This is a genomic window from Streptococcus parasanguinis, from assembly GCF_047463195.1.
Classification (GTDB): domain Bacteria; phylum Bacillota; class Bacilli; order Lactobacillales; family Streptococcaceae; genus Streptococcus; species Streptococcus parasanguinis_R.
Genome location: NZ_JASHEI010000003.1, coordinates 115,056 through 230,398 on the forward strand (window position 1 = coordinate 115,056; position 115,343 = coordinate 230,398).

At 41.9% G+C, this 115,343-nt stretch carries 111 protein-coding genes, 1 tRNA gene, 3 pseudogenes and 2 riboswitches (2 of these 117 cut by a window edge); of the genes and pseudogenes, 97 read left to right on the forward strand and 18 right to left on the reverse strand.

Features of this window, described 5'->3' with window-relative positions; translation table 11 throughout:
• The 8 genes in view from QM870_RS03585 to yidD are tightly spaced (each overlapping or abutting the next) and all read left to right on the forward strand, a layout consistent with a single transcriptional unit that may run on beyond the window.
• Positions 1–135, forward strand: partial view of a nucleoside-triphosphate diphosphatase gene (locus QM870_RS03585; protein ID WP_031575484.1) — the final stretch only. 846 nt of this gene lie to the left of the window's left edge; the window shows 135 of its 981 coding nt (coding positions 847–981); its start codon lies beyond the left edge, outside the window; the stop codon is at positions 133–135.
• Entirely contained in the window at positions 108–629 is a 522-nt protein-coding gene (locus tag QM870_RS03590) for a metallophosphoesterase (protein WP_003008356.1), read from the forward strand. Before QM870_RS03585 ends, QM870_RS03590 begins: the two co-directional genes overlap by 28 nt.
• The gene (gene cbpB / locus QM870_RS03595) at positions 626–1,087 is read left to right on the forward strand and encodes a cyclic-di-AMP-binding protein CbpB (RefSeq protein WP_003008353.1); all 462 of its coding nucleotides are present in this window, start codon (positions 626–628) and stop codon (positions 1,085–1,087) included. The genes QM870_RS03590 and cbpB overlap by 4 nt, the downstream gene beginning before the upstream one ends.
• Positions 1,084–1,815, forward strand: coding sequence for a site-specific tyrosine recombinase XerD (gene xerD / locus QM870_RS03600; protein ID WP_414368645.1), 732 nt, complete (start codon positions 1,084–1,086; stop codon positions 1,813–1,815). Before cbpB ends, xerD begins: the two co-directional genes overlap by 4 nt.
• Positions 1,815–2,534 carry a segregation/condensation protein A gene (locus QM870_RS03605; protein ID WP_414368646.1) on the forward strand — a complete coding sequence of 240 codons (720 nt, stop codon included), beginning with the start codon at positions 1,815–1,817 and terminating at the stop codon, positions 2,532–2,534. The genes xerD and QM870_RS03605 overlap by 1 nt, the downstream gene beginning before the upstream one ends.
• Positions 2,518–3,087 carry an SMC-Scp complex subunit ScpB gene (scpB, locus tag QM870_RS03610; protein WP_003008347.1) on the forward strand — a complete coding sequence of 190 codons (570 nt, stop codon included), beginning with the start codon at positions 2,518–2,520 and terminating at the stop codon, positions 3,085–3,087. Before QM870_RS03605 ends, scpB begins: the two co-directional genes overlap by 17 nt.
• Positions 3,077–3,808 carry a pseudouridine synthase gene (locus tag QM870_RS03615; protein WP_003005375.1) on the forward strand — a complete coding sequence of 244 codons (732 nt, stop codon included), beginning with the start codon at positions 3,077–3,079 and terminating at the stop codon, positions 3,806–3,808. The genes scpB and QM870_RS03615 overlap by 11 nt, the downstream gene beginning before the upstream one ends.
• Positions 3,805–4,047 (forward strand): membrane protein insertion efficiency factor YidD, encoded by a 243-nt coding sequence (yidD, locus tag QM870_RS03620; RefSeq protein ID WP_023918885.1) that lies wholly within the window; start codon positions 3,805–3,807, stop codon positions 4,045–4,047. Before QM870_RS03615 ends, yidD begins: the two co-directional genes overlap by 4 nt.
• Before the next feature lie 75 nt (positions 4,048–4,122).
• Here yidD and QM870_RS03625 read toward each other — a convergent pair whose 3' ends face one another.
• Both QM870_RS03625 and trkA read right to left on the reverse strand, forming a co-directional pair.
• Positions 4,123–5,562 carry a TrkH family potassium uptake protein gene (locus tag QM870_RS03625; protein WP_315376657.1) on the reverse strand — a complete coding sequence of 480 codons (1,440 nt, stop codon included), beginning with the start codon at positions 5,560–5,562 and terminating at the stop codon, positions 4,123–4,125.
• Between the two features lie 5 nt (positions 5,563–5,567).
• Positions 5,568–6,923: a Trk system potassium transporter TrkA gene (gene trkA / locus QM870_RS03630; protein ID WP_414368649.1), complete on the reverse strand. Its 1,356-nt coding sequence runs from the start codon at positions 6,921–6,923 to the stop codon at positions 5,568–5,570.
• Positions 6,924–7,256: 333 nt separating this feature from the next.
• On the opposite strand from trkA, the gene trmL reads away from it, so the two are divergent.
• The 7 genes from trmL to QM870_RS03665 all read left to right on the forward strand — a co-directional run bounded on the left by trmL (position 7,257) and on the right by QM870_RS03665 (position 13,398).
• A complete protein-coding gene (trmL, locus tag QM870_RS03635) occupies positions 7,257–7,799 on the forward strand; it encodes a tRNA (uridine(34)/cytosine(34)/5-carboxymethylaminomethyluridine(34)-2'-O)-methyltransferase TrmL (RefSeq protein ID WP_014713736.1) in 543 nt (180 codons plus the stop codon).
• An 81-nt stretch (positions 7,800–7,880) separates the two neighbouring features.
• Positions 7,881–8,115: riboswitch (FMN riboswitch) on the forward strand.
• A gap of 217 nt (positions 8,116–8,332) precedes the next feature.
• Complete coding sequence (locus QM870_RS03640) at positions 8,333–8,890, forward strand: ECF transporter S component (protein ID WP_414368651.1); 558 nt, start codon at positions 8,333–8,335, stop codon at positions 8,888–8,890.
• On the forward strand, positions 8,880–9,530 hold the full coding sequence (locus QM870_RS03645) for a phosphatase PAP2 family protein (RefSeq protein ID WP_414368653.1): 651 nt from the start codon (positions 8,880–8,882) through the stop codon (positions 9,528–9,530). The genes QM870_RS03640 and QM870_RS03645 overlap by 11 nt, the downstream gene beginning before the upstream one ends.
• Positions 9,531–9,583: 53 nt before the next feature.
• Positions 9,584–10,543 (forward strand): tRNA modification radical SAM protein MnmL/YtqA, encoded by a 960-nt coding sequence (gene mnmL, locus QM870_RS03650; protein WP_414345991.1) that lies wholly within the window; start codon positions 9,584–9,586, stop codon positions 10,541–10,543.
• On the forward strand, positions 10,527–11,084 hold the full coding sequence (gene mnmM, locus QM870_RS03655) for a tRNA 5-(aminomethyl)-2-thiouridylate-methyltransferase MnmM (protein ID WP_125826897.1): 558 nt from the start codon (positions 10,527–10,529) through the stop codon (positions 11,082–11,084). Before mnmL ends, mnmM begins: the two co-directional genes overlap by 17 nt.
• The gene (locus QM870_RS03660) at positions 11,077–11,331 is read left to right on the forward strand and encodes a hypothetical protein (protein ID WP_023918874.1); all 255 of its coding nucleotides are present in this window, start codon (positions 11,077–11,079) and stop codon (positions 11,329–11,331) included. Before mnmM ends, QM870_RS03660 begins: the two co-directional genes overlap by 8 nt.
• Positions 11,332–11,343: 12 nt before the next feature.
• Positions 11,344–13,398 carry a cation:proton antiporter gene (locus QM870_RS03665; protein ID WP_371610336.1) on the forward strand — a complete coding sequence of 685 codons (2,055 nt, stop codon included), beginning with the start codon at positions 11,344–11,346 and terminating at the stop codon, positions 13,396–13,398.
• Between the two features lie 336 nt (positions 13,399–13,734).
• Here the strand turns inward: QM870_RS03665 and QM870_RS03670 are convergent, their stop codons facing one another.
• On the reverse strand, positions 13,735–14,526 hold the full coding sequence (locus tag QM870_RS03670) for an ABC transporter ATP-binding protein (RefSeq protein ID WP_414368656.1): 792 nt from the start codon (positions 14,524–14,526) through the stop codon (positions 13,735–13,737).
• A 74-nt stretch (positions 14,527–14,600) separates the two neighbouring features.
• On the opposite strand from QM870_RS03670, the gene QM870_RS03675 reads away from it, so the two are divergent.
• The 6 genes from QM870_RS03675 to QM870_RS03700 all read left to right on the forward strand — a co-directional run bounded on the left by QM870_RS03675 (position 14,601) and on the right by QM870_RS03700 (position 22,479).
• Entirely contained in the window at positions 14,601–15,728 is a 1,128-nt protein-coding gene (locus tag QM870_RS03675; RefSeq protein ID WP_414368658.1) for an AI-2E family transporter, read from the forward strand.
• A gap of 135 nt (positions 15,729–15,863) precedes the next feature.
• The gene (locus QM870_RS03680; RefSeq protein WP_414368660.1) at positions 15,864–17,345 is read left to right on the forward strand and encodes a M protein trans-acting positive regulator PRD domain-containing protein; all 1,482 of its coding nucleotides are present in this window, start codon (positions 15,864–15,866) and stop codon (positions 17,343–17,345) included.
• Positions 17,346–18,026: 681 nt separating this feature from the next.
• A complete protein-coding gene (locus QM870_RS03685; protein WP_414368662.1) occupies positions 18,027–19,376 on the forward strand; it encodes a hemolysin family protein in 1,350 nt (449 codons plus the stop codon).
• A 408-nt stretch (positions 19,377–19,784) separates the two neighbouring features.
• Positions 19,785–20,762, forward strand: a complete 978-nt coding sequence (locus QM870_RS03690) for an ABC transporter substrate-binding protein (protein ID WP_118095459.1) — start codon at positions 19,785–19,787, stop codon at positions 20,760–20,762.
• A 10-nt stretch (positions 20,763–20,772) separates the two neighbouring features.
• Entirely contained in the window at positions 20,773–21,666 is an 894-nt protein-coding gene (locus QM870_RS03695) for an ABC transporter permease (RefSeq protein ID WP_118095458.1), read from the forward strand.
• 9 nt (positions 21,667–21,675) lie between these two features.
• Positions 21,676–22,479 (forward strand): ABC transporter ATP-binding protein, encoded by an 804-nt coding sequence (locus QM870_RS03700; protein ID WP_021153686.1) that lies wholly within the window; start codon positions 21,676–21,678, stop codon positions 22,477–22,479.
• Positions 22,480–22,658: 179 nt separating this feature from the next.
• On the opposite strand, the pseudogene QM870_RS03705 reads toward QM870_RS03700, so the two are convergent.
• Positions 22,659–23,144, reverse strand: a pseudogene (locus QM870_RS03705) (UTRA domain-containing protein); the annotation flags it as partial.
• Here QM870_RS03705 and QM870_RS03710 point away from each other — a divergent pair.
• The 8 genes and pseudogenes from QM870_RS03710 to QM870_RS03745 all read left to right on the forward strand — a co-directional run.
• Positions 23,132–24,172: pseudogene (locus QM870_RS03710) on the forward strand (alpha-amylase family glycosyl hydrolase); the annotation flags it as partial. The pseudogenes QM870_RS03705 and QM870_RS03710 overlap by 13 nt on opposite strands.
• Positions 24,173–24,301: 129 nt before the next feature.
• Positions 24,302–26,626 carry an endonuclease/exonuclease/phosphatase family protein gene (locus QM870_RS03715; protein ID WP_414368667.1) on the forward strand — a complete coding sequence of 775 codons (2,325 nt, stop codon included), beginning with the start codon at positions 24,302–24,304 and terminating at the stop codon, positions 26,624–26,626.
• Between the two features lie 215 nt (positions 26,627–26,841).
• Complete coding sequence (gene pflA, locus QM870_RS03720; protein WP_031574308.1) at positions 26,842–27,636, forward strand: pyruvate formate-lyase-activating protein; 795 nt, start codon at positions 26,842–26,844, stop codon at positions 27,634–27,636.
• A gap of 124 nt (positions 27,637–27,760) precedes the next feature.
• Positions 27,761–28,696, forward strand: coding sequence for a manganese-dependent inorganic pyrophosphatase (locus QM870_RS03725; protein ID WP_003005572.1), 936 nt, complete (start codon positions 27,761–27,763; stop codon positions 28,694–28,696).
• 63 nt (positions 28,697–28,759) lie between these two features.
• Positions 28,760–29,272, forward strand: coding sequence for a YiiX/YebB-like N1pC/P60 family cysteine hydrolase (locus QM870_RS03730; RefSeq protein ID WP_414368669.1), 513 nt, complete (start codon positions 28,760–28,762; stop codon positions 29,270–29,272).
• 270 nt (positions 29,273–29,542) lie between these two features.
• Entirely contained in the window at positions 29,543–30,244 is a 702-nt protein-coding gene (locus tag QM870_RS03735) for an MBL fold metallo-hydrolase (RefSeq protein ID WP_070662499.1), read from the forward strand.
• The gene (locus tag QM870_RS03740; protein WP_070662496.1) at positions 30,244–30,822 is read left to right on the forward strand and encodes a TetR/AcrR family transcriptional regulator; all 579 of its coding nucleotides are present in this window, start codon (positions 30,244–30,246) and stop codon (positions 30,820–30,822) included. Before QM870_RS03735 ends, QM870_RS03740 begins: the two co-directional genes overlap by 1 nt.
• Positions 30,823–31,012: 190 nt before the next feature.
• Positions 31,013–31,663 carry a DUF1803 domain-containing protein gene (locus QM870_RS03745; RefSeq protein WP_414368672.1) on the forward strand — a complete coding sequence of 217 codons (651 nt, stop codon included), beginning with the start codon at positions 31,013–31,015 and terminating at the stop codon, positions 31,661–31,663.
• A 38-nt stretch (positions 31,664–31,701) separates the two neighbouring features.
• On the opposite strand, the gene QM870_RS03750 is transcribed toward QM870_RS03745, so the two are convergent.
• A complete protein-coding gene (locus QM870_RS03750; protein WP_414368674.1) occupies positions 31,702–33,147 on the reverse strand; it encodes a UDP-N-acetylmuramoyl-L-alanyl-D-glutamate--L-lysine ligase in 1,446 nt (481 codons plus the stop codon).
• Between the two features lie 87 nt (positions 33,148–33,234).
• On the opposite strand from QM870_RS03750, the gene QM870_RS03755 reads away from it, so the two are divergent.
• The 15 genes from QM870_RS03755 to QM870_RS03825 all read left to right on the forward strand — a co-directional run bounded on the left by QM870_RS03755 (position 33,235) and on the right by QM870_RS03825 (position 50,925).
• Positions 33,235–34,863: a putative polysaccharide biosynthesis protein gene (locus tag QM870_RS03755; protein ID WP_151190837.1), complete on the forward strand. Its 1,629-nt coding sequence runs from the start codon at positions 33,235–33,237 to the stop codon at positions 34,861–34,863.
• A 407-nt stretch (positions 34,864–35,270) separates the two neighbouring features.
• Positions 35,271–36,368, forward strand: a complete 1,098-nt coding sequence (locus QM870_RS03760) for a cystathionine gamma-synthase (RefSeq protein WP_003005364.1) — start codon at positions 35,271–35,273, stop codon at positions 36,366–36,368.
• 1 nt (position 36,369) lies between these two features.
• The gene (locus QM870_RS03765) at positions 36,370–37,533 is read left to right on the forward strand and encodes a MalY/PatB family protein (RefSeq protein WP_414368676.1); all 1,164 of its coding nucleotides are present in this window, start codon (positions 36,370–36,372) and stop codon (positions 37,531–37,533) included.
• A 35-nt stretch (positions 37,534–37,568) separates the two neighbouring features.
• Positions 37,569–37,726: riboswitch (M-box (ykoK) riboswitch) on the forward strand.
• A gap of 207 nt (positions 37,727–37,933) precedes the next feature.
• Positions 37,934–40,594: a magnesium-translocating P-type ATPase gene (mgtA, locus tag QM870_RS03770; RefSeq protein WP_118095452.1), complete on the forward strand. Its 2,661-nt coding sequence runs from the start codon at positions 37,934–37,936 to the stop codon at positions 40,592–40,594.
• A 219-nt stretch (positions 40,595–40,813) separates the two neighbouring features.
• Entirely contained in the window at positions 40,814–41,443 is a 630-nt protein-coding gene (upp, locus tag QM870_RS03775; RefSeq protein WP_003005574.1) for a uracil phosphoribosyltransferase, read from the forward strand.
• 128 nt (positions 41,444–41,571) lie between these two features.
• Positions 41,572–42,162 (forward strand): ATP-dependent Clp protease proteolytic subunit ClpP, encoded by a 591-nt coding sequence (clpP, locus tag QM870_RS03780; RefSeq protein ID WP_021153673.1) that lies wholly within the window; start codon positions 41,572–41,574, stop codon positions 42,160–42,162.
• Positions 42,163–42,439: 277 nt separating this feature from the next.
• Positions 42,440–42,718, forward strand: coding sequence for a DUF2129 domain-containing protein (locus QM870_RS03785; protein ID WP_003013098.1), 279 nt, complete (start codon positions 42,440–42,442; stop codon positions 42,716–42,718).
• A gap of 108 nt (positions 42,719–42,826) precedes the next feature.
• The gene (locus QM870_RS03790; RefSeq protein ID WP_023918808.1) at positions 42,827–43,984 is read left to right on the forward strand and encodes an ABC transporter substrate-binding protein; all 1,158 of its coding nucleotides are present in this window, start codon (positions 42,827–42,829) and stop codon (positions 43,982–43,984) included.
• A gap of 81 nt (positions 43,985–44,065) precedes the next feature.
• Entirely contained in the window at positions 44,066–44,935 is an 870-nt protein-coding gene (locus tag QM870_RS03795) for a branched-chain amino acid ABC transporter permease (protein ID WP_049515409.1), read from the forward strand.
• Between the two features lie 3 nt (positions 44,936–44,938).
• The gene (locus QM870_RS03800; protein WP_048689708.1) at positions 44,939–45,886 is read left to right on the forward strand and encodes a branched-chain amino acid ABC transporter permease; all 948 of its coding nucleotides are present in this window, start codon (positions 44,939–44,941) and stop codon (positions 45,884–45,886) included.
• Complete coding sequence (locus tag QM870_RS03805; RefSeq protein WP_003005595.1) at positions 45,886–46,650, forward strand: ABC transporter ATP-binding protein; 765 nt, start codon at positions 45,886–45,888, stop codon at positions 46,648–46,650. The genes QM870_RS03800 and QM870_RS03805 overlap by 1 nt, the downstream gene beginning before the upstream one ends.
• Entirely contained in the window at positions 46,650–47,360 is a 711-nt protein-coding gene (locus tag QM870_RS03810) for an ABC transporter ATP-binding protein (RefSeq protein WP_414368679.1), read from the forward strand. Before QM870_RS03805 ends, QM870_RS03810 begins: the two co-directional genes overlap by 1 nt.
• A 467-nt stretch (positions 47,361–47,827) precedes the next feature.
• A complete protein-coding gene (locus QM870_RS03815; RefSeq protein WP_239683636.1) occupies positions 47,828–48,670 on the forward strand; it encodes an Rgg/GadR/MutR family transcriptional regulator in 843 nt (280 codons plus the stop codon).
• Between the two features lie 209 nt (positions 48,671–48,879).
• Positions 48,880–50,118: an MFS transporter gene (locus QM870_RS03820; RefSeq protein WP_049516198.1), complete on the forward strand. Its 1,239-nt coding sequence runs from the start codon at positions 48,880–48,882 to the stop codon at positions 50,116–50,118.
• A gap of 150 nt (positions 50,119–50,268) precedes the next feature.
• Entirely contained in the window at positions 50,269–50,925 is a 657-nt protein-coding gene (locus QM870_RS03825) for a CBS domain-containing protein (RefSeq protein WP_414368681.1), read from the forward strand.
• A 41-nt stretch (positions 50,926–50,966) separates the two neighbouring features.
• Here the strand turns inward: QM870_RS03825 and QM870_RS03830 are convergent, their stop codons facing one another.
• On the reverse strand, positions 50,967–51,854 hold the full coding sequence (locus QM870_RS03830) for a YitT family protein (protein WP_254727188.1): 888 nt from the start codon (positions 51,852–51,854) through the stop codon (positions 50,967–50,969).
• A gap of 149 nt (positions 51,855–52,003) precedes the next feature.
• Between QM870_RS03830 and tmk the strand changes: the two genes are divergently transcribed.
• The 8 genes from tmk to QM870_RS03870 all read left to right on the forward strand — a co-directional run bounded on the left by tmk (position 52,004) and on the right by QM870_RS03870 (position 57,781).
• On the forward strand, positions 52,004–52,642 hold the full coding sequence (tmk, locus tag QM870_RS03835; protein ID WP_205011643.1) for a dTMP kinase: 639 nt from the start codon (positions 52,004–52,006) through the stop codon (positions 52,640–52,642).
• Positions 52,639–53,532 (forward strand): DNA polymerase III subunit delta', encoded by an 894-nt coding sequence (locus QM870_RS03840; protein ID WP_414368684.1) that lies wholly within the window; start codon positions 52,639–52,641, stop codon positions 53,530–53,532. Before tmk ends, QM870_RS03840 begins: the two co-directional genes overlap by 4 nt.
• Positions 53,533–53,541: 9 nt before the next feature.
• A complete protein-coding gene (yabA, locus tag QM870_RS03845) occupies positions 53,542–53,862 on the forward strand; it encodes a DNA replication initiation control protein YabA (RefSeq protein WP_014713697.1) in 321 nt (106 codons plus the stop codon).
• A 2-nt stretch (positions 53,863–53,864) separates the two neighbouring features.
• Positions 53,865–54,722, forward strand: coding sequence for a 16S rRNA (cytidine(1402)-2'-O)-methyltransferase (gene rsmI, locus QM870_RS03850; protein ID WP_049491210.1), 858 nt, complete (start codon positions 53,865–53,867; stop codon positions 54,720–54,722).
• 17 nt (positions 54,723–54,739) lie between these two features.
• Positions 54,740–55,321 carry a GNAT family N-acetyltransferase gene (locus QM870_RS03855; protein WP_070595293.1) on the forward strand — a complete coding sequence of 194 codons (582 nt, stop codon included), beginning with the start codon at positions 54,740–54,742 and terminating at the stop codon, positions 55,319–55,321.
• Entirely contained in the window at positions 55,305–55,796 is a 492-nt protein-coding gene (locus tag QM870_RS03860) for a methylated-DNA--[protein]-cysteine S-methyltransferase (protein WP_070595291.1), read from the forward strand. Before QM870_RS03855 ends, QM870_RS03860 begins: the two co-directional genes overlap by 17 nt.
• 5 nt (positions 55,797–55,801) lie before the next feature.
• Positions 55,802–56,155, forward strand: coding sequence for an arsenate reductase family protein (locus tag QM870_RS03865; RefSeq protein WP_070595289.1), 354 nt, complete (start codon positions 55,802–55,804; stop codon positions 56,153–56,155).
• 84 nt (positions 56,156–56,239) lie between these two features.
• Entirely contained in the window at positions 56,240–57,781 is a 1,542-nt protein-coding gene (locus tag QM870_RS03870) for an ABC-F family ATP-binding cassette domain-containing protein (RefSeq protein WP_414368687.1), read from the forward strand.
• Positions 57,782–57,814: 33 nt separating this feature from the next.
• Here QM870_RS03870 and QM870_RS03875 read toward each other — a convergent pair whose 3' ends face one another.
• Positions 57,815–58,660: a peptidylprolyl isomerase gene (locus QM870_RS03875; protein ID WP_037608018.1), complete on the reverse strand. Its 846-nt coding sequence runs from the start codon at positions 58,658–58,660 to the stop codon at positions 57,815–57,817.
• 174 nt (positions 58,661–58,834) lie between these two features.
• Between QM870_RS03875 and QM870_RS03880 the strand changes: the two genes are divergently transcribed.
• The 9 genes and pseudogenes from QM870_RS03880 (at position 58,835) to QM870_RS03920 (ending at position 69,219) form a co-directional block, all read left to right on the forward strand.
• Positions 58,835–59,755 carry a DMT family transporter gene (locus tag QM870_RS03880; RefSeq protein WP_414368689.1) on the forward strand — a complete coding sequence of 307 codons (921 nt, stop codon included), beginning with the start codon at positions 58,835–58,837 and terminating at the stop codon, positions 59,753–59,755.
• Between the two features lie 249 nt (positions 59,756–60,004).
• On the forward strand, positions 60,005–60,925 hold the full coding sequence (locus QM870_RS03885; RefSeq protein WP_414368691.1) for a hypothetical protein: 921 nt from the start codon (positions 60,005–60,007) through the stop codon (positions 60,923–60,925).
• On the forward strand, positions 60,919–61,857 hold the full coding sequence (locus QM870_RS03890) for a hypothetical protein (protein WP_414368693.1): 939 nt from the start codon (positions 60,919–60,921) through the stop codon (positions 61,855–61,857). Before QM870_RS03885 ends, QM870_RS03890 begins: the two co-directional genes overlap by 7 nt.
• On the forward strand, positions 61,838–62,704 hold the full coding sequence (locus QM870_RS03895) for a hypothetical protein (protein WP_414368695.1): 867 nt from the start codon (positions 61,838–61,840) through the stop codon (positions 62,702–62,704). Before QM870_RS03890 ends, QM870_RS03895 begins: the two co-directional genes overlap by 20 nt.
• Positions 62,697–63,179, forward strand: a complete 483-nt coding sequence (locus tag QM870_RS03900) for a hypothetical protein (RefSeq protein WP_414368697.1) — start codon at positions 62,697–62,699, stop codon at positions 63,177–63,179. The genes QM870_RS03895 and QM870_RS03900 overlap by 8 nt, the downstream gene beginning before the upstream one ends.
• A 32-nt stretch (positions 63,180–63,211) precedes the next feature.
• Positions 63,212–63,961 carry a hypothetical protein gene (locus QM870_RS03905; protein WP_414368699.1) on the forward strand — a complete coding sequence of 250 codons (750 nt, stop codon included), beginning with the start codon at positions 63,212–63,214 and terminating at the stop codon, positions 63,959–63,961.
• Between the two features lie 819 nt (positions 63,962–64,780).
• A pseudogene (locus QM870_RS03910) lies at positions 64,781–66,439 on the forward strand (DNA translocase FtsK); the annotation flags it as partial.
• 66 nt (positions 66,440–66,505) lie between these two features.
• Positions 66,506–66,892, forward strand: a complete 387-nt coding sequence (gene gloA2 / locus QM870_RS03915) for an SMU1112c/YaeR family gloxylase I-like metalloprotein (protein WP_070665448.1) — start codon at positions 66,506–66,508, stop codon at positions 66,890–66,892.
• A gap of 8 nt (positions 66,893–66,900) precedes the next feature.
• Complete coding sequence (locus QM870_RS03920; protein WP_155170027.1) at positions 66,901–69,219, forward strand: HAD-IC family P-type ATPase; 2,319 nt, start codon at positions 66,901–66,903, stop codon at positions 69,217–69,219.
• Positions 69,220–69,400: 181 nt separating this feature from the next.
• On the opposite strand, the gene QM870_RS03925 is transcribed toward QM870_RS03920, so the two are convergent.
• Complete coding sequence (locus QM870_RS03925; protein ID WP_013903943.1) at positions 69,401–69,745, reverse strand: DUF3397 family protein; 345 nt, start codon at positions 69,743–69,745, stop codon at positions 69,401–69,403.
• 160 nt (positions 69,746–69,905) lie between these two features.
• Between QM870_RS03925 and rplK the strand changes: the two genes are divergently transcribed.
• The 8 genes from rplK to QM870_RS03965 all read left to right on the forward strand — a co-directional run bounded on the left by rplK (position 69,906) and on the right by QM870_RS03965 (position 76,385).
• On the forward strand, positions 69,906–70,331 hold the full coding sequence (rplK, locus tag QM870_RS03930) for a 50S ribosomal protein L11 (RefSeq protein WP_006595850.1): 426 nt from the start codon (positions 69,906–69,908) through the stop codon (positions 70,329–70,331).
• 97 nt (positions 70,332–70,428) lie between these two features.
• On the forward strand, positions 70,429–71,118 hold the full coding sequence (gene rplA / locus QM870_RS03935; protein WP_003005355.1) for a 50S ribosomal protein L1: 690 nt from the start codon (positions 70,429–70,431) through the stop codon (positions 71,116–71,118).
• Between the two features lie 128 nt (positions 71,119–71,246).
• Entirely contained in the window at positions 71,247–72,689 is a 1,443-nt protein-coding gene (locus QM870_RS03940) for an APC family permease (protein WP_070665446.1), read from the forward strand.
• Positions 72,690–72,824: 135 nt separating this feature from the next.
• A complete protein-coding gene (pyrH, locus tag QM870_RS03945; protein ID WP_009731451.1) occupies positions 72,825–73,556 on the forward strand; it encodes a UMP kinase in 732 nt (243 codons plus the stop codon).
• A gap of 19 nt (positions 73,557–73,575) precedes the next feature.
• Positions 73,576–74,133, forward strand: a complete 558-nt coding sequence (gene frr / locus QM870_RS03950; RefSeq protein WP_003005165.1) for a ribosome recycling factor — start codon at positions 73,576–73,578, stop codon at positions 74,131–74,133.
• Between the two features lie 99 nt (positions 74,134–74,232).
• Positions 74,233–75,087 (forward strand): RNA-binding virulence regulatory protein CvfB, encoded by an 855-nt coding sequence (gene cvfB, locus QM870_RS03955; RefSeq protein WP_003005366.1) that lies wholly within the window; start codon positions 74,233–74,235, stop codon positions 75,085–75,087.
• 10 nt (positions 75,088–75,097) lie between these two features.
• Positions 75,098–75,313, forward strand: a complete 216-nt coding sequence (locus QM870_RS03960; protein ID WP_003005127.1) for a YozE family protein — start codon at positions 75,098–75,100, stop codon at positions 75,311–75,313.
• A gap of 79 nt (positions 75,314–75,392) precedes the next feature.
• Positions 75,393–76,385 carry a PhoH family protein gene (locus tag QM870_RS03965; protein ID WP_414368702.1) on the forward strand — a complete coding sequence of 331 codons (993 nt, stop codon included), beginning with the start codon at positions 75,393–75,395 and terminating at the stop codon, positions 76,383–76,385.
• Between the two features lie 311 nt (positions 76,386–76,696).
• Here the strand turns inward: QM870_RS03965 and ald are convergent, their stop codons facing one another.
• Positions 76,697–77,809, reverse strand: coding sequence for an alanine dehydrogenase (ald, locus tag QM870_RS03970; protein ID WP_031576411.1), 1,113 nt, complete (start codon positions 77,807–77,809; stop codon positions 76,697–76,699).
• A gap of 200 nt (positions 77,810–78,009) precedes the next feature.
• On the opposite strand from ald, the gene QM870_RS03975 reads away from it, so the two are divergent.
• The 15 genes from QM870_RS03975 to tehB all read left to right on the forward strand — a co-directional run bounded on the left by QM870_RS03975 (position 78,010) and on the right by tehB (position 91,436).
• The gene (locus QM870_RS03975) at positions 78,010–78,579 is read left to right on the forward strand and encodes a GNAT family N-acetyltransferase (RefSeq protein WP_414368704.1); all 570 of its coding nucleotides are present in this window, start codon (positions 78,010–78,012) and stop codon (positions 78,577–78,579) included.
• Positions 78,580–78,629: 50 nt separating this feature from the next.
• Positions 78,630–78,702: transfer RNA gene (locus tag QM870_RS03980), tRNA-Thr, on the forward strand.
• Positions 78,703–79,095: 393 nt separating this feature from the next.
• Positions 79,096–80,820, forward strand: coding sequence for a tetracycline efflux ABC transporter Tet(46) subunit A (tetA(46), locus tag QM870_RS03985; protein WP_414368706.1), 1,725 nt, complete (start codon positions 79,096–79,098; stop codon positions 80,818–80,820).
• 1 nt (position 80,821) lies between these two features.
• A complete protein-coding gene (tetB(46), locus tag QM870_RS03990; protein WP_414368708.1) occupies positions 80,822–82,558 on the forward strand; it encodes a tetracycline efflux ABC transporter Tet(46) subunit B in 1,737 nt (578 codons plus the stop codon).
• 96 nt (positions 82,559–82,654) lie between these two features.
• Positions 82,655–83,152, forward strand: coding sequence for an rRNA maturation RNase YbeY (gene ybeY / locus QM870_RS03995; protein ID WP_003005431.1), 498 nt, complete (start codon positions 82,655–82,657; stop codon positions 83,150–83,152).
• Positions 83,133–83,531: a diacylglycerol kinase family protein gene (locus QM870_RS04000; protein WP_003005463.1), complete on the forward strand. Its 399-nt coding sequence runs from the start codon at positions 83,133–83,135 to the stop codon at positions 83,529–83,531. Before ybeY ends, QM870_RS04000 begins: the two co-directional genes overlap by 20 nt.
• 29 nt (positions 83,532–83,560) lie before the next feature.
• Entirely contained in the window at positions 83,561–84,460 is a 900-nt protein-coding gene (gene era / locus QM870_RS04005) for a GTPase Era (protein WP_414368710.1), read from the forward strand.
• A 46-nt stretch (positions 84,461–84,506) separates the two neighbouring features.
• Complete coding sequence (gene mutM / locus QM870_RS04010; RefSeq protein ID WP_414368712.1) at positions 84,507–85,331, forward strand: DNA-formamidopyrimidine glycosylase; 825 nt, start codon at positions 84,507–84,509, stop codon at positions 85,329–85,331.
• The gene (gene coaE, locus QM870_RS04015; protein WP_342977171.1) at positions 85,332–85,928 is read left to right on the forward strand and encodes a dephospho-CoA kinase; all 597 of its coding nucleotides are present in this window, start codon (positions 85,332–85,334) and stop codon (positions 85,926–85,928) included.
• A 16-nt stretch (positions 85,929–85,944) separates the two neighbouring features.
• A complete protein-coding gene (locus QM870_RS04020; protein ID WP_414368776.1) occupies positions 85,945–87,144 on the forward strand; it encodes a multidrug efflux MFS transporter in 1,200 nt (399 codons plus the stop codon).
• Entirely contained in the window at positions 87,134–87,283 is a 150-nt protein-coding gene (rpmG, locus tag QM870_RS04025; RefSeq protein ID WP_003005699.1) for a 50S ribosomal protein L33, read from the forward strand. Before QM870_RS04020 ends, rpmG begins: the two co-directional genes overlap by 11 nt.
• Positions 87,284–87,324: 41 nt before the next feature.
• Positions 87,325–87,558, forward strand: a complete 234-nt coding sequence (gene secG / locus QM870_RS04030) for a preprotein translocase subunit SecG (protein ID WP_003008189.1) — start codon at positions 87,325–87,327, stop codon at positions 87,556–87,558.
• 96 nt (positions 87,559–87,654) lie between these two features.
• A complete protein-coding gene (gene rnr / locus QM870_RS04035; protein WP_414368714.1) occupies positions 87,655–90,015 on the forward strand; it encodes a ribonuclease R in 2,361 nt (786 codons plus the stop codon).
• The gene (gene smpB / locus QM870_RS04040) at positions 89,978–90,445 is read left to right on the forward strand and encodes an SsrA-binding protein SmpB (RefSeq protein WP_129824036.1); all 468 of its coding nucleotides are present in this window, start codon (positions 89,978–89,980) and stop codon (positions 90,443–90,445) included. The genes rnr and smpB overlap by 38 nt, the downstream gene beginning before the upstream one ends.
• 130 nt (positions 90,446–90,575) lie before the next feature.
• A complete protein-coding gene (gene tehB, locus QM870_RS04045; RefSeq protein ID WP_045759711.1) occupies positions 90,576–91,436 on the forward strand; it encodes an SAM-dependent methyltransferase TehB in 861 nt (286 codons plus the stop codon).
• Between the two features lie 416 nt (positions 91,437–91,852).
• Here tehB and QM870_RS04050 read toward each other — a convergent pair whose 3' ends face one another.
• Positions 91,853–92,395: a TetR/AcrR family transcriptional regulator gene (locus QM870_RS04050; protein WP_003008179.1), complete on the reverse strand. Its 543-nt coding sequence runs from the start codon at positions 92,393–92,395 to the stop codon at positions 91,853–91,855.
• A gap of 493 nt (positions 92,396–92,888) precedes the next feature.
• Positions 92,889–94,235, reverse strand: coding sequence for an Nramp family divalent metal transporter (locus tag QM870_RS04055; protein ID WP_003013089.1), 1,347 nt, complete (start codon positions 94,233–94,235; stop codon positions 92,889–92,891).
• A gap of 170 nt (positions 94,236–94,405) precedes the next feature.
• On the opposite strand from QM870_RS04055, the gene QM870_RS04060 reads away from it, so the two are divergent.
• The 4 genes from QM870_RS04060 to QM870_RS04075 all read left to right on the forward strand — a co-directional run bounded on the left by QM870_RS04060 (position 94,406) and on the right by QM870_RS04075 (position 99,502).
• A complete protein-coding gene (locus QM870_RS04060) occupies positions 94,406–95,107 on the forward strand; it encodes an ABC transporter ATP-binding protein (protein ID WP_070595245.1) in 702 nt (233 codons plus the stop codon).
• A 13-nt stretch (positions 95,108–95,120) separates the two neighbouring features.
• Positions 95,121–97,844 (forward strand): FtsX-like permease family protein, encoded by a 2,724-nt coding sequence (locus QM870_RS04065; protein ID WP_414368717.1) that lies wholly within the window; start codon positions 95,121–95,123, stop codon positions 97,842–97,844.
• A 254-nt stretch (positions 97,845–98,098) separates the two neighbouring features.
• On the forward strand, positions 98,099–98,953 hold the full coding sequence (locus QM870_RS04070; RefSeq protein ID WP_414368719.1) for a metallophosphoesterase family protein: 855 nt from the start codon (positions 98,099–98,101) through the stop codon (positions 98,951–98,953).
• Between the two features lie 99 nt (positions 98,954–99,052).
• The gene (locus tag QM870_RS04075) at positions 99,053–99,502 is read left to right on the forward strand and encodes an Rrf2 family transcriptional regulator (RefSeq protein ID WP_045759708.1); all 450 of its coding nucleotides are present in this window, start codon (positions 99,053–99,055) and stop codon (positions 99,500–99,502) included.
• Positions 99,503–99,741: 239 nt separating this feature from the next.
• Here QM870_RS04075 and QM870_RS04080 read toward each other — a convergent pair whose 3' ends face one another.
• Positions 99,742–100,824 carry a M24 family metallopeptidase gene (locus tag QM870_RS04080; protein WP_272107021.1) on the reverse strand — a complete coding sequence of 361 codons (1,083 nt, stop codon included), beginning with the start codon at positions 100,822–100,824 and terminating at the stop codon, positions 99,742–99,744.
• 160 nt (positions 100,825–100,984) lie between these two features.
• Here QM870_RS04080 and ccpA point away from each other — a divergent pair, with 160 nt between their 5' ends.
• Positions 100,985–101,989, forward strand: coding sequence for a catabolite control protein A (ccpA, locus tag QM870_RS04085; protein ID WP_061591300.1), 1,005 nt, complete (start codon positions 100,985–100,987; stop codon positions 101,987–101,989).
• Positions 101,990–102,150: 161 nt separating this feature from the next.
• Here ccpA and QM870_RS04090 read toward each other — a convergent pair whose 3' ends face one another.
• Positions 102,151–102,741: a TetR/AcrR family transcriptional regulator gene (locus QM870_RS04090; RefSeq protein WP_024055141.1), complete on the reverse strand. Its 591-nt coding sequence runs from the start codon at positions 102,739–102,741 to the stop codon at positions 102,151–102,153.
• Between the two features lie 156 nt (positions 102,742–102,897).
• On the opposite strand from QM870_RS04090, the gene QM870_RS04095 reads away from it, so the two are divergent.
• The 5 genes from QM870_RS04095 (at position 102,898) to thrS (ending at position 108,638) form a co-directional block, all read left to right on the forward strand.
• The gene (locus QM870_RS04095) at positions 102,898–103,485 is read left to right on the forward strand and encodes a class I SAM-dependent methyltransferase (protein ID WP_021153618.1); all 588 of its coding nucleotides are present in this window, start codon (positions 102,898–102,900) and stop codon (positions 103,483–103,485) included.
• Between the two features lie 102 nt (positions 103,486–103,587).
• On the forward strand, positions 103,588–104,586 hold the full coding sequence (locus QM870_RS04100) for an LTA glycolipid anchor biosynthesis glycosyltransferase, IagA/BgsA family (RefSeq protein ID WP_414368722.1): 999 nt from the start codon (positions 103,588–103,590) through the stop codon (positions 104,584–104,586).
• A gap of 1 nt (position 104,587) precedes the next feature.
• Positions 104,588–105,910: a glycosyltransferase family 4 protein gene (locus tag QM870_RS04105; protein WP_414368724.1), complete on the forward strand. Its 1,323-nt coding sequence runs from the start codon at positions 104,588–104,590 to the stop codon at positions 105,908–105,910.
• 301 nt (positions 105,911–106,211) lie between these two features.
• Positions 106,212–106,607, forward strand: coding sequence for a hypothetical protein (locus QM870_RS04110; protein ID WP_281137815.1), 396 nt, complete (start codon positions 106,212–106,214; stop codon positions 106,605–106,607).
• Between the two features lie 87 nt (positions 106,608–106,694).
• Entirely contained in the window at positions 106,695–108,638 is a 1,944-nt protein-coding gene (thrS, locus tag QM870_RS04115; protein ID WP_342986342.1) for a threonine--tRNA ligase, read from the forward strand.
• 211 nt (positions 108,639–108,849) lie between these two features.
• Here thrS and QM870_RS04120 read toward each other — a convergent pair whose 3' ends face one another.
• The 5 genes from QM870_RS04120 to QM870_RS04140 all read right to left on the reverse strand — a co-directional run bounded on the left by QM870_RS04120 (position 108,850) and on the right by QM870_RS04140 (position 112,568).
• Positions 108,850–109,899, reverse strand: coding sequence for a DUF389 domain-containing protein (locus QM870_RS04120; RefSeq protein WP_414368726.1), 1,050 nt, complete (start codon positions 109,897–109,899; stop codon positions 108,850–108,852).
• A complete protein-coding gene (locus tag QM870_RS04125; protein ID WP_001253404.1) occupies positions 109,896–110,219 on the reverse strand; it encodes a potassium channel family protein in 324 nt (107 codons plus the stop codon). Before QM870_RS04125 ends, QM870_RS04120 begins: the two co-directional genes overlap by 4 nt.
• A 13-nt stretch (positions 110,220–110,232) precedes the next feature.
• Positions 110,233–110,574: a hypothetical protein gene (locus QM870_RS04130; protein WP_000397556.1), complete on the reverse strand. Its 342-nt coding sequence runs from the start codon at positions 110,572–110,574 to the stop codon at positions 110,233–110,235.
• Positions 110,499–110,801 (reverse strand): TMEM175 family protein, encoded by a 303-nt coding sequence (locus QM870_RS04135; RefSeq protein ID WP_004240734.1) that lies wholly within the window; start codon positions 110,799–110,801, stop codon positions 110,499–110,501. Before QM870_RS04135 ends, QM870_RS04130 begins: the two co-directional genes overlap by 76 nt.
• A gap of 717 nt (positions 110,802–111,518) precedes the next feature.
• A complete protein-coding gene (locus QM870_RS04140) occupies positions 111,519–112,568 on the reverse strand; it encodes a DUF389 domain-containing protein (protein ID WP_023023923.1) in 1,050 nt (349 codons plus the stop codon).
• A 500-nt stretch (positions 112,569–113,068) separates the two neighbouring features.
• On the opposite strand from QM870_RS04140, the gene yycF reads away from it, so the two are divergent.
• The 3 genes in view from yycF to QM870_RS04155 are tightly spaced (at most 7 nt apart) and all read left to right on the forward strand, a layout consistent with a single transcriptional unit that may run on beyond the window.
• Positions 113,069–113,770 (forward strand): response regulator YycF, encoded by a 702-nt coding sequence (yycF, locus tag QM870_RS04145; RefSeq protein WP_003008151.1) that lies wholly within the window; start codon positions 113,069–113,071, stop codon positions 113,768–113,770.
• Positions 113,763–115,115, forward strand: coding sequence for a cell wall metabolism sensor histidine kinase VicK (vicK, locus tag QM870_RS04150; protein WP_031573918.1), 1,353 nt, complete (start codon positions 113,763–113,765; stop codon positions 115,113–115,115). The genes yycF and vicK overlap by 8 nt, the downstream gene beginning before the upstream one ends.
• Positions 115,116–115,122: 7 nt before the next feature.
• Positions 115,123–115,343, forward strand: the start of a protein-coding gene (locus tag QM870_RS04155) for an MBL fold metallo-hydrolase (RefSeq protein WP_023918725.1). 589 nt of this gene lie beyond the right edge of the window; only the first 221 of its 810 coding nucleotides appear in the window; its start codon is at positions 115,123–115,125; its stop codon lies beyond the right edge, outside the window.

The window sequence follows — 115,343 nt, forward strand, 5'->3', positions numbered from 1 at the left end:
TTAGTTGGGGAAACGGGCCGTTCTGCTGCTGAATTAACGCTTGAAGAAAAAAATACACAATCACATCGTGCTTTAGCTGTTAAAAAGTTATTGGAGGTATTTCCATCATGGCAAAGCAAACAATCATCGTTATGAGTGACTCGCATGGAGACCGCTCCATTGTTGAAGCTATTAAAGAAAAATACCTAGGCCAGGTCGATGGGATCTTTCACAATGGGGATTCTGAACTAAAAAGTGATGATCCTGTCTGGGAAGGGATCCACGTTGTCCAAGGAAATATGGATTTTTATGATGGCTATCCGGAACGCTTGGTGACCCAACTAGGGCCAACACGGATCATCCAGACCCATGGGCATCTCTTCCAGATCAATTTTAGTTTTCAAAAATTGGATCTGTGGGCCCAAGAGGAGGAAGCAGATATCTGTCTATACGGCCACCTTCATATCCCAGATGCTTGGAAGGAAGGAAGAACCCTCTTTGTGAATCCTGGATCCGTTAGTCAACCACGTGGTCTGATTCGCGAATGTTTGTATGCCAAGATAGAGATTACCGATTCGAACTTCAAGGTAGAGTATTATACGCGAGATCATGAATTGTACCCTGAATTGACAAAGGAGTTTAGCAGATGATAGCAAAGGAATTTGAACGTTTCTTGCTGGCGCAGGAAGAGACGTTCTTAACTCCTGCCAAAAATTTAGCGGTCTTGATTGATACCCACAATGTAGACCATGCAGTCTTGCTGTTGAGCCAGATTAGCTATAGTCGCATCCCGGTAGTGACGGATGAACGCAAGTTTGTGGGAACGATCTCCCTAACGGATATTCTATCTTATCAATTGAAACACGAGATTCCTGAGGAGACTTTTGCTTCGATGGATATCGTAGACGTTGCAAAGAAGGAGGTCGGGGTCATCGGCTTAGACTTCAATTTGACAGAAGTCCTTCACAAGTTGGTGGATGACTCCTTCTTATCAGTGGTGGATGAAGAAGGTTATTTCCAAGGGATTATTACGCGGAAATCGATCCTCAAAGCCATCAATTCGCTAATGCATAATTTTTCAAATGAATACGAGATGATTCCAAAATGAAAGAATTTATTGCAAGTTTTATTGATCAAAAAGAACTAAGTGAAAATTCTCAGTCAGCCTATTTCTATGATTTGGACCAATTTATTGAATCAATTCATGGAAAAGTGACGCCGACGAATTTGAGAATTTACAAAGCTTCGATTAAAGATTTTAAACCGGCGGTTCAAAAACGAAAATTATCCGCTGTTAACCAATTTTTATATTATTTGTATCAAGAACGCTTTATTTCTGAATACCATCGTTTGGTCTTGCCTAAAATTCAACCGGCCAAAACCCATGATCGTGAATTGTTGGATCTGACCCATTTTTGGGAAGAATCAACCAATCCACAGGGACGCTTGATGGCCTTGTTGATTTTGGAGATGGGCTTATTGCCAAGTGAGATCCTCCAAGTCAAGGTCGAAGATATTCAGCTGGACTTTCATGTCATTCGAGTGGGCAAAGATGGCCAAAAACGGGTTTTAAAAGTTCCAGAGCCTTTACTGGATGAGTTGCAACTCTTCCTCGATGGTGTCTATCTCTTTGATAATAAAGGAAAATCTTACTCCCGTCAGTGGGGATTCCGACAATTAGAAGCCTTCTTGATCGAAAAAGGCAACCAAGACCTTTCGGCACAATCGATTCGTGAGCAGTATATTTTGAAACAACGTGAACTCGGTGTGGATCTCTTTAGTATTGCACGTGAATTGGGCCTAAAAACCATGGTGACATTAGAAAAATATAAATAATGGATATTAAAATTAAAGATTTTGAAGGGCCTTTGGACCTCTTGCTCCACTTGGTCTCTAAATACCAGATGGATATTTATGAGGTTCCCTTGATTGAGGTGATCGAACAGTATCTGGCTTATCTGGCGACCCTCCAGGCTATGAAACTAGAGGTAGCAGGGGAATACATGCTGATGGCTAGTCAACTAACCCTGATAAAGAGTCGTAGACTTCTTCCTAAGGTCGCAGAGGAGATGGATGAAGCAGAGGATCTAGAGCAGGACCTCCTTTCTCAATTGGAAGAGTACCGTACTTACAAGCAATTAGGAGAGTTGATGGCCTCGCAGCATGAGGAGCGCGCCCTCTATTATTCAAAACCGAAGATGGAATTGGTCTATGACGATACCGAATTACTTTATGATCGCACTACGGTGGATCTCTTCTTGGCTTTCTCAAAATTATTGACTAAGAAAAAAGAAGAATTCCGCCAGAACCATACAACCATTGTAAAGGATGAATACAAGATTGAGGATCTGATGGACCAGCTGCGTCACCGATTCCACGATCGCTCACAAGTTCTCTTGCAGGACTTGTTTCTAGAAGCAGCGGATCTCCAAGAGGTTATTACCCTATTTCTTGCAACCCTTGAATTAATCAAGATTCAAGAGGTCACAGTGGTACAGGATAGGGCTTTTGGAGAAATTTACTTAAATAGGATTGAACATGAGCAAATTAGCTGAAATTGAAGCACTCTTATTTGTAGCGGGTGAAGAAGGAATTACTGCCAGACAAATCGCAGATCTTCTCTCTTTACCCCCAACAGGTGTGGTGCAAAGTTTAGAAAAATTGGCCCAAAAATACCAGGAGGACACAGATACGAGTCTCTGTTTGATGGAGACAGCTTCCCGTTATAAATTGGTGACAAAGGCAGACTACGCTTCGGTTTTACGAGACTATTCTAGAACGCCTATGAACCAAAGCTTGTCTCGGGCTGCCCTTGAAACCTTGTCAATCATTGCATATAAGCAACCGATCACCCGCGTGGAGGTCGATGATATTCGAGGCGTTAATTCCAGTGGTGCCATTACCAAACTACTGTCATTTGATCTGATCCGCGAAGATGGAAAAAAAGAAGTCATCGGGCGTCCTAATTTGTATGTCACGACGGAGTATTTTTTGGATTATATGGGGATCAATCATTTGGAGGAATTGCCAAAGGTTGAGGAAGTGGATATCGATCCAGAAGAAGGTCAATTATTTTCAGAGAGAACAGAGGAACTAGATGAGAATTAATAAATATATTGCCCATGCAGGAGTGGCTAGTCGTCGCAAGGCCGAAGAACTGATCAAGCAAGGCTTGGTGACGGTCAATGGCCAAGTCGTGCGTGAATTAGCGACTATCATTAAAACCGGTGATCAGGTTGAAGTAGAAGGGACTCCAATCTATAACGAAGAAAAGGTCTATTATCTTTTAAATAAGCCACGTGGCGTCATCTCTAGTGTATCAGATGATAAAGGGCGGACAACAGTCGTTGACCTTTTATCTCAAGTACCAGAGCGCATCTACCCAGTGGGACGTTTGGACTGGGATACATCTGGTGTCTTGATTTTGACCAATGATGGTGATTTTACAGATGAGATGATTCACCCGCGCAATGAAATTGATAAGGTCTATGTGGCGCGTGTCAAAGGGATTGCCAATAAGGAAAACTTGCGTCCCTTGACACGAGGAGTGACCATTGATGGAAAGAAAACCAAGCCAGCAACTTACGAGATCTTAAAAGTGGATGTCGAAAAAAACCGTTCAGTGGTTCAGTTGACCATTCATGAAGGGCGTAACCACCAGGTTAAAAAGATGTTTGAAGCGGTGGGACTTTTAGTGGATAAACTCTCCCGGACCCAGTTTGGGAATTTGGACGTCTCAGGACTTCGTCCGGGTGAATACCGTCGCTTGAACAAAAAAGAAATCAGCCAGTTGCACAATCTAGCAGTGACTAAATCTAAAAAAGCATGAAAACAATCCTAATTGCGCTGGTCAGAGGCTATCAAAAATGGATCTCTCCCCTATTTCCGCCTTCTTGTCGCTTTCAACCGACCTGTTCCAATTATATGATCCAAGCGATTGAACGTTTTGGTGTGAAAGGTGTCTTGATGGGGATTGCAAGGATTCTACGTTGCCATCCTGGAACCAAAGTAGGACCAGACCCCTTGCCAGACCATTTTAGTCTGAAGCGAAATGAAGAATCAAAATAGGACGATCGCAAATAAACAGAAACACCCTTAGAAATTATTTTTCTAAGGGTGTTGATTTTGTAAAAGAGTTGTCTATCAGCGTTTAGACCATGTTTTAGGAAGGAAGAGCAGAATCATTGGATAGATTTCAAGCCGTCCGGCAATCATGGCTAAGGAAAGTAACAGTTTTGAAATCGGACTAAAGATGGAGAAGGTTTGACCCGTACCAATCATAGGTCCAATATTGTTGAAACAACTAAAGACAGCACTGACAACTGTCATGAAGTTATTATTGTCTAGACTCACTACAAAGAGTAAGCCGATCGTAATAAAACTGTATATTGTAAAGTACTTGAGGATCTGATGCTGGGTATCCTTATCGAGTACCGTATCGTTGACGTGCAAGGTCAAAACGCGATTTGGAGACAAGGTCGAAAGAACCTGATTTTTTGCGATTCGCCATAAGGTCAAGCACCGAATGACTTTTAGCCCCCCAGCGGTCGAGCCAGCAGACCCACCGATGACCATCAGCATCAAGAGGATGAACTGAGAAAAGAGAGGCCATTTTTCCGTCGTTCCATAACCAAAACCGGTGGTGGTGATGATATTGGACACTTGGAAGAAGGAAATCTCAAAGCTCTTCGCAACATTGGCATAGAGATGAAGGCAATTGTAGGCAATCAAGACACTAGATAGGATTACAATAGTGATGTAGGTCCGCAATTCCTCATCTTTAAAGAAGGCCTTGAATTTTCGGATCATAAGGAAGTAGTAGAGGTTAAAGTTAACCCCAAAGACCAAGACCCCGATACTGACCAAATAGGTAATTAGACTACTGTTGTAGTGAGCGATCCCATCATTAAAGACGGTAAAACCCCCAGTACCAGCTGTCCCCATGGCGATGACAAAACTATCATACAGGGGCATGCCAGCAAGGAAATAAAGAACCACAAAGAGGAAGAACAAACCCAAGTACAAGAAGTAGAGAATTTGTGCCGTGTTTTTTAATTTGGAAACGACCTTGCCAAACACTGGACCAGGAACCTCTGCCTTCATGACTTCAAGGTGGCTGTTCTTGTTATTGTCCATAATCGCAAGGGCAAAGACCAATACTCCCATCCCCCCAATCAAGTGGGTGAAACTGCGCCAAAAGAGAAGAGAGTGGCTGAGGACACCCACATCATCTAATATCGTTGCCCCTGTTGTTGTAAAGCCGGAGCTGACTTCAAAGAAGGCATCGATAATGTTTGGAATTTGGCCCGAAAAGACAAAGGGAAGGGCCCCGAAGAAGGACCAGAGGATCCAACAGAGTGCTACAATCAGGACTCCTTCTTTAGCATAGATGTGAAAGTCCTTTGGTTTGTGAAAACTACCAAGGAGGCCAAACGCAAGGAGGATGGCCATGGTTGCTCCAATAGAGACAAAGACCTTGGCAGGTTCCTGATAGATTGCAGCGACCACTAGGGGAACGATTAGGAGACCTGCCTCGATTAAGAGGAGTTTGGATAAGAGGTAACGAATCATGCTTCTATTCATCAGCCTTACCTCTCAAGTAGATCGTAGATTTTAGTGATATTTTGAATCAAGGTGGTCACGATAATCCGATCCCCTACTATCAAACGGTCATCTCCATTCGGGAAAATAGCCTTGCCGTTTCGAATAATGGCAGCGATCAAAACGCCCTTCTTCAATTTCAATTCAGAGAGGGGATATTGGGTTAGTTTGTTGTCTTCCTTAATTTGGAACTGCAAGGTTTCAATCCGGCCGTTTGCGACATGGTGCAAAGCTTCTAGGTTTGAGAACTGTGCATTATAGCGTCCGCGAATAAAGTGCATAATAGTGTCTACGGCGATGCGTTTTGGTGTAACGATACTGGTCATATCCTGATCGCCAATGATCTCCAACAGACTAGTTCGGTTGACCTTGGTAATATTCTTTTTGACGCCGACAGAATCCAAGAACATGGAGGTGATGATGTTTTCTTCATCGACCCCTGTCAAAGTAGCTACAGCATCGAAGTTATTGGCACTCTCTTCTAAAAGGATGTCCTTAGCGGTTCCGTCTCCATGGACGACATAGAGATCAGGAAATTCCTGACTAAAGAATTCCGCTCGTTCGCGATTGACTTCTAATACCTTGAGATCGATCTTGCGGCGCACATCTTGAAGAATATTGAGTAGGTAGTAGGCAATTTTCCCGGCACCAATCATCATCATGCTCTTAATGACTTGAGGTCGGACATTGTTGTGGAAGAGAACGATCTCGATCCTATTTCCTGTCACGAAAATCTTGTCTTGGGGCTGCAAAACAAAGTCTCCATTTGGAATCGTGAGTTCATTGCCACGCTCGATCGCACAAACAATGACATTTCCGTATTTCTTTCGGAATTGGGATAGGCTCATATCGCAGAGATTGCTATCTGGCTTGATCTTAAATTCCATCAAGGCAACACGGCCGTTTGCAAAATGCTCCACAGAAAGGGCATTTGGGAAGTCAATGATATTAGCAATATAACGAGCTGTCAGCAATTCAGGATTGACAACCAGGGAGAAGCCCAAGATATTTTTTTCCTTGAAGTAGGAATTGGAATATTCCGGATTCCGCACCCGAACGATGGTTTCTTTGGCTCCCATTTTTTTAGCTAAAACAGCAGAAACCATATTCACTTCGTCGTACTCGGTCATGGAAATGAAGATATCGCAGTCTTCAACATCTGCTTGCTCCAAGACCTTGAAGTTTGCGCCATTTCCTAAAATCCCAATGATATCAAACCGTTTGGTAATATGGTTGAGAACGGATTCGTCTTTTTCGATCAAAATAACATCGTGGTTTTCAGCAACGAGAGAACGACAAAGGGCCGTTCCGACCTTTCCTCCACCAACAACAATAATTTTCATAGATTACCTCCAGAGTATGCTTCTATCATACTCTATTTTCAAGAAAAATTCATCTATTTTAAGGACTTTCTGGAGGAATCTTACCAAGCTAAGAACAAGTGGGAAAAATTGTCAATATAGAAGAATGAGGAGGGATCGAAAACTTTGATAAAGTTTCTTAAAAAAATCTAAAAAAACTATTGACAGGAGCTTCAAAAGTGATATACTTAAAAAGTACCTTCGTTGATTTACCTCAAACCTGTTGTGAGTTAAGTTAATGAAGCTGTAACCACGCTGTTTGCTGAGCTTGACTCCGGGCAGTGTGGCTATTTTTTTATCAGAAAGAGATCGAGTATGAATATTGAAGAACTGGACTACCAAGAGTCAGCAGCTCAAAACCACATCGTCTTGTTCCAACCTCAGATTCCACAAAATACGGGCAATATTGCACGGACCTGTGCGGCAACCAATTCTCCCTTACATATTATTCGTCCCATGGCTTTTCCGATCGATGATCGCAAGATGAAGCGAGCAGGACTCGATTACTGGGACAAGCTGGATGTCCGTTTCTATGATAGCTTAGAAGAGTTTATGGAAGCAGCGCGTGACGGTCAGGTGCACTTGGTGTCTAAGTTTGCAAATCAGACTTATTCGGACGTTTCTTATCAGGATGGGAAATCCCATTATTTCTTGTTTGGACGCGAGGACAAAGGATTGCCGGAAGATTTTATGCGCCAGCACGAAGAGAAGGCCATTCGCATTCCGATGAATGATGAGCATGTCCGTAGTTTAAATGTCTCCAATACCGTCTGCATGATTGTCTATGAGGCGCTTCGCCAGCAGGGCTTTAAGGGGCTGGAGTTAACACATCGGTATGAACAAGATAAGCTCAAATAGCCGATAAAAACCAAACATCCGAACGACGTCATCCATGACGTTATAAAAACTTGCCTAGGCAAGTTTTTTTTGTTATCATAAAAAGGTCTTCAGGGCAGGGTGAGATTCCCGACCGGCGGTGACTTTTACTAGGAAATGTTCTCTTCCTTTTATACTTTGTTGCCAAGCTTTGCTTAACGAGAAGTTATGCCTACAGCTTGTCGTATCGTTTAAAAGAAATATCTCCATTTCCATACTCTAAAAGAAGTCCGCGAGCGCAAGCTGATGTGGTGTGACTCCACAACCGACAGTATAGTCTGGATGGGAGAAGACGAGAGACGAATAGACTGACAGCTATTTTGATCTGTTTAGAGCTGATGCATAGGAATAAAACGTTAGGTGCTATGATTGACTAGCGGTGTTTTTCAATGGAGACCAGCTAAAGTGACTAGAATGTTCTCTAGTTTAAGCTTTGTTTAAATAGTTTAGAGTAGAATGATGGGGTAGACGTCTTTCCAGCTTCTCTAATTTTTAAAAAATTGGAGGAACCTGTTATGACAAATACACGTAAACTGACCCTAGTGGCTGTTTTATCCGCATTATCTTTTATTTTGATGTTCTATCAATTTTCTTTCTTGATAGATTTCTTCAAAATTGATTTGAGTATCATCGCCATTTTGTTGGCTTTGGTCTTGTTGGATTTTAAAAGTGCTGTTTGGGTGACCTTGATCCGATCTGTTCTTAAATTAGCTCTTAATAATAAGGGGCTTGAAACCTTGATCGGACTACCAATCAATATCATTGGAGTTCTTGTTTTTGTCCTTGCTTTTGCATGGATTTGGAACAAGGAACGGACCCATGGCCGATTTATCCTGGCTATGATAATTGGAACGATCAGCTTGAGTATCACGATGGTATTGGTGAACTATGTCTATGCAATCCCTTTGTATGCTCGCTTTATGAACTATGATATTTCGAAAACACTAGGGCTTGTCCACTATTTAGCCGCAATGGTTGCACCGTTTAACCTGATCGAAGGAGTGATTTGGGCCATCGCATTTGGATTGATCTACACTCTTTTGCAACCGATTTTGAAAAGATATGAAAAATAAACAACAACATTGGGCGAAGGCAAGCTTCGCCCTTCTCATTTTTGTCATTCTCGGGTATATGATTCGTTTTTACCCGCAACAATTAACGGGCTTTGATAGCACGATTCAATCTGCTATTCGAGGCGATCTGCCTGCACCACTGACGGCTTTCTTTACCAAGGTAACCCATGTCATGGATACCAAGATCATTGTCATCTGGGTGGGTCTTTTGCTAGCTGTCTTTGCCTGTAAGAAATGGTACAGCGAAGCCCTCTTTCTGGGGAGCAATCTGGTATTGACAGGTCTTTTGGTTCTTCTTCTGAAGAATATCTACCAGAGACCGAGACCAAGTATTCTTCATCTAGTAGAGGAAAAAGGCTTTTCTTTCCCGAGTGGTCATTCACTGGCGTCTACCCTTGTTTTGGGAAGCTTAATCATTATTATCTACCAGCATTTAAAACATAAAACTGCCCGCTATTGTCTCCAAGGCTTGCTGGTTCTGGGAATTGTGACCATTGTGGTCTCCCGTATTTATGTCGGGGTCCACTATCCTTCAGACGTTCTCGGCAGTATGATTTTAGGCCTTGCTGTCTTACAATTTGAGTACCCCTTGTACGATCGCTTGCGGTTTCAATGGCGCTTTACAGGGAAGCAAAAATAACTAACAACTAGGAGTTGGACTCGTGTTTTGAGTTCGACTCTTTTTTTGCTATAATGAAGGGTATGAAATCCTACAATACCTTGAATGATTATTATCGAACCTTATTTGGAGAAAAGACCTTTAAAGTCCCTATTGATGCAGGCTTTGATTGTCCTAATCGTGACGGAACAGTCGCCCATGGTGGCTGTACTTTTTGCACGGTCTCAGGTTCAGGAGATGCCATTGTGGCCCCAGAAGCTCCGATTCGAGAACAATTTTACAAAGAGATTGATTTTATGCATCGGAAATGGCCGGATGTGAAGAAGTACCTGGTCTATTTTCAAAATTTCACCAATACCCATGATAAGGTGGACGTCATTCGAGAGCGTTATGAGCAGGCCATCAATGAACCAGGAGTAGTAGGAATCAACATCGGTACGCGTCCGGATTGTTTACCAGATGATACCTTGGCCTATCTAGCAGAGCTGACCGAGCGCATGCATGTGACGATTGAGTTGGGGCTTCAGACGACTTATGAAGCGACGTCTCAATTAATCAATCGGGCCCATAGTTATGACCTCTACGTTGAAACAGTCAAGCGGATTCGCCAACAGGTGCCGAAGGCTGAGATCGTGTCCCATTTGATCAATGGCCTTCCAGGGGAAACACATGAGATGATGGTGGAAAATGTTCGCCGTTGTGTGACCGATAATGAAATTGATGGCATCAAGTTACACCTCTTGCATTTGATGACCAATACACGGATGCAACGGGACTATCATGAAGGACGACTTCAACTCATGAGCCAGGAGGAGTATGTCAAGGTCATCTGTGACCAGTTGGAGATCATCCCCAAACACATTGTCATCCACCGGATTACAGGGGACGCGCCAAGGGATATGTTGATTGGCCCTATGTGGAGCCTCAACAAATGGGAAGTCCTAAACGCCATTGAAACTGAAATGCGTCGGCGTGGAAGTACCCAAGGATGTAAGCTAGAAGAAAAGGAGACTGCTGATGCTTCGACCACTTGAAATGGCCCATCAATTTTTAGCAGAAGTCATCACCAAAGAAGATGTGGTGGTGGATGCGACCATGGGAAATGGACATGATACGGCCTTTTTAGCCCAACTTGCAGGCCAGGTCTATGCCTTTGATATTCAAGAACAAGCACTTGTAAATACCCGAGAACGATTGGAAAAGTTGGGTCTTCAACATGTCCGGTTGATTTTGGATGGCCACCAGCATGTGGACCAATATGTGGAGACCCTCAAAGCAGCTATTTTTAATCTGGGGTATCTGCCATCTGCAGATAAGTCGGTCATTACTCTTCCTGCTACCACGATTGAAGCGATGGAGAAAATCTGTGCTCGCCTAGAAAAAGGTGGGCGAATGGCTATTATGATCTATTATGGTCATGAGGGAGGAGACATCGAGCGTGATGCAGTGCTGGACTTTGTTAGTCAGCTTCCTCAAAAAGACTATACAGCGACCATCTACCGGACACTGAATCAAGTGAATCAGCCACCGTTTTTGGTCATGATCGAAAAATTAGAAAGCTACCGTCATGGATAAAGAATATTTAAAGAATAAAATCGAAGGATTGAGACATCATTTTGTCGAATCAACCATCCACGAGCGTGCAATAGGTTTTTATGATGAAGCTCATATGACCAAAAAGATGCTCAAAATAAAAAAGAAATTGGTTTCGCTTGAGATGGAACGGTGCCAAAAGAAGATTGAGCACAAGGATGTAACCAAGACAGACCAAAAGATTGCGGAGTTAAAACAGCAATTTGAGACCTGCTGCCAAGAACGCTAAGGAGGGAGTGATATGGAACTACTCCTTTATGCAGTGATCTTTTCGATGATTTTGATCGTCTCAAATGCCACCAATAAACTTGTGCCAAGTCTTCCTCTACCCTTGATTCAAATTTTACTAGGGATTGGTTGGGCCCTCTTTGTGCCAGAAGAAAATTTTCATCTGGATACCGAGCTCTTTCTGGCGCTGGTCATTGGCCCTCTCTTATTTCGAGAAGCAGAAGAAGCAGATATTACTTCCGTCTTAAAGCACTGGCGGATCATCCTCTATTTGATTTTCCCAGTGATTTTTATCTCCACCATTAGTTTGGGCTGGGCAGCTCACTCCTTGTGGCTGAGCCTTCCTTTAGCAGCCTGTATGGCAGTTGGGGCAGCCCTTGGGCCTACCGACTTAGTAGCCTTTGCCTCCCTGTCTGAGCGCTTTAGCTTTCCAAAGCGGGTTTCGAATATCTTAAAAGGCGAAGGGTTACTAAATGATGCCTCAGGTCTAGTTGCCTTTCGAGTGGCCTTGGCAGCTCTTGCGACCGGAAGTTTCTCTCTTGGAGAGGCAGGGATTTCCTTAGGAATCTCCATCATTGGAGGATTTGCAGTGGGGATCTTAACGGCCTTTGTGAACCGGTGGTTGCAAACCTTGCTCTTGAGTGTTCGCGCCAGTGATATTGCCAGTGAATTGTTATTAGAACTGAGTCTCCCACTGTTGACCTTCTTCCTAGCAGAAGAACTCCATGTCTCTGGTATCATTGCAGTAGTTGTGTCAGGGATCCTAAAAGCCAGTCGCTTTAAGCACATTACCCTCCTTGAAGCGCGGGTAGATACTGTGAGTCATACTGTCTGGAATACGGTCAACTTTATCTTAAATGGGTCGGTCTTTGTCATCTTAGGAATGGAATTGGAAATGATCTCCAAGCCCATCTTAAGTAGTCCCATTTACAATAATCTTCTTTTAGTTCTTTCTGTCTTTCTGTTGACAGCCTTGCTCTTTTTGATTCGTTTTGTCATGGTTTACCTCTTTTATTGGTTCCGAACGGTTCGACTAAAAAAATCGTTAAGAAATTATCTAAAAGATGCCTTATTGCTGACCTTTTCGGGTGTGAAGGGAACGGTTTCGATTGCGACGATTCTTTTGATTCCAACCAAGATCGAAAAAGAATACCCTATCCTACTCTTTTTAGTGGCAGGAGTGACCCTTGTCAGCTTTATTGCAGGCTTAGTGGTACTTCCAAAATTATCAGAAGAAAAGGAAGAAACCAATGACTACCTGATGCAGATCGCGATTTTAAATGATGTCGTCATGGAATTAGAAGCAGACCTAAAGAATAGCAAGCACAAGGGTCCCTTGTATGCGGCGATTGATAACTACCATGGCCGCATAGAAAACTTGATTCTAGGCCAAGAAAACAGGCTCATTCAAAGGGACTGGGAACAGTTGAAGCTCCTGATTTTGAGTATTGAAAGTGACGGCTTGGAACAGGCTTATGAAGAAGGGAAGATTCGAGAGCGAGGCTACCGCGTCTACCAACGCTATCTTCGCAATATGGAGCAACGTGTCAATCGCAATCTTTCGTCTCGCTTAACCTATTACCTCTTGGTGTCTTTCCGTCTCTTGCGTTTATTAGTTCATGAGATCTTAACTTTTGGGTCTGGCTTGCGAAACTGGTGGACCCGAGAGGAAAGCAAGTTAGAGGCCATTGATTATGACCAGATTGCGGCCCTTTATCTGGCCAATACGGAAATCATCATCGAAAGTTTGGAAGACCTCAAGGGGATTTATCGGAGCAGTTTGATCTCTTTCCTCCAAGAATCTCGTCTGAGAGAAACAGCTATTATTACCAGTGGGGCCTTTGTGGAGCGGGTTATTAATCGCGTGAAACCAAATAATATCGATGAAATGTTGAGAGGCTATTATTTGGAGCGTAAGATTATTTTTGAATATGAAGCGCAACACCTGATTACCGCTAAGCAAGCGCGCCGTATGCGACAAAATGTCAATGAATTAGAAAGCTATTCCCTAAGAGAAAGTGCCAATACGCTTCCATACGATTTGATCGAGTATGCACGGAATAGATAAAAGTAAAAGTGCTAAGATAAAATCTTAGCACTTTTCAGATTGAGGACAAAGTTATCTTAAAAACTTTCCTTAAGTGAGTACGGACGTCAGCGAACTTCTACGAAGTTCCATGACTAATTATTGAGCCTAAGGTCTCAATAATTCCGAGTGCCTGAAACAACTATGTTTCAGGCACTTTTCTCACGGCGGAAAGTTTCAGTAGATGATTGAATAATTCTAACGAATAAATTTTTTTATTTTTATAGAATTTATTAGATTTGTAAAGCAGAACTGTTTGTCTATACTCTCGAAGTGCTAAGATAAAATCTTAGTACTTTTGCTTTATTCATTTTCTTTTCAGTGTGCGATTTCTGGTTTGACAAAGAGTCGCTCGTCACCAAGATCAATGAGGGATACTGGTGCTTCATAAAATTGGCTAAGGACATGGGGAGTTAGGATTTTTTCCTTTGGTCCTTGCTCGACCACTTGGCCATGTTTGAGTAGGAGGACATGGGTCATGTCTTTTGTAATTTCCTCGGCATGGTGGGTGACGTAGATCATGGTAGGCGCGTGATCCAGTTGTTTGATATGATGGATCTGACGGAGGAGTTTTTCTCTGGCAAAGAGATCCAAACCGCTCGAGGCTTCATCAAAAATGATCAGATCTGGCTGGTCCATGAGGCTTCGTGCAATGAGGACCGTCTGCTTTTCTCCCTGGGAGAGCTCTCGGTATTTGCGGCCGATCAAAGAGCTAGCTCCAATTGAAGTTAGCATATCCCGTGCCCAGTTTAGTTCTTCCTCCCCGTATGCAGCATATAAAATACTACTCTTGTATTGACCGGTGAGGACAATTTGTTCTGTCAAAAGATGCTCTGGCAGTCTTTCTGAAATAAAGGAGCTAACGATCCCAATACGCTTACGCAACTCAGGAATACCCCCTTCGCCAAAGCGGGTTCCAAGGACAGTTACCTGGCCAGAACTAGCCCAGTATTCAGACATGAGCAGTTTGAGGAGAGTCGATTTTCCTGCCCCATTGAGACCTAAAATGGCCCAGCATTCATTTTCTTTCACTTGCCAGTTAATCTCTTTTAAAAGGGCTTTTCCATTGCGGATCAAATTGACGTCTTCTAGTTCAATCAAATTATTCATAACTTTATCCTTTTGATTAAAATCTCCTTTATTCTAACATAAAATATGGTAGAATAGAAAACAGGAGGTAAGGAATGTTTCGAAATAGTAAATTGTTATTCTGGACATGTGAGATTTTATTATTGACGGTGATTTTCTATATTTGGAAATCAATGGGGACTTTGATTTCTCCATTTGTATCTGTTCTGAATACCATCCTCTTACCATTTTTAATTGCAGGTTTTTTATATTACATTACCAATCCGATTGTTGAATTGTTGGAAAAACACTTAAAAATCAAGCGTGTGTTTGGGATTTTGATCACCTTAGTCCTCTTGTTTGGGATCATTGGCTTAGGGATTGTTTATCTGCTCCCTATCTTGATCAATCAGTTAACCAGCTTGATCAACTCGACCCAAGGCCTGTATTGGGAAGTTCAAAGTTTGGTTCGAAAACTCTCGACCAATCCTTTGTTCCAAAATGTGAATATCCAGTCGACGATTCAGCAGTTGAATCTCTCTTATATGGATATCCTACAAAATCTCTTGAATAGTGTGACCAACAGTTTAGGAAGTGTGGTTAACACCATTGTCAATACGGTCTTTATCTTGATCATGACCCCTGTCTTCTTGGTTTATTTCTTGGTCGATGGGAAGAAGTTATTACCGATGTTGGAGCGGACCATTTTACGCAATGACAAACTCCACATTTCAAGCCTCTTGATTAGTTTGAATGAAACGGTCTCTCGCTATATTAGTGGGATTTCGATCGATGCCTTTATCATTGGAACCCTAGCCTACATTGGCTATAGTTTTATTGGATTGAAGTACGCTTTGGTCTTTGCCATTTTTTCTGGATTAGCCAACCTCATTCCATATGTAGGACCAACCATCGGGTTGATTCCGATGATCATCACCTATGCCTTCACAGATATGGATATGATGATCAAAGCAGTCATTTACATGTTGATTATCCAGCAGATCGATGGGAATATTCTTTATCCGCGTATCGTTGGAGGCGTGATGAAGGTTCACCCGATTACCATTATGGTTCTCTTATTGCTCTCAAGTAATATTTACGGCATTATCGGGATGGTCGTTGCGATTCCAGTCTATTCGATTGGAAAAGAAATTGTAAAATTCTTGGTGAATCTTTATGATAACCACCGTGCTGCTAAGGAACAGAAGAAAAAAGAAGAATTTGGTATCATTAATAAATCATAGACTCTAGCGCCTATATGGGCCTTAGAGTCTTTTTTGTACATTTTTTTTAAAAATGCTGGAAAAAAGTCAACAAGTGCTATGAAATGTGTTAAAATATAAGTGATTTTGAAAGAAAATATGAAAAGGTAGGAAAAGATGAGACTGCTCTTATCGAAAAAACAGAGACGCCAATTGCAATTGTTGGAAATCCTGATTAAGGAAAAAAGATGGTTCCACTTGAAAGAGTTGGCCAAGCGTTTGGATTGTACAGAACGTTCGTTAAAAGAAGATTTGTCTAATCTTCGTAGTACATTTGATGACTTTTTAATTGAATCATCTACCAATGGGATCAAGATCAGTTATGAGGATTCGGTTGGGCTTGAGGTGATTTACCATCACTTTTTTAAAGAATCACAAGCCTTTGCTTTGATTGAATATCTCTTTTTCAACAAGGATGTTTCCAATGAATATATTTGCAGAAAGTTTGATTTGAGTTACCAATCTTTCTACCGCTTGATTCGGACGATTAATCAGAAGCTTCAAACCAAATACAATGTAAAGATTGATTTGAAACCCTTGAATCTTGTCGGGGATGAGATTGACGTTCGTTTCTTTTATGCCCAATATTTTGCGGAACGTTATTACTACATGGAGTGGCCTTTCCCAGAATTTAAGGAAGAGGCGGTGACCGATTTGATCACCTTCTTCTTCAAGCTCTATGGCTATCCATTGACCTTCTCTGTACTCAGGTCTTATAAAGTTCTCTTGACAGTCTACTTGTCACGGATTAAGCAAGGTTACTTCATCGACATGCCAACGAACTATGATGTGTATAAGGACCAGTATCAAGGGGTGACCAATGTCGAGGAGATGTTGCGCTACTTTAGCTTGCAGTTGGGTGTCGAGTTGAATGAAAAAGTGCTGGAACAGTTCTTTATTATCTTTATTCAAGAGAATTTCTATTTCAGTCCAGAAAGCTTGATCGAAGCTGCAGAAACGGATCCTTATGCCAAAGAATCGACTAGACTCATCAAAGATATGTTCAAGGATCTATGCTATACCTATGATTTAGACATTGAAAATCTTGATGAGATGTTGATGCATGTCCATAACACGTCTCATCTCGATCGGAAGGAATTATTCTCTGAGTTTCTCTTGTTTGATACCAAGACCAATACCAACGAAGATTTCATGAGCATCTTCCCAGCCTTCTATGATGATTTGAAGGAGCATATCATCACTTATATGAAGACCATGAAGCATGATCTGAATGATGAGATCATCAAGCACATGATCTATACGGTCTATACTCACTGGGAACGTCTCTTACCGCAGTTATTGCGCCGTCGGAAGTCCATTAAGGTCTTGATTATCAGTCGTTTTGACGATCACCATGCCAAATCCATGATCGATTTCCTTGATTTCTACTGTACGGATAACTTTGAATTTACGCAGATGATCAAGTACAATCTAACAGTGGATGATATTGAAACTTCGGATGCCGACGTAGTGGTGGCCAACTTTATGATGCCTGAATTAAAGAAAAAACCTTTTATCTGTACAAGTAGTCTCTCATCGCTTGAGCTGGTTGAAAAACTCAATGCCTTCTTTTATGATTTTACCAGTGCAGAACACTAAAGACAAAGTCTTCTTAGAAACTTTCCTTAGGTGAGTACGGACGTCAGCGAACTTCGAAGAAGTTCCATGACTAATTAAGATACAAAGGGCGTTCGCGGATAAAGTCAAAATAGGAAGTTTGACGCAGAATCTTTAGATTCTAGGAAAACTTATCTTTTTGACACGATCCGTAGCCCGTGTTCAATTCGTTTTGGACCCCTTCGCTTTTTAATTTTTTAGGCTCAGGCTAAAACAGTTTCCCAAACTGTTTTACTCCCAAAACTCCCGAGTGAGAGTGGGACAGAAATCAGTAATTCGTTAGAATTCGATTTCGTCGTCCCACCTCCGCACAGTTGAGTAGGGCTGTAAAAGCTGATGAAATCAGCGTAGTAGAGCCCACTCAACCACTGCGTCTTGCTCGACAATCCAAAAACAATTGAGAGGCTAGGACTTTTGTCCCAGCCTCACTTTTCTCACGGCGAAAAGTTTCAGTGTAGGTTTGAATGAAACTGATTATATAGATTGTTTTAAGTTTTCAGCTTCACTTAGGTTATTTCGTTTGAAAAAACAATTTGTTCACATTCTAAAATCAGGACTTGTTCCTGATTTTTTGATGGTAAAAAAAGAAAATTTTATAGAAGAATGCAGGCTCTCCTATTTTGTGGTATAATATACAATATTATATACTGGAGGAAATTATCCATGGAAGACCCTGGCAGTCAGGAAATTTTACTGGAAGTTATTTTATTGTTTGTTTTGACATTATTGAACGCCTTTTTCTCGGCAACCGAAATGTCAATGGTATCGTTGAATCGTTCTCGTGTAGTGCAAAAAGCAGAAGAAGGGGATAAAAAATACATTCGTCTTCTTAGCGTTTTGGAACAGCCCAACCATTTCTTATCCACTATTCAGGTGGGGATCACCTTGATTACCATCTTATCTGGGGCGAGTCTTGCAGATAGCCTTGGTCATGTTATTGCGGGATGGATGGGCAATACTAAAACGGCTATTGCAGCTGGAAGCTTTTTATCTCTAGCGTTTTTGACTTATATTTCGATCGTATTTGGGGAACTCTATCCGAAACGAATCGCTATGAACCTGAAAGATGAGTTAGCTGTTCGAACAGCTCCGATTGTCATTTTATTAGGAAAAATTGTTAGCCCCTTTGTTTGGTTGCTTTCAGCGTCGACCAACCTTTTGAGTCGTATCACGCCAATGGAATTCGATGATCCGGATGAAAAGATGACGCGGGATGAAATCGAGTATATGCTGACCAATAGTGAAGCAACACTAGATGCGGACGAGATTGAGATGCTCCAAGGGATCTTTTCATTAGATGAAATGGTAGCGCGTGAAGTCATGGTGCCACGGACGGATGCCTTCATGGTTGATATCAATGATGATACCAAAGAAATCATTGAAAGTATCCTTAAGCAAAACTTTTCACGGATTCCTGTCTATGATGATGACAAGGACAATGTCATCGGTCTCATCCATACCAAACGTCTCTTGAACGAAGGATTTATCAATGGCTTTGATAATATTGTCTTAAGAAAGATTTTACAAGAACCTTTGTTTGTTCCAGAGACCATTTTTGTGGATGATCTTTTGAAGGAATTGCGCAATACCCAAAATCAAATGGCTATTCTGCTTGATGAATATGGTGGGATGTCTGGTTTGGTTACCCTTGAAGACCTCTTGGAAGAAATCGTCGGTGAAATTGACGATGAGACTGACAAAGCAGAAATTGATGTCTTTGAAATTGCGGACAATACCTATGTCGTACAAGGAGCCATGTCACTAAATGACTTTAACGAATATTTTGATGTTGAGTTGCAAAGTGATGATGTGGATACCATTGCAGGGTATTATCTGACAGAGGTTGGGCGAATTCCAACCTTGAAAGAGCGACTCAGCTGTGAAGTCGATAGTCAAAAGAAACACCTCATTTTGACAAATGACAAAGTAAAAAATGGTCGTGTGACCAAGGTGAAAGTTGAAATTTCTGAAATCGTCGAGGAAGATGAAGAAACAAAATCAAAAGAAGATTAAAAAATAGAGGCTTGGATGTGTTCCAGCCTCTGTTTTTTTCTTGTCAAGACCAGTTGAATTTTCAAAAAATTTCAAAAATTTCTGAAATAGTCTTGACAGCCAAAAAAAATTAAGGTAAGATAATACCCATAAAAAAAGAAAGCAGAAAATAAACATGAAGCAACAAGCCATTTCAACTCAAAAATTTTACTTTAGCTACTTTAGATAGTGTTTGTAGACATGATCTCATGGATGCAAACAACCCAAGCAATTTGTTTGTATCTATGTGGCTAAGATTTTTGATGATGGTCCATAGAGCTAGTATCTAAATGGACCGAGGTTTTGTAACTTGTTGGAGAATTTCAAGCATCCGTTTAGAGTATCATCTAAGCGGATTTTTTGTTTATTTTGCAGAAAAGGAGTCAAAAAATGAAAGTAGTGAAAAAATTGCTAGCACCTGTCCTGGTTGTAGGACTTCTGTTAACATCATTGGTGACCTTACACCACCTAAAGGATACTAAAAAAGAGAATGTCTTTCGAATTGGGATTTCCCAGTACATCACCCATAAGTCGCTTGATGCGACACGAAAAGGCTTTATCGAGGAGTTGAAGAAAGAGGGCTATGTAGATGGGAAAAATATTCAGATCGATTTCCAAAATGCTCAAGGGGAGCAACGAAATCTGAAAAATATTTCTAAACAATTGGCAGAAGAAAGTGATCTAGTCTTTGCGATTGCAACCCCTTCTGCACAAAGTTTGGCTAATACCACTAAATCAACACCTATTGTTTTCTCAGCTGTCACAGATCCTTTGGCAGCTAAATTGGTGAAAAACCTGAAAGAACCAGGTGGCAATATCACAGGGACAAGTGACCAGTCAGAAGATGCGATCGCTACACAGGTAGACATGATTAAGCAAGTGCTTCCAACGGCGAAAACAGTTGGGATTCTCTATACGCAAAGTGAGCCTAACTCCGTCGTCCAAAAAGACAATGCGAAGAAGATCCTAGAAGCTAAAGGCTATCAAGTGGTTGAAAAAACAATTCTCGATAGTAACAATGTGAAAGCTGCAGCAGACAGCATCATGTCAGAGGCAGATATCGTCTTTGTTCCGACGGACAATATTATCTCTTCTACAATGGACACTGTCAAACAGGTTTCTATCAGCCATAAGGTGCCCGTTTTTGGTGGATCTGCTGAAATGGTAGCTACTGGTGGCTTGTACAACTTTGGTACTGATTATGAGGAATTGGGAAAACAAGCTGCTCGGATGGCTATTCGCATCATGAAGGGTGAGAAACCTGGGAAAGTCGCAGTTGAAACACCTGAAAAATTAGAATTGCATACCAATAAAGAGATGGCGAAAGAGCTTGGAATTGATATTAGCTCGTTGAAGGTAGAAAAATAGGAGGTTTGAGATGAATTTCGTTTTATCAAGTTTATCAGAAGGTTTATTGTGGTCGATCATGGCGATCGGTGTTTACTTAACATTTCGAATTTTAGATATTGCCGATATGACGGCAGAAGGAGCCTTTCCACTTGGGGCAGCAGTTGTAGCCTCCCAAATTCAATCAGGAAGAAACCCTTGGTTGGCGACCTTATTGGCTTTTCTAGCAGGGATGATCGCAGGATTGGTTTCTGGGATTCTCCATACAAAAATGAAAATTCCAGCCCTCTTGACAGGGATTGTCACTTTGACCGGTCTCTACTCTATCAATATTAAAATCATGGGGGGAGTACCCAACCTCTCTATTGGCGATGCCAGTTCCATTTTCAAAAGTGTCATGAAATTGGGCTTATCCAATGAGGAAGCTGTCTTTTTGATTAGCATTTCTTGCTTGATCATCGTCTGTATCTTGTTAACTCTCTTAATGAAGACGCAACTTGGCTTGGTTTTGCGCTCGACTGGTGATAACATTCCAATGAGTGAGGCCAATGGGGTCAATGTAGATAACATGAAGATGTTGGGCTACATGATTTCCAATGGCTTGATTGCACTTTGTGGAGCCATGTTTGCACAAAATGATGGTTTCTCAGATGTGACTTCTGGTACAGGGACGATCGTTGTTGGTTTGAGTGCTGTGATTATCGCTGAAGTTTTGATCCACGAATTGACCATTGGTTGGCGCTTGCTTTCAATCGGTGTTGGAGCCATTGTGTACCGTTTGATTATCTTAAATATTTACGAGATCCCAAATCTCGATCAAAATATGGTCCGTCTCTTCAATGCGATCTTGCTCGCGATTGTCTTGTTCGCTCCTGAGGCGCAAAAACGTCTTCGTGTTCGTGGATTGAAGTTAGGAAATAAATAGGAGAAAAGTATGGCAACATTATTATCAATTGAAGGTATTCATAAGACATTTGAAGCAGGAACAGTCAATGAAAACCATGTCTTAAAAGGCTTGGATCTCCAAGTAGAAGAAGGGGACTTCATTTCGGTCATCGGTGGAAATGGAGCTGGGAAATCAACCTTGATGAACATCTTGGCAGGAAATCTAGTTGTAGATGAAGGGGATATCTTGCTAGAAGGTAACTCCATCAAAAATACGAGTGTTCGTAAGCGTGCGAAAGATATTGCGCGTGTCTTCCAAGATCCCAAGATGGGGACAGCTTCTCGTTTGACCATTGAAGAAAATATGGCCATTGCCCAACGTCGGGGGAAATCTCGTGGTTTGGGCTGGGGAGTTCGGGAGAAAGATCGCGAATTATTCCGTGAAGCCTTGAAGGAACTGAATATCGGTTTAGAGAACCGCCTCAAAGTCGATACCCAATATTTGTCTGGTGGGCAACGTCAAGCTTTGACCTTGGTCATGGCAGCCTTGGTCAAACCCAAACTCTTGCTTCTGGATGAACATACCGCAGCGCTCGATCCCAAGACCAGTGAAATGGTCATGGAATTGACACAAAAGATCGTGGAAAGCCATGATTTGACAACCTTGATGATTACGCATGATATGAACCATGCCATTGAATACGGCAACCGCTTGATCATGCTCTACCAAGGCAAGATCGTTGTCGACGTCAAAGGAGAAGAAAAGAAAAACCTAACGGTTGAAGATTTGATGCGCCTCTTCCAACAAAACAGTGGTGAAACCCTGGTTAGTGATGAATTGGTATTAGGATAAAATGAGAGTGGGACAGAAATCGGTTATTCGTTAGAATTCGATTTCGTCGTCCCACCTCCACACAGTTGAGTAGGGCTGTAAAAGCTGATGAAATCAGCGTAGAGAGCCCACTCAACCACTGCGTCTTGCTCGACAATCCAAAAATAATTGAGAGGCTAGGACTTTTGTCCCAGCCTCCTTTATTTCCTCCGCTCTGCATAGTCGACAAAATGAAACTTGTCTAATTTGTGCCGGCTTTCGGTGAACTGGAATTGCCGTCCGTCTGCTAAGTGAACTTGGGAGCGGACCGTTACCACGTGTTGGTCTTTTCCAAGATCCAGTAAGATTTTGTCGCGATTATCGATTGGTGAAATCAAAATTTCTTTTTTGGCATAGCCAATCTGCAATTTCAAGTCTTCTTCTATATATTGGTAGATAGAGTGCTGGGCAATTTCCTTAGTTAGGCCTGGGATCAGCTCTCTGTCTAGGTAATCAATATCTAAGACAGAAGCGACGCCATCCACTACCCGTTGCCGGGTTACTTTCCAAACCAAACGGTGAAGGGGAAAACCTGTCTTTTTAGCTCCTTTTTCATCGATACTGATTTTTTCAAATCGAATGACACTGGTTTCTGAGCGAAGACCAGAAGCTTTGACGATTTCTTGGTAGCTGGTTAGTTGGGAAAGACGAAGTTCTTGTCGATTGCCCTGAAAATGAGGGGAAACCAGCTTATACGGATAAACCCATTGTCCATGAATATCTACACATGATGAATGAAGCGACTTTAGGCGCTGATGATAGCTTTATGACCGTTGGAGAGATGTCATCGACAACCATTGACAACTGTGTTCTCTATTCAGCACCAGAGAGCCACGAGTTGTCTATGGCCTTTAACTCCCATCATCTGAAAGTCGACTATGAAGATGGTCAAAAATGGACCATTACTCCATTTGATTTTGAAGAGCTCAAACGTCTCTATCATACCTGGGGCAAAGAAATGAGTGAACGAGGTGGTTGGAGTGCCCTTTTCTGGAATAACCATGACCAACCTCGTGCTCTGAATCGCTTTGTGGATATCCAGAACTTCCGCAATGAAGGAGCGACCATGATCGCAGCCAGCATTCACTTGTCACGTGGAACTCCGTATATCTACATGGGTGAAGAGATCGGCATGATTGATCCAGACTATGATTCGATGGCAGATTATGTGGATGTTGAGTCCATGAATGCTTACCAGATGCTTTTGGATCAAGGTCAGTCACCTGAGCAAGCCTTTAAGATTATTCAAGCCAAATCACGTGATAATTCTCGTACGCCCATGCAATGGGATGCTTCTCTAAATGCTGGTTTTTCAACAGGCACTCCATGGTTGAAAGTTGGGAAGTCCTATAAAGACATCAACGTTGAAAAGGAAATGGATGGTCCGATCTTTAAATTTTATAAAGAATTGATTTGTTTGCGCAAAGAAATGCCCATCATTTCAGAAGGAAGCTACCTGCCAGCAATGGAAGATAGTCAAGAAGTCTATGCCTTTGAACGCCACTTAGACGGTCAAAAACTCTTGGTACTCAATCATTTCTATGGAAGTGAAGTCGAAGTAGCGATTCCAAAAGACTACCAAACAGGGCGCGTGCTTTTATCCAACTATGAGAACGTAGAGCTTTCTGAAAAAGTAATTCTGAAACCATATCAGACACTGGCGATTTTAGTTTAAGTATTTCACACTTCGATCTTTTTGGGTCGAAGTGTTTTTCTTTTTGAAAAATATTTTTGAAAGCGCTTGAAAATGCAAAGTTCTTCCCTTATAATAAAAGAGGAAAACTTTTTAGGGATGGAGAAACGCATGAGAAAAAACGGAAAAAAGATTCGCCTACTGGGAGTAGCCACCTTATTGGCTAGTCAGTTGGGGGTCTTTAGCAGTGCCCTCACGGTAGTTGCAGACGAGACCACAGCTTCGACTTCAGAGTCAGCGCTTGTGACGAACACTAGCAGCGAGGAAAGCTCGACAAATCATTCGACTTCCGCTACAACAACAACTACAGACGCTACGACGAGAGCTTCGAGTGATAAAGAAGAGACATCTAGCAGTTCCTCAGACGATACTGAGGAGAAAACGGTTAAGATCGGGGACATTCAAGGGGAATCGCAACGCTCTCCACTGGAAGGCCAAAAGGTAGCCATCAAAAATGCGGTGGTGACTAAGACAGACCGCTATGGTTTTTATGCTCAAGATATTGAATCGGATGGCAATAGTCGGACTTCAGATGGGATTTATGTTGTTTCCAAATACAAGGTGAAAGTCGGCGATAAGGTTAAAATCACCGGTACCGTCAAGGAAGGCTATATGGAAGAAGTCACCTTGGGAGCTGGGAAGACCTTTAAGGAACCGACGAATAGTTTAACGGTGACCATGCTGGTCGATGCTTGGATCACAAAAGATGGGACGGCCCCTCTTCCAGAAGCTGTGAATATCACTGCGGGCATGCCAGCAGATGTGAAGCCTAATCCGAATGCTTATGCTCCAGAAACCGATGCCCTCGATTATTGGGAAAGCCTGGAAGGAATGCTCACAGTGGTGAAGAAACCGCATGTCCTTGGTCCCCAGTACAAGGGAGATATCTATGTCTTGGGAGAAGATTTCACAGGCCTTCCTTTAAACAATATTGGAGGTCTGAATCTACGGCCACATGCGCAAAATACTGCGACGATCCCGATTTATGTTGGGAATCAGTTTGTCGCAAAAGCCAAGGATTACTTTACAGAAGACCTAACAGGAGTGGTAACGTATCGAAATAGCTTTTATAAGTTAGAGCCCACTCAACAGTTGACAGTCCAAGATGGTGGTTTGCAGCGTCAAGCAGCTCAAAACCAACCAAGTGAGGACAAGCTGACCATCGCTTCCTACAATATTGAAAATTTCTCGGCCAACAATGCCAAAAATGAAACCCCTGAGGATAAGGTGACGCTAATTGCCAATTCCTTTATCCATGAAATTCACAATCCAGACATCATTACTTTGATCGAAGTGCAGGACAATAATGGTAGTGTGGATGACGGAACGACCAGTGGTGTTGAAAGTGGACGCAAACTAGCCGATCGGATCAAGGAATTGGGTGGCAAGAGCTATGAGTATACGGAGGTTGCTCCAGTAGATGGCGCTGACGGAGGAAAGCCTGGTTCCAACATTCGTTTGGGAATCCTCTACAATCCAGAACGCGTAACCTTAGCCAAAAAAGAGGCAGCAACTAGCAACGAGGCAGCACAATTTGACAAGGGACACCTGGTTAAAAATCCAGCTCGGATTGCCCCTAATGACCCATCGTTTGATCATACTCGCAAGTCTTTGGCTGTTGAGTTTGAATTCAAGGGCCAACCAGTTGTGGTGATTGCCAATCACTTGAAATCAAAAATCGGAGATGATGCTATTTATGGTGCAAGTCAACCAGCAGTGGAACATACCTTGCCAACTCGTGAAGCACAAGCCGGTGTCATCCATCAATTCGTTCAAGAAGGCTTGAAGCAAAATCCTAAGACCACCTTTGTTTTGACGGGTGATTTTAATGACTACGATTTCTCAACCACGGCCCAGATCCTTGCGGGTAGTGAACTAACCAACTTAATGGCCCAACATGATGCAGGCGATCGCTATTCTTATTTCTACCGTGGAAGCAATCAAGTTTTGGATAACATTTTTATCTCAAACAACATGGCAGCTAAAGCAAGGTTTGAACCAGTCCATATCAATGCTTCCTTTATGAAGGAACATGGTCGTGCATCAGACCATGATCCTGTCTTAGTCCAAATCGACTTTAGTGGAGCACAAACTCCAGGAACGCCGACGGATGATCAACAAGGAAATGCAGGACAACCAACGGATCAAACCAGCCCTTCTTCATCGAATACAGGATCTCAACTAGTCCCTCATCAAGCTCAAGCCAATGAACAAAAGAGTTCAACATCTGAAAGCAAAGAGAAGGGCAAGAACGAAGATGAGAAGCAAGATGAGAAGCAAGATGACAAGGAAGAGGCAGCAACAGAAACCAAGACACCAGGTAAACGGAAAATCCTTCCATCTACCGGACAAGAAACAAGCTATCTAGCTCTTTTTGGAGTGACAGTAGCTACGATGAGTCTTGTCTGGTACAAGAAGAAAAAGACGACTCACTAACGTGTTTTATAAGAAAGATCTAAAAAAGGAGTCGCTGGCTCCTTTTTTTTCTCCTAAAATACAGGACAGATAGTCCCATATTGGAAACTGTACTAGAACAATGAAAACTACTGAAAAGAACAGTTTCTTTTCAAAAAGAAGCTTCAACTCTTTAAAATAGATGGAATCGTGATATAATAAAATCATAAAACGTTTTCAAGAGAAGAGGTTCCTCAATGGAAAATGAAACAGTTGACTATGGAAAAGTAACAGGAATGGTACACTCAACAGAAAGTTTTGGTGCAGTAGACGGGCCTGGGATCCGTTTTATTGTCTTTCTTCAAGGCTGTCAAATGCGGTGTCAGTATTGCCATAACCCGGATACTTGGGCTATGGAAACCAACATGTCTAGAGAACGAACAGTAGATGATGTATTGGAAGAAGCCCTCCGCTATCGTGGATTTTGGGGTCAAAAAGGTGGAATCACGGTCAGTGGTGGAGAAGCCCTCTTACAGATAGACTTTTTGATTGCCCTCTTCACCAAGGCTCAAGAGTTGGGTATTCACTGCACGCTCGATACCTGTGCTCTGCCTTTCCGGAATACGCCTCGTTATTTGGAAAAATTTGACCGCTTGATGGCAGTGACAGACTTGGTGCTTCTGGATATCAAGGAAATCAATGATGAACGTCACAAAATTGTGACCAGCCATACCAATAAAACGATTTTAGCTTGTGCCAAGTATCTATCTGATATTGGAAAACCAGTCTGGATTCGTCACGTTTTGGTTCCTGGGCTTACAGACCGAGATGACGACTTGATCGAGCTTGGAAAATTTGTTAAAACCCTTAAAAATGTCGATAAATTTGAGATCCTGCCTTACCATACTATGGGGGAATTCAAATGGCGTGAATTGGGCATTCCGTACAAATTGGAGGGTGTGAAACCACCGACAAAAGAACGGGTCCAAAATGCAAAAGATTTGATGGAAACAGAAAGTTACCAAGATTACCTGAAACGGGTCAAAGGATAAAAAGTATAGACAGTTGGTCACTCCAGCTGTCTTTTCTATTGAAATGCACAACTATTCCCTTTCTTTAAATGGCAAAACGTGCTAAAATAGAGTGAATCTATAAATGAAATAAAGAGGTAGAAACATGTCAAAAATTCTCGTTTTTGGTCACCAAAATCCTGACTCAGATGCTATCGGCTCATCTGTAGCTTTTGCTTATCTTGCAAAAGAAGCTTATGGTTTGGATACAGAAGCAGTGGCTCTTGGAACTCCAAATGAAGAAACAGCTTTCGTATTGGACTATTTTGGTGTGGAAGCACCACGCGTCATCACATCAGCTAAAGCAGAAGGTGCAGAACAAGTCATCTTGACGGACCACAATGAATTCCAACAATCTGTTTCAGATATTGCTGAAGTAGAAGTTTATGGTGTAGTGGATCACCACCGTGTGGCTAACTTTGAAACTGCCAGCCCACTTTACATGCGTTTGGAACCAGTAGGATCAGCATCTTCTATCGTTTACCGCATGTTTAAAGAACACGGTGTAGCAGTGCCAAAAGAATTGGCAGGTTTGATGCTTTCAGGTTTGATTTCAGATACTCTTCTTTTGAAATCTCCAACAACACACCCATCTGATAAAGTGATTGCGCCAGAATTGGCTGAATTGGCTGGTGTCAACTTGGAAGAATACGGTCTTGCCATGCTCAAGGCTGGTACTAACTTGGCAAGCAAATCAGCAGAAGAATTGATCGACATCGATGCCAAGACTTTTGAATTGAACGGAAACAACGTTCGTGTGGCTCAAGTGAATACAGTTGATATCGCTGAAGTCTTGGAACGCCAAGCTGAAATCGAAGCAGCCATCCAAGCAGCAAATGCAGCTAACGGATACTCTGACTTTGTCTTGATGATTACAGACATCGTCAACTCAAACTCAGAAATTTTGGCTCTTGGTGCTAACATGGACAAAGTTGAAGCAGCCTTCAACTTCAAACTTGAAAACAACCATGCCTTCCTTCCAGGTGCCGTTTCACGTAAGAAACAAGTGGTACCTCAATTGACAGAAAGCTTTAATGCTTAATGATAAATGGGGAAACCCATTATTAAAAAGGAGTTTCGACTCCTTTTTTGCTAGGAGAAGATCATGTTAGAAAATGGCGATTTGATTTTTGTAAAGGGCCTGTCAGATATGGGACAGGCCATCCAGGCATCAACTGGAAACTACAGCCATGTGGCTATCTTTTTGGACGGATTCATTTATCATGCCACTGTAGAAGGTGGCGTCCTTTCCCAGTCCCCTGAGGATTTCTTTGAAGCTGGAAAAGTCTATGACCTTTATCGCTATGTGCAGATTGATTGTCTAGAGGTCAAAAAGCGGGCAGAAAACCTTTTAGGGTCTCCCTACAATGCGTCCTTTTATCCAGATGGAGATGGTTTCTATTGTTCCCAATTCATCGCTGAACTACTTCCTATCTTTGAAACCATTCCCATGAAGTTTGGAGATGGGGAAGAGGAGATTAGTCCGTTTTGGCTGGATTACTACAAGGAGCTTGGTCTAGCTGTTCCTTTAGATCAGCCCGGGACCAACCCGAGTCAGTTAGCCCAATCACCACAGCTACAGTTTAAAGAAAGGTATTTGGAGGATTTGGATTCGTGAAACAACAATCTGAATCTTTGATACAGTTTATAAGAGTTACATCAAACTAAAGAAAAATAATATTTTAATCCTTTCCTCACAGCGGAAAGTCTCGATATATTATTTTCTGATTTTAAAAATATGTTCTACGTTCGAATACAACTTGTAAAAGTTGTATTTTTTTCTAATATCCTCTGGATGTTTCTTGTTTAGACAGATAAAATATGATATACTTCACAAAAAAACTAACCACTGGTTAGTTTTTGCTGGAATTCAAAGGAGGAAGTAAATATGTCTTTCTTGTATCGTTTATTAACACGTACAAAACAAATCAGTCCACATATAAGAAAGTTTGAGTTCGAATTGGGTGTTTTTGTTGTCAGCATATGGCTAGTTGAATCATCTGGTCGCTTTTATGTGATTGATACGGGAATGCGAGGAATGGAGAAGTACGCTGCCCAGTTTTTACTCCCACAAAAAATTGAAGCAATTTTTCTGACCCATGGACATCCAGATCATATCAAAGGTTTGCCCTATCTTAGACAGCACTTTGGGAACATCCCGACTTTAATCAGTGAGAAGGAATTCCCCTATATTTCAGGCAAAGAACCTTTTCCTAATAGAAAAGAGACGGAAAAAGTGATTTTTGATCCGGCTACTTTTATAACTGTTGAGAGTCAAGAAGGTCAAGACTTGATAAGTAGTGCAGGACTAAAACCCCTATTTTCTCCTGGTCATTCCCCTGGTCATGTTGTTTATTACCATGAAGAGGATCAAGTTTTAATTGCTGGAGATCTTTTTACAGCTACGAGAAATGGAAAGTTGCGTCCACCAATGAAAGGATATACAGCAGATATGAGACAGGCTTTAGCTAGTGGTGAAAGAATTCTCAAGGATTATTCACATGCACTTGTTAGTGTTTGTCATGGCAGTGAGGTAAAAGATGCCGTACGAGATTTTGAGGCATCGGATGGGTTTAAAGGGAGTTTGTAATGGCAAAGGATACAAGATCTAGAATTATCAGGGCAGCCGAGGAAATTTTCCGAAAAGAACCTTACCAGAAGGTGGGAATTAGGCAGATTGCTCAAGCTGCAGGATGTTCACATACAGCTATATATCAGTATTTTAAAAAGAAAGAGGATATATTATATGCAGTAGCGGAAAAACCGTTAACTCACCTCTATCATACTTGCTTAGAAATCAGCCATTCCAAGCAGAATGATAAGGAACGTCTGCTTCAAATCTGTCAAGTATACGTGGATTTTGGGTTTAGAGAATGTAATTTTTATGAATTATTGATTTTTTACCGTGGAGAGCATGAAGATTCAGGCGATTGTTCGCAACCGTTGATGCAATTGAGAATGAAAAGTTATCGTTTATTGGAAGAAGCTATTGATGTCTTTTTACCGAGAGACTTATCTGATGCAGAAGCGCTAAATATTCGTAGTGGAATCTTTATTTTTTTACATGGCCTAGTGAGTATCTACAGTAGGGACAATGAAGAATGTCCAGAACGCATTAAGCAACTACTGACTGATTTTATTTCTTTTAAAATAATAGAAATGAAATGAGTTGGAATAACTTATGGGGCTTCTACAGTAAACTTGGATTGAAAAGACTAAGTCCTTTTATTGCCTTATTTTCCCCTCTTGCCTGCCTATCTATAAATTGAAGATTTTGTCCTTTGGTATTGATTTCGCTTAAACTAATTTTTATGTTACAATAAGAACAAACCGATAAAACAGTAAACGAGACCTATTCATGATTACAATCATTAATCCCACACGTTTGACACGTCAGCCATTTTTCAAGGACTTGATCAACTATTTGGACCAGCACGACGATGTGATCCTGCGGCAAATTAAGGCCCAATTTCCGGATCAACCAGTGGATAAGCTGATGGAGGAGTATATCAAAGCGGGCTTCATCCTTCGAGAAAATAAACGCTACACTCTCAATTTGCCTTTCTTAGAGTCAACTGATCGAGTTGAACTGGATCAAGAGGTCTTTGTTCGAGAGGACAGTGCAGTTTATCAAGAATTAAAAGCCAAGGTCTTCCAAACAGAACTCCGCAACACGACTAATGCAGCAATTCTCATAGAGGAGACTGACTTCGAACGACATGCACAGACACTTTCCAATTACTTCTACAAGGTGAAACACCAATACCCTTTGACGGAGGATCAAGAAAAGCTTTATGCCATCTTGGGAGATGTTAATCCCGAGTATGCTCTCAAGTATATGACTAGCTTTTTGCTCAAATTTCTCAAAAAAGAAGTAGTCCAGCAAAAGCGCAGAGATATCTTTGTCGATAGTTTAGAAGTCTTAGGCTATATCCGCAAAAATGATGAAGGCAAATATGAATTAGCAGTGGACTTGGATAAGGAAAGATTGATGTTTATCAAACAATAAACAAGGCTAGGAAAACTTCCTAGCCTTGTTTCGTTTAATTATAGATAACGTTCAGCGATGGTAGCATCACCTGGATACTCTTCTTTTACGCCATTGACGATTTGGTAGCAGTCCGCTCCTTTTCCGGCGATAATGACGGCATCTTCAGGCTTGCTGGTTGTTGCCATAGCCACTTGAATGGCTTCTTCGCGATCTGCGATTTTCTCAACAGGGCGCGTGATGAAGCTGCTAATCTCTTCAGCGATAGCCAAAGGATCTTCATAGTTGGGATCATCCGCAGTGAGGAAGACTTGGATTTCAGGATGGTCTTCTAAGAGTAAGCCAAAGTCTTTGCGGCGGCTCTCTCCTTTATTCCCAGTTGATCCGAGAACTAGTGAAATGGTCCCCGTTTGATGGGTTTCAACAACTGATAGCAGTTTTTTCAAGCTATCTCCATTATGGGCATAGTCGATGAAAACCTTGGCTCCATTTTGCTGAGTCAAGACTTCCATTCGGCCTGGAACGCGCGTCTTAGCAATCCCTTTTTGGATATCCTCGAGGCTCGCACCTAGACGAAGACAGGCAAGACCTGCTGCTACAGCATTTTCTTGGTTGAAGTGACCAATCAGTTGGATATCGTAGTCGCCTGCTAGCTTACCAGTTGCTGAGAAGCTGAAAGCTTTGGAGGTTTCAATTTGATTCTCAGACTGGCTTCCATAAAAATCGTGGTCTTGGCTCGCGACTTGGTCCGCTAAAACTTGGAAATGATCCATATCGCTATTGATGACAACGGCTTGGCTATTCTTCATGAGAAGACGTTTGTGGTAGAAGTAATCCTCAAAAGTTGGGTGTTCAATCGGTCCAATATGGTCAGGACTGATGTTGAGAAAAACACCAACGTCAAAGGTCAGACCGTAAACCCGTTTCACCAGATAAGCTTGACTGGAAACTTCCATAATCAGGTGGGTCCGATCATTGGCTACTGCCTCAGCCATCATGGCAAAAAGATCCAAGCTCTCTGGAGTTGTCAGGGTCGATTTAAAGAAGTTTTTACCATCCAGTGTTGTATTCATGGTCGACAGCATAGCTGGTCGGTGGCTTTGTTCCAAAATATGGTAAGCAAAGTAGGCCGCTGTTGTCTTTCCCTTAGTCCCTGTGAAAGCCAATAGTTTTAATTGTTTTTCAGGGTGTCCATAAAACTCCATGGCGATTAAGCTCATGGCCTGTTTGATATCATTGACGAGGATGGCAGGAATACCAACTTCATAATCTTTTTCAGAGACGTAAAAGCCGAGTCCATTAGAAATAGCCTGTTCCAGGTATTCTTTTTTGAAGTTGGCCCCTTTAACAAAAAAGAGGGTACTAGCAGAAACCTTACGGCTATCATAGCTAATAGCATCAAAACTTGTTCCTTCTAGATGGTAGTAGTATTCACCATTTACTAGAACTTCTCGGAAATTTTGGTCTTGTTTTAAAATGTTGAGGGTTTGTTCAATTGTAATCATAAAACTATTGTAAACCGAAAGTCTGAATTTTACAAGTAACATGGAAAAGTTTATAATGAAGAGAAGAAGAAACGAAAGAGGACGTTTATGAGTCACGAACAAAATGACCAGCAAGCCCAGATGCTACGCGGGACTGCCTGGATGACAGCCAGCAACTTTATCAGCCGTTTGCTAGGAGCTGCGTATATTATTCCTTGGTATATTTGGATGGGAAAATATGGACCACAAGCCAATGGTCTTTTTACAATGGGATACAATATCTATGCTTGGTTTCTCTTGATTTCGACAGCCGGAGTACCCGTAGCTGTTGCTAAGCAAGTAGCCAAATACAATACCCGGGACCAAGCGGATCATAGCTTTGCTTTGATTCGGGGCTTCTTGAAATTTATGGGAATTCTAGGCCTTGGATTTGCCATTCTCATGTATCTTTTGTCTCCTGTCTTTGCGAGTCTTTCAGGTGGGGGAAAAGAGTTGATTCCGATCATGCAGAGCCTTTCTTGGGCTGTCTTGATCTTTCCTTCGATGAGTGTCATTCGGGGATTTTTCCAAGGTTTTAACAACATGAAGCCTTACGCCATTAGCCAGATCGCTGAACAAGTGATCCGGGTCATCTGGATGTTGCTCACGACCTTCTTCATTATGAAGATTGGCTCAGGAGACTATGTGCAGGCTGTGACGCAGTCGACCTTTGCGGCCTTTATCGGTATGGGAGCGAGCCTGTTGGTGCTCTTTTATTACCTTGCAAAGACAGGCTTGCTCTCTTCTATTTTTAGAAAGCAAGAGGGAAGTGAAGGGATTGATACTCGGGCTCTCTTGATCGATACGATTCGTGAGGCCATTCCTTTTATTATCACTGGTTCCGCCATTCAGCTCTTCCAAATTGTTGACCAGATGACCTTTATCAATGTCATGTCTTGGTTCACAGACTATAGTCAAAAGCAGCTCTTGGTCATGTTTAGTTATTTCTCTGCTAATCCAAACAAAATCACCATGATCTTGATTGCGGTAGCGACTTCGATTGGGGGAGTTGGGATTCCTCTGTTGACAGAGAATTATGTGAAGGGGGACCTAAAAGCAGCTGGGAAGCTCGTACAGGATAACTTGACCATGTTGCTAGCTTTCTTGCTTCCAGCCACCTTTGGTGCAGTAGCAGTCGCAAAACCACTTTATACGGTTTTCTATGGGCAACCAGATGGCTTGGCCTTAGGACTCTTCATCGTAGCGATGTTGCAGACCGTAATTCTCGGTCTTTACACGGTCTTATCCCCAATGATTCAAGCCCTCTTTCAAAATCGCAAGGCCATTCGCTACTTCCTCTATGGGGTAGTGGTGAAATTGGTCCTACAAATTCCATTTATTTTGGTCTTTCGTTCTTATGGGCCACTTTTGTCAACGACCATTGCCTTAATGGTCCCAATCGTTCTCATGTATCTAGAGATCCAAACCATCACTCAGTTTAATCGCACCATCGTCTTCAAGCGGACCTTGCTTGGTTCTATCCTGACTATGGTGATGCTACTTGGAGTCTTGATCGCCGGTTTGATTTTGGGCTGGATTTTCCCACCAAATGGCCGTGTATCGAGCATGATTTATATCATCGTCATTGGCGGATTAGGAGTTGCTATTTATGGAGCCTTAGGATTATGGCTACGGTATTTTGACCGCTTTATCGGAGGTCAAGCTGCACGTCTCAGACAAAAATTCCGGATTAAATAAATCAAAGGCTGGACATTTATGTCCAGTCTCTGATTGAGGACAAAGTTATCTTAAAAACTTTCCTTAAGTGAGTACGGACGTCAGCGAACTTCCTTGAAGTTCCTAGACTAATTATTGAGCCTAAGGTCTCAATAATTCCGAGTGCCTGAAACTGAATTGTTTCAGGCACTTTTCTCACAGCGGAAAGTTTCAGTAGATGATTGAATAATTCTAACAAATAAATTTTTATAGAATTTATTCGATTTGTAAAGAAGAACTGTTTGTCTATACTCTCAGGCTGGACATTTATGCCCAGCCTTTTCTTATAGTTTGAAACTATAGCTAGGTCTTGAAAATGGGAAAACCGCTCTCCTCATAATAGTGATAAAATAGTAATCAGTTAGATTGAATGTTTATCGGAGGGTAATATGAGTAAAAAACGCAATATCAATACGATTTTGGCACAGGCAGGAATCAAGTCGGATAAAGCAACGGGAGCTTTGACGACTCCTTTGCATTTCTCTACGACTTACCAACACCCAGAATTTGGTCAGTCTACAGGTTTTGACTATACCCGTACGAAAAATCCAACACGCGCAACAGCTGAGAAGACTTTGGCAGCTATCGAAAGTGCAGACTATGCTTTGGCGACAAGCTCTGGAATGTCAGCCATTGTGCTTGCTTTTAGCATTTTCCCTGTTGGTTCAAAAGTCTTAGCCGTTCGTGACCTTTATGGCGGTTCTTTCCGCTGGTTTAACCAACAAGAGCAAGAAGGTCGTTTCTCTTTCACCTATGCCAATACAGAAGAAGAACTGATCCACCATCTAGATCATGATCCGGTGGATGTCCTCTATATTGAAACACCAACCAATCCATTGATGTTGGAATTTGATATTGCTCATTTAGCCAAATTGGCCCATGCAAAAGGTGCCAAAGTCGTGGTGGACAATACTTTCTATAGCCCGATCTATCAACGCCCGATTGAAGAGGGAGCGGATATTGTTCTTCATTCAGCAACCAAGTACCTAGCTGGTCACAATGATGTCTTGGCTGGTGTTGTCGTGACAAATGATGCAGACTTGTATGACAAACTCTTTTACAATTTGAACACGACAGGTGCTGTTCTTTCCCCGTTTGACAGCTATCTGCTGATCCGTGGTCTCAAAACTCTCTCTATCCGGATGGAGCGCTCTACAGAGAATGCCCGCAAGGTGGTCGAGTTTTTGAAAACCTCCCCTCAGGTCAAAGAAGTCCTTTACACTGGAAAAGGTGGAATGGTCTCCTTTAAAATTCAAGATGAGAAAAAAATTCCTAACTTGTTGAATTCCCTTCAAGTCTTTACCTTTGCAGAAAGTCTTGGCGGAGTTGAAAGCTTGATCACTTATCCTACCACCCAAACTCACGCGGACATTCCTGCAGAAGTTCGTCATTCATACGGTTTGACAGATGATCTTCTTCGGTTGTCCATCGGAATCGAAGATGCGGATGATTTGATTGAAGATTTGAAACAAGCATTGGAGGCTTAAGATGACCAAATATGATTTCACGACTTTACCGAATCGCTTGACCCACCATACCTACAAGTGGAAAGAAACAGAGACCGATCCAGAAATCATTCCAGCTTGGATCGCGGACATGGATTTTAATGTCATTCCAGAAGTACGAGAAGCGGTTATCGGCTATGCAGACCAAATGGTCTATGGCTACACCTATGCATCGGATAGCCTCTACCAGTCTATCCTTGATTGGGAAAAAGAAGAGCATGGCTATTCCTTTGACAAGGAAGCTGTCGTCTTTATCGAAGGCGTTGTTCCAGCCATTTCAACAGCTATTCAAGCCTTCACCAAGGAAGGGGATGCTGTCTTAATCAATACACCGGTCTATCCTCCATTTGCCCGAAGTGTCAAACTCAATCGTCGAAAATTGATCGAAAATTCATTAGTTGAAAAGGATGGTCTTTTCCAAATTGATTTTGATCAGCTGGAAAAAGACATTGTGGAGCAAGAGGTTAAACTCTATGTTTTGTGTAATCCGCACAATCCTGGAGGCCGTGTATGGGATCGTGAAGTCTTGGAAAAAATCGGCCACCTCTGTCAAAAACATGGTGTCCTTCTCGTTTCAGATGAGATCCACCAAGATTTGGCCTTGTTTGGCCACCGTCATACCAGCTTTAACACGGTTGATCCAAGCTTTAAAGACTTCAGTTTGATCTTAACCAGTGCAACCAAGACTTTCAATATTGCAGGAACAAAAAATTCCTATGTGGTCATTGAAAATCCAAAGCTTCGTACGGCTTTTAAACAACGGCAATTGGCTAATAACCAACATGAAATCTCAGGCTTGGGCTATATTGCAACAGAAGCGGCTTATCGCCATGGTAAACCTTGGTTGACAGAGCTCAAGCAAGTCTTTGAAAAACACATCGACTATGTGGTAGATGAATTGCATGAAAAGACCAAAATCCGTGTCATGAAGCCCCAAGGAACCTATCTTCTTTGGTTGGACTTTTCAGCCTATCCTTATAGCGATGATGAGCTGCATGCTAAAATTCATGACCAAGCCAAATTGATTTTGAACCGTGGAACAGATTTTGGAAAAGAAGGAAACTTGCATGCCCGCCTCAATGTGGCAGCTCCATTCACCCTCATTGAAGAAATCACCAAACGCTTGGTGGAAACTTTTCACAAATAAGTGTTGACTTTCTGTAAGTGAAGGAGTACAATAAACTCGAAATACGGTAGGTGAGGCTACCACAAGGATACGGATGACTACCGCAAAGCAGTGGAGACACTACTCGTTGGTCAACAGTCCTGATCGCAAAGGTCAAGACTAAGCTCATTTCATTGCCTTGCGGAGCTAAAGCTTGGACGGTCAGTTTTTTGAGAGTTTTGATTGAAAAATAAATGACGAGTTTCATGAGTCCTACCGATCGAGGGTAGGACTCTTTTTTATGACTTACCAAGAAAAGAGAAAGGAGAGAGCTATGATACAAATCGATGATCATCCCGAACCGCACCGAACCAGCCAATCGCTGATTTGTGTCGTAGGGACTCTAAAAGTGATTGGCTCCTGATTGAAAAAGGAGATACCAATGCAAACAAATAAAGAAAGACTCATTGCTGCTCTTCAAGAACCACTTGAAAGCACCTTTGCCACCTACAAAACCAGTGCCCTTGGTTTAGTTGACGATCAAGTAGAAGAAAACCGCGATATTTATGGCGAAAATGTCATCACAAAAGGTCAAGAAGATTCTATGATCAAAAAGATCTATGAATCGATCATCAATCCTTTTACAGTGATTTTGTTGGTCATTGCGCTGGTTTCCTTCATCACTAATGTCTGGCTAGCAAAACCAGGTGAACAGGATCCAACGACCTCCATCATCATTGTGACCTTGGTCTTGATCTCTGGTGGTATCCGCTTCATTCAAGAATTGCGGAGCGACAAAGCAGCTAGCAACTTATCACGTATGATTGTCAATACAGCGACCGTTCTGCGTGATGGATCGGAACAAGAAATTCCGATCGATGAAATCGTCGTAGGAGATGTGATCAAACTAAGTGCCGGCGATATGATTCCAGCAGATGTGGTCTTGATTGATTCCCGTGACTTCTTTGTCCAACAATCTGGCCTCACAGGGGAAAGTGATGCTGTTGAAAAGGTTTGTCTCAGAAAAGCCGACAGTCAAAATCTAGATAGTCTCTTGGAGAGTGAAAGCTTGGCCTTCATGGGAACCAATGTCATCTCCGGACGGGCGACAGCCTTGGTCTTGGTCGTGGGGGATGAAACCATGATGGGTGCTATTGAGCAAACCATCAACACCTATGACGAACCAACCTCATTTGAGAGAGAAATGAATACCATCTCTTGGCTCTTGATTCGGCTCATGTTAGTGATGGTGCCCGTTGTCTTTGTGATCAATGGCCTAACAGATGGTGACTGGTTAGAAGCGGGTGTCTTTGCCCTCAGCGTTGGGGTTGGTTTGACTCCGGAAATGCTGCCGATGATTATTACAGCGAGTCTTGCTAAGGGCTCCATCATCATGGCAAAAGAAAAAGTCGTTATCAAAAAACTCAATGCCATCCAAGACCTCGGCGCTATCGATATTTTGTGTACTGATAAGACAGGAACCTTGACCCAAGATGAAATCGTTTTGGAGTATCCGCTTGATATCCATGGCGAGTTGGATCTATCAGTCCTTCGCCGGGCTTACTTGAATTCCTATTTCCAAACCGGGCTAAAAAATTTGATGGACCGAGCGATTATCAATCGGACCCAGAAAGAAGCCAAGAAACATGAAATTGTTCGCGACCTGGATCAAACCTTCCATAAGATTGATGAATTGCCCTTTGATTTTGAACGTCGTCGCATGAGTGTCATTGTCAAAGACGAAGACGGTGTGGTCAGCATGGTGACCAAGGGTGCCTTGGAAGAAATGCTTTCTGTATCGACTTATGTTGAGTACAAGGGAGAGATTAAACGCCTGACAGATGAAGTCCGTCAAGAGGTCCTCGCTGAAGTTGCTCAATTAAATGAACAAGGTCTTCGTGTATTGGGCGTCAGCTACAAAACCGACTTGGACGAAAATGACATCTTTAGTGTTGAAGATGAACGAGACATGATCCTAACTGGTTACCTGGCCTTTCTTGATCCACCAAAACCTTCTGCAGCTCCAGCGATCAAAGCTCTTGCAGAATATGGGGTAACCACCAAGATATTAACTGGAGACAATGAAAAGGTCACCCAAGCTGTCTGTGAAAAAGTAGGACTAGATGTCGAGCGGATTCTTTTGGGAAGCGAAATCGATACGATGACAGACCAAGAGTTAGCACAAGTTGTGGAAACAACAACGGTCTTTGCCAAATTATCACCAGATCAAAAAGCGCGGATCATCCTCTGTCTCAAGAACAATGGCCACAAGGTGGGTTACATGGGAGATGGGATTAACGATGCTCCATCCATGAAAGTCTCAGACGTTGGGATCTCCGTGGATACCGCTGTGGATATTGCCAAGGAAACAGCAGATGTCATCCTTCTAGATAAGGACTTGATGGTTCTTGAAAAAGGCTTGGTCGAAGGCCGCAAGGTCTATGCCAATATGACCAAGTACATCAAGATGACGGTCTCTTCTAACTTCGGGAACATCTTTTCTCTGCTCTTTGCCAGCATCTTTTTGCCTTTCCTTCCAATGGCTCCCGTTCATTTGATTGTGCTCAATCTTATCTATGATCTTTCTTGTATCGCCCTTCCTTTTGACAATGTCGACAAGGAATTCCTCAAGAAACCTCGTATCTGGGAAGCAAACTCTATCATGCGTTTTATGGCCTGGATTGGTCCCATTTCATCTGTATTTGATATTATTACCTACATGCTTCTTTACTTCCTTGTTGTTCCTATGATTTTAGGTCATGGCTACAACCATGGAGCAGCAGATGCAGCAGCCTTTATCATGGTGTTCCAAACTGGATGGTTTATCGAATCCATGTGGTCTCAAACCATGGTTATCCATATGTTGCGTTCACCAAAACTGCCATTTATCCAAAGTCGTCCAGCCTTCTCAGTCGTGGTGACGACTCTAGCAGCAGCCTTCTTTGTAACCTCCCTTCCATATAGTCCTTTGGCTTCTATCTTGAAGTTGAGCCAACTAAATGGATTGTACTTTGTTCTATTGTTTGCTATTATCGTCCTCTATATGCTGAGTGTGACGGTTGTCAAACGTATCTATATTAAGAAATACAAAGAATGGTTGTAATTGATTGATAGAAAGAGTGAGTCCGAACTTAAAAAATTAAGTGTAAGGGCTCTCTTTTTTTTGTAAAATTTGGTATAATAAGAAGAATGTAAAGTTGGAAATGAAGATTTCCATGTGCTGTGAGTATCAAAGAGGGACTGAAAGAAAGAGTAGAGCTTGACTCCACTTTTATCATAGTTCTTTTTTGAAAAATAACAGCTTAGAAAGAAGGATCTCAAAATGGGAAAATTAGAAGTTATTACACATCCACTGATTCAACACAAATTGTCTATTCTCCGCCGCACGGATACCTCTACGAAGGCCTTTCGTGAATTGGTAGATGAAATTGCTATGTTGATGGGCTACGAAGTGTTGCGTGAATTGCCTCTTGAAGATGTTGAAATTGAAACTCCTATTACTAAAACCGTTCAAAAGCAAATCGCAGGGAAGAAATTGGCTATTGTCCCAATTCTTCGTGCAGGGATTGGGATGGTCGATGGTCTCTTGAGTTTGGTACCAGCTGCTAAGGTTGGCCATATCGGGATGTACCGTGATGAAGAAACCTTGAAACCAGTTGAATACTTGGTGAAATTGCCAGAAGATATTGATCAACGTCGTATCTTTGTAGTAGACCCGATGCTTGCTACGGGTGGATCCGCTATTCTAGCGATTGATTCCTTGAAAAAACGTGGCGCTAGCCATATCAAATTTGTCTGCCTAGTATCAGCGCCAGAAGGGGTGAAAGCTCTTCAAGAAGCTCACCCAGATGTTGATATCTTTACAGCAGCCCTCGATGATCATTTGAATGAACATGGCTACATTGTTCCTGGTCTTGGAGATGCAGGTGACCGTTTATTCGGTACCAAATAAGAAACCATTCATGATTCGTCCGAAAGGTGCTTAAGATTTGACCTTTTTTGACCATTGGTTTATAATAGCACATATACTTTGAACCTCACGAATCGTGAGAATGAATGGATACTAAAGGAGAAGAATAGATGATTCCAGTAGTTATTGAACAAACCAGTCGTGGAGAACGTTCTTACGATATTTATTCCCGTCTGTTGAAAGATCGAATTATCATGGTAACAGGACCAGTTGAGGACCAAATGGCTAACTCCATTATCGCTCAATTGCTCTTCTTGGATGCCCAAGATAATACAAAAGATATCTATATGTATATCAATACCCCAGGTGGCTCTGTCTCAGCAGGTCTCGCCATCGTAGATACCATGAACTTTATCAAGTCAGATGTCCAAACCATTGTTATGGGGATGGCAGCATCTATGGGAACTATCATTGCTTCAAGCGGTGCGAAGGGCAAACGCTTCATGTTGCCAAATGCCGAGTACATGATTCACCAACCAATGGGTGGTACTGGTGGTGGTACCCAGCAAACCGATATGGCGATTGCAGCAGAACACTTGCTCAAAACACGGAATAACTTGGAAAAAATTCTTGCGGAAAATTCAGGTCAATCCATTGAAAAAGTGCATGCTGATGCGGAGCGAGATAATTGGATGAGTGCACAAGAAACGCTTGAATATGGCTTTATTGATGAAATCATGGCCAATAATAAATTGGGCTAAACCATTCTATGGGAAGGTCCGTCAAGAGGCTGGGACAAAAGTCCTAGCCTCTCAATTATTTTTGGATTGTCGAGCAAAACGCAGTGGTTGAGTGGGCTCTACTACGCTGATTTCATCAGCTTTTACAGCCCTACTCAACTGTGCGGAGGTGGGACGACGAAATCGAATTCTAACGAATTACCGATTTCTGTCCCACTCTCTTTTTTGCTCTCATAAAAGAGTAGTTCTTTTTCTTGAAATTTGATATACTAGTAACAGAACGAGAAAGGGATTGACCATGTTTGAGAAACAAGAAAGAACAGGCTTAATTGTTAAATTGTATTACAATCGCGACGGGAAAAAATTACAATCAGTCGGAGATGTCTTGTACCATTCTAAGAAATGCCGTTATGTCCAATTGTATGTGGACAGTGACAAGGCCGATCAAGTCATGGAAGACTTAAAGAAAGAACGTTATGTCAAAAAGGTCTTGCCTTGCCATCTCAAAGATTTAGATACAGATTTTGTGGGGAGTTTACAACGATTGGAGACCCCATCTGTGGTCACAGAAGGATAGAAAACGCAATCATTTGATGGATTGCGCTTTTTTTATTGACAATTGTCAGATAATTCGGTATATTCTTAATGTATTTAATTTAAGATTCATTTAAGGAGATCATTACAAATGAAGAAAAAATTTGCTCTTTCATTTTTAACCATTGCAAGTGTCGCTCTTCTTGCTGCTTGTGGTGAAGTTTCTACTTCAGGTTCAAACACAACTGGTAACGAAATCGGCAAGGAACTAAAAGTCGGTTTTAACTTTGAAAAAACTGGTGAAGTAGCAGCCTACGGTAGCGCTGAACAAAAAGGTGCTCAATTGGCCGTTGATGAAATCAACGCTAAGGGTGGAGCTGACGGTAAGAAGATCGTTGTCACAGATAAAGATAACAAATCTGAAACAGCTGAAGCAGCTACAGTCACTACAAACCTTGTCACTCAATCAAAAGTGAACGCTCTTGTAGGACCTGCAACTTCAGGTGCTACTGCAGCAGCGGTTGCCAACGCTGGTAAAGCAGGTGTTCCATTGGTCACACCATCAGCAACTCAAGATGATTTGACAAAAGGTCAAGATTACCTCTTCCGTGCAACCTTTATCGATAGCTTCCAAGGAAAAATCATTGCTAAATACACAACTGATAACTTGAAAGCGAAGAAAGTCGTTCTTTACTACGATAACTCATCTGACTATGCGAAAGGGATTGCTGAAGCCTTCAAGAAATCTTACAAAGGTGAAATCGTAGCAACAGAAACATTCCAATCTAAGGATACAGACTTCCAAGCTGCCCTTACAAAAATCAAAGATAAAGACTTCGATGCGATTGTTCTTCCAGGTTACTACACTGAAACTGGTAAGATCGTAAACCAAGCGCGTGGTATGGGAATCAAACAACCAATCATTGGTGGGGATGGATTTAGTGATGCTAAATTCGTTGAACAAGCAACACCTGCTGCAGCTACAGACATCTACTACGTAGCTGGATTCTCTACTGAAGGTGAAATGACTGATAAAGCCAAGAAATTCGTAGAAGCATACAAAGCGAAATACAATGAAGAACCTTCAATGTTCGCTGCTTTGGCTTATGATTCAGTTTACATGGTTGCCGAAGCATCTAAGGGTGCTAAGAACTCTGTCGAATTGAAAGATAACCTTGCGAAGTTGAAAGACTTGGAAGGTGTGACTGGTACAATGTCAATTGACAAGAACCACAACCCGGTTAAATCAGCTCTTATGATTGGCTTGAAAGATGGTAAAGTCAAATCAGTTGAGTCTGTTAAACCATAATTATCATTTGTTGTTTGTACAAGAGGCTGGGAGAATAAAAATTCCTGGCCTCGCTCTTTATTGTTAGAAAGGATGGTTCAAATGCTCCAGCAATTAGTGAACGGTCTAATCTTGGGAAGTGTCTATGCACTCTTGGCCCTTGGTTATACCATGGTGTATGGAATTATCAAATTGATCAACTTTGCCCATGGGGATATCTACATGGTAGGTGCCTTTATGGGGTATTTCTTATTGAATTCATGGAAAGTGAACTTCTTTGTAGCCTTGCTTCTAGCCATGGTTGGGACAGCTATTTTAGGGGTTGTGATTGAATACCTGGCTTATCGTCCGCTTCGTCATTCGACTCGGATTGCTGCCTTGATCACAGCCATCGGTGTCTCCTTCTTGCTTGAATATGGGATGGTCTTCTTTGTAGGTGCTAATACCCGTTCCTTCCCTCAAGTTATTCACACGGTTCGTTACAACTTCGGTCCCATTTCCATCTCCAACATTCAGTTGATGATCTTGGGAGTGTCTGTTTTCTTGATGGTCGCTCTTCAATTTATTATCCAAAAGACAAAGATGGGGAAAGCCATGCGTGCTGTATCTGTCGATAGTGATGCGGCTCAATTGATGGGGATTAACGTAAACCGTACCATCAGCTTTACCTTTGCTTTGGGATCAGCCTTGGCAGGTGCTGGTGGTGTCTTGATCGGTTTGTATTACAACTCGATTGAACCTTTGATGGGAATGACACCAGGGATCAAAGCCTTTGTCGCAGCCGTTCTTGGAGGAATCGGAATCATTCCAGGTGCGGCCCTAGGTGGATTTGTTATCGGTTTGTTGGAAACCTTCGCTACAGCGATTGGTCTTTCAGACTTCCGTGATGCCATTGTATATGCCATCTTGATTGTGATCTTGCTTATCCGTCCTGCAGGTATCCTCGGTAAAAATGTGAAAGAGAAGGTGTAAGCCATGAAACAAAATTTAAAAGTGAATTTAGTCTGGCTTGGTCTTTTGGTCGCAGGTTTTGCCTTGATCCAAGTCTTGGTTGCAGCGGGTGTGCTCAACCTCTTCTATATCCAAATTTTAGAACAAATCGGGATTAACATTATCCTTGCAGTTGGCCTGAACCTCATTGTTGGTTTCTCAGGTCAATTCTCACTCGGACATGCCGGATTTATGGCCATTGGTGCCTACTCTGCTGCTATTCTTGGTTCTAAATCACCAACCTACGGTGCTTTCTTTGGCGCTATGGTTTTAGGGGCCTTGATTGCAGGTCTCGTTGCCTTGATCGTTGGGGTTCCAACCCTTCGGTTGAAAGGGGATTACCTTGCGATTGCGACACTTGGGGTTTCTGAAATTATCCGGATCTTGATCGTCAATGGTGGTACTCTAACAAATGGTGCCGCTGGGATCCTTGGTTTACCAGCCTTTACAACTTGGCAATTGGTTTACCTCTTTGTCGTGATTACAACGATCTTTACGATTAACTTCTTACGCAGTCCAATTGGGCGTTCTACCCTTTCTGTTCGTGAAGATGAAATCGCAGCAGAATCTGTTGGGATTAATACGACTAAGGTTAAAGTCATTGCCTTTGTATTTGGTGCGATCACAGCGGCGATTGCTGGATCTCTTCAAGCTGGCTTTATCGGTTCTGTTGTTCCTAAAGATTACTCTTTCACCAATACCATTAATGTCTTGATCATTGTCGTGTTTGGTGGTTTGGGATCAATGTCAGGAACAGTTGTAGCAGCTATCGTCTTGGGGATCTTGAACATGGTGCTTCAAGACTTCTCAAGTGTCCGTATGATCATTTACTCATTGGCTTTGATTCTCGTAATGATCTTCCGTCCAGGTGGTCTTCTAGGAACATGGGAATTCAGCTTGAAAAAACTACTCTCAAAAAAGGAGGCTAACTAATGGCACTTCTTGAAGTAAAAAATTTAACAAAAAACTTTGGTGGTTTGACAGCCGTTGGGGATGTGACCATGGAACTCAATGAAGGGGAATTGGTTGGTTTGATCGGACCCAACGGTGCCGGTAAAACAACCCTCTTCAACCTCCTAACAGGGGTATATGAACCAAGTGAAGGGACCATTACCTTAGATGGTCAGCTACTAAATGGTAAAGCACCTTATAAAATCGCTGCAGGTGGTCTGGGACGGACTTTCCAAAATATTCGTCTCTTTAAAGACTTGAGCGTTTTGGACAATGTCTTGATTGCCTTTGCCAATCACCACAAACCACATGTCTTTGCTAGTCTTTTCCGCTTGCCAAGCTATTATAAGAATGAAGAAGCTTTGAAAGCAAAAGCTCTTGAATTGTTAGCCATTTTTGGTTTGGAAAAAGAAGCAGATACTTTGGCCAAGAATTTAGCTTACGGACAACAACGTCACTTAGAGATCGTTCGTGCCCTTGCTACAGAGCCAAAAATCCTCTTCTTGGATGAACCTGCTGCAGGAATGAACCCTCAAGAAACAGCAGAATTGACCCAATTGATCCGTCGCATTCAAAAAGAATTCAATATTACGATCATGCTGATCGAACACGATATGAGCTTGGTCATGGAAGTAACCGAACGGATTTATGTATTGGAATACGGTCGCTTGATTGCCCATGGTACGCCAGATGAAATCAAGACAAACAAACGCGTAATCGAAGCCTATCTTGGAGGTGAAGCCTAATGTCTATGTTAAAAGTTGAAAACCTCTCCGTACACTACGGCATGATCCAGGCTGTCCGAGATGTCAGCTTTGAAGTCAATGAAGGAGAAGTTGTTTCTCTTATCGGTGCCAATGGTGCTGGGAAAACCTCTATTCTTCGTACCATTTCAGGTTTAGTGCGTTCAAGTGCTGGGAAAATTGAGTTTTTGGGGCAGGAGATTCAAAAGGTTCCGGCTCAAAAGATTGTAGCTGCAGGACTCTCTCAGGTTCCAGAAGGCCGCCACGTCTTTCCAGGCTTGACCGTTATGGAAAACTTGGAAATGGGAGCTTTCTTGAAGAAAGATCGAGAAGAAAATCAAGCTAACTTGAAGAAAGTCTTCTCACGTTTCCCACGTTTGGAAGAACGGAAGAACCAAGATGCCGCTACCCTATCTGGTGGGGAACAACAAATGCTCGCAATGGGTCGTGCCCTCATGTCGACGCCAAAACTCTTGCTTTTGGATGAACCTTCTATGGGATTGGCCCCAATCTTTATCCAAGAAATCTTTGATATCATCCAAGATATTCAAAAACAAGGAACAACCGTTCTCTTGATTGAGCAAAATGCCAACAAGGCCCTTGCCATCGCGGACCGCGGTTATGTTTTGGAAACAGGGAAAGTCGTTCTTTCCGGAACAGGAAAAGAACTCTTAGCCTCAGAAGAAGTCCGCAAGGCTTACCTTGGTGGATAAGATTTCTAAAGTTTGTTTGAAAGGAAAAGATAGCGAAACCTTTCTTCGTATTGATGACAAAGAAAATTTAGAAACTTTCCTTAGGTGAGTACGGACGTCAGCGAACTTCTACGAAGTTCCATGACTTAGTTTTGAGCCTAAGGTCTCAAAACTCCCGAGTGCTTGAAACAATCTTGTTTCAAGCACTTTTCTCACGGCGGAAAGTTTCAATATACTCCCAAATGATTCAAAAAATAGCATAATTTCTATTATGAAGAATTATTAATCTTATATTATAGGAAAGATAGTTTTACAATATTCGAAAGAAAGGTCCTGAAGGCCTTTCTATTTTCATTTTTACTGGCTGAGATTTTTTCTTAGTAAAATAATTTAAAATATATAATTTCCTTTATTAATTTGGTAAAATAAACGTAATTACTAATGACTGAAATGGATTATAAGTTATGCATATAGATCGAAAAATTCAATTGGGTGAATTATATAAGGAACTAAGAATTGCCAGAGGCTTAAAACAAAAGGATGTTGCTAGGAAAGGATTGAGCATAGCACAATTGTCTAAATTTGAAAATGGGCAAACGATGTTAAGTGCTGATAAATTATTAATAGCGATAGAATCAATCCACATGACTTTTGAAGAGTTTGGCCATAAATTAAATAATTATGAATTACCTAAAGATATTATTTTAGGTAAGAAGATATCCACTTTATTTTTGAAACAGGATATTAAAGGATTAGAGTATCTATTAACCGAAGTATTACAGAGTGAAGAGACGGATCGATATCAAAGAATTCAGTCATTCATTATTGAAAATGCGATACATTCATTAGATCAAAATTATGAAATAAATATAGAAGATAGAAAAGTATTGGTAGATTATCTATTTTCAATTGAATCTTGGACATGGTTTGAATTATATGTATTTGGAAATACAATGACTTTAATTTCAGATGAAGATCTATTATTTTTTGGGGATCAGCTTGCGGAAAGGACTAAAGATTATAATTTTCTTAAACACAATTTAAGTTCTTTAAAATTAACGTACATAAATTTAATTGGTGAATTAATTTTAAGAAAAATTGATACTCAAGTTCCATTGTTTATACTCGAGCTAGAAAAGCTTCTTTTCCCATATGATATGCTAGAAATCATGTTGTTAAAATTTTTAAAATTAGTAAATGGTTATTTAAAGTCAAAAATTTCTAAAAAGGAAATTAAACAGTTTATAGAGTCTCTTCGAGTTGTTGGTGATAGTCAACTGATTAATATTTTAGAGGTGAAATTGGACCAGTTTGGGATACATATAAATTAGGCAAAAGATTAGATGTATGAGATAGGATATTTCATATTTGAAACTCTGTTAAATATTTAAAATTTAGTAGTAAACTATATTTAGATATAACAATTAAATCCTTCGATATTTTGTTAATTCATATAGAAGAATAAAATAATTCTAATAATAAATATTTTTATTAGAATTTAAGTCATGTCTATTAAGTATCTACTAAGAAGGTATTGCAGATGAAAGTCTTTTTTAGAAATATTTTTTTTAGGAATCTGGTGTTGTCTAGTTTCTTCGATGATTTAGGATCAACTATTTATAATCTTGTTTTTGTGGTTTTTGCAGCAAGTATGGCGAATAGTAAATTGGCGGTTGGTGTAGCGAGTTTTATACAATATATTCCAACGATTTTTGCTCTTTTTATTGCAATGCAGGCTGACAAAACAAAGAATAAGAAATTGTGGTTGCTATTATTAGGATATATACAAGCAGTATTATTTATTATGGTTGCGTTCTTATCGAAAGAAAATTCATGGCTAGTTTTCTCAATTGTATGTTTCATTAACATCCTATCAGATTGTATTGCAGAGTACAGAAGAGGCCTAGTGTTACCTATGTTTCAGTCCCACATTCCCGAAGAAGAACTGATGGAAGCGTACTCTTTTGATCAAGTAATTAGTCAAATAACTTTGATTTCTGGTCAAACTTTGGGAGTTTGGTTACTAACGATTTCTCATAATAATTTCTTCTTTTTAGCTACAATAAATGCTATAAGTTTCTTATTATCATCGATGGTGTTGCTTAAAATTCAAAGACAATTGACACATCCAGAAGTTAATTATTCACCAGAAAATGGGTTTATCTCACAAATTAAGAACCTTTACAAAAATAGTAAAAGTATATTTAAATATCAAGAGAAAGTACGTTTTGGTCTAATGATTTTTTCAATTTTAGGATTAAATTCGCTAGGCGGTGCTATTTTAATAATGTACAATTTGAAATTTACAGAAATAACTCCCTTTGGTTTATCTTTTGCTCAGTCGGTGTTTTTACTTCAAACAATATTATTTGTTTCAGCCCTAATTGGTGGAATGACCCCTAATGATTATTTTTCTAAGCTTTCACTTATTAAAATACTTCAAATAGATAGTGGATTATTAATTTTAATAGGAATATGTGGTTGGATAAATGGTTTGGAAATTATTTCCTTTAGTGTGTTGGCATTTATGATGTATCTTAGTAGTAAGGTAAATCCCAAATTAAATAGTCTATTAATGGCAAAACTTCCACCGGAAATTCTTGCACAAACTAGTAGTTTTTTTAAGGTTATATCAGTATTATCAATGCCATTAGCAACTATTTTGTTTACAAGTTTATCCATTTGGAACTTTCAGTTTGCTTGGGGTGCATTCATATTATTATCTATTGTGGTATTTGTACTTTCCTTATTTTCTAATAAATCGGTTACTAGTGACTAAGACTAGTTTGCAAGATTTAAATGTTGAATAAAAAGGTACGTGTGTTTGATTTTTCTAAATTTTGAAAACAAGAGAAAACTGCTGAAAGCGTTTGAAATCATCCTTAAAATCAAGTATAATAAAACTAGTAAAAGCATAGGAGAACTTGTTATGGCTGTTAAAGATTTTATGACACGTAAAGTGGTTTACATTAGTCCAGATACTACAATTGCCCACGCGGCAGATTTGATGCGCGAACAAGGCTTACACCGTTTGCCAGTCATTGAAAATGATCAATTAGTTGGCTTGGTGACAGAAGGTACGATTGCAGAAGCAAGTCCATCTAAAGCAACAAGTTTGTCTATTTTTGAGATGAACTATCTGTTGAACAAAACCAAGGTCAAAGATGTGATGCTTCGTGATGTCATTACCGTCTCAAAATTTGCAAGCTTAGAAGATGCGACCTACCTCATGTATAAGAACAAGGTGGGAATTCTTCCAGTCGTGGACAATGAGCAAGTATCCGGTGTCATCACTGACCGTGATATTTTCCGTGCCTTCCTTGAAGTGTCCGGTTATGGAGAAGAAGGAGTCCGTGTACGCTTCGTGACGGAAGATAAGGTTGGCGTTCTAGAACAAATCATTCACTTGATTGTAGAAGAAGGGTATAACATCGCCAATACAGTCAATATCCCAACCAAAGACGATCGTGTCGTCATCGAAGTTCAAATTGATGGGGTGACAGATCTAGAAGGGATCCGTAGTAAATTTGAATCCAACGGTTTGAAAGTCGATGAAATCACTCGAACTAGCGCAAAAGCTATTTAATAAAAAATCAGGCTGGATGATCATCCAGTCTGATTTTTCTATTAACGAGTAATGGGTTGTTTTTCTCTATCTAAAGTGAAGCCTTCGCCGAGAATTTCATGGGCTTCGGAAATAGTGATAAAGGCGAATGGATCAATACGATTGATGATGTCTTTCATTTGTTTCATCTCATTCCGCGAAACGACACAGTAGACGATATCCAGGTCCTTACGGCTGTAATAGCCCATCCCACGGATAAAGGTAATCCCGCGACCCAGATCGTCAGATACCTTTTGGGCAATTTCTTCTGGTTTAGATGTAACGATGAGGAAGCCTTTTCCAGCAAAACCACCTTCTCCAATCAAGTCGATCACCAGGGTGTCAATCAGGATGAAGAAGAGAGTATACATGGCGGTACGGACATCTTGGAAGACTACGACAACAGTTGTCAGAACAATGGCATCTACAATCAACATGAGTTTTCCCATACTGAGGGAAGTGTATTTATTAAAGATGCGAGCGAGGATATCTGTTCCTCCAGTAGTTCCTCCAGCATTGAAGATGATCCCTAGCCCCAAACCAAGGACAACCCCTGAGGCAATACAGGCAAGCAGAATATCTCCTTTAAAGGCGTCAAAGATGAAGTGATGGTAGCGGTGGCTGAGGGGCATGGCTTCAAAAATAGCCATCCAAGCCGAAACCGAAAAGGTCCCCAGTAAGCTCAGATAAAGAGATTTCTTGCCCAGCAGTTTCCAAGCCAAAACGAAGAGAGGGATATTGATCAGCAAGTTCATGATGGATACAGGGATTTTGAAAAGGTAATAGGTGATCAAGGTAATCCCTGTCGCTCCTCCTTCATAGAAGTGAAAGGGAATGACTAAAAAATAGATCCCAAACGAAAAAATGCCGGCCCCAAAAATGATAGCCAGAATATCTTTAAATTTAAACATGATAGGTTGTCTCCTAAAACTTTATAAGAATATTGTAACAAAAAAGTGAAAAAATGAAAATGACTTTGAAAAATTTTCTCTCCTAAAATACAAGATTTTTACCCTTATTTTTGGTAAAATAAAAAGAAGAAAAACAGAAAGAGGATACTATGGTAAACGGTACATTAATTTCATTTGAAGGTCCAGAAGGAGCGGGAAAATCATCGGTCCTAGAAGCCATTTTGCCTCTACTTGAAGAAAAAGGAATTCCTTTTATTACAACCCGTGAACCAGGTGGTGTCGACATTGCCGAAAAGATCCGCCAAGTCATTTTGGATCCAGACCATACTAGTATGGATGCCAAGACCGAGTTGTTGCTCTATATTGCTAGTCGCCGGCAGCATTTGGTAGAACGTGTCTTGCCAGCTCTTGCAGCTGGGAAGGTTGTCTTGATGGACCGCTTTATTGATAGCTCGGTGGCTTACCAAGGGTATGGTCGCGGTCTGAGTGTGGAAGACATCGAGTGGCTCAATCAATTCGCGACAGATGGTCTTAAGCCAGATCTAACCCTTTACTTTGATCTGGATGTCGAAGAAGGGCTCGCACGAATTGCGAAAAACCAAGAGCGGGAAGTCAATCGTTTGGATTTGGAAGGATTGGAGCTTCACCAAAAAGTTAGACAAGGTTATTTGGCCTTGTATGAAAAGGAACCAGAGCGCATCGTGAAAATCGATGCCAGTCAATCTTTTGAAGCGGTCTTTACGGATGTCTTGGCTGTTTTAGAAAATCGCTTGGGGACATTGAAATGAATCTAGAAGAGATCCAACAGCTCCAGCCAGAATTGGTGGAGCGCTTCACCCATATTCTAGAACACAAACAGCTCAGTCATGCTTATCTTTTTACAGGTTCTTTTGCCAGTTTTGAGATGGCCCTCTTGCTAGCTCAAAGTCAGTTTTGCGAAGATTTGCAGGGAGTCTGGCCTTGTGGAAAATGCCGGTCCTGTCGCTTGATTGCTGAAGAAGAATTCTCAGACGTGAAGATCGTGCGTCCAGTCAACCAGATCATAAAGACTGATCGTATTCGCTCGCTGGTTCAAGACTTTTCTCAATCCGGGTTTGAAGGAAGTCGGCAGGTCTTTATCGTCCAAGATGCGGACAAGATGCACACCAATGCAGCGAATTCTCTCTTAAAGGTTATGGAAGAGCCCCAGAGTGAGATCTATCTCTTCTTGTTGACATCCGATGAAAACTTAATTTTACCGACCATCAAGAGTCGGGCCCAGCAGGTCCATTTTCCAAAAAAGCAAGCCTACCTTACCGAACGTCTAGAAAAAGAAGGTTTGATTAAATCGCAGGCAAGTCTAGTAGCTCGATTTAGTTTTAGTCTTAAAGAGGCAGAGCAGCAAAAAAAGAATGCTACTTTTTTTGAGTTGGCTAAAGTTTGTGATCAGTTCATCGAACGTTGCCAATCCAATTTGAATCGTGCTTATTTGGAAGTGACCCGCTTAGTGAGCCTAGCAGATGATAAGGAAAAACAAAGCCAGGCCTTTCGTTTGATGGAGTTGGCTTTAGAAGAGCAGTTGCGCTTGAGTAGATCTCAGCAGTTGCTTGAGAAATTGAGTCTTGCTCGCAGGATGTGGAAGGCCAATGTTTCTTTTCAAAATGCTCTAGAATATATGGTTTTGAGCTTAGAAAGTTAAGGAGTCAGAATGAATAAAAAAGAATTATTTGATGCTTTAGACGGCTTTTCTCAGAATTTGTTGGTCACCTTGGCTGAAGTCGAAGCCATCAAGAAAAATTTGAAACAAGTCATCGAAGAAAATACAGCTCTTCGCTTAGAAAATGATAAATTGAGAGAGCGTTTGGGGGAAGTTGAGAAGACCGCATCCGCAAAGTCACAACACCATGGCCGTGAAAATTTGCAACGAATTTACAACGACGGCTTTCATATTTGCACCTATTCCTATGGTCAACGCCGTGAGAACGATGAAGAGTGTATGTTTTGTGACGAGTTGTTATTTAGGGAGTAAGCATGCAGATCCAACGAAGTTTTAAAGGGGAAAAGAAAACAGGGGTCCTCTACCTAGTCCCAACACCGATCGGCAATCGTGAGGATATGAGTTACCGCATGGTCCAGACCTTAAAGGATGTGGACTTGATCGCAGCAGAGGATACCAGAAATACAGGTCTCTTGCTCAAGCATTTTGAGATTAGGACTCCCCAGACTAGCTTTCATGAGCATAATGCCCAGGAGAAAATTCCAGATCTGATCGCCCATTTAGAATCTGGAAAAGATTTGGCGCAGGTCTCAGATGCAGGACTCCCAAGTATCTCTGACCCTGGTCATGATTTGGTCAAGGCAGCGATTGAACGCGAGATTCCTGTCGTAGCTATTCCTGGCCCAAGTGCAGGGATTACAGGTTTGATTGCCAGTGGCTTAGCACCTCAACCTCATATTTTTTATGGATTTCTGCCTCGCAAAGAGGGGCAACAAAAGGCCTTTTTCCAAGAAAAAGTGGCCTATCCGGAGACACAGATCTTTTATGAGTCTCCCCATCGGGTGAAAGCGACCTTAGAGAATATGTTGGCTGTCTATGGGGATCGTCCGGTTGTCTTGGTTCGTGAATTGACCAAGATCTACGAAGAATATACTCGCGGCAGCATTTCAGAGTTAGTCGCATTTCTTGAAGAAAATCCCCTCAAAGGGGAGTGCCTCTTGATCGTCGAAGGAGCTAAGGAAGAAGTGCTAGACCTAGAAGAGGTCGACTTGATCCAAGAGATCGATACCTTGGTCCAAGAGGGGATGAAGAAGAATCAAGCAATCAAACAGGTCGCCAAACAATACGGCCTGCAAAAGAGTGAGCTTTATGCTCGTTACCATCAAGAGTAGGAAAGGTTGAAAGCAGGATGGAAATTAGAATGGCTTATCCAAATGAGATCCAGCGAATTATGGAAATCATCCAAGATGCCAAGGAAAGCCTGGCTCAAAGACAGGTTGACCAGTGGCAGGATGGTTATCCAGATGAAGAGATCATTTTTGAGGATATACTAGAAAGTCGTGGCTATGTAGCGGTTGAAGATCAGGAAGTCGTCGCCTATGCTGCCGTCCACAAGGGAAATGAAGCAGCCTATAATGAGATTTACGATGGCAAGTGGGAGCATGACAACTATATGTATATCACTTTTCACCGTGTCGCTGTGGCCAAAGAAGCTGCTGGCAAAGGGGTGGCTCAAACCTTCCTTCAAGGTTTGATCGAAGGAGAAAAAGGGCCGGATTTCCGTTGCGATACGCACCCGGATAATCTAGTCATGCAACATTTGCTTGAAAAATTAGGCTACCATTATTGTGGAAAGGTCCCAATTGATGGCGTCCGTCTGGCTTATCAAAAGATCAAACGAAAAGCAGAAACCAGTCTATTCCAAGTGGTCTCAGAAGAGGACCGCTGGGACCAAAGAGCAGAAGCGGCTTACAATGACACTCTATCTTAAACAATTCTATGAGAGCCCTATGGGACTTCTTTCGATCATTGTCAGCGAAGAAGGCCTTGTAGAGCTTGATTTTTATAATCCGAAAGAAGATGCGCCTGATCCTTTTGGGGCGCTGGAGCAGTTCCATCCCTACCATGAGAAGGTAAAGGAGTGGTTGGACCATTATTTTGCTGGGGCCCCAATTGCGATCAGCTTTCCACTAGCGCCGCAAGGGACAGCTTTTCAAGAGCGGGTGTGGCAGTTATTGAGAGAGATCCCCTATGGTGAGACCAAGACCTATGGGCAGCTTGCCCAGGATCTTTCTTGTGGTTCAGCCCAGGCCGTAGGACAGGCTGTCGGACGCAATCCCTTGTCGATCCTAGTTCCCTGTCACCGCGTGATGGGAAAAAATGGAGAATTGACAGGCTATGCGTCCGGACTCGATCGTAAACGCTGGCTCTTACAACACGAAGGAATTACCTGGAAGGAGAAATGAAATCGATGTATACCTTTATTGAATATCCAAAATGTTCGACTTGTCGAAAGGCTAAATCAGAATTGGACGGTCTCCAATGTGAGTTTCAGAGCCAAAATATTGTAACCGAAACACCGACTAGTCAAGAATTACAGGACTGGATGGCAGCATCTGGCCTACCAATCAAGTCTTTCTTTAATACCAGCGGGATGAAATACCGGGAACTCGGCTTGAAAGATAAGGTAGATCAACTGACAATAGAAGAAGCAGCGGATCTTTTGGCTAGCGACGGTATGCTGATCAAGCGCCCCCTACTTGTCAAAGACGGAAAAGTGGTTCAAGTTGGCTACCGGAAACCCTACGCAGACTTAGATTTGTAAAAGAAAAGGGAGTTGGACTCCCTTTTCATTTTGAGTTGAAGATGATATAATCATACGAGTGAAATCAATGAAAGAGAGTCAAGCATGAGTATTTTAGAAGTGAAAAATTTGAGTCACGGTTTTGGGGACCGTGCGATTTTTGAGGATGTGTCTTTCCGTTTGTTAAAGGGAGAGCATATCGGTCTGGTCGGGGCCAATGGTGAAGGAAAATCGACCTTCATGAGCATCGTGACCGGTAAGATGCAACCAGACGAAGGAAAGGTCGAGTGGTCTAAGTATGTGACTGCTGGTTACCTGGACCAGCATTCGGTTTTAGAAGAAGGACAAACGGTGCGCGATGTCTTGCGGACAGCTTTTGATGAGTTGTTCACAGCAGAAGCTCGGATCAATGACCTCTATATGGCCATGGCAGAAGACGGAGCTGATGTCGATGCTCTCATGGAAGAGGTTGGGGAACTCCAAGAGCGTCTAGAAAGTCGTGATTTTTATACCTTGGATGCCAAGATAGATGAAGTGGCGCGTGCTCTTGGGGTCATGGATTTTGGCATGGAGACGGATGTGACCTCCTTGTCAGGTGGGCAACGGACCAAGGTCCTCTTGGCCAAACTCCTCCTTGAAAAACCAGATATCTTGCTACTAGATGAGCCGACCAACTACTTGGATGCAGAGCACATCGATTGGCTCAAGCGCTATTTGCAAAATTATGAAAATGCCTTTGTCCTCATTTCCCATGATATTCCATTCTTGAACGATGTGATCAATATCGTCTACCATGTGGAAAATCAGCAGTTAACCCGCTATTCAGGAGACTACTACCAATTCCTTGAAGTCTATGAAATGAAGAAATCGCAATTGGAAGCGGCTTATGAGCGCCAGCAAAAAGAGATTGCTGATTTGAAAGATTTCGTAGCCCGCAATAAGGCGCGTGTGGCTACACGGAATATGGCCATGTCTCGTCAGAAGAAGCTGGACAAGATGGAACTCATTGAGTTACAAAGTGAGAAACCAAAGCCATCCTTTGAATTTAAAAATGCCCGGACTCCTGGACGCTTTATCTTCCAGGCTAAGGATCTTCAGATTGGCTATGACCGTCCTTTGACCAAGCCTTTGAACCTAACGTTTGAACGCAATCAAAAGGTAGCCATCATCGGAGCCAACGGGATCGGGAAAACCACTCTCTTGAAGAGCTTGCTTGGAATCATCCCTCCGATCGCTGGAGAAGTCGAGCGTGGAGACTACCTAGAGCTTAGCTATTTTGAGCAAGAGGTCGAAGGTGGCAATCGCCAGACACCGCTTGAAGCAGTTTGGAATGCCTTTCCGGCTCTCAACCAAGCAGAAGTCCGTGCCGCCCTTGCTCGCTGTGGTTTGACCACCAAACATATCGAGAGCCAAATCCAGGTGCTATCCGGTGGAGAGCAAGCCAAGGTACGCTTCTGTCTCTTGATGAACCGTGAAAACAATGTCTTGGTACTAGATGAGCCGACCAACCACTTGGATGTGGATGCCAAAGATGAATTGAAACGGGCTCTGAAAGAGTACAAGGGATCGATTCTCATGGTTTGCCACGAGCCAGATTTCTATGAAGGCTGGATGGACCAAATCTGGGACTTTAATGAATTGACGTAAAGACAAAAAGAGAACCGTTTGGTTCTCTTTTCATTATTTCTTGAAATTGTAGTCTTTTAAGATCTCGATTTTCTCGATCTTGATATCTGTTTTTGGTTTGTCCTTATCATCGGTTTCGGCAGAGGCGATTTTATCGACCACATCCATGCCATCGATCACTTGGCCAAAGACAGTGTAGTTACCACCATCGAGGGTTGGATTTCCACCATTTTTATAAGCATCGATGATCTTAGCTGGGAAGCGGTCAGTTGGGAGTTTACTTGAAATATCATCCTTATTTTGGTTGATATAGAATTGACTACCATTGGTATTTGGACCAGAATTGGCCATAGCAAGGGCTCCACGAAGGTTGTAAAGGTATGGAGAATACTCATTCTCAAAACCAGTACCTGAATCTTTGGATTTGTCTTTGCCCTTCCAGATGGATTCGCCACCAGTACCATCTCCTTTAGGATCCCCAGTTTGGATCATAAAGTTGTTAATGACACGGTGGAAAAGTAAGCCATTGTAGTAGCCTTCTTTTGCATGGGTCAAGAAGTTTTCAACTGCAAGTGGGGCATATTTAGGGAAGAGCTTCACAGTGATATCGCCTTCAGTTGTTGTGATTTTAACCTCTGCTTCGTCTTCAGCCACTTCATTTGAGAGTTGTGGGAAGACGGCATTTTCATTGGTCATGGCATCGTTAAAATCTTTGCGCAGTTGTTCTAATTTCTTTTGTTCTTCTTCAATTTTCTTTTGATCTTTTTCACTAGAGCTAGAAGTTGCTGTCTGCTCTGTCTTTTCTTTACTTGAGCTTGAAGAGTTAGCGTCTGTTTTATTGGACGAACAAGCTGTTAAAGCCAAGCCGGAAAATAATAGTAGGGCAATTAATTTTTTCATATTAATCCTTTCAACACATTAGTCTAACTTCTATTGTACCTTAATTTTGCGATACTTTCAAATCTGGATAGAATTTAAGGCGAAAACACTATTTTGAAAATTTGCAGAAAACAGATGAAAGTATTTCTGAATTCCTGTATAATAGGATGACTACAGGAGAACGATCATCAAAAAATGAAATCATCACATTTTGCGAGAGCTCTTTGGTTTGGTATCCTAGGTGCTCTCTTTTTTGCATTTACCTTTATTTTTAATCGAAGCATGAACCTGGCAGGTGGTTCCTGGATGTGGAGTGCTAGTTTGCGCTACCTTTTTAGTTTGCCTATGATGGCTGTTTTAGTTTGTCAGAAAGGCGAGTTGAAGGGGGTCTTGTCAGCAATTGCACGAGCCCCGTGGACTTGGTTGCTCTGGAGTACGGTCGGCTTTGGTCTCTTTTATGCGCCCTTATCGATGGCTTCTATCTATGGAGAATCATGGTTTGTGGCTGCGACCTGGCAGATTACTATTTTAGCAGGTCTCCTTCTGACCCCACTTTTTGGCCAAAAGATTCCAAGAAAACAGTTAGGAATGACTTTGCTGATTTTGTTAGGAATCGTATTGATTCAAATTCCATATTTTGGACGAGGTCTCGGAGAAGGTGTGGTGAGAGCTAGTATCTTAATTTTGATCGCTGCTTTTTCCTATCCATTGGGCAATCGAAAGATGCTGGTTCATTGTAAAGAAGAACAATTATCAACGACCCAACGGGTCTTTGGGATGACCTTAATGAGTGTTCCTTTTTGGTTGCTCTTATCCGTTTTTGCAGGAGTAGATGCAGGCTTGCCATCAGGTGGGCAAATGCTCCAATCCTTGATCGTAGCTGTATTTTCCGGAGTCATCGCGACCATGCTCTTCTTTGAAGCAACCAACTTGGTGAAACACAACCATCAGCAGTTAGCTGTTGTTGAAGCTACTCAGGCCGGCGAGGTCCTCTTCACCCTATTTGGAGGCTGTCTCTTTCTGGGAGATCAGATTCCAACCCCACTAGGATTTTTAGGGGTTTCCATTGTGATCATCGGTATAGTAGGAAATAGTCTGCTGACTTCTTCAGAATAGATAGTGGTAGAAAAGTAAAACTTAAAAGATGATATTGCGATTCAGTCTATCAATGCTAACACCCACGAGGGTGTTTTCTTTTTGGATTTAATCACTAATTAAGAAGGAAGTTGTGTATAGATGGAAAATTCGGTATGATGGGAGGTAAGTTGTTTTATTGGAAAATGAACGTATAAAAAATTATATGAGTAGCTTCTTTAGAAAAGGCAAAACGTTAGTCATTACTTATCAAAAAGGTGGAGCAAGAAGATGAAAAAATGGAAAATTGTAGTTTTACTTCTAATATCGATTCTATCTATCTCTATGATTGTCTATAAGAAAAATATAAAAGTTCAAAAAAGTGAACAGAAAGTAAAATGGGAACGGTATGATGCGGGATCGATCAAAGAATTGCACTATCTTGATAAAGAGAAACGAGTTATCTCCTTTCGAGCATCTAAAAATTTCATTACTTTTAGTGGATGGGCATCAATTGGTGATCGTTATTTAGTTTTAAAAACACGGTATGCAAGTAACGAAGGAATAGATGAAGAACCCAAAAAAGGGTGGACTTGGCATGCGATTGTTTATGATCTAGATCACCTAGATAAAAAACCTGAGAAGGTTGATCTCTACCAAGTTGTTAAGAATTACGATAAAAACTTTTATTTAAAAAATCAAGGTACCATCATACTCGAAGATGGGAAGGAATATTTGTTATTAAAACTCCAACATTATGAAAAAAAGAACAAAATCACTGTTAAAATGGACTTGACTACCAACAAAATAGTGGGTGAAACGACAGAAGAACTCTTCAGAACAAATTATCCTACTAGTTATAATTCTTCATCACTTGGAGAAGCCATCAATAATAGCAATGTTTATAACGATAGTGATTTCTTTATCTTCTCTTATCCGTATTGTGACTGTATTAACTTTGAAAAGGACTACCCTAAGTTTATTCAGTTAGGAAAGGCTAATAAAGAAGATAAAATGGTAGTGGCATTTCGGAAGAAAAAAATATCAGTTGAAGAATCCTACCAAATGCTCAGACATTGGTTTGCGCCACTTGGTCAAGATAAATTAGAAGTGATTGGAACAAATGAAAGTAATGACGGAGAGAAGCAAACCAAGGTATTAGAGACCTATCAAGAGTTTGAAGAGTGGACTCATCTCGAAAGAAGATGGTAAGGGGCAAGTCTAGAGCTGGTTTTGGTGAAGGAGAGAAACAAAATAAGAATGAAGAAATCATCTTTAAAGCCAATTTTTATGAAAGCCGTCGTCTACGTCATGATGGCTTTATCGATTATATGGTTCGAGAAGCGAATCGTCGTAGCATATATACCAAATTCTTTAGTTTAACTAGAATCATATTTTCTTCTCTAGGTGCATTGATGATGTTTGGATTCTCAATATTCATAGAATCACTAATGAAAGATCCGAATCCAGATGCACCAGTTGAAACCTGGGGAATAAATTTCTATCCACTCTGGCTATTTTTCTTATGTTGGTTTTTATGGTTTATCGCTTGTAAAATCAATCTATGGAAAAAGTATCCTGCCAATCTTTCGTATATTACAACTTTAAATGCGAATTTATATATTTTTTGGATGGTGCTAGCTTATAACTTGTTTTTTATTAGTATTTTAGGAAAATTTCTAACAGTTATTGGGTTAATCTTATTCTATTTATTAACCCTCATAATTCTATTTTTTGTCATACGAGTCAGAATTATGTCGATAAAAACTCGTCTCTACGGAGTACAAGATAGCAGTATGACGATCAGACAGAGAAAGTTAATAGATTTTGTTACATTGGTAGGTGGCGGAATCGTAGCAGGATGGATGATCCTGAAACTCTGTTTCCCAAGGATTGGAGAAATTCGAACTGATTTTTGGGGGACATTATCTATTATTGGTATCTCTTTTGTTTTTAACGTCATCATGATAGGGGCATTATTTGTATTGTTTTTACCCCATTCACTATATGGTTATTATCGAAATAAATATTCAGAGGAATATCGCGAGTTCGAAGGGAAATCGCTGGAAGAGTGGTATGGGAAACAATACTTGAACAAACACAGGGAGTTATTGGAAGATAAGAATGAAGAAATCAATCTTTAAAGCCAATTTTTATGAAAGCCGTCGTCTACGTCATGATGGCTTTATCGATTATATGGTTAAGGACACAAATAGTCGAAAAATCTACACAAAGCCATTTAGTATTGCAAGGAAACTATTTTCATTTTTGGGGATACTATTCATGTTTGGATTTTCTGCATTAATGGAGACGCAAATCCATCACCCTGATCCAGAAGCACCATTTGATACCTGGGGGATCAATTTCTATCCACTTTGGCTGTTTTTCTTGTGTTGGTTTTTATGGTTTCTTGTTTGTAGAAAAAATCTGCGTAGAAAATATGATGCAAAGATTCCTTATACTAGTATCTTGAATTCGAATCTATTTCTGATTTGGATGGTGCTTGTTCTGAATTTGTTTTTTATCACCTTCATAGGTAGATACCTTACGATTTTGGGGTTGGTTTTATTCTATGTTCCTACCGGAATCATATTGTTTATGATTATCCAATCTAGAATAAAATCACTAAAAACTCGTCTTTATGGAGTGCAGGATCCTAGTGCAACTGCTAGACAGAAAAAGTTTATAGAAGTCATTACTGGACTAGGTGGGATAATTATAGTAGGTTGGTTAGCTCTAAAATTTCTTTTCCCCCAAGTTGGGGAAGTGAAAGCTGATTTTTTAGGAACCATATCATTTATAGGAATGGTATTTTTTGGAAATCTTATCACTTTGGGTATGGTAGTAGTGATGCTGTTACCCTATTCACTTTACGGCTACTACCGAAATAAGTATTCAGAAGAATATCGAGAGTTCGAAGGAAAATCACTGGAAGAGTGGTATGGGAAGAATTACCTGAAAAAACACAAGGAGTTATTAAAAAATGAATAAGAATTTTAACGAGATGTCGTTTGATGAATTGAAATGTTACCGCAGGGAAGGTCTATGGAGATCTTTGGGCTTATTACTGGTCATTATTTTAGTGATTGTGGGAATGGTCTTGATGGAAGTGAACCATGTTTCTCCGTCTAATCAGAATCGTTTTCGGGTGATTGGGTTGACAACTGTCATTGCGCTCTTTGGCTACCTGATGCCTCTGATGGCAGCAAATCGTATCATGCGAGACCATCCGGATTGGGTCAAGAAATCAGGGATTCGAGCAAAGATTCCCTTGCCGACGGCTTGGCATGTCAAAAGACTTTGCGTCCTTGGAGCGAGTCTCTTGGTGATTGGAGTAGGATTTACTTCGTCATTCAAACCACAAGTCCAGCAGACAAATCTAAAGGATCAACAAGATAATATCCAAGTCAATAATGTAATCGATGTGCCTGAGATTGAAGTGCCTACGAGTGGTAGTCAGGACTAGTTAGTGAAAGATTGAATCTAAAATGGAGAAATATGAAACTTTTTACTTACTCATTTGAAGAAAGTCAATCCTTCGTAAATGAGACCATTATTAGCCGCTTTAACGATAAGGGAAATTGGAAAAGATTTATTGGTATGCCTTTATTTTCTGCAATAGTCTATCTACTTTATATCCTTCTTCCAGCAGTCTTTAAGGGAATAAGATTAGATGGAGATGGGGATGTTGCCTATCAATGGTTAAATTTACCTCTTTTGTTTGTTCTACTTTTATTTTATTTGGTCTACATTTTCTATTCGTTTAAATTTCGAAAGAAAAAAATGATCTTGAAATATCTCACTTATTGTTATATGTACCTTCTATTACTATTTATGGAATTAGGATTTGTATTAATTGGGATTTTTTGCAGAAAACTTCTCGGTTTTTTATCAGCTGGATTAACGATAGTTGTTGTGATATATCTCTTTAGGAAGGTTCCTAAAAAGATAAAGGCTGCGGTTGAAGAAAGAAAACCCTATGCTTCCTTGGCTGCCCTAGCAACAGAAAAAATGACAGATCAATTATTGATCTTGGGAGGAAGTGGAGTTACAGCGGGTTTTGTATTGTTTGATCGTTCAAACAATACAAATGTAAGAGGGAGCATTGATGCTATCTTAACGCCATTCTGCCCCGCTATTATGGCTGTTGCTCTTTATGTCTTCTTTTTAGAAATAGTAGGGGGTTACTACCTATTTTTGTACTACGAACAATACAAAGAAAAATATGATATTTTAACAAAGTTTTAGCTTAAGAAAACTTATAAAAACAGTGCCCAATCGGTGCTGTTTTTTTGCTTTATGCCGCAAAATTGAGGAAGTGATTTTACTAGAGAACTAGCTTGGAAATGTGATATAATAAAGGTTATGGCAAACAATAATCAATCAAAAAAAACACGGTCGACAAGACGACTGTCCAAAGCAGAATTAGAAAGAAAAAAAGCAATTCATCGCATGATTGCGACCATTCTGATTAGTCTGGTCTTAATTTTTGCGTCCTTGAAATTGGGGGCAGTAGGGGTCTTGGCCTACAACTTGATCCGACTCTTTGTTGGGAGTTTGGCTTACTTGGCTATTTTAGCGACCTTTTTCTACCTCTATGCCTTTAAATGGCTGGACAAACACGAAGGGGTGATTTCAGGATTCCTAAGTTTCTTTGCTGGGGTTCTTTTGATGTTTCAGGCCTTCTTTGTATCTTCGCTTCATTTAGACAATAATGGGATCAAGGTTACCTTTTCAAGGATCATGGCAGACTTGATTCATCTGCGGGTGGAGAGTTTTGCTGGTGGTGGTATGATCGGTGCCCTTCTTTATGCTCCGATTTCCTTCCTTTTTTCAAATATTGGCTCTTATTTTATCGGTCTTCTCTTTATCGGGTTGGGGATCCTCTTGATGAGCCCTTACTCCATCTATGATTTGTTTGAAAAGGGGTCCGAAGTCTTCCATGCTTCTATGGAAAAACGCAAAGAGCGTCGCGAACAGAAATTCCTTGAAAAAGAAGCGAGAGCTGCCGAGGAAGCTGCTGCAGCTGATAGAGAGCAAGAAGAAGCAAGAGCTGCTCTTCCAACTCCCCTTTCTATGGAAGGGCACCCTGTAGATCCTGAAACAGGAGAAGTGTTGGCGGAAGAGCCCTTTACAGAGCCCTTCCCAGAAGCTGAGATTGTTGCACCAGCAAGGCCAGAAATCTACCTGCCAGATGAAGAATGGCCGGAAGAGCCTGAAGAATATGAAGAGCTTCCGGTAGCCGAAGAATTCGAGGACGATGGGGAAGAAGTTCAAGTGGACTTCACGCCTAAGGAACTCCTTCAGTACAAACTCCCAACGATTGATCTCTTTGCGCCTGATAAGCCCAAAAATCAATCCAAAGAGAAAAACATCGTTCGCCAGAATATCCGCATTCTGGAAGAAACCTTTGCAAGCTTTAACATCAAGGCGACAGTGGAGCGAGCGGAGATCGGTCCTTCTGTTACCAAATATGAAGTCAAGCCAGCTGTCGGTGTACGGGTCAACCGTATCTCCAACCTAGCAGATGATTTGGCTTTGGCCCTAGCAGCCAAGGATGTGCGGATCGAAGCGCCGATTCCAGGGAAGTCTCTGGTCGGGATTGAAGTGCCCAACTCAGAGATTGCGACCGTTTCCTTCCGTGAATTGTGGGAGCAGTCCAAAACAGACCCCGCTAAACTCCTTGAGATTCCTCTTGGGAAGGCTGTAGATGGTTCAGCTCGGACCTTTGATTTGGCTCGGATGCCCCATCTCTTGGTAGCGGGTTCTACCGGATCTGGTAAATCGGTTGCGGTTAATGGGATTATTTCGAGTATCTTGATGAAGGCCCGTCCGGACGAAGTCAAATTTATGATGGTCGATCCAAAGATGGTGGAGCTTTCTGTCTATAATGATATTCCTCACCTCTTGATTCCAGTGGTGACCAACCCACGCAAGGCCAGTCGAGCCCTACAAAAGGTTGTCGATGAGATGGAAAATCGCTATGAGCTCTTCTCGAAAGTGGGCGCTCGGAATATTGCTGGCTTTAATGCCAAGGTTGCGGAGTACAATGCCCAGTCTGAGATGAAGCAAGTACCACTTCCATTGATCGTGGTCATTGTCGATGAGTTGGCAGACTTGATGATGGTCGCAAGTAAAGAAGTGGAAGATGCCATTATTCGCCTGGGACAAAAGGCGCGTGCGGCTGGGATCCACATGATTCTTGCGACTCAACGGCCATCGGTTGACGTTATCTCAGGTTTGATCAAGGCCAATGTGCCTTCCCGTGTCGCTTTTGCGGTATCATCTGGGACCGACTCACGGACCATCTTGGATGAAAATGGAGCGGAGAAATTGCTCGGTCGCGGAGACATGCTCTTTAAACCGATCGATGAAAACCACCCGATTCGTCTGCAAGGATCCTTTATCTCAGATGACGATGTCGAGCGGATTGTCAACTTTATCAAGGAGCAGGCAGAAGCCGATTATGATGATGCCTTTGATCCAGGCGAAGTGTCGGAATCGGACTTTGACGGAGGCATGGGTGGCTCTGATGAAGGCGATCCTCTCTTTGAAGAGGCCAAGGCGCTCGTGGTTGAAACTCAAAAAGCCAGTGCTTCGATGATTCAGCGCCGCTTATCCGTTGGCTTTAACCGAGCGACTCGCCTCATGGAAGAGTTGGAAGCAGCCGGTGTGATTGGACCTGCTGAAGGAACCAAGCCTCGGAAAGTATTGCAACAATCATAAGGATAGGGAAAAAGGGCGCTTGTCCCACTCCCTTTTCTTTTTATAGGAAATAGAAAGTAGGACCAGATGAAGTTAGACATGATTCATCATATTGCTATCATTGGACGGGATCGCGATGCCATGTTGCATTTCTATGTGGACCAGTTGGGCTTTGCGATTGTCAGTGAATATGACCGTCCTGAACGCGGAGATATCTTGATCAATCTCCGTCAGGGCCAGCTGACGTTAGAACTCTTTATCAAACCGACGGCCCCAGAACGGCCTAAGCTTCCCTTGCCCGAGCATGCGGGACTGCGTCATCTAGCCTTTAAAGTGGAAGATGTCGAGGCGTATCTAGCTAGATTGGATCAGCTAGGTATTGAGAATACAGGCCTTCGCTATGATGACTTTGATGGTAAGAAAATGGCATTTTTCTTTGATCCAGAAGGACTGCCTTTGGAAATACATGAGTGAGGAACGCAATGGATAGATTAGAAGGACTCAGTCAGGAAGAAGTAGCAAAAAAGATCCAAGAGGGCAAGCAAAATAAGGTCACAATCAAGACAGAAAAAAGCCTAGGACAGATCATTCGAGACAATGTCTTTACCTACTTTAATCTGATATTTTTGATTTTGGCTATTTTGCTGGTAGCAGTGAAGTCTTGGAACAACCTCTTGTTTGTCCCGATTGTCGTGGTTAACTCCTTAGTTGGTATTGTACAGGAAGTCCGCTCTAGACGGATCTTGCGTCAGATGCAATTTCTACACATGAGTGAGGCGATCGCTCTTCGTGAAGGTAAAGAAGTCGCTCTACCTATCGATCAGCTGGTGGAGGGTGATCTCGTTCGCTTTCAAGCTGGAGACCAGATCTATGCGGATGGGGTCTTGCTGGAGGGCGAGCTAAAAGTCGATGAGTCGCAATTGACAGGTGAAGCTGATGAGGTCAAAAAAGGAGCGCAAGATGCGCTCATGTCAGGTAGCTTTGTGATTGCTGGTCAAGGACTGGCACGATTGGAAAAAGTGGGGAATGACTCCTACATCAACCAATTGAGCTTGGAAGCCAAGCAGGTCAAGTCCCATGAGGAGTCTGATATGGTTCATGCAGTTAACCGCATCGTAGGGATCATTGGTCTCCTTATCATTCCTCTAGGCTCGCTCCTTTTTCTTCGTAGCTATATCAGCCTAGGCGATAGCCTAAAGCTCAGTGTGACTTCAACAGTCGGAGCCTTGATCGGGATGATTCCAGAAGGTTTGTACCTCTTGATGACCTTGGCACTGGCTCTTGGTGCTGTCAGATTGGCCAAGGAAAAGGTTCTGCTCAATAGCATGAAGGGGATTGAGACCTTATCGCGCGTGGATGTCCTTTGTGTCGATAAGACAGGGACCATTACAGAGCCTGGTATGGAAGTGACAGAGATTCGTCCAGCTAAAGACGCTCAAGACTTGGAAGCTCTAGCTCAGTATGTCAAGGCTAGTATGGATCAAAATGACACCATGGATGCGATCCGAAAATTTCACAAGACACCAGTTAGCCGGCCTTGGAAGACTCTTGAAATACTGCCCTTTACGTCCAAGAAAAAGTATGGGGCCATTGCCTTTGAAACTGGGATCTATGTATTAGGCGCACCAGAATTTGTCTTAAGAGAAGACTTCTCTGAGCTTGAAAAAGAGATCGCCCCTGCTACGCAGGCAGGCCATCGGGTCTTGGCCTTTGGAAAATATAGAGGAGAAGACCTTAGAGAGACGTTAGAGGCTCCTGTAGATTTGGTAGCCTGGATTATTCTCTCCAATCCTTTGAGAAAAAATGCCAAAGAAACCTTTGCTTACTTTAAGAAACAAGGAGTGAGCATCAAGGTTATTTCAGGAGACAACCCAGCTACTGTCTCTGCTATTGCACAAAAAGCAGGCATTGAAGGAGCAGAAGACCTGATTGATGCCAGAACCTTGCAGACGGAAGAAGACTTGCACCAAGCGGCGAGCCAGTATACAGTCTTTGGTCGGGTGACCCCAGAGCAAAAGAAAAGCCTTGTAGAAGGCTTGCAGGCAAAAGGACACAAGGTCGCTATGACAGGAGATGGCGTCAACGATATTTTAGCCTTAAAAACAGCGGATTGTAGTATTGCGATGGAATCTGGAAATGATGCGACCAAAAAGATGGCGCAAGTGGTCTTACTGGATTCTGACTTTGGGAAGATGCCGTCTATCGTGGCAGAAGGTCGTCGGGTGGTCAATAACATTCAGCGATCAGCTAGTCTCTTTTTGATCAAGAATATCTTCTCCATTTTGTTGGCTATCTCAGTGACGCTCTTAGCCTTTACCTATCCGATCATGCCGTCGCAGATGTCTTTGATCAGTGGTTTTACAATTGGGATTCCAGGATTCTTCCTAGCGCTTGAGCCCAATAGCGAGCGCATCAAAGGACGCTTTATTGAAACGGTCTTTAAAAATGCGCTACCTGCTGCCTTGACGGATTTTATACTGATCTTCAGTCTGGTATTGCTCTCTTCAACATTTGGCATGAGTTCTGAAGAGCTCTCGAGTGCAGCCATCTGCTTGATGGCCTTCGTCGGTTTTACCATCATCTACCAAGAATCCCAGCCTCTCAATCACTACAAGAGACTGGTTCTCCTAGGAAATATCCTAGCTTTTCTGGTTTCAAGTAGTATCCTAGGGAAATTCTTTAACATGAGCCCCTTGAGGCTTCAAACGCTGCTTATCTGCGCCATCATGGCGGTTCTCGCTCTCATCTTGATTCAACTCTTCAAGAAGTTAGTGGGTTGGTTCTTTCATCGGAAGAAATAAAAGAAAGTGAGTGGGACAGAAATCGGTAATTCGTTAGAATTCGATTTCGTCGTCCCACCTCCGCACAGTTGAGTAGGGCTGTAAAAGCTGATGAAATCAGCGTAGTAGAGCCCACTCAACCACTGCGTCTTGCTCGACAACAAAAAGAGGCTAGGACTTTTGTCCTAGCCTCTTTTTGGCATTAGATAAATAAACTAGCGGTTAGGATCAGATAGAGCAAGAAGGTGACTAGAAATCCCGCACGCCAGAAGTATTTGATAAATTTCGGATAATAAAAACTCTTTTTCTTTTTTAAGAAATAAATCGTTAGCCCCAAGGCTAAAAGCGAAAGGCTTAAAGCTAGCAGCGGTAAGAGGCTGTGATAAAAGGCGCTGTCTGAGATCAGGTAGTACTCTAGGGCAAATAAAGGAAAGGCAATATCGGTGGATCGCCATCCTCTTTTTTGAAGCTTAAAGAGGTGAACAATGATACCACTCAGAATCAGCGTTAAAAAAATAAATAATACAGAAGCAACTTTGATTAACATAGCTTCATTCTATCATAAAACGAAAAAAAAGTTTACTATATTTTAATTTTTTCTTGCAAAAAAAGAGAAATCGTGTATAATAGAAAGGTATGCACAAAGCATACTTGTGGGAGGTAAAAATCTGTAATTACCGCCAAAACCACAAAGGAGGATTTAAGAAATGGCTAAAAAAGTCGAAAAACTTGTAAAATTGCAAATCCCTGCTGGTAAAGCTACTCCAGCTCCACCGGTTGGACCAGCACTTGGTCAAGCAGGTATCAATATCATGGGATTCACTAAAGAGTTTAACGCTCGTACGGCTGACCAAGCTGGTATGATCATCCCAGTTGTGATCACTGTTTATGAAGATAAATCATTTGATTTCGTTACAAAAACACCACCAGCTGCTGTTCTTTTGAAAAAAGCTGCAGGTGTTGAAAAAGGATCAGGTACACCGAACAAAACGAAAGTTGCAACAGTTACTCGTGCACAAGTACAAGAAATTGCTGAAACTAAGATGCCAGATTTGAACGCTGCAAACATTGAGTCTGCAATGCGTATGATCGAAGGTACTGCTCGTTCTATGGGATTCACTGTTACTGACTAATTGTAACAATCCTATTTGCCCGCAATACACTTGATCAAATGACGAGTGACGTGGGAGATGAAAATCGATATGACCACATTACAAGGAGAAAGATAAAATGGCTAAAAAAAGCAAACAACTTCGTGCTGCTCTTGAAAAAATCGACAGCACAAAAGTCTACAGCGTAGAAGAAGCTGTAGCTCTTGCAAAAGAAACTAACTTTGCAAAATTTGACGCAACTGTAGAAGTTGCATACAACTTGAACATCGACGTGAAAAAAGCTGACCAACAAATCCGTGGTGCAATGGTATTGCCAAACGGAACTGGTAAAACTGCTCGCGTTCTTGTATTTGCACGTGGTGCAAAAGCTGAAGAAGCAAAAGCTGCTGGTGCAGACTTCGTAGGTGAAGATGACCTTGTTGCGAAAATCAACGATGGTTGGTTGGACTTCGACGTAGTTATCGCTACACCTGACATGATGGCTCTTGTTGGACGTCTTGGACGTGTCCTTGGACCACGTAACTTGATGCCAAACCCTAAAACTGGTACAGTAACAATGGATGTTGCGAAAGCAGTTGAAGAGTCTAAAGGTGGTAAAATCACTTACCGTGCTGATAAAGCAGGTATCGTTCAAGCGATCATCGGTAAAGTTTCATTCGATGATACTAAATTGGTTGAAAACTTTAAAGCTTTCAACGACACAATCCAAAAAGCAAAACCAGCTACAGCTAAGGGTACTTATGTAACTAGCTTGACTTTGACTACAACTCAAGGTCCTGGTATCAAAGTGGACGTTAACTCACTTTAATTGAAATGAAAAAGCTACCTTCGGGTAGCTTTTTTCTTTTAAAAAATTTCAACAAATGTTAGAGAAAACGCTTACAAATCAAAAGTAAAATGATATACTAGATCTATCAAAAAATAAGGAGATCTATTATGAAGAAAGATCACAACCAATTAAATTGGCTCATGGTCTCACTCATTGCTTTTAATATGGTGTGGGGATTGGGAAATGTCGTGAATAACTATTCGACCCAAGGCATTTCTGTTATTGTTTCCTGGATCCTGATCTTGGCAATTTATTTCATTCCCTATGCTTTGATCGTTGGCCAATTGGGCTCAACCTTTAAAGAAAGTGGGGGTGGTGTCAGTGAGTGGGTTGAAAAGACATCTACAAAACGTCTCGCCTATTTTGCGGCCTGGACCTACTGGGTTGTACATATTCCCTATTTAGCTCAAAAACCTCAGCGAATTCTGATTTCTCTAGGTTGGGTTCTTCAAGGGAATGACAAATTTGTGAGTGGCTTAAGCATCCAATGGGTGGTTATCCTTTGCTTGATTATTTTTGGAATTTTTCTCTATCTCTCTACCAAAGGTTTGATGACCTTGAAAGTCATTGGTGGTTTGGCTGGTAGTGCCATGCTGATCATGTCCTTCCTTTTTGTCTTATTAGCAGTTGGAGTTCCTTTCATCAATCCGGGTATGCAATTTGCGACCCAACATATGGATCAGGTGAGCACCTATATTCCAAACTTTGACTTCTCTTATTTTACTACCATTTCTCTCTTAGTCTTTGCGGTAGGTGGAGCTGAGAAGATCTCTCCTTATGTCAACCAAACCCGTAATCCTGCGCGTGAATTTCCGAAAGGAATGATTGTCATGGCAATCATGGTTGGACTTTCTGCCATTCTTGGTTCCTTGGCTATGGGGATGCTCTTTGACAGTGGACATATTCCAGAAGATTTGATGCGAAATGGAGCCTTCCAAGCTTTCCAAATTCTTGGAAAACACTGGGGAGTTGGGAATGTCTTAGTGATTATCTATGCTTTGACAGACATGATTGGACAAATCGCAGCCCTGGCCTTTTCGATTGATGCTCCGCTTCAAATCTTGCTCCATAATGCAGACGATGAATATATTCCTTCTTGGCTTCGCAAACGTAGCAAGAAAGGCGTCTTGACCAATGGTTACCTCCTGACAGGGATTTTGGTCAGTCTTCTTATCGTCGTTCCCCTCTTTGGGATTCAAGAAATCGATGGGTTAGTAAAATGGATGACCAACCTGAATTCTGTTGTGATGCCAATGCGTTACCTCTGGGTCTTCTTTGCCTATATCATGCTCAATCGTGCTTGGAAGAAGTACAAAGATGCAGAATACAAGATGACCAAGAGTCCAAAACTAGGCTTTATTATTGGAGCTTGGTGCTTCCTGTTCACGGCCTTTGCCTGTATTTTAGGGATGGTGCCAAAAGTGGACTTTAAGGTGGACCCAGTCGCTTGGCAATTCTCTCTATTGACCAATATCTTGACTCCGCTTGTCTTGATTGCATTAGGCATTATTTTGCCATGGATTGCCCGTCGCGAAAAGAAAAAAGTCTAATGGTAAATCCTAGTCCTCGGACTGGGATTTTTCCTTGTTAGACAGCTTTTTGAAAATAAAAAATTTTGATGGATATGACTATATAAAAAACGTAATTTATGGTAAAATAATACAGATCAAAAAAGGAGAGAGAAAATGGTAGAACCTAAGTATAAACGTATCTTAATCAAGCTATCTGGTGAAGCCCTTGCCGGCGAACGTGGTGTCGGAATCGATATCAAAACTGTCCAAAAAATGGCTCAAGAAATCAAGGAAGTTCACGAACTTGGAATTGAAATTGCCTTGGTTATCGGAGGTGGAAATCTTTGGCGTGGAGAACCTGCTGCTGAAGCAGGGATGGATCGTGTCCAAGCAGACTACACAGGGATGCTCGGAACTGTCATGAATGCTCTTGTGATGGCAGATTCGCTTCAACAAGTTGGTGTGGATACCCGTGTTCAAACAGCGATTGCCATGCAACAAGTCGCAGAACCTTATATCCGTGGTCGTGCCCTTCGTCACCTTGAAAAAGATCGGATCGTGATCTTTGGTGCCGGGATTGGTTCTCCTTACTTCTCAACAGATACGACCGCAGCCCTTCGTGCAGCTGAAATTGAAGCAGATGCCATTCTTATGGCCAAAAATGGGGTGGATGGTGTTTACAATGCCGACCCGAAAAAAGATGCTTCAGCTGTGAAATTTGAGGAATTGACCCACCGTGATGTCATCAACAAAGGTCTTCGCATCATGGACTCAACAGCCTCCACTCTCTCCATGGACAACGACATTGACTTGGTTGTCTTTAATATGAATGAACCAGGCAATATCAAACGCGTTGTCTTTGGTGAAAATATCGGTACAACTGTATCAAATAACGTAGAAAAATAATAGAAAATAGAGGAAAATTATGGCAAACCCAATCGTAGAAAAAGCAAAAGAAAGAATGACTCAGTCTCACCAAAGTTTGGGACGTGAATTTGGTAGCATCCGTGCTGGACGTGCAAATGCAAGTCTTTTGGATCGTATTTTCGTAGAATACTACGGAGTAGAGACACCATTGAACCAATTGGCATCTATCACCATTCCAGAAGCGCGTGTCTTGTTGATCACTCCATTTGATAAATCATCTTTGAAAGACATCGAGCACAGCATCAATGCTTCTGACCTTGGCATCACTCCAGCCAACGATGGATCTGTTATCCGCTTGGTTATCCCAGCTTTGACAGAAGAAACTCGTCGTGACTTAGCAAAAGAAGTGAAAAAAGTGGGTGAAAATGCTAAAGTAGCGATCCGTAACATTCGTCGTGATGCTATGGATGAAGCGAAGAAACAAGAAAAAGCAAAAGAAATCACAGAAGATGAATTGAAAGGTCTTGAAAAAGAGATTCAAAAAGTTACGGATGACGCTGTTAAGCATGTAGATGAAATGACAGCTCACAAAGAAAAAGAATTGATGGAAGTTTAATCCATCCCAACCATTACAGGAAAGATAGACTCAGTTGGCACTGCTGGCTGGGTTTTATTTCCATTATTCTTGTGAAGAGGCAAGAGGAAAGAAGGAAACATGAATACGAATCTAGCAAGCTACATCATGGGAATGGTCATTGATGAAAATGATCACTTCTATTTTGTTCAAAAAGATGGCCAAACCTACGCGCTTGATAAAGCAGAAGGCCCACACCAAGTCGGAGAAAGTGTCAAGGGCTTTGCCTATACAGATATGAAGCAAAAACTACGACTCACGACACTTGAAGTCACTGCAACTCAAGAAAGCTTTGGCTGGGGAACGGTCACGGAAGTGCGCAAGGATTTGGGAGTCTTCGTGGATACAGGGCTTCCAGATAAGCAGATTGTTGTCTCACTAGATATCCTACCGGAGATCAAAGATCTATGGCCTAAAAAGGGCGATCGTCTCTATATTCGTTTAGAAGTCGATAAGAAAGATCGGATTTGGGGGATCTTAGCCTACCAGGAAGATTTCCAGCGTTTGGCTCGTCCAGCCTACAACAATATGCAAAACCAAAACTGGCCAGCCATTGTCTACCGCTTGAAATTGTCTGGGACCTTTGTTTACCTTCCAGAGAATAATATGCTGGGCTTTATCCACCCAAGTGAGCGCTATGCAGAACCTCGTTTGGGAGAGGTCTTAAATGCTCGCGTTATTGGTTTTCGTGAGGTGGACCGGACCTTGAACCTATCTTTGAAGCCACGCTCCTTTGAGATGTTGGAAAACGATGCCCAAATGATTTTGACCTATTTGGAAGCCAATGGTGGCTTTATGACCTTGAATGATAAATCATCTCCAGAAGAGATCAAGGCAACTTTTGGGATTTCAAAAGGCCAGTTCAAAAAGGCCTTGGGTGGCTTGATGAAGGCCAAAAAAATCAAGCAGGACCAGTTTGGAACAGAGTTAATCTAAGAGGAGGCTTATGCGAAAATCGTTTTATACTTGGTTGATGACGGAGCGTAATCCTAAAAGCAATGCTCCTAAGGCCATTCTAGCAGATCTTGCTTTTCACGAGTCTGCTTTTCCCAAGCATACAGATGACTTTGACGAGGTCAGTCGCTATCTAGAAGAGCATGCGAGCTTTTCCTTTAATCTTGGCGATTTTGATGCGATTTGGGAAGAATACCAAGCCCACTAGAGAAGGATAGGTCGAGGATGGTTTTTTCTCGGCCTCTTTGTTATAATAATAGAAAAATACAGGTAGAGAGGTTCTTTATTTGCAAGAACATTCAGTTGAAATTACATTAACGCATCCAGACGATCTCTTTCATTTGTTTGGATCTAACGAACGCCATCTTCGTTTGATGGAGCAAGAATTTGGGGTAACTATTCACGCCCGGACAGAAATCGTCCAAATCATTGGGGAAGAAGAAAGCTGCGAGCAGGTTCGTCAAGTCATCCAGGCTCTTTTGGTCCTCGTCAACCGTGGCATGACCATTGGAACGCCGGATGTGGTGACCGCCATTACCATGGTGAGAAATGGTGAATTGGATAAGTTCATCGCTCTCTATGAAGAAGAGATTATCAAGGATAGTTACGGCAAGCCCATTCGAGTTAAAACGCTTGGTCAAAAGATCTATGTCGATAGTGTCAAGAACCATGATGTCACTTTTGGGATTGGACCAGCGGGGACTGGGAAAACCTTCCTAGCAGTGACCTTGGCTGTGACTGCCCTCAAGCGTGGTCAAGTCAAGCGGATCATTTTGACGCGTCCTGCTGTTGAAGCTGGAGAGAGCCTTGGTTTCCTACCAGGGGATCTCAAAGAAAAAGTGGACCCTTATCTACGACCGGTCTATGATGCTCTTTACCAGATTTTAGGGAAAGACCAAACCACTCGGATGATGGAGCGGGAGATTATCGAGATAGCGCCTTTGGCTTATATGCGGGGGCGGACCTTGGACGATGCCTTTGTCATCCTCGATGAAGCGCAAAACACCACCATCATGCAGATGAAGATGTTTTTGACCCGTCTTGGTTTTAACTCTAAGATGATTGTCAATGGAGATACTAGCCAGATTGACCTTCCTCGAAATGTCAAATCCGGCTTGATTGATGCTCAGGAGAAATTGAAGAACATTTCTCAAATTGACTTTGTGCATTTCTCTGCTAAGGATGTCGTTCGCCATCCAGTAGTAGCAGAAATTATCCGGGCCTACGAGCCTATTCCGAATCCGGTCCTCAAAGAAGAATCGGATGTGGAAGATGAATAAAAGAAAAGGCAAAGATCATCGGATCTTTGCCTTAAATTGACGATGAAATCATCTCCTAGCCTTTCCTTTGGTGAGAACGGACGTCAGCGAACTTCTACGAAGTTCCATGACTAATAATAGAGCCTAAGGTCTCAATTATTCCGAGTGCTTGAAACTAAATTGTTTCAAGCACTTTTCTCACGGCGGAAAGACTCTGAAAATGATTTAAAAAACTCAAAACAACTTGTTTTTTCCAAAACAGTTTTAATTAGTTCATATGAAAAATAAGTTGCTAATGTTTTTCGATGATAATTCTTTAAATATATGATAGTTTAAACCAATTCATCAATTGGTGTGAAGTCGCGCTCTAAACCAGTAGCAACAGGTTGGCTTGTGATATGGCCTTGGTAAGTAGTGACACCTTGGCGCAAGCCTTCGTCGAGGGCAATTGCCTTGTGGAAGCCATTGTCAGCTAGGGATTCAACATAAGGAAGGGTCACATTGGTAAGGGCGATAGTAGAGGTACGTGCGACAGCCCCTGGGATATTGGCAACGGCATAGTGGAGCACGCCATGTTTTTCGTAAACTGGTTCCGTATGCGTTGTGACACGGTCTGCTGTTTCGATAACACCACCTTGGTCAACGGCCACATCGACGATGACTGAACCGGGACGCATTTGTTTAACCATATCGTCTGTCACTAATTTAGGAGCTTTAGCACCAGGAATCAAGACAGCTCCGATGACAACATCGGCATCACGGACGCTGGCTTCAATGTTAAATGGATTGGACATAAGGGTTTGGATTTGGTGACCAAAGACATCTTCCAGAACAGCCAAACGTTTAGCACTGATATCTAAGATGGTCACTTGGGCACCGAGTCCAAGGGCGATACGAGCTGCGTGGGTTCCAACGACCCCGCCTCCGATGATGGTAACTTTTCCTTTGGGAACACCTGGCACCCCACCTAGGAGGACTCCTGATCCACCTTCTTGTTTGGTCAGGAAGTGAGCACCGATTTGCACGGCCATACGTCCAGCAACCTCACTCATTGGCACCAAGAGTGGCAACTGTCCATCTAAGTCACGAACGGTTTCGTAGGCCACCCCAGTTGTTTTAGCTGCGACCATAGCGTCCGCTAATTCTGGTGCAGCGGCCATATGCAAGTAAGTGAAGAGCAAGAGGTCTTCGCGAAGGAAGCCATATTCTTCAGCGAGGGGTTCTTTGACTTTGACCACCATCTCAGCGGCCCAAGCTTCTGTAGCAGTCGCAACAATGGTTGCCCCTTGCTTCGTGTAATCTTCATCCGCAAAGCCAGAACCAAGTCCAGCATTTGTTTCCACCAAAACGTGATGACCTTTCTTCACCAAGCTTTGTACGCCTGCAGGTGTCAAACCGACCCGATTTTCGTTGTTTTTAATTTCTTTAGGAATTCCAATAAGCATTATTTTCTCCTTGCTCAGATTTAGGTGTAAAAAGGCCATTGGTGTGAGATGGCTCTCTTGACTCAATGACCTTTTCACTCCTTATCTGATTGTTTTGATTGATTTTATTGTATAGAAAAGTGGGTTAAAAAGCAAGAAAAATTTGAGCTTGCCTTACTTTATGTTATTTGCTAAACTAATCCCTAAAGAAGGAGAGTCAAATGGAAAATTTATATGTGAAGTTAGCGGCTTATCGTGAAGTGGAGACAGAGCGTTTGCACTTGCGTCCGGTCACTCTTGATGATGCACCAGCTATGTTTGAGTATGCTTCTGATGAGACAGTTACGCGCTATACCTTTTCAACCAATCAAAGTCTTGAAGAGACGCGTAATAATATTGCCCTCTTTTACCTAGCGAGCCCACTTGGAAGATGGGGGATCGAGCTCAAAGAGAATGGAAAATTTATCGGGACGATTGATTTACTGGATTTGGATCTTTGTCTGAAGAAGGGGAGTATCGGCTATGTTCTGAATAAAGACTATTGGAACCAGGGTCTTGCGACAGAGGCTACCAAGGCAGTCATTGCCTTGGCTTTTGAAGAGTTAGGGATGAACAAGCTCATTGCTGTTCATGATAAGGACAACCCAGCTTCTGGACGGGTGATGGCCAAATCAGGGATGAAATATTCTCACGAGGAGCCCTACGCGATGCTAGACCTGCATGAAGAAGGGAGAATGGTGACGAGAGTTCATTATGTCCTCACTAAGGAAGAATATTTGTCAGAAAAATGAGTCAGGATATTGACAAAAGGCCTATCTCCATGATATAGTAGATAAGTACTGCTGGTTTAGCTCAGTCGGTAGAGCGCATCCATGGTAAGGATGAGGTCGCCGGTTCAATCCCGGCAACTAGCATAGCAGAAGAGAGAAGCTTAGAGAAGATCTAGGCTTCTTTTTTTGCGAGTCCATCTTTAAAAGTCCGGTTTTTTCAACAATTTTCAAAAAAACGTTGACAAGCAAGGAAATCCGTGGTAAAGTTAGAACAACAAAGAGAAAGGAGAAAACCATCATGAACAAAGTAGATGTTTTGATGACACAATTGAATACACAACTTCTCCAATCTCAGTTGAGTTCGATGTAAACAAAAAATGGAACCCAAGATGGAGGAGTCTGTCTTGGGTTTTTTGTATGCATTTTTACCTGCCTTAACTGAATTGGTGATAGGCATCAGAAGGCCCAAGTGTGGACTGAGACTGCTCTCAGCTCCTTGCTTGGGTTTTTTCTGTGCCATTTTGAAAAGGAGAATATATGATTAGAGCTATTTGGGAGTATATCAGGGAGCGCAAGTGGCGATATATAAAGATCGCTATGGTCCTGATTCTTTATGATTACACTTTATTGATCCCGACGCAAGTCATCCAGCGCTTAGTGGATCATTTGAGTCAGCGGACGCTGACGCAATCCAACTTTGTATGGGATATGGTCCTCTTGGTAGGATCAGCCATCCTCAATTACCTAACGGCTTTTTATTGGCAGTTGCGACTCTTTCAGTCGTCAGTCCATTTTAAGTCGACCCTTCAGGAGCAAGCATTTCGTAAGCTAGTAGCCATGCGGCGTCCCTTTTTTGAGAAATTCCGCTCAGGAGATCTCTTGACGCGCTTTACGACAGATGTGGATGGGATGGCTGATATGGCGGGTTACGGGATGATGGTGCTCCTGTTTGGCGGTGGCTTGTTTGCCTTTATTATTCCGACCATGTTTTTCATTTCTTGGCAATTAACCTTGATTTCCTTTATTCCTATGATCTTCCTCGTCGTCTCTACCTATTTTTTGAGTAGAAAGCAGGAGGAGTATGTTGAGCAAAACCGGGAAGCGGTCGCTCAGTTGAACGATGAAGTCTTGGAGTCGATCGAAGGGATCCGAGTCATGCGGGCCTATAGTAGACGGGACCAGCAGGTCAAACAGTTTCAGAAAAAAACGGCCAGTCTCTCCAAAACGGGGGATAAAATTGCCTCTATCCAGTATTCTTTTGGACCTTTAGCCCTGTTGTTTATTGGATTCTCGACAGTCTTGCTCCTGCTATTTGGAGGCCAGTCCCTGGCAAGCGGGCAATTGAGTCTTGGGAAATTATTGGCTTTACAGCTGTATTTGGTCTTTTTAATTGAGCCTATGTGGATGATGGCGGACCTTATCTTGGTCTACCAGACAGGGCAAATGTCCTATAAAAAATTAAAAGAAGTGATTGATGAAACGGATGATCTGGAGCCAGATGGTTCTCATTACTTAGAGCAGATTGATTTGGTGCAGTTTAAGGACTATTCTTTCAGCTATCCCGGTGCTGAGCGAAAGAGCCTGTTAGGCATTGATTGGACCATTCAGAAAGGACAGACGGTTGGGATTGTTGGTCGTACCGGTGCAGGAAAGACTACCCTAGTTCGACAATTCTTGCGGCAGTACCCAGTTGGTGAGGGAGAATTCTTGGTCAACCAGCAACCGATCGTGGACTACAACCGACACTCCATCGAAGAAAAAATTGGCTATGTTTCCCAAGAACATATTTTATTCTCCAAGTCTATCCGTGAGAATATAGCGCTTGGTAAAAAAGGAGCCAGCCAAGATGACTTGGTGGAAGCAGTAGCCCAAGCTGCTTTTGCGGATGATCTCGAGCGGATGTCTCATGGAATGGACACCCTGATCGGTGAGAAAGGGGTCTCTGTATCAGGAGGTCAAAAACAACGGATCTCTTTGGCGCGTGCCTTCTTAAGAGATGCAGAGCTCTTGCTGTTAGATGATTCCCTTTCGGCGGTGGATGCGAAGACTGAACAGGCCATTATTGACACGATTCAAAAAGAACGAAAAGACAAGACGACCATCATTGTTTCCCATCGCTTGTCGGCTGTTCATCAGGCGGATTGGATCATCGTCTTGGATCAAGGGCAGATTGTAGAAGAAGGCAGGGCTAGTGATTTATTAGCTCTAGAGGGCTGGTATTATGAACAATACCAACGGCAACAAAAACAGGAAGGAGAATAAGATGAAAGTTTTAAAACGATTATTATCGAGGATCACGCTTTATCCAACTGTCTTTCTTGCTGGCTTTATTTGCCTCTTACTAGCCACCATTTTTTCTGAATTGTCACCCTTTCTTCTCCAAAAGATGATCGATGGGCCTTTGACTGCATTGACCCACGGTGGCGGGCAAGGGGACTTGCTTCAGATGGGAGGATTCTATCTCTTGGTCTTGAGCCTGGGGCAGCTGATTAGCTACATGGGGAATCGGATCTTACTGCATGGAAGTAATCAAGTAACCGCTAGTCTGAGAGACCAAGCCTTTCAAGTCATGCAAGGACTGCCTATTTCTTATTTTGATGATAAGCCGGCTGGGAAGATCGCGACAAGAATTGTCAATGATACGGAGACCTTGCGGACCCAGTTTTATAACTCTTGTATGATTTTAGTCATCTACTTGGTGCGTTTCCTCTTTATCCTAGGGATTCTCTTTTACCTGAGTCCTATGATGGGCCTTCTCTTGTGTTTGGTCTTTCCGATTTTCTATGGGATTCAGTATCTCTACAAGGTCATGACGGACCAGCCTATGAAGGATTTCTTTGATGCGAGAAGCGAGGTCAATACCCAGGTCAATGAACTTTTGCATGGTGCTAGTATGATCCAGCTCTATCATCAAGAGCCTGGTGTGGTGGAGGAGTTTGAAGCCACTACCCAGAAGATGTTAGGAGCCAATGATCGAATCCTCTTAGCCGATTCCATTGCTTCTTGGACCTTGACGGAATTGCTCAAGTTTTTAGTGATTGCAGGCATTTTGACTATCGCTGGGATTTCTTTCCTAGAGGGTAATATCGGTGTGACGGCTGGTTTCTTATTTATCAATATTAACTATGTGATTAATCTATTTGATCTCATGGCCAATCTTAGTCGTCAATTCCCAAATATTCGGCGATCCTTAGAAACGGGGAGCCGCGTCCTTGCCTTCTTAGACCAAACCTTAGAGGCCGATGGTGCATCGGAACTGAAGATAGAAAAGGCTCAAGTCGTGTTTGACGACGTTCAATTTGCTTATGAAGAAGGCAAGCCAGTTCTGCGGGATATTGCCTTTCAGGCTAGTCCAGGTCAAACCATCGCTCTGGTGGGCCATACTGGATCGGGTAAGTCTTCGATTATGAACCTGCTCTATCGTTTTTATGATCCTCAAGAAGGGGCGATTTTGATCGATGGTCAAGATATTCGCCAAGTTTCTCGTGAGAGCCTGCGAAGCCACATGGGGATTGTTCTGCAGGATCCTTATCTATTTACGGGGACCATTGCTAGTAATGTGGCCATGAATCAGGATCACATTGATCGGGATGCGGTCCAAGATGCCTTGAAAAAAGTCGGGGCTTGGTCCTTTGTAGAGCGCCTTGAAAAGGGAATCGACCATCCAGTCGTAGAAAAAGGATCCGCCTTTTCAAGTGGTGAGCGCCAATTGATTTCCTTTGCGCGGACGCTCTATATGAATCCGCAAATTCTGATTTTGGATGAGGCAACTTCTCACATCGATACGGAAACAGAAGAAATCATCCAACAGGCTATGGCAGTCTTGCAAAAGGGCCGGACCACCTTTATCATTGCCCATCGCTTGTCCACTATCCAAGATGCGGATCAGATCTTAGTTTTATCCGAAGGACGCATTGTGGAACGTGGTAGACACGAGGAACTGGTCGCACAAGGCGGGATCTATGCCCAGATGAATGCCATCCAGCAAACAGTGGTGTAAGATTGTCCTGCAAAGAAAAAGATTGAAAACCAGCCTGTATCTAGTATATAGGCTGGTTTTATGCTATAATGAAGTGATAATAGTGAGGTGATCCAGATGTATATTGAAATGGTAGATGAGACTGGTCAAGTCTCTGACGAAATCTTAAAACAAACGCAAGAAATTTTAGAATTTGCTGCTCAAAAAATTGGGAAAGAAGACAAGGAAATGGCTGTGACTTTTGTAACCAATGAACGCAGTCATGAACTAAATCTTGAATACCGTGATACGGATCGTCCGACGGATGTCATCAGTTTAGAATACAAGCCAGAGATGGAGATTTCTTTTGACGAGGAAGACCTTGCAGAAAATCCAGAATTGGCAGAGATGATGGCTGAATTCGATACCTATATTGGGGAACTCTTTATTTCAATTGACAAGGCGCGTGAGCAAGCCGAAGAATATGGCCACAGCTTTGAGCGCGAAATGGGATTTTTAGCAGTGCATGGTTTTCTTCACATCAATGGCTATGATCACTATACGCCGGAAGAAGAAAAGGAAATGTTTGGCTTACAGGAAGAGATTTTGACAGCCTATGGACTCACAAGACAATAAGCGAAAATGGAAAAATCGGGACTTCACTTCAAGCCTGGAGTTTGCGATAACAGGAATTTTTACTTCGATCAAAGAAGAGCGCAATATGCGTAAGCATGCCTTATCAGCCCTCGTAGCAATTCTTGCTGGTTTGGTATTTAGGATTTCTGCGACAGAATGGCTCTTTTTATTGCTCAGCATCACCTTGGTGATTGCTTTTGAGATTATGAATTCAGCCATTGAAAATGTGGTGGATTTAGCTAGTAACTACCATTTCTCCATGTTGGCAAAGAATGCCAAAGACATGGCGGCTGGAGCAGTCCTTGTCGTATCAGGTTTTGCCCTACTAACAGGACTGGTGATTTTTGTGCCCAAATTCTGGGCCTTGGTATTTGGATAAGAGGGAGTATGCCCTCGTGAAAGGATAATATGACATTTAAATCAGGTTTTGTAGCCATTTTAGGACGTCCCAATGTTGGGAAGTCAACTTTTTTGAACCACGTCATGGGGCAAAAGATCGCCATCATGAGTGACAAAGCGCAGACAACGCGCAATAAGATTATGGGGATTTATACGACGGATAAGGAACAGATCGTCTTTATCGATACCCCAGGGATTCACAAACCCAAGACAGTGCTTGGAGACTTCATGGTGGAGTCGGCCTATAGTACCCTTCGAGAAGTGGATACCGTTCTCTTTATGGTGCCAGCAGATGAGCCACGTGGGAAGGGCGATGACATGATCATCGAGCGCCTCAAGGCTGCTAAGGTGCCGGTTATTCTGGTGGTCAACAAGATCGACAAGGTGCACCCTGACCAACTCTTGGCGCAAATCGATGACTTCCGTAGTCAGATGGAGTTCAAGGAAATCGTGCCGATTTCAGCCCTTCAAGGAAACAATGTTTCGCGTTTGATTGATATTTTAAGTGAAAACTTAGAAGAAGGTTTTCAATATTTCCCTGCTGACCAAATCACTGACCACCCAGAGCGCTTCTTGGTCTCTGAAATGATCCGTGAAAAGGTCTTGCATTTGACGCGGGAAGAAATTCCCCACTCTGTGGCAGTAGTAGTGGATTCTATGAAGCGGGATGAAGAAACCGATAAGGTTCATATCCGTGCAACCATCATGGTCGAGCGCGATAGCCAAAAAGGCATTGTCATCGGAAAAGGCGGCGCCATGCTCAAGAAGATCGGTACCCTTGCGCGTAAGGATATCGAGCTCATGCTAGGGGACAAGGTCTTCCTAGAAACCTGGGTGAAAGTCAAGAAAAATTGGCGGGATAAGAAATTGGATCTTGCCGATTTCGGATACAACGAAAAAGAATATTAAGAAGAGGTGGGCAGAAGGCCTGCTTCTTGTTTTTGAAAGGAGTTCTATGCCTGAATTACCAGAAGTAGAGACGGTCCGACGCGGTCTTGAGAAATTAATTCTTGGAAAAACCATCCAGTCCGTGGAAGTAAAGTATCCAAAGATGATTCAGACGGATCTGGATGCTTTTCGACAAGATCTTCCAGGTCAAGAAATTCGGGCCATGGGGCGCCGTGGGAAATACCTTTTATTTTATCTGACGGATCTGGTCCTCATCTCGCATTTGCGGATGGAAGGCAAGTATTTCTTTTATCCAGACGAGGTTCCTCTTCGCAAGCACGCCCATGTCTTCTTTCATTTTACAGATGGTAGCACCCTGGTCTATGAGGATGTCCGCAAGTTTGGGACCATGGAAGTCCTCATACCTGAGCTTGTCGACAGCTATTTTTTGGCGAAAAAGATTGGTCCAGAGCCGACGGAAGTGGATTTTAAAGCACCAACTTTCCAAGCAGCTCTTAAAAAATCAAAGAAACCCATTAAATCAGCTCTTTTAGACCAAAAATTAGTGGCTGGTCTGGGCAATATCTATGTGGATGAGGTCCTTTATCGAGCCAAGGTTCATCCAGCCCGCTTGGGTCAAAGCTTGACTGCTAGAGAAGCCAAAGCAATCCGCAATGAAACGATTGCCGTGCTTGCTCAGGCTGTTGAAAAGGGTGGCTCTACCATTCGCTCCTACAGCAATGCTTTTGGAGAAGATGGCACCATGCAGGAAGAACACCAGGTCTATGGGAAAACAGGCCAGCCTTGTTTGCGCTGCGGAACACCGATTGAAAAAATTCAGCTGGGGGGACGTGGAACCCATTTTTGCCCTCACTGCCAAAAGGAGAACTAGATGGCAAGAATCATCGGATTAACAGGAGGGATTGCTTCAGGAAAGTCCACTGTCACCTCCTATTTGAGAGAAAAAGGCTATCCTGTCATTGATGCTGATCAAGTGGTTCATGATTTGCAAGCACCAGGAGGAGCCCTCTACCGTGTCCTAGTAGATCATTTTGGTAGAGAGATCCTTACCAAAGAAGGAGAGTTGGATCGCGTCGCTTTGGGTCAGCGGATCTTTTCAGACCCTAGTGAACGAGACTGGTCCAATCGCGTCCAAGGCAGGCTTATTCGTGAGGCTCTAGCAGAGGTAAGAGATAGACAAGCTGCACAATCCGATCTCTTTTTTATGGATATTCCACTCTTAATTGAACAAGGCTATGAAGAGTGGTTTGAATCTGTCTGGTTGGTAGCTGTATCAAAAGAAACCCAGCTCAAACGCCTGATGGAACGCAACCACTTATCAGAACTGCAGGCCCAAGAACGCATCGCGTCTCAAATGCCGCTAGATGAAAAAAGAGTCCATGCAGATCTGGTCTTAGACAATAATGGCGATCTAACGGCCCTCTATGCTCAATTAGATGCAGCCCTAAAACAATTAGAAAGAAGATGATTTTATCACAAGAGAAATCAATTGGCGTAAAAATCTATATATTGCCTGGATCGGGTGCTTTTTCATCGGAGCCAGCCTTTCTTTAGTCGTTCCTTTTATGGCCCTCTTTGTGGAAGAGTTGGGTGTTACGGGCAAGGCTGTTCCCTTTTATGCTGGGGTTGCCGTCGCAAGTTCTTCTGTAACCTCTGCGATCATGTCTCCCATCTGGGGGAGCTTAGCCGACCGCTATGGTCGAAAACCCATGATGCTTAGAGCTTCCGTTGCCATGACGCTGACCATGGGAGGTATTGCCTTTGTCCCATCCGTCTTTTGGCTCTTGGTCCTGCGCTTGCTCAATGGGGTCTTTTCAGGCTTTGTCCCTAATAGTACAGCCTTGATTGCCAGTCAAGTTCCCAAGGACCAATCCGGCTATGCCCTAGGGACTTTGTCGACCGGTGTCGTGGCTGGAACCTTGATGGGGCCTTTGATTGGGGGACTCATTGCTGAAAATCTGGGAATGCGCAATGTCTTTCTCTTGGTCGGCTTCTTCTTATTTTTGGTTTCCCTCTTAACCTTCTGGGGCATTGAGGAAGAGTATGAGCCACTTCCAAAAGAAGAACAAAAATCCAGTTGGGAGTTGCTCATGTCCATTCAGCAAAAAGATATCCTCTTGGGACTCTTTTTGACCAGCATGACCATTCAAATGATCGCCCAATCTATTTCTCCAATCCTGCCTCTTTATGTGCGGGCTTTGGGACAAAGAGACAACTTGATCTTTGTATCGGGGATGATTGTTTCAGCCATGGGAGTCTCCAGTATGCTCTTTTCAGGTTGGATGGGAAAACTCGGAGACCGAATCGGGAATCACCGGCTCTTATTAATCGCCCTTCTTTATAGTGGCTGTCTCTATATCCTTTGTGCCCAAGCGCAATCACCCCTTCAGTTAGGGATTTTACGCTTCCTCTTTGGGATCGGGACAGGGGCCCTACTACCAGGAGTTTCTGCATTATTGAATCGTTTAACCCCTCCTGAAGGGATTTCTCGGATCTTTAGCTACAACCAGCTCTTTTATTATTTAGGTGGCGTGTTAGGGCCAATGATGGGATCGAGTATTTTCATGCATTTTGGCTATCATTGGGTATTTTACGGTACAGCCCTTTTGGCCTTTACCGATTTGATGTTCCTCTTATTCTTATTTAGAAAGTATTTGAAAGTGAGAGACGTACGTGCGAATTAAAGTTCAATTGACCTGCACCAGCTGTGGGAGTCAGAATTATTTGACCAGTAAAAATACCAAAACCCATCCTGAAAAGATCGAGGTCTTGAAGTATTGTCCCAAGGAAAGAAAAGTAACCTTACATATTGAATCAAAATGATTTTCATGGTATAATAGTGAAGATTTTAAGGAGTTTTGAATATGAGCGGAGCATTAACAACTATTTTACTAGTATTATCAGTATTGATTATTATCGCAATTTTTATGCAACCAACAAAAAACCAATCGAGCAACGTCTTTGACGCAAGTTCAAATGACTTGTTTGAACGTTCAAAAGCGCGCGGGTTTGAAGCCGTGATGCAGCGTTTAACAGCTATTATGATCTTCTTTTGGTTATTGATCGCGATGATCTTAATGGTACTTTCTAGTAGATAAGATAGGCTCAGACAATGTCTTTGCCTATTTTTATTTTGTAAAACAAAGACACAAGTAGATAGAAAAAAGGAGGCTGGATAACCAGCAAATAAATCAATGAAAACAAGTATTAAAGAATATTTACAAGAGCATGACAAAGCCCAGATCAATGATCTGGCAGCAGCTCTAGGAAAGGAAGGGTCTAAGGATTTCCGTGACTTGGTCAAAACCATCTCTCTGATGGAACGCCGCCATGAGTTGAAATTCGAAGATGATGGCTCTCTTCGTTTGGCTCAAAAGAAGGCCCCAGCTATTACCCTCAAGGGGATCTTTCATGCGCATAAAAATGGCTTTGGCTTTGTCAGTTTAGAAGGTGAAGAAGAGGACCTCTTTGTTGGCCGAAATGATGTTAATCACGCTATCGATGGGGACACCGTTGAGATCGTCATTACCAAGGTAGCAGACCGAAACAAGGGAACGGCAGCAGAAGCTAAGATTATTGATGTCTTGGAGCATAGCATTAAAACGGTAGTTGGACAAATCGTTCTGGATGAGGAAAAGCCTAAATATGCCGGCTACATTCGTTCGAAAAATCAAAAGATCAGCCAGCTGATCTATGTGAAGAAGCCAGCCATCCAATTGGAAGGGACCGAAATCCTCAAGGTCGAAATTGATCAATACCCGAGCCGCAAGCACAATTATTTTGTGGCGACGGTACGGGATGTGGTCGGTCATGTAACAGATCCAGGAATCGATGTCTTGGAAGTGTTAGAATCCATGGACATCGTCTCAGAATTTCCAGAAGAAGTGCTGAAAGAGGCTGAGCAGGTTCCAGATGCACCGTCTGCAAAGGATTTAGAGGGACGGTTAGATCTGCGAGAGGAGATCACCTTTACCATCGATGGGGCAGATGCCAAAGACTTGGACGATGCAGTCCATATCAAGCTACTCAAGAACGGCAACTTTGAGCTGGGTGTTCACATCGCAGATGTTTCTTATTATGTTACAGAAGGTTCAGCACTCGACAAGGAAGCTCTTAATCGGGCGACTTCTGTCTATGTGACCGACCGAGTAGTACCCATGTTGCCAGAGCGTCTCTCCAATGGGATCTGTTCTTTAAATCCGAATGTGGACCGCCTGACCCAGTCTGCCATCATGGAGATCGATCCTCATGGCAAGGTCGTCAAGCATACCATTACCCAAACAGTGATCAATACAACCTTCCGAATGACATATAGCGACGTCAATGATATCTTAGCGGGCGACGAAGAAAAGGCTCAAACCTTTAAGAAAATTGTCCCAAGTATTCATCAAATGGCCACCTTGCATGGCATTCTAGAAAGCATGCGGATTCGTCGCGGCGCCCTTAATTTTGATACCAATGAGGCTAAAATCCTGGTCAATAAAGAAGGAAAACCGGTCGATATCGTCCTTCGTCAAAGAGGAATTGCTGAGCGGATGATCGAGTCCTTTATGCTGATTGCCAATGAAACAGTGGCGGAGCACTTTACACGACTAGAACTGCCGTTCATCTACCGGATCCACGAAGATCCAAAGGCAGAAAAAGTACAGAAGTTTATCGATTATGCTTCTAGCTTCGGGATCCAAATCTACGGAACGGCTAGTGAGATGAGCCAAGAAGCCCTGCAAGAAATTATGCGCAAGGTCGAAGGGGAACCCTATGCAGATGTCCTTTCGATGATGTTGTTGCGCTCGATGCAGCAGGCTCGCTACTCAGAGCATAACCATGGCCACTATGGGCTTGCTGCTGAGTATTATACCCACTTTACCAGTCCCATCCGTCGGTATCCGGACCTGATGGTTCATCGAATGGTGCGCGAATATGGAAAATCCCAAGAAGTAGCTGAACACTTTGAACAAGTCCTTCCGGACATTGCCAGCCAATCCTCTAGTCGGGAACGTCGAGCTATTGATGCGGAGCGCGAAGTAGAAGCCATGAAGAAGGCAGAATACATGGAAGACTATGTTGGGGAAGAGTACGATGCCGTGGTTTCCAGTGTGGTAAAATTTGGCCTCTTTGTGGAGTTGCCAAATACGGTTGAAGGCTTGATCCATATTACCAATCTCCCTGAATTCTACCATTTTAACGAACGAGATCTAACCCTTCGCGGGGAAAAATCCGGAGTGACCTTCCGTGTCGGTCAGCAAATCCGAATCAAGGTAGAAAGAGCCGACAAGATGACCGGAGAGATTGATTTCTCTTATATTCCAAGTGAATGGGATGTCGTTGAAAAAGGCCTCAAGTCTAAAGGACGTGACCGAGATGGCAATCGCCGGGATCGCAGACGCAAGGACAAAAAAGTTTCTAAGGGATCAACTGCTAGAAAAGATGACAAGCGGAAAGATTCTTCCTCTAAATCCAAAAAGAAAAAAGGGAAGAAACCATTTTACAAGGAAGTAGCAAAGAAAGGAGCCAAACATGGCAAAGGGCGAAGGAAAGGTAGTCGCGCAAAATAAAAAGGCGAGACATGACTACACCATCGTGGATACGATTGAAGCAGGGATGGTGCTGACGGGGACAGAGATCAAAAGTGTCCGTGCAGCACACATTAACTTGAAAGATGGCTTTGCACAAGTAAAAAATGGCGAAGTTTGGCTTAGCAATGTCCACATTGCCCCTTATGAGGAAGGCAATATCTGGAACCAAGATCCAGACCGTCGTCGCAAGCTCCTTCTTCATAAAAAGCAAATCCAAAAGCTGGACCAAGACACCAAAGGGACCGGAATGACCTTGGTGCCTTTGAAGGTCTATCTCAAGGACGGCTATGCCAAATTGCTTTTGGGGCTTGCTAAAGGGAAACATGATTATGACAAGCGTGAATCCATCAAACGTCGGGAACAAAACCGAGACATCGCACGGGTCATGAAACAATACAATACACGTTAAAGAAAAAGGCAGTTTTGAAACTCGTTTCAGATCTGTCTTTTTTCTTGGAGATGGGCTCTCCTTTTTCCAACTTGTAAAAAGGAATTTTTTTCTGTATGATAAGGGTACAGAAAGAAAAAGGAGAAGCAGCATGACACAAAAATTGATTGCTTACAAGCGCATGCCTATCTGGACCAAGGATACCATGCCAGAAGCTCTTCAAAGAAAGCACAATACCAAGGTAGGAACCTGGGGAAAGATTACTGTTTTAAAGGGTCAGTTACGATTTATTGAATTGACCGAAGAGGGGGAAGAAATCGCGAGCCACCTCTTTGAAGCAGGAGCAGAGAACCCCATGGCCGAGCCCCAGGCCTGGCATCGTGTCGAAGCGGCGACTGACGATGTGGAGTGGTACCTAGAATTTTACTGTGAGCCAAAAGACTATTTCCCCAAAAAATACAACACCAATCCTGTCCATTCAGAAGTGCTAGAAGCAGTGGGAATTGTCCCAGCTGGAAAGGCGCTGGATCTAGGATGCGGGCAAGGCCGCAACGCCCTCTTTTTGGCCCAACATGGCTTTGACGTGACAGCAGTGGATCAAAATGAACTGGCTCTTGAGATCTTACAAAGTATTGTCGCTGAGGAAGATCTAGAGATGCCAGTGGGACTCTATGATATCAATGCTGCAGCTCTTACCCAAAACTATGACTTCATCATATCGACTGTGGTCCTCATGTTTTTAGAGGCTGATCGGATTCCAGCGATTATCCGCAATATGCAAGAGCATACCAATCCAGGTGGCTACAATCTCATTGTCTGTGCCATGGATACGGAAGATTATCCCTGCCAGATGCCCTTCTCGTTCACCTTTAAAGAAGGAGAATTGGCGGAGTATTACAAGGATTGGGAGTTGGTCAAGTACAATGAAAATCCAGGCCATCTCCATCGTCGAGATGAAAATGGCCATCGGATTCAACTTCGATTTGCAACCATGTTGGCAAAGAAAAAATAAAGAAAAAGCAGGATGTTAAGATCCTGCCTTCAGATTGAAGACAAAGTCATATAAAAAACTTTCCTTAGGTGAGTACGGACGTCAGCGAACTTCTTCGAAGTTCCAAGACTTAGTTTTGAGCCTAGGGTCTCAAAACTCCCGAGTGCCTGAAATGTTATTGTTTCAGGCACTTTTCTCACAGCGGAAAGTTTCGGTATTTTCTTGAATCGATTTAAAAATTGGAACTCATTTTTATTTTTTTTTGCAAAATCGCTTAACTTATTTTACTTTAAAGTAATTTGTCTACATTCTAAAAGTAGGATGTTAGGATCCTGCCTTTTTGCTTTCTACAAACAAGTTGGACAAGGTGATCTGAATGTTGTTTATTTGCCAAAAAGAAAAACCTTCTCCATAAAGGAAGGAAAAGGTTGGGGAATTTAGTTCCAGTTAGCAAAGTCGCAGACGCTAAGAATGATCGTCCCGATTTCGATTGGCTCTTCCTTGGCACCAGATTCTAACCAGGTCACAATCACAGATTCGATTGTAGCGATGAAAATTTCTAGCCCATACTTGTATGGAACTTGAAAGTCTGAAATGATGTGTTCTTTCGCATGGGGAGTATCGTCTAATGCATGGAGGGTAAAACTTCTTATTAGTTTACGGAAGTCTGAGCAGCAGGATTGGGACAATGCATAAATAAAATCATAATTCTCTTTAATAGCAGTCAAGACATTGAGAAAGTTTACCTTGACAGGGCTTCCTTCAACGAAGAGGCTATCCAATTCTTGCATCATGTCCATTTTCATTTGCTCAAACATGTCGTATTTATCGACATAGTGCAAGTAGAAGGTCCCGCGGTTAATCCCAGCGGTTTCAGTTAATTGTCGAATAGTGATGCTTTCAAAAGGTTGTTGCAAGAGGAGTTTTGAGAGCGCATTTCGTAAGTCTGACTTGGTTGTTGTTTGTCTTTGGCGTACCATATGTTCCTTTCTGTAGTTGTATCAATCTGTTTATATTTATTTGACGTTAAAATAATTTATATGTTAAATAATTTTACGGCACTAACAAATAGCATTATACTCCAAAAGAATAAATTAGACAACAATTCTAATTTTTGTACAGATAACGGAAAGTGTACAAAAATTTTACAAGTTTATGAATGACGGGCACTGACAAGATTTTGTGAAAACCTCACAACAATTAGTGATTTAAAATAATTCCCTCCTAAAAAAATGGTCAGGAAATTTTTAGGAAATGGAGGAACAAGATGGAAAAGAGAGTGTAATAAATAAAAAGAGGCTGGGACAAAAGTCCTAGTCTCTCAATTATTTTTGGATTGTCGAGCAAGACGCAGTGGTTGAGTGGGCTCTACTACGCTGATTTCATCAGCTTTTACAGCCCTACTCAACTGTGCGGAGGTGGGACGACGAAATCGAATTCTAACGAATTATCGATTTCTGTCCCACTCTCTCTTTATTTGATAAAAGTTGTCACGATCAAATTGAAATTTAAGATAGTTAAGACAATCGCAACGAGATAGCCTAAGAAAGTATTCCATTTCGCATTGACATGCTCTCCCATGATTTCCTTGTTGGAGGTGAAATAAACCAGAGGGAAGATGGAGAATGGAAGAGCCGCTGATAGGAAGACTTGAGAATAAACCAGAAGGTCATCAAGGACATGTTCCTGATCTCCAAATAAGATCGCAACGATGATGACAGGAAGAAGGGCAATGATCCGAGTCATAAGACGAACGACCCATTGTGGCAGGCGGAATCTCAAGAAACCTTCCATAACGATTTGACCAGTTAGGGTCCCAGTTATGGTTGAATTTTGACCACTGGCTAACAAAGCGATGGCAAAGAGGGTGGACAAGAAGGGACTAGCGATAGCACCGGCAATGTGGTTATCCTTGAGGGCATTGTACATGCTAGAAAAAGCACCGATCTTATCCCCGTGACCGAAGAAGAGGGCCGCTCCAAGAATCAAGAGGAGGGAGTTGACGACGAAGGCCAAACTCAATTCAATATTTGAATCCCAGGTCATAAAGCGCACTGCCCGTTTGATATCTGCTGGATCTTTGTAGTCCACCTTTCGCGTTTGCGAAATGGAAGAGTGGAGATAGAGGTTGTGGGGCATTACGGTTGCCCCGATGATTCCAAGCGCCAAGGTCAAGGCTTCATTTCCTTTTGGAAGTCCAATTCCTAGCACCTCTTTTTGAGGCAGGAAGCCAGCGAAGATTCCTCCGATATCTGGTTTCGATAGGAATACCAGATAGCCAAAAATTGCAAGGATCGTGAGGATCAAGGTTGATACGATGGCCTCGATCTTTCGAAATCCTAGATGCATGAGCCCCAGTAATAGAAAGACATCAAAGATGGTGATCAGAATGGAAAAAAGCAAGGGCCAGCCAAAAAGAAGGTGGAGGGCAATCCCTGATCCGATGACTTCTGCTAAATCTGTCGCCATCAGGGCAAGCTCGATCACAATCCAAAGGGTATAGCGAAGCCATTTTGGCAAGTGATGGGCGGTTGTTTGGGCCAGGTCCTTACGATGGACAATTCCTAGTTTACCAGCCATTTGTTGCAACTGCATGGCGATTAAAGAGGAGAGAAGAACCACTGATAAGAGGAGGTAGCGGTATTGTGCCCCTCCGACCACACTGGTAATCCAGTTTCCCGGGTCCATATAGCCGACAGCTACCAGACTTCCTGGTCCTGAAAAGAGTAGAAGAGTCTTCCAAAAGGGGATGCCTTTTGGCACGTCAATAGACTGGTTGATTTCTTGAAGAGATTTCCTTTCAAACTGTTGTAAACTCATGATGAGCCTTCTTTCTAAGAATAAATCAAATTTCTCTCTAATTATAGCATAAAATTTATAATAGTTCATGATAATGAGGAAGAATCACTATTGGTGATGCCTCGATTTCTTTGTAATCTATACGAAAAGGACTATAATATAGATAGGAAATAGGAGGGAGGAGAGAAAAAATGGCCTACATCGAAATGCAGCACTGTTACAAGCGATACACTAGTGGAGAAACGGAGATTCTCGCTAATCAGGATGTTTCTTTTGAGATTGAAAAAGGCGAATTGGTCATTATTTTAGGGGCGTCAGGAGCTGGAAAATCAACAGTTCTCAATATCTTAGGAGGGATGGACACGAATGACGAAGGACAGGTCCTGATTGATGGGGTGGATATTTCTAAGCTCAATTCCCATCAACGAACGGATTATCGACGAGATGACGTTGGCTTTGTCTTTCAATTTTATAATTTAGTAGCCAATCTGACAGCCAAGGAAAATGTCGAATTGGCTTCAGAAATCGTCTCTGATGCCTTGGATCCGGAAGCCGTTTTAAGAGAAGTAGGACTTGGCAATCGTCTTGATAATTTTCCTGCCCAATTGTCAGGTGGAGAGCAACAACGGGTGGCGATTGCTCGGGCAGTGGCGAAAAACCCTAAAATTCTCCTTTGCGATGAGCCTACAGGAGCCTTAGACTACCAGACAGGTAAGCAAGTATTGGGGATTTTACAGGCCATGTCTCGTAAAAAGGGAGCGACGGTCATCATCGTAACCCATAATGCTGCTTTAGCCCCGATTGCAGACCGTGTGATTCGCATGCATGATGCCAAGGTCAAGTCGGTAGAAATCAATGAGCTTCCTCAAGATATTGCTACACTAGAGTATTAGAAGAGGTGCTAGCATGAAACGAAAAGTCTATTGGAAGGATCTATTTGCTTCCTTTACACATTCAAAAGGACGTTTTCTCTCCATCTTAACCTTGATGTTGTTGGGAAGCTTGGCCTTGGTAGGCTTAAAGGTGACTACTCCAAATATGCATCGAACGGCTAACCAGTTTATTCAGCAACAAAAGATGCTAGATCTTGCTGTCATGGGGGACTTGGGATTAGACCAGGTAGACCAAGAGGAGCTTTTAGGACTCAAAGGGACGCGTGTCGAATTTGGTTCACTGCTGGATCTGACGTTGAAAGGAACAGGAAAGGCAATCCGACTTTTTTCTCCCCCAAAGAGTCTCTCTTCTTTTCGTGTGACCAAGGGGCGTCTGCCTCAAAAAGAAGGGGAATTGGCCCTAGCGAGTTTTTGGGAGGATCGTTATCGATTAGGGGATACCCTCACACTTGAAGAAAAGGCGGGAACTAGGTCTAGTTTAAAGCAAAAGCAATTCACCATTGTTGGTTTTGTTCAATCCTCTGAGATGTGGTCTCAAAAGAATTTAGGCACTGCCATGAGTGGCAGTGGGAATCTGGATGCCTATGCTCTGGTTTCAAAAGAGGTCTTTACGACTAAACTCCCTGTGATGGCGCGGATCCAGTTTGATGATCTGAGATCTTTGGATTCTTTTTCGCAAGCCTACCAAAAACGGCTAGAAGATCACCAAGAAGAGTTAGAAAAACTTCTGAAAGACAATGGAAAGGCTCGCTATCAAAGACTCAAGAAGGAGGCGGATGGGCAGATCCAAAAAGGCCAGAAAGAACTCAGTCGTGCCAAGGAAACATTACAGTCAGCCAAGAATCAGATCGATCAGGCTCAAAAGCAATTAGACTTGCAGGAGACGCAGCTCAGTAAACTAGCTCCATTTCTGCCAGCTAAAGAGCGAGTAGCCAGTCAAGAAAAAATCCATCAAGCTAAAGAACAACTGGATCAGAAAAAGAAGGACTGGACTGCAGGTGAAAAGGAACTTGCAAAAAAAGAGGAGGAGCTAAAAAAAGCCAAAACCGAGCGAGATCAGCTGGAAATTCCAACTTATCATGTTTATGATCGCAAGACCATGCCAGGCGGACAAGGTTACCTGATGTATAGCAATGCTAGTAGCAGTATCTCTGCTATCGGAAATATTTTTCCGGTCGTTCTTTATCTGGTAGCAGCCATGGTGACCTTCACCACGATGACGCGCTTTGTCGATGAAGAGCGGACCAATGCAGGCGTTTTTAAGGCGTTGGGCTATCGAACCAAGGACATCATTCTCAAATTTGTCCTCTATGGATTCTTTGCTGGTACGATTGGAACCCTTCTAGGAAGCTTGTTGGGGCATTATTTCCTATCGGGAATCATCTCCAACATTATTACGCAAGGGATGGTTATAGGAGAGAGCAGAGAGTATTTTTATAGGGATATTACTCTGATTGCTCTTGGACTGTCTTTCGTCGCGAGTGTGCTTCCAGCTTACTGGGTTGCTCGTAAGGAATTAAAAGAAGAAGCCAATCTTTTATTACTGCCCAAACCACCAGTATCCGGTTCGAAAATTTTTCTGGAGCGTGTCCATTTTATTTGGAAGCGTCTGAATTTCACGCACAAGGTTACTGCTCGCAATCTCTTTCGTTACAAACAAAGGATGCTGATGACCATTTTTGGAGTGGCGGGTTCTGTTGCTCTTCTCTTTGCAGGGCTAGGGATTCAATCTTCTGTAGGAAGTGTTTCCAAACGCCAATTTCAAGAGATCCTATCTTATGAGTTGATTGTAGCCAAAAAAACGAATGCCTCCTACCAAGAAAGCAAAGAACTAACCAATCGTCTGGCAAAATCAGACATCAAGGATTATCGAGCTATCTATAGTAAGGTCATTGAAGCTTCTTTAAAAAATGGACACGACAAGCAGACCGTTACGATGTTGGTTACGGATTGTGCAGATTTTTCTCCCTTTGTCAGCCTGCGTTCTTTCAAGCAAGGGGAATCTTTGTCTCTAAAGAAAGGGGTTATCATCAGTAGCAAACTAGCACAACTAGCCCAGGTTACAGTTGGGGATCGACTGACCCTAGATGGTCACTCTTTTAAGGTGGCAGGAATCACTGAAAATTATGTCGGCCATTTTATCTATATGGATCAGGCAAGTTACCAAAAAATCTACGGAGAGCGGACTTCAGAAAACAGCTATTTGGTACAGCTGCAAAATTCCTCCACACAACAAGTGCAAGCAGTTAGTCGGGACATGATGGCTCTTGCAGCTGTGAAGGCAGTCAGTCAAAATGCTTCGATGATTTCCCTCTTTAACTCAGTTGCCAAATCGTTGGACACCACCATGATGATTCTAGTAGTTGTATCGGTTTTGTTAGCTATCGTGATCTTGTATAATTTAACCAATATCAATGTGGCGGAACGGATCCGTGAATTATCGACCATCAAGGTCTTGGGATTCCATAATAAGGAAGTGACACTCTATATTTACCGCGAAACCATCTTATTGTCTATCATAGGGATCCTCATGGGATTAGTGGGTGGCTATTATCTTCATCAATTTCTTATTGCCATGATTGCACCAGATGCCATTCTCTTTTACCCCAAAGTAGGACTTGGTGTTTTCCTCTTCCCTGTTGGAGGACTGATCCTTCTTTTGGTCTTGTTAGGAATTTATGTTGACCATTATCTCCGAAAAGTAGATATGCTCGAAGCCCTCAAATCAGTAGACTAAGATACAAAGCCGTTAAGCAACTCAAAGGAAAATAGGAAATCCCACGACGAAGCGTCCGCTTCTAGTTGGATTTATCTTTTTCCAAAGAGTTGTAGGCGTGTTCGTTTATAAGATACAAAGCCCGTAGCTGATAGCGACAAAATGAGTCCTCTAACCTTATTTTTCATTTCGAGCAGCATAGAATTCTCATAAAACTTTCACCCCAGGGTGGAAGTTTTTCTACTCTTTGTTATAATGGATAGTAGGAGAAGATCATGACTAAAATTGCTTTACTTTCAGATATTCATGGAAATACGACAGCTTTGGAAGCTGTCCTAGAGGATAGTCGAAAAGCCAAGGTGGATGAATATTGGCTCTTAGGAGATAGTTTGATGCCAGGAACAGGCAGACGCGCTCTTTTGGAGCTGTTAGAGGAGCTTCCTATTACGGTTAAAGTCCTTGGAAACTGGGAAGATAGTCTTTGGCGCGCCATGAGGGGGATGTTGGATGAGACTAGACCAAGTCATCGCTACCTTATGCGCCAGTGTCAATATATTCTTGAAGAAATCACGCCTCAGGAAATTGAAGCCATGCAGGAAATGCCCATGCAGGTCCATAGAGAAATCGCCGGTTTAAAGATCGGCATTACCCACCACTTACCCGATAAGAATTGGGGTCGGGAATTGATCCACATTGGTGAGCAGAAGGATTTTGATCGCTTGGTGACAAATCCGTCTTGTGATATTGCAGTCTACGGACACATTCACCAGCAGTTTTTCCGCTACGGGACAGGAGGAGAACTGATTATCAATCCTGGGTCGATCGGTCAACCTTTCTTTTTGGAAAAGAATCTTCGCAAGGATCTTCGGGCCATGTATGCTATTCTTGAATTTGATCAAATGGGCCTAAAAGATGTTGATTTTAGACGGGTGGACTATGATGTCCAAAAAGAACTACAACTCGCAAAAGATCTCCATCTTCCTTATTATCAAGTGTATTATGAAAGTTTGGTCAATGGCATTCATCATACCCACAATCATGAGCTACTTCATGAGATTGAGCAGAGAGAAGGTCATGATCGAGAAATCGATGCTTGGTTAGAGGACTTTTTTCAAAAGTGTAACTGTTGACATTACAACAAAAACTAGTATAATAAGGGTAGTAAGAGTCGTCTGTTGACAATCGTCCAATGGATGTCACTTTCAGAACAGGCAGAAAGGAGAAAAGACATGCAAATTTCGAGTCGGTTTACCATTGGAACCCATGTACTAGTGATGATTGCCCTAAAAGGGGACTGTACCAAGGTGACCAGTGATATGATTGCTGAGAGTGTTGGGGTGAACCCGGTCATTATTCGAAAGACCTTGTCTCAGTTAAAGAAAGCGGGATTGATCCATGTAGCGCGTGGGACAGGAGGAGCTGAACTCGCTAAAGCAGCCGATGAGATCAGCCTGCTGGATATCTATCAAGCGGTCGAATGCTTAGGTTCGACAGGCCAATTATTTGGTTTCCATGAAAACCCCAATCCAAATTGCCCAATAGGTCACAATATCCATCATGTCTTAGATGGGAAGCTCGAAGACATTCAGACTGCTATGGAAAAAGAGATGGCTCAAACCAGCCTAAAAGAAGTCGTAGAAGACGCGCAGAAAAGAATGGACCTCGAATCGGTTTCATAAGAAAAAAGAGAGTGGGACAGAAATCGGTCATTCGTTAGAATTCGATTTCGTCGTCCCACCTCCGAACAGTTGAGTAGGCTGTAAAAGCTGATGAAATCAGCGTAGTAGAGACTACTCAACCACTGCGTCTTGTTCGACAATCCAAAAACAATTAAGAGGCTAGGACTTTTGTCCCAGCCTCATTTTTTATATTTATTGACGAAACATTCTGTTTGCTGCGACTTGGATCTACAAAAGGATTAGTCAAAGTAAAGCAAGTCTTTGCTGGTTTCTGTAAAGAGTCCAAAGCCGTCTTTTGTGACATAGCCGCAGTCTTCGATACGGACTCCGACTTTACCTGGGATATAGATCCCAGGTTCGACTGAGAAGCACATGCCTTCTTCAAGCACCAGGTCATTTCCTTCCATAATAGAAGGGAATTCATGCACATCCATACCGATACCGTGTCCAAGGCGGTGGTTGAAGTATTCACCATAGCCAGCTTTTTCGATGACGCTCCGTGCAGCACGGTCAACGTCATGTGCGGTTACACCAGGTTTGATCATATCGATGGCTGCTTGTTGAGCTTCTAACGTCAAGTGGTAGATTTCTTTTTTGAAATCATCCGGTTTTCCAACCGCGACGGTACGGGTCATATCAGACGCATAACCATTCACCATACAGCCAAGGTCAAAGAGCAAGAGAGCATTGTTTTCGACTTTATTGCTTCCAGGAATACCGTGGGGGTTAGCTGCATTATTCCCCGTCAGGACCATAGTTTCAAAGCTCATTTCATAGCCCAAGCGTTTGATGCCAAAGTCGATTTCTGCAACGATATCAGTTTCTGTTTTATCCAGTGAGATGGCATCAAATCCCATATTGACAGCCTTATCTGCGTATTGACCGGCAACCAACATCTTTTGGATCTCATCAGCAGATTTGATCAAGCGCATGCGGTTAATCCGTGGTGTTAAGTTAGTAAATTCCGCTTTTTCAAAGACAGTGCGCAAACCATTGTACTTGGTCAGAATCAAGTTATCATATTCAAGTGCAACAGTTTTGGCATCTGGTTTAGCGATAGCCCCTTTAATCTTTTCCCAAGGGTTTTCAGAATCTACATAGCCAACTACTTGGAAATCGACAACAGCAGTCGCCCGTTCCACTTCAAGTGCAGGAACGAAGAGAAGGGGTTCGTGGTCTGTATAGACGAACAAGAAGAGTTGGCGTTCGTGGGGATCACAGTAAAATCCAGTCAGGTAATTGATCGTGACAGGATCAGATACAACAGCGACGTCTGTTTTTTCAGTTTCAAGAAAATCGACGATTTGATCTAATTTAGACATAATGCTACCTTCTTTCTATGGATCTATTTTGTCAAATTTTCCCTAAAAAAGCAAGAGTTTACAAAATTTTACCAAAATACTTGAAAGTGTTTACAATACATGATAAAATAGGATTAATTAGAGGATGAAAACGAAATTTTCAATAATGAAAGGAAATCTTATGAATACAGACGATACAGTAACGATTTATGATGTCGCCCGTGAAGCAGGGGTTTCAATGGCAACCGTTAGTCGTGTAGTGAATGGAAATAAGAACGTTAAAGAAAATACACGTAAAAAAGTTTTGGAAGTGATCGAACGCTTGGATTACCGTCCAAATGCTGTTGCGCGTGGTCTTGCCAGCAAGAAAACCACAACAGTCGGTGTTGTGATTCCAAACATTACCAACAGCTATTTCTCTACCTTGGCTAAAGGGATTGATGACATTGCGGAAATGTACAAGTACAACATCGTCCTTGCAAATAGCGATGAAGACGATGACAAAGAAGTTTCAGTAGTAAACAACCTCTTTTCAAAACAAGTGGATGGAATCATTTTCATGGGCTATCACTTGACAGAAAAGATTCGCTCAGAGTTTTCACGCTCTCGGACGCCAGTCGTCCTTGCTGGGACAGTCGATGTAGAACACCAATTACCAAGTGTCAATATCGACTACAAGCAAGCGACTGTTGATGCTGTTGCACAATTGGCAAAACACAATAAGAAAATTGCTTTTGTAAGTGGCCCATTGGTGGATGATATCAATGGAAAAATCCGTTTGGCTGGCTATAAAGAAGCTTTGAAAACGAAAAAATTGAGCTACAGCGAAGGACTTGTCTTTGAATCGAAATACCGTTATGATGAAGGTTATAACTTGGCAGAACGCATCATTGCGTCAAAAGCAACAGCTGCTTTTGTGACAGGTGATGAATTGGCTGCAGGTCTCTTGAACGGCTTGTCTGATCACGGTATCAAAGTACCAGAAGACTTTGAAATCATTACTAGTGATGATTCACAAGTAACTCGTTACACACGTCCAAATCTATCAACGATTGGCCAACCCTTGTATGACCTTGGTGCGATTAGTATGCGTATGTTGACCAAGATCATGCACAAAGAAGAGTTGGAAGAACGCGAAGTGCTTTTGTCTCATACGATCAACCAACGTGGAACGACCAAAAAATAAGGATTAGTAGACTAGAGTCTCGACTTGGGAAGACGTGTCTACTAGTCTGAGAGGCTAGAACAGAACTGTTCTAGCCTCTTTTTATATGTGTCATTAATCATAAGTAATGATGAAGTGAAATTGAATGAGTGTTGGTTCAAATATTGATGTGTAAGTTACAATTAAATCGTTCTAGAGTTTGTTAAAATACCATACAACAAAATATGATGAATTTGTTTTGTTTCGTCTTCTATGTTTTTATTTGGAGATAGATGATTTCCTGTGCTATTGAGAGCACTCATGACGTTTAATATAACCTCTGTTGACAAATCTTTAGCAATTATATTTTCATTTTTACCTAGCTCAATATATGCACGATATATTTCACGCTTTTTCTCATCTATCGCTTTTGTCATAAGTTTCGTAAAAGTAGGATCCTCTAACGTTTTTTCTTGAAAGTAGTTAGAAATCTGTTGGCTTATTTTTTTCTGACATAAAGCTAAGGCTTGATTTAATTTTGATTTATAATCTATATTACTGAGTAGAATGTTTTCAGCTTCTTGTATGATGTCTTTAAACAATTCATTAATACATAAAGCTACTAAATTATCTTTCTTATCAAAGTAATTGTAGATTGACACAGGAGAAACTTCTGCGACTTTTGCAATTGATTGTATACTTGTTTCTTTAAACCCTTTTTCTTTAAATAAAGAAAGAGCAGACTGAATAATAGCTTGCTTCTTTTTTTCTGTTGTTTTTTGATATTGATTCATTTGAACACTCCATTTGATATCAATTATAGCACAACTTTGAAATTTATCTCAGATTATTTCATTAATTCTTGACGATATCTGATATTTACAATACAATTAAGTTTGAAATATAATTAATGTTATTTCAAACTTATAATAATTGAGGGAAGATATTTAATGTTAACTGAATTTCTTATTAAGCAGTCTCAAAAACCTAGTGGTCTTATTGGTAGAGTCATCACAAAAATATGGTCATTCTATTTTAAAAAACTTAGTCTTTGGGCGATTAAACAGACTACTATTTCAGATAATTATAGAATTTTAGAAATTGGTTACGGTGGCGGGAGTACTATCAAGAACCTTCTTGCTTTAAATAAAAATCTTGAGATTCATGGTATTGATATTTCTAAGGAATCATATAGAACTGCCCAACGTGTTCATTCAGATTCCATAAGAAAAGGTAGTGTCCAACTTAAGATTGGAAATGTGGAGAATATGCCTTATCAAAATAACTATTTTGATAGAATATTTGCTATTCAGACCCATATTTTTTGGAAGGATATAAAAAAGAGTTTTCAAGAAGTTTATAGAGTCATGTCCAGCAATTCTACTTTGATAATTGCTTCTGAAAAAGAAAAAATACATTATCATATGACAGATTATCGTACAAGTCATGAATTTAGTCAGTTACTAACAAGTATTGGTTTTTCAAAAATTGAGGAAAAACAGAATCGCAATTGGATTTTGTATACTGTATATAAATAAAATAGAATTTTAAATTTCGAACAGAACTGTTCTAGCCTCTTTTTTATACTGCAAACAGGTAGAGACTTGCTGGGCACTCTTTATTTCGGTATAATAGAGGGTATGAAAGTTTTACTGTATTTAGAAGGAAAATCCGTCTTACAAAAATCAGGAATTGGTCGAGCCTTGCAGCATCAAATGCATGCGCTTGATTTGGCTGGGATTCCGTATACGACAGATATTTTAGGAGATTATGATGTGGTGCATATCAATACCTATGGCCCACGGAGTTTCCTTTTGCTCCATGCAGCAAAGCGTCGTGGAAAGAAAGTCATCATGCATGGCCATTCAACCCGTGAGGATTTTGAAAATTCCTTTATCGGGTCTAACTTTTTTGCGCCCTTGTTTGGGAAGTATTTGGCTCACATGTACCAAAAGGCAGACTATGTGATCACGCCATCTGAGTATTCCAAACACCTGATTCAGTCTTATGGGGTGACCACACCGATTATCGCGGTCTCCAATGGAATTGATTTGGAAAAATACAAGAAGGATCCGAAAAAAGAAGAAGTCTTTCGCAAGCATTTTAATATCCAAGAAGACCAAAAGGTTGTCATCTGTGCAGGGCTTTATTTTAAACGCAAAGGGATTGAAGATTTCGTAGAAGTGGCCCGTCGCATGCCGGATGTGCGCTTTATTTGGCTTGGATCGATTAACAAATGGATCATTCCGGGTAAGATTCGTCGCATAGTGGAAAAGGATCATCCTAGTAATGTGGAATTCCCTGGCTATTTCAAGGGAGCGGTCTTCCAAGGGGCTATGACGGGTTCAGATGCTTTCTTCTTCCCATCTTATGAAGAAACGGAAGGAATCGTTGTTTTAGAAGCCTTGGCTAGTCATCAGCATACGGTCTTGCGGGACATTCCCGTATACAATGGCTGGATCGACGAGAGCTCATCTGAATTGTGCCACAATGTGGATGAATTTGTGGATTCCTTGAACAAGGTCTTGAACGGACAAGTAGATAAGCGGGAGGCTGGCTACAAGGTCGCTGAGAGTCGTTCGATCGACTTAGTGGCTCATCAATTGGTCGAAGCCTATCAAACAGTTTTGGAGATGTAAGATGCGTGTAGGATTATTTACAGATACCTATTTCCCGCAAGTTTCGGGAGTGGCGACCAGCATTCGGACGCTCAAAACAGAATTAGAAAAATTGGGTCACACGGTCTTTATCTTTACGACAACGGATAAAGATGTGAACCGCTATGAAGATTGGCAAATTATTCGGATTCCAAGTGTGCCTTTCTTCGCCTTTAAGGACCGCCGCGTTGCTTATCGTGGTTTTTCAAAGGCACTTGCCATTGCCAAGCAATACCAGTTGGATATTATCCATACACAGACTGAGTTTTCATTAGGCCTTTTGGGAGTTTGGATTGGACGCGAATTGCGGATTCCAGTCATTCATACCTACCATACCCAGTATGAGGACTATGTCCGCTATATTGCGAGAGGCATGGTCATTCGCCCAAGTATGGTCAAATACATTGTGAGAAGTTATATGAATGATCTGGACGGCGTCATCTGCCCAAGCGAGATCGTCTATGACTTGCTCCAAAAGTACAAGGTCAAGGCAGAAAAACGCATTATTCCGACAGGGATTGATTTGGCCAAGTTTGACCGGCCAGAAATCACTCCGATAGAGACAGCTGCTCTTCGTGAAAAATATGAAGTCGCAGATGATGAAACGCTTTTATTGAGCCTGTCGCGGATCTCTTATGAAAAAAATATTCAGGCTGTCATTGCGGCTCTTCCTGATGTCCTTCAGGTCAATCAAAAAGTCAAGTTGATTGTGGCTGGGGATGGACCTTATCTAGATGATTTGAAAAAACAAGCGGCAAAGCTTGGGGTTTCAGATGCGGTTGTCTTTACAGGAATGATCCCACCCAATGAAACAGCTCTCTATTATAAGGCGGCTGACTTCTTTATTTCAGCTTCAACGAGTGAGACGCAAGGGCTGACCTATTTAGAGAGTATTGCGAGTGGTACCCCGATCATCGCTCATGGCAATCCTTATCTCGATCATGTGATTGATGACCCTATGTTTGGGAAACTCTTTTATGAGGAGAGCGATCTGGCCCAAGCGATTCTTGAAGCGATTGACGAGATGCCTGCAATCGACGAGACCAAGTGGGCAGAAAAGATTGATGATATTTCTGCAGCAACCTTTGGCCGTCGGGTCTACGAATTTTACCTGGATAAAATCATCTCTAAAGACTTTTCAAATGATTTGAATCCTGAGCAAAGTCGGGTCAAGCGAATGTCTAAGACCATTGTGAAAATCCCGACCAAGGTGATTGCTCTTCCGGTCAATGGATCTGTGAAGATGATGAAGGCTTCGGTCAAACAAGTGAAGAAAATCCGTAAAATCACTCATTTCTTTGATTGAAAATGAAACTTTTTCTTGCAAAATTTTTCAATCGTGCTATAATAACTGACAGAGACATATCAAATCTAGGAAATCTGATAGAGAGCGCGTGGGGCTGGAAATCGCGTAGAGGATAGGTTTGGGACTACTCGTGATTCTTTTATGCAAACATAAAACGGTGGCTACGTTAGAGCCAATCAGAGGTGTCCCTCTTTTTTGAGGAACATAAATGAAGGTGGAACCACGTTGCGACGTCCTTTTGAGGAGGTCGCTTTTTTGTTTGGAGGATAGTCAATCGCAAAAAGTGAAGATGGAGATTGATATGAAGAAAACATTGTTCTGGGTGATTGCCTGTATCTACTTTATAGTCTATGTATGGCTAATGAAAACTCTTAGTCTATGGGGTTCAACGTACATTGTTTTCTTTGCATTTATGGCATTTATCCCTCTTATACCATTTCTTGCTCCTTTTCTCGGTATCTTAATGTTTTTTAAGAAAAAGGAACTCGTGATAGCAGGATATCTTTTAAGTCTTACTGCTGGTATTTATCTATTCAATGCACTAAGAAGCTATCCGATAAGGATATACATGGGTAGTAAAATAATGACTGATGAGCAATATATGTCTTTAATCCTTTCCTTGGTAAGTTATTTACTTATTTCAACTGTTTGTTTTATTTATAGGATGAAAATGTTAAAGCATCATTCAGTTAGATAAACAAATATAATTGTTCTTTATAACTAACCCTTTGCTATTTCTTCAAGCCTCAATTTTAACATACGATAAATATTTAAGGAGAAAACCATGATTAAGATTACTTTCCCTGATGGCGCTGTTCGTGAATTCGAATCAGGCGTTACTACTTTTGAAATTGCACAAAGCATCAGCAATTCCCTAGCTAAAAAAGCTCTTGCTGGTAAATTCAACGGCAAATTGATTGACACTACTCGTGCCATCACTGAAGATGGAAGCATCGAAATCGTGACACCTGATCACGAAGATGCTCTTCCAATCTTGCGTCACTCAGCAGCTCACTTATTCGCTCAAGCAGCTCGTCGCCTCTTCCCAGATATTCATTTGGGTGTTGGTCCAGCGATTGAAGATGGTTTCTACTACGATACAGACAACCAAGCTGGCCAAATCTCTAACGAAGACCTTCCTCGTATCGAAGAAGAAATGAAGAAAATCGTGAAAGAAAACTTCCCATCTATTCGTGAAGAAGTGACCAAGGATGAAGCGCGTGAAATCTTCAAGAACGATCCATACAAATTGGAATTGATTGAAGAACACTCAGAAGACGAAGGTGGTTTGACCATCTACCGTCAAGGTGAATATGTAGACCTCTGCCGTGGACCTCACGTCCCATCAACAGGTCGCATCCAAATCTTCCACCTTCTCAACGTTGCTGGTGCTTACTGGCGTGGGAATAGCGACAATGCCATGATGCAACGGATCTACGGTACTGCCTGGTTTGACAAGAAAGACTTGAAGAACTACCTTCAAATGCGTGAAGAAGCTAAAGAGCGTGACCACCGTAAACTTGGTAAAGAGCTTGATCTCTTCATGATTTCTCAAGAAGTTGGACAAGGACTTCCATTCTGGTTGCCAAATGGTGCGACCATCCGTCGTGAATTGGAACGCTACATCGTCGACAAGGAAATCGCTGCTGGCTACCAACACGTCTACACTCCACCAATTGCCTCAGTTGAACTTTACAAGACTTCTGGTCACTGGGATCACTACCGTGAAGATATGTTCCCAACTATGGACATGGGTGATGGTGAAGAATTCGTTCTTCGTCCAATGAACTGTCCTCACCACATTGAAGTCTACAAACACCATGTGCACTCTTACCGCGAATTGCCAATCCGTATCGCTGAAATCGGTATGATGCACCGTTATGAAAAATCTGGTGCCCTTACAGGACTTCAACGTGTGCGTGAAATGTCTCTGAATGATGGTCATACCTTTGTGGCTCCAGAACAAATCGAGGAAGAATTCAAGAAGATCCTTCAATTGATCATCGATGTGTATGAAGACTTTAACTTGACAGATTATCGTTTCCGCTTATCTTACCGTGATCCTGAAGACAAACACAAATACTTTGATAACGATGAAATGTGGGAAAATGCTCAACGCATGTTGAAAGCAGCCGTTGATGATATGGGTGTTGAGTACTATGAAGCTGAAGGGGAAGCAGCCTTCTACGGACCAAAATTGGATATCCAAGTGAAAACAGCTCTTGGTAAAGAAGAAACTCTTTCAACTATCCAATTGGACTTCTTGCTTCCAGAACGCTTTGATCTTCATTACATTGGAGCAGACGGGGAAGAACACCGTCCAGTCATGATCCACCGTGGGGTAATCTCAACCATGGAACGCTTTACTGCGATCTTGATTGAAAACTACAAGGGAGCTTTCCCAACCTGGCTTGCGCCACACCAAGTAACCCTTATCCCAGTATCGAACGAAAAACACGTGGACTACGCTTGGGAAGTAGCTAAGAAACTTCGTGATCGTGGTGTTCGTGCTGATGTGGATGAACGCAATGAGAAAATGCAGTTCAAGATTCGTGCTTCTCAAACTCAAAAAATTCCTTACCAATTAATCGTTGGTGACAAGGAAATGGAAGAGCAGGCTGTAAACGTTCGCCGTTATGGTCAAAAAGAAACAGAAACCATGCCGGTAGATGCATTTGTAGAATTGATTCTTGCAGATATTGCAAATAAATCTCGTGTTGAGAAATAAAACGATCACAGTTTGAAAAATATTTTTTAGTAAGAAAAAGCAACAACTGAAATAGTTGTTGCTTTTTCTATTTTGTTTAACCTGAGCTAGTAGTGATCGGTCAAACCACCACAAATAGTATCCTCATCAACGATCCTTTCTATCCACTAACTTTTGGATATAGGATATCCTCCCAAGATTTTCTTCCTCGAGTTAGATAAGTTGACTATCCTCAGTCCTTGTCTGCCTCAATTTCTTTTACGATGTTATCTTGTGAATCTTTTTCAGAGAGTTTTTGATCGATATACTTGTTAATGGTTTCATAAAATTCCTTGGTCATCTCACTATCTAATTTTGTCGAATTATGGACTTGATTGACTTTCAATTGAACAGATTGAATACCGTAAGAGGCTTGTTTTTGGTGGAGTGTTTCTAATTCTTCTTCTGAAATCGGATCTCCAACAACCGTCAAGACCAATTCATTGTTACTTGACTTGTAGACTTGATTAATAACCGTATAATTGGCGAACTCTTTTCCTACAAACTGTTTGATCCCTTCTTTGCGCGCTTGTTCTATTGTCAGAGTAACTGCCGAATAGCTAGCTGGAAGAATCAACAATACAATCAAAGATATCAAGCCAATTCTCATTTTAATGCTCAGCTCTTTAAATGAAGTTAAAGGAGATTTTCTCATCAAAATTCTTGTTCCAACAATGTTGGCTAGCATGATAAAGACACAGTTGATCAAGAAAAGATAGAGAGCCCCCAATAAAAATCGTACATTCCCATTAGCTAAACCATAGCCAGCAGTACAGATAGGCGGCATCAAAGCTGTAGCAATGGCTACTCCTGGCACGATATTGTTTGCTTCTTTTTTCCTTGAACCGATCACACCAGCAATCCCACCAGCAATAGCAATGAGAACATCCCAAATGGTTGGAGAGGTTCGTGCGATCAACTCGCTACTTGCATAAGACAAGGGAGAAATCCAGAAATACAGAGTCGAGACAAGCAAACTGACCAACACTTGAGTCAATAAAACCTCTAGAGATTGCTTGATTAAACGCGTATCAAAAATAGCTAAACCGAATCCCAGTCCAACAATCGGTGTCATGAGAGGTGAAATTAACATGGCTCCAATAATAACAGCTGTTGAATTCATATTTAGACCGATAGAGGCAATAAAAATTGCACACATCAAAATCGCTGTATCTCTCAATCGAACATGAAGGTCATCGTATAATTTCTCACGGTATTCCCGTGTTGAATAATTGGCAGTCATTTGTCCTCTCCTCTTTCCTTATTTAAATCGGTATAATAATTAATAATAACAGCTGATAAACAGCCAAAAAATATGAGCCCATAAATCGTCAAGAAGACACTGGTAATCCTTCCAATCAAGGTCACAGCTAGGAGATCCCCGTAGCCGACAGTCGTCGAAGTCACAAAAGCATACCAAAGACCGTCTCCGTAATTTGTGATAGCAGGTTCAACTAGGAAAAGCACGCCTCCTGACCCAAAAACAAAGGTCACAAAACTCAGAGCAAACCGAGTAAAACCCGTAACCTGTATAATATGCCATAACATTTTTAAACGTCTCATTTGTTCTCCTTATTCATACTAGCTCCTGACCGAGCCGTTTTTTCCAATAATCAAAGTGAAGATAGGACATGATCTCCATCAGAGAAAGATAGACAAACTGATAGATCTGATTTAAGCTGATTATCAACTGATATTGTTTGAAAAATGACTGGAAGAAAGACCAGATATGACTGTCTTGAATCAGTCCCTTCTTAACATCAGACAGGATATTAGCTAAAGCTCCCAAGGACTGAAACGGTAAATCCTTGACATTTATATAGATCCGGTCCACCACATCATTCAGACTGGTATCTTGGATGGCATGAAATTCTCCAAAGAGAACTCCTGCCGCTCCAAGAGTAGAAACAAATTCCACCAAATAATTTCTGAGGAAATTTTCTCAACCTTTTCCCATAATGTGTTTAGTGCCATCCATAACGATCCCAACCAGAAAAAGGAAAGAAAACAAGCAAAGAAATTTTGCCGTAAATCCCAAAAAGCTTCAAGACTTGGTGTTGTTGGTTTTTCTAACTCTAAAATCAAGATGGTCATAATAATTGCTAGAACAGCATCTGTCAATACAATTAATCTGTCTTTCTTCATCGGATTGCATCCCCTTTCTTTTTTGTAACATTCTATCTTATCGCATAATATTGGATATTCTTTCATAATCCGACTACAAACAAAAATAAACCAAAAAGTCTGTCCCTATTATGCTATATTTAACTCTAGAAGTATTCATCCATCTAATTAATAAATATATCATATTTCACAATAAATGAATACTATCAAAGATTCATCCCCTTTCACTTCATCATTTAGTGTTGCTTAGATTTATCAAAAACAACCAAATTTGTATTAATTTCAAGTATCACCTAGTTACAAAAATTTGGGGTGAACAGAAAAAGCATCCCGTATTTTTGATACGAAATGCTTTCAATAAGTTTAAATAAGTTTTAACGTTTACTAAATTGTGATGCTTTACGAGCTTTTTTCAAGCCTGGTTTGGAAAGTATGAATTTCAGTTGGACTAAAAACAGCGTAATATCAAGACTTTTCTCCGCTTTTATAAAAGCGTTTTTCCAATCAAATTCAACTAATTTTATCTAAATGGTGTGGATTTTACCCCCAAAATTACAGAGAATGGAGCTGATAAACACTAAACGTTCACACCATTAGTTAAATGATTTTTTTCATCATTTTTCTTAGATGATAGAACTTCTAATTTATTTCTTATTCAAGCAAAAACAACCTGCTATAAGTAAGAAAGAGGAAGATACAAGAAAAACACGGCGTAAAAACCGATTCAGTTCATTGTCCTCAATCCTTGTCTGCCTCATTTTCTTTTACGAGATCGTTTTGTGAATCTTTTTCAGAGAGTTTTTGATCGATATACTTGTCAATGTTTTCGTAAAATTCCTTGGTCGCCTCACTATCTAATTTTGTCGAATTATGGACTTGATTGACTTTCAATTGAACAGATTCAATACCGTAAGAGGCTTGTTTTTGGCGAATGGTTTCTAATTCTTCTTCTGAAATCGGATCTCCAACAACCGTCAAGACCAATTCATTATTCCTTGACTTGTAGACTTGATTAATGACCGTATGATTAGCGAATTCTTTTCCTACAAACTGTTTGATCCCTTCTTTTCGCGCTTGATCCATCGTCAGAGTGACTGCTGAATAGCTGGCTGGAAGGATCAATAATACAATCAAGGATATCAACCCAATTTTCATTTTAATGTTTAGCTCATTAAATGAACTTAAGGGAGATTTTCTCATCAAAATTCTTGTTCCAACAATGTTGATTAGCATGATAAAGACACAGTTGATCAAGAAAAGATAGAGAGCTCCAAATAAGAATCGTACATTTCCATTAGCTAAACCATAACCTGCAGTGCAGATAGGTGGCATTAGAGCAGTTGCAATGGCTACTCCTGGCACGATATTGTTTGCTTCTTTTTTCCTTGAACCAATAAAACCTGCTATCCCACCAGCAATAGCAATGAGAACATCCCAAATGGTTGGAGATGTTCGTGCAATCAACTCGCTACTTGCATAAGATAAGGGAGAAATCCAGAAATATAGAGTCGATACAAGCAAACTGACCAATACTTGAGTAAATAAAACCTCTAGAGATTGCTTGATTAAACGCGTATCAAAAATAGCTAAACCAAACCCCAGTCCAACAATCGGTGTCATAAGAGGGGAAATCAGCATGGCTCCAATAATGACAGCTGTTGAATTCGTATTTAGACCTATAGAGGCAATAAAAATCGCACACATCAAAATCACTGTATCTCTTAATCGAACATGAAGGTCATCATATAGTTTCTCGCGGAATTCACGTGTTGAATAGTTTCTGGTCATTGGTTACTCCTTTTATTTCATATAATCTTGTTTCTGCATAGACGATGGTAGAGAGACCTCTGTCCAATCTTACATATTTTTAATTCTCACCTGTCATTCTTTTGAACATAATTTTTTAAATATCCATCAGTCCATCCTTGATATTATATCAAAAAGTTTACAGTCTTTCTCTGAAGAACTCAATCAATTTAAAAGATAGTGAAGGCAGAAATTTTTGTATCCTTATCCGAAGAAGAAAAACGATATCTCCTCTGAAAGTAGATACCGTTTTAATGTTTAAACATGATGAGTATGTAGCAGCAATCCTAGCTGATATCTCCAACAAATCCCGTGTTTCAAAATAATGCAAAAAGAAAAGATTGAGATGTCATGATCTCAATCTTTTTGCTTTGTCTTATTGGAAAGTCCAGCAATTGAGACTCCACATTTCTTCATAAGTTTGATATAATAAGAAGATAGAGATTGATAAGGAAAAGTAGCATTAGAAACAGGTATGTAAGATGAAAAAAATATTAGTAGTTGATGATGAAAAACCAATTTCAGATATTATCAAATTTAACATGGCAAAAGAAGGCTATGAGGTATTGACAGCCTTTGATGGTCGGGAAGCTTTAGAGGTCTTTGCGGCTGAAAATCCAGATATTATTATTCTAGATTTGATGTTGCCAGAGATTGATGGTTTGGAAGTGGCGCGTACGATTCGTAAGACCAGCAATGTGCCGATCATTGTCCTATCTGCTAAGGATACGGAATTTGATAAGGTCATCGGGCTTGAAATCGGTGCGGATGACTATGTCACCAAACCCTTCTCGAATCGGGAATTGCAAGCGCGTGTGAAAGCCTTGTTGCGTCGTTCTGAGTTTGCGGCTGATCCTCAGCTTGAAAATGAGGCCGATACGGAAATTGTCATTGGTGATCTTCACATTCTTCCAGATGCCTTCTTGGTTCAAAAAGGCAACAAAGAATTGGACTTGACCCATCGCGAATTTGAATTGCTCTATCACCTTGCGACCCATGTCGGTCAAGTGATGACCCGTGAACACCTTCTTGAGACGGTGTGGGGCTATGATTACTTTGGTGATGTTCGGACAGTGGACGTGACAGTTCGTCGTTTGCGTGAAAAAATCGAGGACACACCGGGACGTCCAGAATATATCTTGACCCGCCGTGGTGTTGGATATTATATGAGAAACAATGATTGATCAACTAAAACAATTTGTAATGTCGTCGAACTTTGTCTTTGTTCTGATTACGGTTGGGTTTATCATTGTGGTAGCCTTGCTTTTGCTAGAAAACCGTAGGGACAATATTAAGCTCAGACAATTAAACGCCAAAATTAAGGATTTGATTGCAGGGGACTATTCTGAAGTGGTCGACATGCAAGGGAGTCCAGAACTGACAGATATGACCAATAGTATCAATGATCTGTCTGAGGTTATTCGCCTGACGCATGAAAACTTGGAACAAGAAACCAAGCGTTTGACCAGTATCCTTTCTTACATGACAGATGGGGTGCTTGCGACCAACAGACGTGGTCAGATCATCATGGTCAATGAAATGGCCGCCAAGCAATTGAATGTCAATCCAGATGAGGTGCTCAATACCAGTATTCTGGATTTGCTTTCGCTTGGAGACGACTATGATCTGCGCAGCTTGATTACAGAAGTACCAGAGTTGACCATCGATTCCCAGGATGAAAATGGGGAATACTTAAGTCTTCGTGTGCGCTTTGCCTTGATTCGTCGCGAGTCAGGTTTTATCTCTGGTCTGGTAGCTGTCTTGCACGATACGACAGAGCAGGATAAGGAAGAGCGGGAACGTCGCCTTTTTGTCTCCAATGTGAGCCATGAATTGCGGACTCCCTTGACCAGTGTGAAATCCTATCTGGAAGCCCTAGATGATGGCGCTTTGTCAGAGCCGGTAGCACCAGATTTTGTCAAAGTTTCACTCAATGAAACCAACCGCATGATGCGCATGGTCACAGATCTATTGAGTCTTTCTCGAATCGATAATGAAACCAGTCAGTTGGACATCGAGTTGACCAACTTTACGGCCTTTATCACCTTTATTTTGAACCGCTTTGATAAGATCAAGAGTCAATCGCAAGAAGATACCAAGAAGTATGAACTGATCCGGGAATACCCGATCACTCCGATCTGGGTGGAAATTGATACGGATAAAATGACCCAGGTGATCGATAATATCTTGAACAATGCCATCAAGTACTCACCTGATGGTGGAAAAATTAAGGTAGGGATGAAAACGACAGATGCTCAGTTGATTATCTCTATCTCAGATGAGGGCTTGGGGATTCCCAAGAAAGACTTGCCACGTATTTTTGATCGCTTTTACCGAGTGGATAAGGCGCGTAGTCGGGCCCAAGGAGGGACTGGTCTGGGCTTAGCCATTGCTAAGGAGATCGTTAAGCAACACAAAGGCTTTATTTGGGCCAAGAGTGAATATGGCAAGGGATCTACTTTTACCATTGTCTTGCCGTACGACAAAGATGCTATTAAAGACGACTGGGATACAGAAGAGGAAGAATAAGGAGTCAATGACAGAAGAGGGATTTAAGTATAGTATTTTAGCTTCAGGTTCTAGTGGGAATTCTTTCTACCTTGAGACGCCAAAGAAAAAACTGCTTATTGATGCAGGATTATCAGGGAAAAAGATTACGGGACTATTGGCTGAAATTGATCGCAAACCAGAAGACTTAGACGCCATTTTGATTACGCATGAACACTCAGACCATATCCATGGTGTGGGTGTTTTAGC

Excerpts from the sequence above, each read along its gene's own strand:
- yabA (WP_014713697.1), top strand. The coding sequence starts at position 53,542 with ATGAATAAAAAAGAATTATTTGATGCTTTAGACGGCTTTTCTCAGAAT.
- secG (WP_003008189.1), top strand. The coding sequence starts at position 87,325 with ATGAGCGGAGCATTAACAACTATTTTACTAGTATTATCAGTATTGATT.
- QM870_RS03900 (WP_414368697.1), top strand. The coding sequence starts at position 62,697 with ATGAATAAGAATTTTAACGAGATGTCGTTTGATGAATTGAAATGTTAC.
- ccpA (WP_061591300.1), top strand. The coding sequence starts at position 100,985 with ATGAATACAGACGATACAGTAACGATTTATGATGTCGCCCGTGAAGCA.
- mnmM (WP_125826897.1), top strand. The coding sequence starts at position 10,527 with ATGCTTCGACCACTTGAAATGGCCCATCAATTTTTAGCAGAAGTCATC.
- QM870_RS04100 (WP_414368722.1), top strand. The coding sequence starts at position 103,588 with ATGAAAGTTTTACTGTATTTAGAAGGAAAATCCGTCTTACAAAAATCA.
- QM870_RS04105 (WP_414368724.1), top strand. The coding sequence starts at position 104,588 with ATGCGTGTAGGATTATTTACAGATACCTATTTCCCGCAAGTTTCGGGA.
- rnr (WP_414368714.1), top strand. The coding sequence starts at position 87,655 with ATGAAAACAAGTATTAAAGAATATTTACAAGAGCATGACAAAGCCCAG.
- QM870_RS03905 (WP_414368699.1), top strand. The coding sequence starts at position 63,212 with ATGAAACTTTTTACTTACTCATTTGAAGAAAGTCAATCCTTCGTAAAT.
- QM870_RS03880 (WP_414368689.1), top strand. The coding sequence starts at position 58,835 with ATGAAATCATCACATTTTGCGAGAGCTCTTTGGTTTGGTATCCTAGGT.
- QM870_RS03855 (WP_070595293.1), top strand. The coding sequence starts at position 54,740 with ATGGAAATTAGAATGGCTTATCCAAATGAGATCCAGCGAATTATGGAA.
- QM870_RS03750 (WP_414368674.1), bottom strand. The coding sequence starts at position 33,147 with ATGATTACAATTGAACAAACCCTCAACATTTTAAAACAAGACCAAAAT.
- QM870_RS04120 (WP_414368726.1), bottom strand. The coding sequence starts at position 109,899 with ATGACTGCCAATTATTCAACACGGGAATACCGTGAGAAATTATACGAT.
- ybeY (WP_003005431.1), top strand. The coding sequence starts at position 82,655 with ATGTATATTGAAATGGTAGATGAGACTGGTCAAGTCTCTGACGAAATC.
- QM870_RS03730 (WP_414368669.1), top strand. The coding sequence starts at position 28,760 with ATGTTAGAAAATGGCGATTTGATTTTTGTAAAGGGCCTGTCAGATATG.
- thrS (WP_342986342.1), top strand. The coding sequence starts at position 106,695 with ATGATTAAGATTACTTTCCCTGATGGCGCTGTTCGTGAATTCGAATCA.
- QM870_RS03795 (WP_049515409.1), top strand. The coding sequence starts at position 44,066 with ATGCTCCAGCAATTAGTGAACGGTCTAATCTTGGGAAGTGTCTATGCA.
- vicK (WP_031573918.1), top strand. The coding sequence starts at position 113,763 with ATGATTGATCAACTAAAACAATTTGTAATGTCGTCGAACTTTGTCTTT.
- QM870_RS04050 (WP_003008179.1), bottom strand. The coding sequence starts at position 92,395 with ATGGTACGCCAAAGACAAACAACAACCAAGTCAGACTTACGAAATGCG.
- QM870_RS03765 (WP_414368676.1), top strand. The coding sequence starts at position 36,370 with ATGACCAAATATGATTTCACGACTTTACCGAATCGCTTGACCCACCAT.
- scpB (WP_003008347.1), top strand. The coding sequence starts at position 2,518 with ATGAGCAAATTAGCTGAAATTGAAGCACTCTTATTTGTAGCGGGTGAA.
- QM870_RS04090 (WP_024055141.1), bottom strand. The coding sequence starts at position 102,741 with ATGAATCAATATCAAAAAACAACAGAAAAAAAGAAGCAAGCTATTATT.
- mnmL (WP_414345991.1), top strand. The coding sequence starts at position 9,584 with ATGAAGGGTATGAAATCCTACAATACCTTGAATGATTATTATCGAACC.
- QM870_RS04070 (WP_414368719.1), top strand. The coding sequence starts at position 98,099 with ATGACTAAAATTGCTTTACTTTCAGATATTCATGGAAATACGACAGCT.
- QM870_RS03960 (WP_003005127.1), top strand. The coding sequence starts at position 75,098 with ATGCGAAAATCGTTTTATACTTGGTTGATGACGGAGCGTAATCCTAAA.
- QM870_RS03735 (WP_070662499.1), top strand. The coding sequence starts at position 29,543 with ATGTCTTTCTTGTATCGTTTATTAACACGTACAAAACAAATCAGTCCA.
- QM870_RS03785 (WP_003013098.1), top strand. The coding sequence starts at position 42,440 with ATGTTTGAGAAACAAGAAAGAACAGGCTTAATTGTTAAATTGTATTAC.
- rplK (WP_006595850.1), top strand. The coding sequence starts at position 69,906 with ATGGCTAAAAAAGTCGAAAAACTTGTAAAATTGCAAATCCCTGCTGGT.
- QM870_RS03665 (WP_371610336.1), top strand. The coding sequence starts at position 11,344 with ATGGAACTACTCCTTTATGCAGTGATCTTTTCGATGATTTTGATCGTC.
- QM870_RS03975 (WP_414368704.1), top strand. The coding sequence starts at position 78,010 with ATGGAAAATTTATATGTGAAGTTAGCGGCTTATCGTGAAGTGGAGACA.
- xerD (WP_414368645.1), top strand. The coding sequence starts at position 1,084 with ATGAAAGAATTTATTGCAAGTTTTATTGATCAAAAAGAACTAAGTGAA.
- ald (WP_031576411.1), bottom strand. The coding sequence starts at position 77,809 with ATGCTTATTGGAATTCCTAAAGAAATTAAAAACAACGAAAATCGGGTC.
- QM870_RS03645 (WP_414368653.1), top strand. The coding sequence starts at position 8,880 with ATGAAAAATAAACAACAACATTGGGCGAAGGCAAGCTTCGCCCTTCTC.
- QM870_RS03695 (WP_118095458.1), top strand. The coding sequence starts at position 20,773 with ATGAATTTCGTTTTATCAAGTTTATCAGAAGGTTTATTGTGGTCGATC.
- mutM (WP_414368712.1), top strand. The coding sequence starts at position 84,507 with ATGCCTGAATTACCAGAAGTAGAGACGGTCCGACGCGGTCTTGAGAAA.
- QM870_RS03885 (WP_414368691.1), top strand. The coding sequence starts at position 60,005 with ATGAAAAAATGGAAAATTGTAGTTTTACTTCTAATATCGATTCTATCT.
- QM870_RS03760 (WP_003005364.1), top strand. The coding sequence starts at position 35,271 with ATGAGTAAAAAACGCAATATCAATACGATTTTGGCACAGGCAGGAATC.
- QM870_RS04055 (WP_003013089.1), bottom strand. The coding sequence starts at position 94,235 with ATGAGTTTACAACAGTTTGAAAGGAAATCTCTTCAAGAAATCAACCAG.
- QM870_RS04135 (WP_004240734.1), bottom strand. The coding sequence starts at position 110,801 with ATGAAGAAAGACAGATTAATTGTATTGACAGATGCTGTTCTAGCAATT.
- frr (WP_003005165.1), top strand. The coding sequence starts at position 73,576 with ATGGCAAACCCAATCGTAGAAAAAGCAAAAGAAAGAATGACTCAGTCT.
- cbpB (WP_003008353.1), top strand. The coding sequence starts at position 626 with ATGATAGCAAAGGAATTTGAACGTTTCTTGCTGGCGCAGGAAGAGACG.
- QM870_RS03810 (WP_414368679.1), top strand. The coding sequence starts at position 46,650 with ATGTCTATGTTAAAAGTTGAAAACCTCTCCGTACACTACGGCATGATC.
- QM870_RS03790 (WP_023918808.1), top strand. The coding sequence starts at position 42,827 with ATGAAGAAAAAATTTGCTCTTTCATTTTTAACCATTGCAAGTGTCGCT.
- QM870_RS03680 (WP_414368660.1), top strand. The coding sequence starts at position 15,864 with ATGAGACTGCTCTTATCGAAAAAACAGAGACGCCAATTGCAATTGTTG.
- QM870_RS04000 (WP_003005463.1), top strand. The coding sequence starts at position 83,133 with ATGGACTCACAAGACAATAAGCGAAAATGGAAAAATCGGGACTTCACT.
- QM870_RS03920 (WP_155170027.1), top strand. The coding sequence starts at position 66,901 with ATGGATAGATTAGAAGGACTCAGTCAGGAAGAAGTAGCAAAAAAGATC.
- QM870_RS03690 (WP_118095459.1), top strand. The coding sequence starts at position 19,785 with ATGAAAGTAGTGAAAAAATTGCTAGCACCTGTCCTGGTTGTAGGACTT.
- QM870_RS04110 (WP_281137815.1), top strand. The coding sequence starts at position 106,212 with ATGAAGAAAACATTGTTCTGGGTGATTGCCTGTATCTACTTTATAGTC.
- QM870_RS03895 (WP_414368695.1), top strand. The coding sequence starts at position 61,838 with ATGAAGAAATCAATCTTTAAAGCCAATTTTTATGAAAGCCGTCGTCTA.
- QM870_RS03605 (WP_414368646.1), top strand. The coding sequence starts at position 1,815 with ATGGATATTAAAATTAAAGATTTTGAAGGGCCTTTGGACCTCTTGCTC.
- rplA (WP_003005355.1), top strand. The coding sequence starts at position 70,429 with ATGGCTAAAAAAAGCAAACAACTTCGTGCTGCTCTTGAAAAAATCGAC.
- QM870_RS04075 (WP_045759708.1), top strand. The coding sequence starts at position 99,053 with ATGCAAATTTCGAGTCGGTTTACCATTGGAACCCATGTACTAGTGATG.
- QM870_RS03675 (WP_414368658.1), top strand. The coding sequence starts at position 14,601 with ATGTTTCGAAATAGTAAATTGTTATTCTGGACATGTGAGATTTTATTA.
- coaE (WP_342977171.1), top strand. The coding sequence starts at position 85,332 with ATGGCAAGAATCATCGGATTAACAGGAGGGATTGCTTCAGGAAAGTCC.
- era (WP_414368710.1), top strand. The coding sequence starts at position 83,561 with ATGACATTTAAATCAGGTTTTGTAGCCATTTTAGGACGTCCCAATGTT.
- QM870_RS04060 (WP_070595245.1), top strand. The coding sequence starts at position 94,406 with ATGGCCTACATCGAAATGCAGCACTGTTACAAGCGATACACTAGTGGA.
- rsmI (WP_049491210.1), top strand. The coding sequence starts at position 53,865 with ATGCAGATCCAACGAAGTTTTAAAGGGGAAAAGAAAACAGGGGTCCTC.
- QM870_RS03725 (WP_003005572.1), top strand. The coding sequence starts at position 27,761 with ATGTCAAAAATTCTCGTTTTTGGTCACCAAAATCCTGACTCAGATGCT.
- QM870_RS03640 (WP_414368651.1), top strand. The coding sequence starts at position 8,333 with ATGACAAATACACGTAAACTGACCCTAGTGGCTGTTTTATCCGCATTA.
- gloA2 (WP_070665448.1), top strand. The coding sequence starts at position 66,506 with ATGAAGTTAGACATGATTCATCATATTGCTATCATTGGACGGGATCGC.
- QM870_RS03825 (WP_414368681.1), top strand. The coding sequence starts at position 50,269 with ATGGCTGTTAAAGATTTTATGACACGTAAAGTGGTTTACATTAGTCCA.
- QM870_RS03755 (WP_151190837.1), top strand. The coding sequence starts at position 33,235 with ATGAGTCACGAACAAAATGACCAGCAAGCCCAGATGCTACGCGGGACT.
- upp (WP_003005574.1), top strand. The coding sequence starts at position 40,814 with ATGGGAAAATTAGAAGTTATTACACATCCACTGATTCAACACAAATTG.
- cvfB (WP_003005366.1), top strand. The coding sequence starts at position 74,233 with ATGAATACGAATCTAGCAAGCTACATCATGGGAATGGTCATTGATGAA.
- QM870_RS04140 (WP_023023923.1), bottom strand. The coding sequence starts at position 112,568 with ATGACCAGAAACTATTCAACACGTGAATTCCGCGAGAAACTATATGAT.
- QM870_RS03925 (WP_013903943.1), bottom strand. The coding sequence starts at position 69,745 with ATGTTAATCAAAGTTGCTTCTGTATTATTTATTTTTTTAACGCTGATT.
- QM870_RS03670 (WP_414368656.1), bottom strand. The coding sequence starts at position 14,526 with ATGAATAATTTGATTGAACTAGAAGACGTCAATTTGATCCGCAATGGA.
- mgtA (WP_118095452.1), top strand. The coding sequence starts at position 37,934 with ATGCAAACAAATAAAGAAAGACTCATTGCTGCTCTTCAAGAACCACTT.
- QM870_RS03830 (WP_254727188.1), bottom strand. The coding sequence starts at position 51,854 with ATGTTTAAATTTAAAGATATTCTGGCTATCATTTTTGGGGCCGGCATT.
- QM870_RS03860 (WP_070595291.1), top strand. The coding sequence starts at position 55,305 with ATGACACTCTATCTTAAACAATTCTATGAGAGCCCTATGGGACTTCTT.
- QM870_RS04125 (WP_001253404.1), bottom strand. The coding sequence starts at position 110,219 with ATGAGACGTTTAAAAATGTTATGGCATATTATACAGGTTACGGGTTTT.
- QM870_RS03890 (WP_414368693.1), top strand. The coding sequence starts at position 60,919 with ATGGTAAGGGGCAAGTCTAGAGCTGGTTTTGGTGAAGGAGAGAAACAA.
- yidD (WP_023918885.1), top strand. The coding sequence starts at position 3,805 with ATGAAAACAATCCTAATTGCGCTGGTCAGAGGCTATCAAAAATGGATC.
- pflA (WP_031574308.1), top strand. The coding sequence starts at position 26,842 with ATGGAAAATGAAACAGTTGACTATGGAAAAGTAACAGGAATGGTACAC.
- QM870_RS03940 (WP_070665446.1), top strand. The coding sequence starts at position 71,247 with ATGAAGAAAGATCACAACCAATTAAATTGGCTCATGGTCTCACTCATT.
- tmk (WP_205011643.1), top strand. The coding sequence starts at position 52,004 with ATGGTAAACGGTACATTAATTTCATTTGAAGGTCCAGAAGGAGCGGGA.
- QM870_RS03800 (WP_048689708.1), top strand. The coding sequence starts at position 44,939 with ATGAAACAAAATTTAAAAGTGAATTTAGTCTGGCTTGGTCTTTTGGTC.
- QM870_RS03700 (WP_021153686.1), top strand. The coding sequence starts at position 21,676 with ATGGCAACATTATTATCAATTGAAGGTATTCATAAGACATTTGAAGCA.
- QM870_RS03685 (WP_414368662.1), top strand. The coding sequence starts at position 18,027 with ATGGAAGACCCTGGCAGTCAGGAAATTTTACTGGAAGTTATTTTATTG.
- yycF (WP_003008151.1), top strand. The coding sequence starts at position 113,069 with ATGAAAAAAATATTAGTAGTTGATGATGAAAAACCAATTTCAGATATT.
- QM870_RS03615 (WP_003005375.1), top strand. The coding sequence starts at position 3,077 with ATGAGAATTAATAAATATATTGCCCATGCAGGAGTGGCTAGTCGTCGC.
- QM870_RS03820 (WP_049516198.1), top strand. The coding sequence starts at position 48,880 with ATGAAAGTCTTTTTTAGAAATATTTTTTTTAGGAATCTGGTGTTGTCT.
- QM870_RS04065 (WP_414368717.1), top strand. The coding sequence starts at position 95,121 with ATGAAACGAAAAGTCTATTGGAAGGATCTATTTGCTTCCTTTACACAT.
- QM870_RS03745 (WP_414368672.1), top strand. The coding sequence starts at position 31,013 with ATGATTACAATCATTAATCCCACACGTTTGACACGTCAGCCATTTTTC.
- trkA (WP_414368649.1), bottom strand. The coding sequence starts at position 6,923 with ATGAAAATTATTGTTGTTGGTGGAGGAAAGGTCGGAACGGCCCTTTGT.
- clpP (WP_021153673.1), top strand. The coding sequence starts at position 41,572 with ATGATTCCAGTAGTTATTGAACAAACCAGTCGTGGAGAACGTTCTTAC.
- pyrH (WP_009731451.1), top strand. The coding sequence starts at position 72,825 with ATGGTAGAACCTAAGTATAAACGTATCTTAATCAAGCTATCTGGTGAA.
- QM870_RS03625 (WP_315376657.1), bottom strand. The coding sequence starts at position 5,562 with ATGAATAGAAGCATGATTCGTTACCTCTTATCCAAACTCCTCTTAATC.
- QM870_RS03875 (WP_037608018.1), bottom strand. The coding sequence starts at position 58,660 with ATGAAAAAATTAATTGCCCTACTATTATTTTCCGGCTTGGCTTTAACA.
- trmL (WP_014713736.1), top strand. The coding sequence starts at position 7,257 with ATGAATATTGAAGAACTGGACTACCAAGAGTCAGCAGCTCAAAACCAC.
- QM870_RS03840 (WP_414368684.1), top strand. The coding sequence starts at position 52,639 with ATGAATCTAGAAGAGATCCAACAGCTCCAGCCAGAATTGGTGGAGCGC.
- QM870_RS03660 (WP_023918874.1), top strand. The coding sequence starts at position 11,077 with ATGGATAAAGAATATTTAAAGAATAAAATCGAAGGATTGAGACATCAT.
- QM870_RS03805 (WP_003005595.1), top strand. The coding sequence starts at position 45,886 with ATGGCACTTCTTGAAGTAAAAAATTTAACAAAAAACTTTGGTGGTTTG.
- smpB (WP_129824036.1), top strand. The coding sequence starts at position 89,978 with ATGGCAAAGGGCGAAGGAAAGGTAGTCGCGCAAAATAAAAAGGCGAGA.
- tehB (WP_045759711.1), top strand. The coding sequence starts at position 90,576 with ATGACACAAAAATTGATTGCTTACAAGCGCATGCCTATCTGGACCAAG.
- QM870_RS03715 (WP_414368667.1), top strand. The coding sequence starts at position 24,302 with ATGAGAAAAAACGGAAAAAAGATTCGCCTACTGGGAGTAGCCACCTTA.
- QM870_RS03865 (WP_070595289.1), top strand. The coding sequence starts at position 55,802 with ATGTATACCTTTATTGAATATCCAAAATGTTCGACTTGTCGAAAGGCT.
- QM870_RS03870 (WP_414368687.1), top strand. The coding sequence starts at position 56,240 with ATGAGTATTTTAGAAGTGAAAAATTTGAGTCACGGTTTTGGGGACCGT.
- QM870_RS04095 (WP_021153618.1), top strand. The coding sequence starts at position 102,898 with ATGTTAACTGAATTTCTTATTAAGCAGTCTCAAAAACCTAGTGGTCTT.
- QM870_RS03740 (WP_070662496.1), top strand. The coding sequence starts at position 30,244 with ATGGCAAAGGATACAAGATCTAGAATTATCAGGGCAGCCGAGGAAATT.
- QM870_RS04080 (WP_272107021.1), bottom strand. The coding sequence starts at position 100,824 with ATGTCTAAATTAGATCAAATCGTCGATTTTCTTGAAACTGAAAAAACA.
- QM870_RS03590 (WP_003008356.1), top strand. The coding sequence starts at position 108 with ATGGCAAAGCAAACAATCATCGTTATGAGTGACTCGCATGGAGACCGC.